96 protein-coding genes and 2 pseudogenes are annotated in these 113,526 nt (G+C 70.1%); 52 read left to right on the top strand and 46 right to left on the bottom strand.

From position 1 onward, the window contains the following. On the top strand, positions 1 to 572 hold a 572-nt coding region (locus tag H570_RS0102535), incomplete at its 5' end, for a hypothetical protein (protein ID WP_027079382.1). Between the two features lie 19 nt (positions 573 to 591). Continuing rightward, positions 592 to 2,427 carry an XVIPCD domain-containing protein gene (locus H570_RS16055; RefSeq protein WP_245559522.1) on the top strand — a complete coding sequence of 612 codons (1,836 nt, stop codon included), beginning with the start codon at positions 592 to 594 and terminating at the stop codon, positions 2,425 to 2,427. 37 nt (positions 2,428 to 2,464) lie between these two features. Here the strand turns inward: H570_RS16055 and H570_RS0102545 are convergent, their stop codons facing one another. From H570_RS0102545 to H570_RS0102560, 4 genes are read right to left on the bottom strand one after another with little or no spacing between them, the layout of a single operon-like run. Further along, positions 2,465 to 4,366, bottom strand: a complete 1,902-nt coding sequence (locus tag H570_RS0102545) for a phospholipase D family protein (RefSeq protein WP_245559524.1) — start codon at positions 4,364 to 4,366, stop codon at positions 2,465 to 2,467. Beyond that, complete coding sequence (locus H570_RS16060; protein ID WP_169447723.1) at positions 4,363 to 4,998, bottom strand: YceI family protein; 636 nt, start codon at positions 4,996 to 4,998, stop codon at positions 4,363 to 4,365. Before H570_RS16060 ends, H570_RS0102545 begins: the two co-directional genes overlap by 4 nt. Beyond that, entirely contained in the window at positions 4,995 to 5,471 is a 477-nt protein-coding gene (locus H570_RS0102555; protein ID WP_027079384.1) for a SixA phosphatase family protein, read from the bottom strand. The genes H570_RS16060 and H570_RS0102555 overlap by 4 nt, the downstream gene beginning before the upstream one ends. After that, entirely contained in the window at positions 5,471 to 6,097 is a 627-nt protein-coding gene (locus H570_RS0102560; RefSeq protein ID WP_027079385.1) for a ParA family protein, read from the bottom strand. The genes H570_RS0102555 and H570_RS0102560 overlap by 1 nt, the downstream gene beginning before the upstream one ends. Positions 6,098 to 6,293: 196 nt before the next feature. Here H570_RS0102560 and H570_RS0102565 point away from each other — a divergent pair, with 196 nt between their 5' ends. Genes H570_RS0102565 through H570_RS0102580 form a run of 5 tightly spaced genes read left to right on the top strand, consistent with a single transcriptional unit; the run spans position 6,294 to position 11,568 of the window. Then, positions 6,294 to 6,968 (top strand): ABC transporter ATP-binding protein, encoded by a 675-nt coding sequence (locus H570_RS0102565; RefSeq protein WP_027079386.1) that lies wholly within the window; start codon positions 6,294 to 6,296, stop codon positions 6,966 to 6,968. After that, a complete protein-coding gene (locus tag H570_RS16065; protein WP_036134961.1) occupies positions 6,955 to 7,968 on the top strand; it encodes an HlyD family secretion protein in 1,014 nt (337 codons plus the stop codon). Before H570_RS0102565 ends, H570_RS16065 begins: the two co-directional genes overlap by 14 nt. After that, positions 7,965 to 8,972 (top strand): HlyD family secretion protein, encoded by a 1,008-nt coding sequence (locus tag H570_RS16070; RefSeq protein WP_036134964.1) that lies wholly within the window; start codon positions 7,965 to 7,967, stop codon positions 8,970 to 8,972. The genes H570_RS16065 and H570_RS16070 overlap by 4 nt, the downstream gene beginning before the upstream one ends. After that, a complete protein-coding gene (locus tag H570_RS16075) occupies positions 8,969 to 10,303 on the top strand; it encodes an efflux RND transporter periplasmic adaptor subunit (RefSeq protein ID WP_211219065.1) in 1,335 nt (444 codons plus the stop codon). The genes H570_RS16070 and H570_RS16075 overlap by 4 nt, the downstream gene beginning before the upstream one ends. Then, positions 10,300 to 11,568, top strand: a complete 1,269-nt coding sequence (locus H570_RS0102580) for an ABC transporter permease (protein ID WP_036134967.1) — start codon at positions 10,300 to 10,302, stop codon at positions 11,566 to 11,568. Before H570_RS16075 ends, H570_RS0102580 begins: the two co-directional genes overlap by 4 nt. Before the next feature lie 173 nt (positions 11,569 to 11,741). On the opposite strand, the gene H570_RS16080 is transcribed toward H570_RS0102580, so the two are convergent. Next, positions 11,742 to 12,803, bottom strand: coding sequence for a hypothetical protein (locus H570_RS16080; protein WP_051176024.1), 1,062 nt, complete (start codon positions 12,801 to 12,803; stop codon positions 11,742 to 11,744). Between the two features lie 142 nt (positions 12,804 to 12,945). Here H570_RS16080 and H570_RS18000 point away from each other — a divergent pair, with 142 nt between their 5' ends. Beyond that, positions 12,946 to 14,709, top strand: coding sequence for a Tle-like phospholipase domain-containing protein (locus H570_RS18000; RefSeq protein ID WP_051176025.1), 1,764 nt, complete (start codon positions 12,946 to 12,948; stop codon positions 14,707 to 14,709). A 53-nt stretch (positions 14,710 to 14,762) separates the two neighbouring features. After that, a complete protein-coding gene (locus H570_RS18005) occupies positions 14,763 to 15,566 on the top strand; it encodes an ankyrin repeat domain-containing protein (protein ID WP_051176026.1) in 804 nt (267 codons plus the stop codon). A gap of 160 nt (positions 15,567 to 15,726) precedes the next feature. Here H570_RS18005 and H570_RS0102600 read toward each other — a convergent pair whose 3' ends face one another. Next, entirely contained in the window at positions 15,727 to 16,383 is a 657-nt protein-coding gene (locus H570_RS0102600) for a tetratricopeptide repeat protein (RefSeq protein ID WP_051176027.1), read from the bottom strand. Between the two features lie 393 nt (positions 16,384 to 16,776). Between H570_RS0102600 and H570_RS0102605 the strand changes: the two genes are divergently transcribed. Further along, positions 16,777 to 20,499, top strand: a complete 3,723-nt coding sequence (locus tag H570_RS0102605; protein WP_425411543.1) for an indolepyruvate ferredoxin oxidoreductase family protein — start codon at positions 16,777 to 16,779, stop codon at positions 20,497 to 20,499. A gap of 40 nt (positions 20,500 to 20,539) precedes the next feature. Here the strand turns inward: H570_RS0102605 and H570_RS0102610 are convergent, their stop codons facing one another. The 3 genes from H570_RS0102610 to egtB all read right to left on the bottom strand — a co-directional run bounded on the left by H570_RS0102610 (position 20,540) and on the right by egtB (position 25,198). After that, positions 20,540 to 22,450, bottom strand: coding sequence for a M61 family metallopeptidase (locus H570_RS0102610; RefSeq protein ID WP_027079390.1), 1,911 nt, complete (start codon positions 22,448 to 22,450; stop codon positions 20,540 to 20,542). 496 nt (positions 22,451 to 22,946) lie between these two features. Beyond that, positions 22,947 to 23,909, bottom strand: a complete 963-nt coding sequence (egtD, locus tag H570_RS0102615; RefSeq protein ID WP_027079391.1) for an L-histidine N(alpha)-methyltransferase — start codon at positions 23,907 to 23,909, stop codon at positions 22,947 to 22,949. Continuing rightward, complete coding sequence (egtB, locus tag H570_RS19285; RefSeq protein WP_036134973.1) at positions 23,906 to 25,198, bottom strand: ergothioneine biosynthesis protein EgtB; 1,293 nt, start codon at positions 25,196 to 25,198, stop codon at positions 23,906 to 23,908. The genes egtD and egtB overlap by 4 nt, the downstream gene beginning before the upstream one ends. A gap of 95 nt (positions 25,199 to 25,293) precedes the next feature. Here egtB and H570_RS0102625 point away from each other — a divergent pair, with 95 nt between their 5' ends. Further along, entirely contained in the window at positions 25,294 to 26,490 is a 1,197-nt protein-coding gene (locus H570_RS0102625) for an aminotransferase class V-fold PLP-dependent enzyme (RefSeq protein ID WP_027079393.1), read from the top strand. 116 nt (positions 26,491 to 26,606) lie between these two features. On the opposite strand, the pseudogene H570_RS0102630 reads toward H570_RS0102625, so the two are convergent. The 3 genes and pseudogenes from H570_RS0102630 to H570_RS0102640 all read right to left on the bottom strand — a co-directional run. Then, positions 26,607 to 28,010: pseudogene (locus H570_RS0102630) on the bottom strand (ABC transporter permease/substrate-binding protein); the annotation flags it as partial. A gap of 203 nt (positions 28,011 to 28,213) precedes the next feature. After that, positions 28,214 to 28,951 (bottom strand): ATP-binding cassette domain-containing protein, encoded by a 738-nt coding sequence (locus H570_RS0102635; protein ID WP_027079395.1) that lies wholly within the window; start codon positions 28,949 to 28,951, stop codon positions 28,214 to 28,216. Positions 28,952 to 29,136: 185 nt separating this feature from the next. Continuing rightward, on the bottom strand, positions 29,137 to 29,739 hold the full coding sequence (locus H570_RS0102640) for a DUF938 domain-containing protein (RefSeq protein ID WP_036135120.1): 603 nt from the start codon (positions 29,737 to 29,739) through the stop codon (positions 29,137 to 29,139). Between the two features lie 69 nt (positions 29,740 to 29,808). Here H570_RS0102640 and H570_RS0102645 point away from each other — a divergent pair, with 69 nt between their 5' ends. The 7 genes and pseudogenes from H570_RS0102645 to H570_RS16100 all read left to right on the top strand — a co-directional run bounded on the left by H570_RS0102645 (position 29,809) and on the right by H570_RS16100 (position 36,069). Continuing rightward, complete coding sequence (locus tag H570_RS0102645; RefSeq protein WP_027079397.1) at positions 29,809 to 30,321, top strand: hypothetical protein; 513 nt, start codon at positions 29,809 to 29,811, stop codon at positions 30,319 to 30,321. A 131-nt stretch (positions 30,322 to 30,452) separates the two neighbouring features. After that, positions 30,453 to 32,936, top strand: a complete 2,484-nt coding sequence (locus H570_RS16095) for a DEAD/DEAH box helicase (protein ID WP_051176028.1) — start codon at positions 30,453 to 30,455, stop codon at positions 32,934 to 32,936. 424 nt (positions 32,937 to 33,360) lie between these two features. Beyond that, positions 33,361 to 34,179 (top strand): annotated as a pseudogene (locus H570_RS0102655) (ribonuclease H-like domain-containing protein); the annotation flags it as partial. Positions 34,180 to 34,234: 55 nt separating this feature from the next. Beyond that, positions 34,235 to 34,624 (top strand): I78 family peptidase inhibitor, encoded by a 390-nt coding sequence (locus H570_RS0102660; RefSeq protein WP_084499770.1) that lies wholly within the window; start codon positions 34,235 to 34,237, stop codon positions 34,622 to 34,624. A 74-nt stretch (positions 34,625 to 34,698) separates the two neighbouring features. Further along, positions 34,699 to 35,169 carry a guanyl-specific ribonuclease gene (locus H570_RS0102665; protein ID WP_027079400.1) on the top strand — a complete coding sequence of 157 codons (471 nt, stop codon included), beginning with the start codon at positions 34,699 to 34,701 and terminating at the stop codon, positions 35,167 to 35,169. Next, positions 35,166 to 35,609: a barstar family protein gene (locus tag H570_RS0102670; RefSeq protein WP_051176030.1), complete on the top strand. Its 444-nt coding sequence runs from the start codon at positions 35,166 to 35,168 to the stop codon at positions 35,607 to 35,609. Before H570_RS0102665 ends, H570_RS0102670 begins: the two co-directional genes overlap by 4 nt. A 169-nt stretch (positions 35,610 to 35,778) precedes the next feature. Next, a complete protein-coding gene (locus H570_RS16100; protein ID WP_036134976.1) occupies positions 35,779 to 36,069 on the top strand; it encodes a hypothetical protein in 291 nt (96 codons plus the stop codon). Positions 36,070 to 36,149: 80 nt separating this feature from the next. On the opposite strand, the gene H570_RS0102680 is transcribed toward H570_RS16100, so the two are convergent. The 4 genes from H570_RS0102680 to H570_RS16105 form a co-directional block, all read right to left on the bottom strand. Then, positions 36,150 to 36,425 carry a hypothetical protein gene (locus H570_RS0102680; protein WP_027079402.1) on the bottom strand — a complete coding sequence of 92 codons (276 nt, stop codon included), beginning with the start codon at positions 36,423 to 36,425 and terminating at the stop codon, positions 36,150 to 36,152. 195 nt (positions 36,426 to 36,620) lie between these two features. Next, positions 36,621 to 37,421 (bottom strand): hypothetical protein, encoded by an 801-nt coding sequence (locus H570_RS0102685; RefSeq protein ID WP_156899807.1) that lies wholly within the window; start codon positions 37,419 to 37,421, stop codon positions 36,621 to 36,623. Between the two features lie 143 nt (positions 37,422 to 37,564). Next, complete coding sequence (gene folE, locus H570_RS0102690) at positions 37,565 to 38,164, bottom strand: GTP cyclohydrolase I FolE (protein WP_027079404.1); 600 nt, start codon at positions 38,162 to 38,164, stop codon at positions 37,565 to 37,567. Positions 38,165 to 38,231: 67 nt separating this feature from the next. Continuing rightward, positions 38,232 to 38,552, bottom strand: coding sequence for a hypothetical protein (locus tag H570_RS16105; RefSeq protein ID WP_051176032.1), 321 nt, complete (start codon positions 38,550 to 38,552; stop codon positions 38,232 to 38,234). Positions 38,553 to 38,959: 407 nt separating this feature from the next. On the opposite strand from H570_RS16105, the gene H570_RS0102700 reads away from it, so the two are divergent. Together H570_RS0102700 and dbpA are read left to right on the top strand one after the other, a co-directional pair. Further along, complete coding sequence (locus H570_RS0102700; RefSeq protein ID WP_036135126.1) at positions 38,960 to 40,843, top strand: DUF885 domain-containing protein; 1,884 nt, start codon at positions 38,960 to 38,962, stop codon at positions 40,841 to 40,843. Positions 40,844 to 41,184: 341 nt separating this feature from the next. Continuing rightward, positions 41,185 to 42,567, top strand: a complete 1,383-nt coding sequence (dbpA, locus tag H570_RS0102705) for an ATP-dependent RNA helicase DbpA (protein ID WP_027079406.1) — start codon at positions 41,185 to 41,187, stop codon at positions 42,565 to 42,567. A 140-nt stretch (positions 42,568 to 42,707) separates the two neighbouring features. On the opposite strand, the gene H570_RS0102710 is transcribed toward dbpA, so the two are convergent. The 5 genes from H570_RS0102710 to H570_RS16110 form a co-directional block, all read right to left on the bottom strand. Then, the gene (locus H570_RS0102710) at positions 42,708 to 43,259 is read right to left on the bottom strand and encodes a YdeI/OmpD-associated family protein (RefSeq protein ID WP_027079407.1); all 552 of its coding nucleotides are present in this window, start codon (positions 43,257 to 43,259) and stop codon (positions 42,708 to 42,710) included. Positions 43,260 to 43,290: 31 nt separating this feature from the next. Continuing rightward, positions 43,291 to 43,434 carry a hypothetical protein gene (locus tag H570_RS18765; protein WP_156899808.1) on the bottom strand — a complete coding sequence of 48 codons (144 nt, stop codon included), beginning with the start codon at positions 43,432 to 43,434 and terminating at the stop codon, positions 43,291 to 43,293. 55 nt (positions 43,435 to 43,489) lie between these two features. Further along, positions 43,490 to 43,717 (bottom strand): hypothetical protein, encoded by a 228-nt coding sequence (locus H570_RS0102720; protein ID WP_027079408.1) that lies wholly within the window; start codon positions 43,715 to 43,717, stop codon positions 43,490 to 43,492. A 144-nt stretch (positions 43,718 to 43,861) separates the two neighbouring features. Further along, positions 43,862 to 44,839 (bottom strand): zinc-binding dehydrogenase, encoded by a 978-nt coding sequence (locus H570_RS0102725; protein WP_027079409.1) that lies wholly within the window; start codon positions 44,837 to 44,839, stop codon positions 43,862 to 43,864. Between the two features lie 125 nt (positions 44,840 to 44,964). Further along, a complete protein-coding gene (locus tag H570_RS16110; RefSeq protein WP_051176033.1) occupies positions 44,965 to 46,434 on the bottom strand; it encodes a pyridoxal phosphate-dependent decarboxylase family protein in 1,470 nt (489 codons plus the stop codon). A 280-nt stretch (positions 46,435 to 46,714) separates the two neighbouring features. On the opposite strand from H570_RS16110, the gene H570_RS0102735 reads away from it, so the two are divergent. The 3 genes from H570_RS0102735 to H570_RS19485 all read left to right on the top strand — a co-directional run bounded on the left by H570_RS0102735 (position 46,715) and on the right by H570_RS19485 (position 49,845). Continuing rightward, the gene (locus tag H570_RS0102735; RefSeq protein ID WP_027079410.1) at positions 46,715 to 47,584 is read left to right on the top strand and encodes a hypothetical protein; all 870 of its coding nucleotides are present in this window, start codon (positions 46,715 to 46,717) and stop codon (positions 47,582 to 47,584) included. 105 nt (positions 47,585 to 47,689) lie between these two features. Next, entirely contained in the window at positions 47,690 to 49,585 is a 1,896-nt protein-coding gene (htpG, locus tag H570_RS0102740; RefSeq protein ID WP_027079411.1) for a molecular chaperone HtpG, read from the top strand. A 128-nt stretch (positions 49,586 to 49,713) separates the two neighbouring features. Then, positions 49,714 to 49,845: a hypothetical protein gene (locus tag H570_RS19485; protein WP_281167551.1), complete on the top strand. Its 132-nt coding sequence runs from the start codon at positions 49,714 to 49,716 to the stop codon at positions 49,843 to 49,845. Here the strand turns inward: H570_RS19485 and H570_RS0102750 are convergent. Continuing rightward, a complete protein-coding gene (locus H570_RS0102750; protein ID WP_027079412.1) occupies positions 49,842 to 50,747 on the bottom strand; it encodes a MerR family transcriptional regulator in 906 nt (301 codons plus the stop codon). The genes H570_RS19485 and H570_RS0102750 overlap by 4 nt on opposite strands. A gap of 123 nt (positions 50,748 to 50,870) precedes the next feature. Between H570_RS0102750 and H570_RS0102755 the strand changes: the two genes are divergently transcribed. Both H570_RS0102755 and H570_RS0102760 read left to right on the top strand, forming a co-directional pair. Then, positions 50,871 to 51,380, top strand: coding sequence for a fasciclin domain-containing protein (locus H570_RS0102755; protein ID WP_027079413.1), 510 nt, complete (start codon positions 50,871 to 50,873; stop codon positions 51,378 to 51,380). A gap of 31 nt (positions 51,381 to 51,411) precedes the next feature. After that, a complete protein-coding gene (locus H570_RS0102760) occupies positions 51,412 to 51,648 on the top strand; it encodes a DUF378 domain-containing protein (RefSeq protein ID WP_027079414.1) in 237 nt (78 codons plus the stop codon). A 508-nt stretch (positions 51,649 to 52,156) separates the two neighbouring features. Here the strand turns inward: H570_RS0102760 and H570_RS18010 are convergent. Further along, positions 52,157 to 52,585 carry a hypothetical protein gene (locus H570_RS18010; protein WP_051176035.1) on the bottom strand — a complete coding sequence of 143 codons (429 nt, stop codon included), beginning with the start codon at positions 52,583 to 52,585 and terminating at the stop codon, positions 52,157 to 52,159. Between the two features lie 134 nt (positions 52,586 to 52,719). On the opposite strand from H570_RS18010, the gene H570_RS0102775 reads away from it, so the two are divergent. Next, positions 52,720 to 53,415 (top strand): class I SAM-dependent methyltransferase, encoded by a 696-nt coding sequence (locus H570_RS0102775; RefSeq protein WP_027079415.1) that lies wholly within the window; start codon positions 52,720 to 52,722, stop codon positions 53,413 to 53,415. A gap of 193 nt (positions 53,416 to 53,608) precedes the next feature. Here the strand turns inward: H570_RS0102775 and H570_RS0102780 are convergent, their stop codons facing one another. Next, positions 53,609 to 54,805 carry a hypothetical protein gene (locus H570_RS0102780; RefSeq protein ID WP_169447724.1) on the bottom strand — a complete coding sequence of 399 codons (1,197 nt, stop codon included), beginning with the start codon at positions 54,803 to 54,805 and terminating at the stop codon, positions 53,609 to 53,611. A gap of 222 nt (positions 54,806 to 55,027) precedes the next feature. Here H570_RS0102780 and H570_RS0102785 point away from each other — a divergent pair, with 222 nt between their 5' ends. From H570_RS0102785 to H570_RS0102800, 4 genes are all read left to right on the top strand, one after another. After that, positions 55,028 to 55,906: a DUF2167 domain-containing protein gene (locus H570_RS0102785; RefSeq protein WP_027079417.1), complete on the top strand. Its 879-nt coding sequence runs from the start codon at positions 55,028 to 55,030 to the stop codon at positions 55,904 to 55,906. Then, on the top strand, positions 55,887 to 56,531 hold the full coding sequence (locus tag H570_RS0102790) for a hypothetical protein (RefSeq protein WP_027079418.1): 645 nt from the start codon (positions 55,887 to 55,889) through the stop codon (positions 56,529 to 56,531). Before H570_RS0102785 ends, H570_RS0102790 begins: the two co-directional genes overlap by 20 nt. Further along, positions 56,528 to 56,887 (top strand): J domain-containing protein, encoded by a 360-nt coding sequence (locus tag H570_RS18015; RefSeq protein ID WP_051176037.1) that lies wholly within the window; start codon positions 56,528 to 56,530, stop codon positions 56,885 to 56,887. The genes H570_RS0102790 and H570_RS18015 overlap by 4 nt, the downstream gene beginning before the upstream one ends. A gap of 201 nt (positions 56,888 to 57,088) precedes the next feature. Then, positions 57,089 to 57,847 carry a DUF4019 domain-containing protein gene (locus tag H570_RS0102800; RefSeq protein ID WP_169447725.1) on the top strand — a complete coding sequence of 253 codons (759 nt, stop codon included), beginning with the start codon at positions 57,089 to 57,091 and terminating at the stop codon, positions 57,845 to 57,847. Between the two features lie 208 nt (positions 57,848 to 58,055). Here the strand turns inward: H570_RS0102800 and H570_RS0102805 are convergent, their stop codons facing one another. From H570_RS0102805 to recC, 8 genes are all read right to left on the bottom strand, one after another. Next, positions 58,056 to 60,311, bottom strand: coding sequence for a pre-peptidase C-terminal domain-containing protein (locus H570_RS0102805; RefSeq protein WP_027079420.1), 2,256 nt, complete (start codon positions 60,309 to 60,311; stop codon positions 58,056 to 58,058). Between the two features lie 287 nt (positions 60,312 to 60,598). Then, positions 60,599 to 63,058 (bottom strand): winged helix-turn-helix domain-containing protein, encoded by a 2,460-nt coding sequence (locus H570_RS0102810; RefSeq protein ID WP_027079421.1) that lies wholly within the window; start codon positions 63,056 to 63,058, stop codon positions 60,599 to 60,601. Between the two features lie 847 nt (positions 63,059 to 63,905). After that, positions 63,906 to 64,697: a hypothetical protein gene (locus H570_RS0102815; protein WP_156899810.1), complete on the bottom strand. Its 792-nt coding sequence runs from the start codon at positions 64,695 to 64,697 to the stop codon at positions 63,906 to 63,908. Between the two features lie 224 nt (positions 64,698 to 64,921). After that, positions 64,922 to 67,246, bottom strand: a complete 2,325-nt coding sequence (locus H570_RS18435; protein ID WP_084499671.1) for a S8 family peptidase — start codon at positions 67,244 to 67,246, stop codon at positions 64,922 to 64,924. Positions 67,247 to 67,255: 9 nt separating this feature from the next. Beyond that, complete coding sequence (locus H570_RS0102835) at positions 67,256 to 68,242, bottom strand: AAA family ATPase (RefSeq protein ID WP_027079425.1); 987 nt, start codon at positions 68,240 to 68,242, stop codon at positions 67,256 to 67,258. A gap of 144 nt (positions 68,243 to 68,386) precedes the next feature. After that, positions 68,387 to 70,162: an exodeoxyribonuclease V subunit alpha gene (gene recD, locus H570_RS16125; RefSeq protein ID WP_036134986.1), complete on the bottom strand. Its 1,776-nt coding sequence runs from the start codon at positions 70,160 to 70,162 to the stop codon at positions 68,387 to 68,389. Beyond that, complete coding sequence (locus H570_RS0102845) at positions 70,159 to 73,887, bottom strand: UvrD-helicase domain-containing protein (protein WP_027079426.1); 3,729 nt, start codon at positions 73,885 to 73,887, stop codon at positions 70,159 to 70,161. Before H570_RS0102845 ends, recD begins: the two co-directional genes overlap by 4 nt. Continuing rightward, the gene (recC, locus tag H570_RS16130) at positions 73,884 to 77,324 is read right to left on the bottom strand and encodes an exodeoxyribonuclease V subunit gamma (protein WP_051176039.1); all 3,441 of its coding nucleotides are present in this window, start codon (positions 77,322 to 77,324) and stop codon (positions 73,884 to 73,886) included. The genes H570_RS0102845 and recC overlap by 4 nt, the downstream gene beginning before the upstream one ends. Positions 77,325 to 77,619: 295 nt before the next feature. Between recC and H570_RS0102855 the strand changes: the two genes are divergently transcribed. The 6 genes from H570_RS0102855 to H570_RS0102880 all read left to right on the top strand — a co-directional run bounded on the left by H570_RS0102855 (position 77,620) and on the right by H570_RS0102880 (position 81,828). Continuing rightward, the gene (locus H570_RS0102855; RefSeq protein WP_036134989.1) at positions 77,620 to 78,420 is read left to right on the top strand and encodes an ABC transporter ATP-binding protein; all 801 of its coding nucleotides are present in this window, start codon (positions 77,620 to 77,622) and stop codon (positions 78,418 to 78,420) included. Next, a complete protein-coding gene (locus H570_RS0102860) occupies positions 78,420 to 79,169 on the top strand; it encodes an MlaE family lipid ABC transporter permease subunit (protein WP_027079428.1) in 750 nt (249 codons plus the stop codon). Before H570_RS0102855 ends, H570_RS0102860 begins: the two co-directional genes overlap by 1 nt. A gap of 30 nt (positions 79,170 to 79,199) precedes the next feature. Then, complete coding sequence (mlaD, locus tag H570_RS0102865) at positions 79,200 to 79,748, top strand: outer membrane lipid asymmetry maintenance protein MlaD (RefSeq protein WP_027079429.1); 549 nt, start codon at positions 79,200 to 79,202, stop codon at positions 79,746 to 79,748. Continuing rightward, entirely contained in the window at positions 79,745 to 80,401 is a 657-nt protein-coding gene (locus H570_RS0102870) for an MlaC/ttg2D family ABC transporter substrate-binding protein (RefSeq protein ID WP_027079430.1), read from the top strand. The genes mlaD and H570_RS0102870 overlap by 4 nt, the downstream gene beginning before the upstream one ends. A 7-nt stretch (positions 80,402 to 80,408) precedes the next feature. Then, positions 80,409 to 80,678: an STAS domain-containing protein gene (locus H570_RS0102875; RefSeq protein WP_156899844.1), complete on the top strand. Its 270-nt coding sequence runs from the start codon at positions 80,409 to 80,411 to the stop codon at positions 80,676 to 80,678. Between the two features lie 64 nt (positions 80,679 to 80,742). Continuing rightward, positions 80,743 to 81,828 carry an MlaA family lipoprotein gene (locus H570_RS0102880; RefSeq protein WP_027079432.1) on the top strand — a complete coding sequence of 362 codons (1,086 nt, stop codon included), beginning with the start codon at positions 80,743 to 80,745 and terminating at the stop codon, positions 81,826 to 81,828. A 131-nt stretch (positions 81,829 to 81,959) separates the two neighbouring features. Here the strand turns inward: H570_RS0102880 and H570_RS16135 are convergent, their stop codons facing one another. Then, positions 81,960 to 83,240 (bottom strand): DNA recombination protein RmuC, encoded by a 1,281-nt coding sequence (locus tag H570_RS16135; protein ID WP_051176121.1) that lies wholly within the window; start codon positions 83,238 to 83,240, stop codon positions 81,960 to 81,962. 164 nt (positions 83,241 to 83,404) lie between these two features. On the opposite strand from H570_RS16135, the gene H570_RS0102890 reads away from it, so the two are divergent. Beyond that, a complete protein-coding gene (locus H570_RS0102890) occupies positions 83,405 to 83,800 on the top strand; it encodes a DUF488 domain-containing protein (RefSeq protein ID WP_245559535.1) in 396 nt (131 codons plus the stop codon). A gap of 42 nt (positions 83,801 to 83,842) precedes the next feature. Here the strand turns inward: H570_RS0102890 and H570_RS0102895 are convergent, their stop codons facing one another. The 7 genes from H570_RS0102895 to rpmH form a co-directional block, all read right to left on the bottom strand. Then, positions 83,843 to 84,919, bottom strand: a complete 1,077-nt coding sequence (locus H570_RS0102895) for a DUF5694 domain-containing protein (RefSeq protein WP_036134991.1) — start codon at positions 84,917 to 84,919, stop codon at positions 83,843 to 83,845. A gap of 112 nt (positions 84,920 to 85,031) precedes the next feature. Then, positions 85,032 to 86,213, bottom strand: coding sequence for a class I SAM-dependent rRNA methyltransferase (locus H570_RS0102900; RefSeq protein ID WP_027079435.1), 1,182 nt, complete (start codon positions 86,211 to 86,213; stop codon positions 85,032 to 85,034). 546 nt (positions 86,214 to 86,759) lie between these two features. After that, positions 86,760 to 87,776: an energy transducer TonB gene (locus tag H570_RS0102905; RefSeq protein WP_051176041.1), complete on the bottom strand. Its 1,017-nt coding sequence runs from the start codon at positions 87,774 to 87,776 to the stop codon at positions 86,760 to 86,762. Between the two features lie 115 nt (positions 87,777 to 87,891). Further along, a complete protein-coding gene (gene mnmE, locus H570_RS0102910; protein ID WP_027079437.1) occupies positions 87,892 to 89,244 on the bottom strand; it encodes a tRNA uridine-5-carboxymethylaminomethyl(34) synthesis GTPase MnmE in 1,353 nt (450 codons plus the stop codon). Positions 89,245 to 89,355: 111 nt separating this feature from the next. Continuing rightward, positions 89,356 to 91,080 (bottom strand): membrane protein insertase YidC, encoded by a 1,725-nt coding sequence (gene yidC / locus H570_RS0102915; protein ID WP_027079438.1) that lies wholly within the window; start codon positions 91,078 to 91,080, stop codon positions 89,356 to 89,358. Next, a complete protein-coding gene (rnpA, locus tag H570_RS0102920; RefSeq protein WP_027079439.1) occupies positions 91,080 to 91,523 on the bottom strand; it encodes a ribonuclease P protein component in 444 nt (147 codons plus the stop codon). The genes yidC and rnpA overlap by 1 nt, the downstream gene beginning before the upstream one ends. Positions 91,524 to 91,585: 62 nt before the next feature. Next, positions 91,586 to 91,726: a 50S ribosomal protein L34 gene (gene rpmH / locus H570_RS0102925; RefSeq protein ID WP_013536759.1), complete on the bottom strand. Its 141-nt coding sequence runs from the start codon at positions 91,724 to 91,726 to the stop codon at positions 91,586 to 91,588. A gap of 248 nt (positions 91,727 to 91,974) precedes the next feature. Here rpmH and dnaA point away from each other — a divergent pair, with 248 nt between their 5' ends. The 11 genes from dnaA (at position 91,975) to H570_RS0102980 (ending at position 104,027) form a co-directional block, all read left to right on the top strand. After that, positions 91,975 to 93,300, top strand: a complete 1,326-nt coding sequence (gene dnaA / locus H570_RS0102930; protein WP_027079440.1) for a chromosomal replication initiator protein DnaA — start codon at positions 91,975 to 91,977, stop codon at positions 93,298 to 93,300. 289 nt (positions 93,301 to 93,589) lie between these two features. Beyond that, positions 93,590 to 94,690, top strand: coding sequence for a DNA polymerase III subunit beta (dnaN, locus tag H570_RS0102935; RefSeq protein ID WP_027079441.1), 1,101 nt, complete (start codon positions 93,590 to 93,592; stop codon positions 94,688 to 94,690). Positions 94,691 to 94,766: 76 nt separating this feature from the next. Next, positions 94,767 to 95,852 carry a DNA replication/repair protein RecF gene (recF, locus tag H570_RS0102940; RefSeq protein ID WP_027079442.1) on the top strand — a complete coding sequence of 362 codons (1,086 nt, stop codon included), beginning with the start codon at positions 94,767 to 94,769 and terminating at the stop codon, positions 95,850 to 95,852. A 117-nt stretch (positions 95,853 to 95,969) separates the two neighbouring features. Further along, complete coding sequence (gene gyrB, locus H570_RS0102945) at positions 95,970 to 98,417, top strand: DNA topoisomerase (ATP-hydrolyzing) subunit B (RefSeq protein WP_051176043.1); 2,448 nt, start codon at positions 95,970 to 95,972, stop codon at positions 98,415 to 98,417. Between the two features lie 13 nt (positions 98,418 to 98,430). Beyond that, positions 98,431 to 99,258: a CPBP family intramembrane glutamic endopeptidase gene (locus tag H570_RS0102950; RefSeq protein ID WP_051176045.1), complete on the top strand. Its 828-nt coding sequence runs from the start codon at positions 98,431 to 98,433 to the stop codon at positions 99,256 to 99,258. 60 nt (positions 99,259 to 99,318) lie between these two features. Further along, on the top strand, positions 99,319 to 100,128 hold the full coding sequence (locus H570_RS0102955) for a M48 family metallopeptidase (protein WP_027079445.1): 810 nt from the start codon (positions 99,319 to 99,321) through the stop codon (positions 100,126 to 100,128). A gap of 106 nt (positions 100,129 to 100,234) precedes the next feature. Then, entirely contained in the window at positions 100,235 to 101,464 is a 1,230-nt protein-coding gene (locus H570_RS0102960) for a tetratricopeptide repeat protein (RefSeq protein WP_027079446.1), read from the top strand. Positions 101,465 to 101,606: 142 nt separating this feature from the next. Beyond that, positions 101,607 to 102,284, top strand: a complete 678-nt coding sequence (locus H570_RS0102965; RefSeq protein ID WP_027079447.1) for an energy transducer TonB — start codon at positions 101,607 to 101,609, stop codon at positions 102,282 to 102,284. A gap of 94 nt (positions 102,285 to 102,378) precedes the next feature. Continuing rightward, positions 102,379 to 103,146: a MotA/TolQ/ExbB proton channel family protein gene (locus H570_RS0102970; RefSeq protein WP_027079448.1), complete on the top strand. Its 768-nt coding sequence runs from the start codon at positions 102,379 to 102,381 to the stop codon at positions 103,144 to 103,146. Between the two features lie 26 nt (positions 103,147 to 103,172). Then, positions 103,173 to 103,601: an ExbD/TolR family protein gene (locus tag H570_RS0102975; RefSeq protein ID WP_027079449.1), complete on the top strand. Its 429-nt coding sequence runs from the start codon at positions 103,173 to 103,175 to the stop codon at positions 103,599 to 103,601. Positions 103,602 to 103,613: 12 nt separating this feature from the next. Further along, entirely contained in the window at positions 103,614 to 104,027 is a 414-nt protein-coding gene (locus H570_RS0102980) for an ExbD/TolR family protein (RefSeq protein ID WP_027079450.1), read from the top strand. Between the two features lie 219 nt (positions 104,028 to 104,246). On the opposite strand, the gene H570_RS0102985 is transcribed toward H570_RS0102980, so the two are convergent. The 4 genes from H570_RS0102985 to H570_RS0103000 all read right to left on the bottom strand — a co-directional run bounded on the left by H570_RS0102985 (position 104,247) and on the right by H570_RS0103000 (position 108,961). Further along, positions 104,247 to 104,990: a pyridoxine 5'-phosphate synthase gene (locus H570_RS0102985; RefSeq protein ID WP_027079451.1), complete on the bottom strand. Its 744-nt coding sequence runs from the start codon at positions 104,988 to 104,990 to the stop codon at positions 104,247 to 104,249. 13 nt (positions 104,991 to 105,003) lie between these two features. Further along, a complete protein-coding gene (locus H570_RS0102990) occupies positions 105,004 to 105,261 on the bottom strand; it encodes a hypothetical protein (RefSeq protein WP_027079452.1) in 258 nt (85 codons plus the stop codon). Between the two features lie 235 nt (positions 105,262 to 105,496). Beyond that, positions 105,497 to 106,942 (bottom strand): cardiolipin synthase, encoded by a 1,446-nt coding sequence (gene cls / locus H570_RS0102995; protein WP_051176047.1) that lies wholly within the window; start codon positions 106,940 to 106,942, stop codon positions 105,497 to 105,499. Positions 106,943 to 107,161: 219 nt separating this feature from the next. After that, on the bottom strand, positions 107,162 to 108,961 hold the full coding sequence (locus H570_RS0103000; RefSeq protein ID WP_027079454.1) for an SLC13 family permease: 1,800 nt from the start codon (positions 108,959 to 108,961) through the stop codon (positions 107,162 to 107,164). Positions 108,962 to 109,052: 91 nt separating this feature from the next. On the opposite strand from H570_RS0103000, the gene H570_RS18020 reads away from it, so the two are divergent. After that, entirely contained in the window at positions 109,053 to 110,231 is a 1,179-nt protein-coding gene (locus tag H570_RS18020; protein WP_051176049.1) for a sensor histidine kinase, read from the top strand. Continuing rightward, positions 110,228 to 110,671 (top strand): response regulator, encoded by a 444-nt coding sequence (locus H570_RS0103010; RefSeq protein ID WP_027079455.1) that lies wholly within the window; start codon positions 110,228 to 110,230, stop codon positions 110,669 to 110,671. Before H570_RS18020 ends, H570_RS0103010 begins: the two co-directional genes overlap by 4 nt. Positions 110,672 to 110,791: 120 nt before the next feature. Here H570_RS0103010 and H570_RS0103015 read toward each other — a convergent pair whose 3' ends face one another. After that, positions 110,792 to 111,526, bottom strand: a complete 735-nt coding sequence (locus H570_RS0103015) for a UPF0149 family protein (protein WP_027079456.1) — start codon at positions 111,524 to 111,526, stop codon at positions 110,792 to 110,794. A 135-nt stretch (positions 111,527 to 111,661) separates the two neighbouring features. Between H570_RS0103015 and H570_RS16145 the strand changes: the two genes are divergently transcribed. Further along, positions 111,662 to 111,880 (top strand): glycine zipper domain-containing protein, encoded by a 219-nt coding sequence (locus H570_RS16145; RefSeq protein ID WP_051176051.1) that lies wholly within the window; start codon positions 111,662 to 111,664, stop codon positions 111,878 to 111,880. A gap of 42 nt (positions 111,881 to 111,922) precedes the next feature. Further along, entirely contained in the window at positions 111,923 to 112,303 is a 381-nt protein-coding gene (locus H570_RS0103025; protein ID WP_027079457.1) for a YchJ family protein, read from the top strand. A gap of 94 nt (positions 112,304 to 112,397) precedes the next feature. On the opposite strand, the gene H570_RS0103030 is transcribed toward H570_RS0103025, so the two are convergent. After that, positions 112,398 to 113,459: a class 1 fructose-bisphosphatase gene (locus tag H570_RS0103030; protein WP_027079458.1), complete on the bottom strand. Its 1,062-nt coding sequence runs from the start codon at positions 113,457 to 113,459 to the stop codon at positions 112,398 to 112,400. Between the last annotated feature and the right edge of the window lie 67 nt (positions 113,460 to 113,526).

Consider the following 113,526-nt stretch of genomic DNA (forward strand, 5'->3'; position numbering starts at 1 on the left):
TGTTCCTCTCCGGCTGCGCCCACTCGAATCCGCCCGCCTCTCCATTCTCGGCACAGGACCTCGCCGCCATGACCGCACCCACCACGCCGCCCGGCAACCCGACGCTCACCGCCGAGGAGATCGGCAAGCGGTTCCTGAAGCTGATCGAGGGGCTGGAATCTCGGAGCGATCTCACTCCGGCGCGCATCGAGGAAGTCGTCGGGATTTCACTCAACCCGAAACCTGGAACCTTGGGCGCCGTGTTCCGGAGCGAGGATCTAGGCGGCGGATGGCGGTACGCGTTCGACTACATACCAGCGTCGCCCTCACTGCTGCAGGGCGTTGGCCTTTCCTTCGAGAACGAGGTGGATAGCTATTCCAACATGACGCCCATTTGCAGAGTCGGTTTCGACGACTATCACAACCGGCTGAAGGCGATGGGATTTCGCGACACACCTATCCATGGCGAAATTGGCGAGCTCCGAAGTTGGCGCTATTACAAGAACGACATCACGATCTCCATCATTCCACAGAACGTGGTCGCCGGAGAACCCGGCCGGCTTTGCGTGAAGTCCATCGGGACATTGAACTGATCCAGGGAAGGAGCCCGGGATGGCCAAGCCCAATCCGCAACTCGAAGCCGCGCTGGCGCAGTTCGCAGCCCGGCCGGGCACGACGCCCGACCAGCAAGCGCAGCTGCGCGCCGCGCTGGCCGCCGACGCCGACCGGCTCGCGCAGCTCAACCAGGACGCCGCGCTTGGCCGGATCACCGGCTTCGCGCTCGAAGCCGCCGGCAGCGCCACGCAGATCGGCCGCTACGACAAGCACACCGGCGTCGTCTCCCTGCCGGCGACCAGCTTTCAAGCCGGCCGCAGCGCCGCCAGCCACGACCTGCAGTCGGTGATCGCGCTGCAGTCGATGTCGGTCGACTTCGCCCACCAGGCCTATCGCGACCTGGCCAATCGATCCCATGCCGTCAACGGCGACATGCTGGACAACCTGCAGTCCACGCTCAACGGCTCGCCGGTGCTCGCCGGGCAGGCCAAGGCCGCGGTCACGCAGGGGCACCTGGAGCGCTTTGCCATCCTTGACCCGGCGATGTCCGCCGGCGCGACCTACGACGGCAGGGACACGGTCAAGGCGATGAACCTGCCGGCGCAGGTGCTGCAGACCGGCTCCGCCGCCAATCCGCAGGGGCGATACGACGCGCGCGACCTGACCTTCGTGATCGGGCACGAACTCCAGCACGGCTTCAATCACCAGACAAAGCTCAAGGCGACCCAAGTTTTCCTGGAAGACATCCGGCTGCAGGCCGGCGTCAAAGGCCCCGTGCACGATTACACGGACGAACTGAAAGCCTATATCCAGGCCGGACGCGAGGACGAAGCGAAGGCGGAGATCGCCGGGTGGAATGCATTGTTGAGTCGAGAGAGACAACTGAATGCAAAAGCTGTTGGCCCAGATTTAATGCTGGCGACCAAGAACGGCAGAGCGCTAGATTTCGTCGAGCAGGACAAGAGCGCTTCCTTTATCAAGGCAATCGCCAAACCCGGCCTCACCTTCAACCCCGACGGCTCACTGTCCCAGACCCCGGCCAACGTCGCCGCGATGGGCCGGCACTACTTCGATCGCCCCTCGCCGAACTACGCGCAGCCCGGCCAGCGGTCGGTCGGCATCGGCGAACACCGGGATCTCGCCGGCAACCCGCGGCCGACCGCGGACTACCCCAACTACTACGGCACTTGGGCATGGGAGCAGATTCTCGCCGCCGAGGAGCGCGCCGGCACGCTCCATCAAGGGGCTGCGCCGCGGATCACTGCGAACATGGCCGGCGTCGGCCTGAGGGAAGACCTGATCGAGATGGAGGGGCTGGACCTGGGCCGCAACAAGGCGCGCCGACCCTATTACGACAGCGCCACCACGCCGGCAAGCCTGCACCACTTCGACCACACCCAGGACGGCAGCGTCCATCCGGCCCACGACCACCAGCACGTGCCGGTGGCGCCGGCGCGTCGCGGCCCCGACGATCCCCGGCACCCCGACCACGCCATGCTCGAGCAGATCCGCGCCGGCGTGCGCGGCATCGACGAGGGCTTGGGCAAGCCCAACGACGTCATGAGCGAACGCGTCAGCCGCGGCCTGTTGGCGGCGTGCAAGGGCCATCGAGAAACGCCCGGCGGCGCCGGAGCCGCAAATGCCCTGGGCCGAGTCGATCACGTGGTGCTGGGCACGACCGGCAACATCTTCGCCGTCGAGGGGCGCTTGGACGACCCCGCCCACAAGCGCGCAGCGGTGCACGTGGAGGACGCGATCCGCACGCCGGTGGAACAGTCGGACAAGCGGCTGCAGGCCGCCAACCAGGCCATCGAGCGGGAGCAATCACGCGCACGGCAGCCGATGCACGACATCGACGACACCGTCCGCGCCGGCCCCGCGATGTCGATGTAGAACGGGGAGAACGGCACGGGCGTGTCCGCGGATCGCCCTACAGGATTGGTGCCAGCCCCGCGCCGAAGCCGGTGAAGATGCGGGTCATCAGCGACTTGAAGCCGACGCTGACCTCGGGGAAATCGCCCACCGGCTCGTAGCATTTGCGGAATCCCGGGTCCGACGGCGGCAGCGGCAGCGGGCACCCGGGGCCGGGCACGAATTCGTAGCTGGTCGCGTAGCGCACCGGCCACAGGTCGAAGATCGGGAGGTGCTCGGAGATCTTCGCCAGCGAGTACTCCAGGCCGGAAAAGACCGGCGGCTTGTCGCGACGGGCGATGGTCCAGGCGTTGCCAGGCGCCATGTCGCGGCGGATGCTCGCGGCCAGCTCCTTCGCGAATGCGGGGTCGTCGATCACCACCGCGCTCTCGGTGTTGTAGTGGTCGCCGCGCGGGTCGAAGTTGTGGGTGCCGACCACGCCGATGCGCTCGTCGATCACCATCGACTTGGCATGCAGGCCCCAGCGCACGCCGCCGCGCGCCAGCGGCACCGGCTCGTTGGCGGAAAAGCCCGACCAGCGCAGCGCCGAATATTCGCGCCCGAGCGGGCGCCGGCCGCTGCCGGGCTTCGGCACCTGGGTGAACACCGGCGTGCCGTCGTCGCGCCAGCTCACCCCGAACGCACCGGTGGCCTCGGGATCGATCGGCGCATCGGCCGGGAACGGCTTGAACTCGTGGATCTCGAAACCGAAGTCGCGCAGGTAGCGGCGCTTGTACTTGTACGACAGCGCGTAGGTGATGAACGCGTCGGTCGCCGCCAGGCTGTTGGTCGAGACCAGCACCCGCGGCGGGTCTTCGCGGTCGTGCAACTCGCGGAACAGGTCCTGCGCAGCCGGCGACAGCACCAGGTACGGTGTTTGCAGCAACACCTCGGACTGCGCCGCGGCGACCAGTTCGCGCAGGCCGAGGGTGGACGTGGCGATTTCATCCTCGCGCGAGCGCCGGTGCTTTCGCGGCAGGTCGGCGATGAACGTCACCCGGTCCACCGGCAGCGCCGCCGACACCAGGCGCCGGTCGACCAGCGCGTCGTCGGCCGCGTCGCGGGCCATGCGCCGCGCACGCGCGGGCAGGTCGAACTGCGGCTGCGGCAGAGCCGGCACGCCTTCGCGCAGGATGCGCTTGCCCACGTCGACCAGTTCGGCGATGCGGCGGGTGCGGCGCGCATCCCAGAACGCGTCGAAGTTGGCGGACATCTCGCCCGTCACCGGTCCGGCCACCAGCACGTCGCGGTCGCGGAAGTTGTAGACCGGGTCCCAGTCGTAATAGTCGTTCTGGTAATTGCGCCCGCCGGTGATGCCGACGATGCCGTCGACCAGCAGCAGCTTGCTGTGCATGCGCTGGTTCAGGCGTCGCCAGCAGCAGGCCGCCGCCAGCACGTACTGCGCGTAGTTGATGTGCGCCCGCCCCAGCACCGGGTTGTAGATGCGCAGCTCGAAGTTGTGGTGGGCACCGGCCAGCGCGGCCAGGGTATCGACGTGGCGCAGCGCCGAGAGCTGGTCGATCAGCACCCGCACCCGCACCCCGCGCCGCGCCGCGGCCAGCAGTTCGCCGAGCACCAGCTGGCTGGCATCGTCCTCGTCGAAGATGTAGGTCTGCAGGTCGATCTCGCGGGTCGCGCTGCGGATCAGGTTCAGCCGCGCCAGCAGCGAGTCCTGGCCGTAGTCGAGCAGCAGTGCGTAGTGGTGAGGCGCCCCGGGCGAGCTTTGCGCGTAGGCACGGGTGCCCAGCGCGCGCAGCGGCGACGGGTCGGCGCAGGCATCGGCACGGTCGCAGGTGTCGATGCTGGACTGCGCCTGCACCGCTGCCTGCAGCGCGCGCTCACGCTGCAGCGGCGACAGGCTGGTGCAGGCGGATGCCGACAGCAGCAGCCACGGCAGCAGCAGGCGCGCCCATCGCTTCACGTGCCGCGCTCGGGCACGGCGTGCTCGGACATGGCGCGCTTGGGTATGTCGTGGCCGGGCATGTCGTGGCCGGGCATGGTGCGCACGCGCAGCGAGAACACCACCTTGCGCGACAGCGCGAAGCCCCAGCGATCCATGCCGTAGTCGTTGCGGTCGATGCTGCCCCTGGCGACGATGTCGCACTCCACGCCCGGACGCTCGCAGGTCGCGGGCTGGATGACGAAGCTCTCGCGCCGCTGCACGCCGCGGATCGTGACCCGCCCGCCAAGCCGGCCGCCGTGGCGGGTCAGGCTGCTGGCGTACGGTTCGGATTCGAACTCCACCCACGGGTAGCGGTCGGCCTCGAAGAAGCCCTCGCCGCGGGTCAGGCGGGTGAAGGTGGTGCTGTCGTCGATCACGACGTCGGTCGCCGCCAGCCGCAGCCGCACCTGCCGACGGCCGTCGGGCAGGGTCGCGATCTCGCCTTCGTAGCGGGGAAAATGGCCGATCAGGGTCTTGCCCCAGCGCGTCTTCAGGGTGAAGCCGATCGCGGACGTGGCCGGGTCGATCCCGGCCGCGCGCACGGAGGCCAGCAGCAGCACGATGGTCAGGCAGGCGGCGGCGAGCGCCGCAACGACGTCCCGTGGGGTCACGGCCACCAGAACGCGGACAGGGACGCGATGCCCGGTTCGATCTCGCCTTCCTTCGGCAGTGCCAGCACCGCGATGCCCGCCGGCGGCATGCCGCGGTAGTCGCCGGACTGGCCGCTGTGCATCAGCGCGACCAGGCGCTCGAGGCCCGGGTTGTGCCCCACCACCAGCAGCCGGTCGACGGCCTGGTGGCGATCGACCAGCGTGGCCAGCGTGCCCGGCGACGCCTCGTAGATGTCGTCCTCCAGGCGCTGGTCGACGTAGCCGATCTGCCCGAGCACCGCCTCGAGCGTCTCGCGCGTGCGTCGCGACGGCGAGCACAGCACCAGGTCCGGGACCAGCCGCTGCTCGCGCAGCCAGCGGCCGGCGGCCTCGGCCTCGGCATTGCCCTCGGCTGACAGCGGCCGGTCGAGGTCGGGCTGCCCGGGCGCGGACGACTCGGCATGGGCGTGGCGCAGGAGGATCAGTTCGCGCATCACTTCTTCAGCCACTTCAGCAGCGGTTGCCAGTCGTCCTGATGATCACGGACCTGGGCCGAATGGTAGTCGAACAGGCTCTTGCCCAGCCCCACCAGCAGCACGTAGGCCTGGCTGTCGCGCAGTTGCGCGACCACCGGGTAGGGCCACTGCGCGAGCAGCTCCAGCGCCTGCTGCGAGGCGTTGGTCCACGGCTTGAGCCGGTTGCCGACCAGGCCCACCCGCAGCTGGCCGCGGCGGATGCGCGGGTGCTTGGCCAGCGAGTTGAGGAACGGCACGGTCGCGTCGATGTCCAGCGACGACGGCAGCACCGGCACCACCAGCGTGTCGGCGTGCTCGAGGAAGCCGTCGAGGTCTTCGCGCATGGCACCGGCGGGCGCGTCGATGACCACGCGCTGGGCGTCCTCGGGCACCATCCGGCGCCAGCCCTTGTGGGTCCCGTCGAGCGGCAGCACCGCGCTTTCCAGCCCCGCCCGGCGCTCGGCCCAGCGGGTCGAGGATCCCTGCGGATCGGCATCGACCAGGACCGTCCGCTGCCCCGACAACGCCGACTGCGCGGCGAGATGGGTTGCGATCGTGGTCTTGCCGACACCGCCCTTGGAGCTGGCCACCAGCACTGTCTTCATGCGCTTCCTCTCGAATCGACGAAACGATCCGCGAGGGTACACCGGCCCGGGGACGGCCGCGACCGGGAGGCCTCGACGCGGTCGCGCGGCCGTCGCTATCCTCCCGGGATGGGGAACCGGCAGAGCGCAGCGTGGTCTTGATGCAGGGACGGGGATGCGCGCAGCGGCGCGAAGGACGCACCGTGGACCACGCGCCATGATCGAACTGCAGCAGGTGCACCGCCGCTATGCGATGAGCGGGCAGACCGTGCATGCGCTGGCCGGCGTGGACGTGACCATCGCCGCCGGCGAGTTCGTGGCCGTCACCGGGCCGTCGGGTTCGGGCAAGTCGAGCCTGCTCAACATCCTGGGCTGCCTCGACCATCCCAGCAGCGGCCGCTACCTGGTCGAGGGCCGCGACGTGGCCATGCTCGACGACGAGGCCAGCAGCGACATCCGCAACCGCCGCATCGGCTTCGTGTTCCAGAGCTTCCACCTGCTGCCGCGGCTGAGCGTGCTGGAAAACGTGCTTCTGCCGCTGCGCTTCCACCGCCAGCCGCCGCCGGGCGCACGGCAGCGGGCGCGCGAACTGCTCGACCGCGTCGGCCTAGGCAACCGCGGCGACCATCGCCCTGGCGAACTGTCCGGAGGCCAGATGCAGCGCGCCGCGATCGCCCGCGCGCTGCTCCTGCAGCCGGCGCTGCTGCTGGCCGACGAACCCACCGGCAACCTCGACTCGAAGAGCGCGGCCGACGTGCTGGACCTGATCGACGAAGTCCACGAAGGCGGCCAGACCGTGGTGCTGGTGACCCACGACCGCGACGTCGCCGCGCGTGCGCCGCGCGAAATCAGCCTGCGCGACGGAAGGATCGAAGCCGATGTCCGGCGTTGACCGCACGGCCGGCGCACGCCGCGCGCCAGCGCTGCTGGCGCTGGCATTGGCCGCATCGGCGGGCGCTCCCGCCAGCGCGGCGGTGCTGACCGGCGAAGTCCGCGCCACCGACGCCCAGGTGCTCTACACGCCGTTCTCCAACAACTCGCCGGTGGTGATCCGCTTCTTCGTGCCCGAGGGCGAGCGCGTGAAGACCGGCGACCCGGTACTGCGCATCGATCCCGGCCAGGCGGCCTCGCAGCTGTCCGAGCTCGACGCCCAGATCGAGCAGGCGCAGGCCACCGCCGCGAAGGCGCTGGCGGAACTGCAGGTCAAGGCGCTGGAGGCCGAGTCCGCGCTGGTCGACGCGCAGGCCGAGCTCGGCGCCGCGCGCCTGGATGCCGGATTGCCGCGCGAACTGGTCTCCGGCCTGGACCATGACCGCTACCAGGGCGAGTTCGACCGCACCACCCGCGAGGCCGCGCTCAAGCAGGCGCAGCTGGCGGCCGCCCGCGACGCGGTCGAGCGCCAGCGCAGCGACAGCGCGCTGGAGGTCAAGAAGCTGCAGCTCAAGCGCGACTACTACGCCACCCTGGCCGCCAACGCCGAGGTCCGCGCCACCCGCGACGGCGTGGTGGTGCACGGCTACAACAACAACTGGCTCGGCGGCCGCATCGACGAAGGCTCTTCGGCGATGCCCGGCAGCGAGGCCGGCCAGGTGGTGGCAGCGGACAGCGCGATGCAGGTGCGCGCCTGGGCGCTGGAGCCCGATCGCCGCGGACTGGAGGTGGGGCAGGTGGTGCGGCTGGCCTTCGACGCCCTGCCCGGCCGCAGCATCGACGGACGCATCGCCGGCATCGCCGGTGCCCCGGAGCCGCGCGCCGAATGGGGGACGGGCAGCTACTTCATGATCGACATCGACTTGCCGCCAAAGAACGGCCTGCCGCTGCTGCCGGGCATGAGCGTGCGCGTCACCGCGCCCGCGCCCGCGGCTGCCGGCAAAGCCGGAGCCGCGCCTTGAAGCCGCTGCCCGCCCGTTTTCTGTCCGCTGGCCTGCTGTGCGCCGGCCTGCTGTGCGCCGCGGCATTGCCCGCCAGCGCCGAAACGCTGCGCATCGACGGCGAGGTCTACGCCCGCAGCAGCGCGCAGATCATGCCGCCGATGGTCCAGGACATGTGGCAGTTCAACATCACCCAGATCGCGCCCGACGGCGCACCGTTGGAAAAGGGCGCGGTGGCGGTCGCCTTCGACGCCAGCACGGTGATGAAGTCGCTGGCCGAGAAGGACAGCAAGCTGCAGGAGAAACAGCGCGAGCTCGACCGCCTGCAGCTGGAGCTGGCCGAACGCGAGCGCAGCAGCCACCTGGAGACCGAAAAGGCGCGCGCGGAGCTCGAAAAGGCCCGCCGCAAGACCGAGCAGCCGCAGGAGCTGATTGCCGGCATCGAGTACCGCAAGCTGGTGGTCGCACGCACCCAGGCCGAGCGCAAGCTGCAGCTGGCGCGCGAACTCGAACGCGCCAACGCACGGCAGCGCACCGAGGAACTGCGGCTGGTGCGCTCGGAGATCGCCCAGCTCGGCGCCGACGTCGCGCGCCTGGGCAAGACCCAGGCCGGGCTGACCGTCACCGCCCCGCGCAGCGGCATCCTGATGCACCGCAGCAGCTGGAACGGCGACAAGTTCGACGTCGGCAGCCAGGTGTGGATGGGCCAGACCATCGCCGAAATCCCCGACCCGGCCACGCTGGCGGTGCGCGCCGAGCTGCCCGAGCGCGACTACCTGCGCGTGCGCCCGGGGATGGCCGCACGGGTGCGGGTGGAGGGCGGCGGCGGCGTGTTCCCGGCCAAGGTCGCCTCGATCGGGCGCACCGTGCGCAGCAAGTCGCAGGTGCAGCCGATCCCGGTGATGGACGTGGAAATCCGCCTCGACAACGCCAAGGCCAGGCTCAAGCCCGGCCAGACCGTGGGGATCGAGCTGACCGTGCCCGGCCTCGCCGCTGCAGCCCCGGCCCCGGCGGTGGCGCCATGAATGCCCTGCACGTCGCGCGCGCCTGGCCGCTGGCCGCAGTCCTGCTGCTGGCCGCCTGCAGCGATCCGCCGGCGCCGGCGGTGACCGAGACGGTCGCTGCCGGTCCGCTGCTGCTGGAAGCGCGCGGCGACGGCGTGCTGCGCTCGTCCAGGCCCACCCCGCTGCAGGTGCCCGGCACCGGCTGGTCGTCGCGCCGGGTCGAATGGATGCTGCCCGAGGGCAGCCGGGTGAAGAAGGGCGATCTGATCGCCCGCTTCAGCAGCGAGGAGAGCGAGCAGGACCTGGCCCAGGCACTGGTCGACCTGCAGCGCAACGCGCTGGCACGCGCGGCCAAGGACGAGGAGCTGGCCAGTGCGCAGGGCCGCGTGGGCGTGGACATGGCCCAGGTCGCCACCGGCCTGGCCATCGCGCGGCGCTATGCCGGCGCCGACCTCAGCACGCTGGCGCGCAACGACGTGCTCGACGCGATCGAGGACGTGCACTACCTCGAAGCGCGCCAGGACACCCTGCAGTGGCAGCGCGACCAGGCCGATGTCCGCGGCGGCGCCGAGCAGGCCCTGCTCGACGCACAGCGCGCGACCTTCGCCCTCGATGCCAAGGCACGCCGCGAAGACCTCGACGCGCTGGAGCTGCGCGCGCCCAACGACGGCGTGCTGATGCTCAGCGCCAACTGGTCCGGGGTGAAGCCCGCGACCGGCGCCTCGCTGTACGCCGGCAGCGAGTTCGGCAGCCTGCCCGACGCCAGCGCGATGGAAGTCGAGCTGTCGCTGCCACAGCTCGAATCGCAGGGCGTGCGCGTGGGACAGGCGGTGGAGATGTTCCCGCTCGGGCGGCCCGGCGACACGATCGCCAGCAAGCTGTCGTGGGTGGCCAGCGCGCCGAAATCACGCAGCCGCCGCGATCCGGTGAAGTACCTGTCGATGCGCGCACCGGTGCCGGCCGAGGCCGCCCTGAAGTTCAACCTGGTGCCGGGCCAGCAGATGCGCGCGCGGATCATCCAGCTCGACGCGCCGAAGGTGGTCAGCGTGCCGAACATCGCCCTGCGCAGCCACGCCGGTGCGCTGGCCGTGCAGGTGCGCGACGGCAGCGATTTCGCGTGGCGCAAGGTCAGGCTGGGCGTGCGCGGCGTCGCGCGTTCGCAGGTGCTGTCCGGGCTGTCGCCCGGCGACCAGGTGCTGCTGGCGACCGCGGCCGTGCCGGAGGACGACGCCAAGGACGACGACGCAGGCAGCGACAAGCCGGGCGCCGAAGCCGGCGACGGCGAAGTCGCGGACACCACCGCGGACGCCGACTCCACCGAAGCCGAAGCCGCGGAGGCGGACAGCCCGTGAACCGCCTGCTCGCCGCGCTGCCCCCGATCTGGCGCGAGGCCGTCGAGGAACTCTGGCGCCGGCGCCTGCGCACCGGCCTGACCCTGCTCGGGCTGGTGTTCGGCGTCGGCGCGATCGTGGCGATGCAGGCGGTCGGCGAAGGCAGCCGCCGCGAGGCGCTGCGGCTGGTCGAGAGCCTCGGCCTGCACAACCTGATCGCGCAGTCCCGCCCGCAGGACGAGGACGCACGCCGCGAGACCCGCGAACGCAGCCTCGGCCTGAGCCTGGCCGACGCGCGCGCCGCGCTGGCGGTGGTGCCGGGCGCGGAGCGCTTCGCCGCCGAGAAGGCGGTCAAGACCTACGCCGTGTTCAGCGACCACGGCCGCAGCGACGCCCAGGCCAGCGGCGTGAGCCCGGACTACTTCGCGCTGTCGTCGCTGCGCGTCGCCCGCGGCCGCGCGCTGACCCAGGCCGACGACGACGCCCTGGCCGCGGTGGCCGTGCTCGGGCACCAGGCCGCTGCCGACCTGTTCCCCGACAGCGCCGGCCCCGGGGGCACCGACCCGGTCGGCCAGCTGGTCAAGGTCAACCATGTCTGGCTGCAGGTGGTCGGCGTGCTGGCCGACCGCGACCTGGGCAAGGACCAGTTCGAAGGCGTCAAGCTGGGGCTGGAAAGCAACCGCATCTACATCCCGCTGGCCAGCGCGCTGGCGCGGTTCCGCTTCCAGGCGCAGGAAGATCCGCTGGATCGCTTCTGGCTGCGGATCAAGGACCCGTCGCAGCTGGCCGCCGGCGCCGGCGTGCTGGGCGCGGTGCTCGAACAGCGCCACGGCGGCGAGGCCGACTACGAGCTGGTGGTGCCGCAGCAGCTGTTCCGCCAGCACCAGCAGACCCAGCGCATCTTCCAGGTGGTGATGGGCGCGATCGCGGTGATCAGCCTGCTGGTGGGCGGCATCGGGATCATGAACATCATGCTGGCCAACGTGCTGGAGCGCCGCCGCGAGATCGGCCTGCTGCGCGCGCTGGGCGCGCGTCGGCGCGACGTGGTGGCGCAGTTCCTGCGCGAGGCCAGCGTGATCTGCTTCTCCGGCGCGCTGCTGGGGCTGCTGTTCGGCACCGCGCTGGCGTATGCGATCGCCGCCTTCGCCGGCTGGCAGGTCGCGTGGGCGCCGCTGCCGATCCTGCTGTCGGCGACGTTCTGCGCGCTGGTCGGGCTGGCCTTCGGCGTCTATCCGGCGCGGCAGGCCGCGCGGCTGGACCCGATCGCCGCGCTGCGGCACGAGTAGCGCGGCGCCAGCCGCGGCCGACGTCTCCGCACACGCTGCAAACGTTTTGTAGGAGCGGCGGAAGCCGCGAGCTTCTGGATCGTTGCGGCATCAGAGGAAGCTCGCGGCTTCCGCCGCTCCTACAAAACCCCGGGAAAAGCCCAAGGAAAAGCGCCGGGCCGCTCCGGCCGCGATCACCGCCGCGGCGGCGACCAGCCGGCCGGCGGCTCGGCGGCGACGCCGCCCTCGGCCAGCACGCGGTCGATCAGGTCGCGCTCGCCGCGCACCGACGGGTCGCGCAGCAGGCGCACGAACTGCGCCGCGCCCTGGTCCGGCTGGCCGGCGGCGATGCGACCCCATTGCAGCATCCGCCAATCGTGGCGCCGGCGCCGCGCCTGGGCGTCGGCCTGTTCGGCCGGCGTCGCCGCGCTGGCCTGCAGCAGGGCGATGCCCACCCCGGTGCCGAGGCTGGTATCCGAGGTTTGCGCGGCCACTTGCGCCACATGCCGGCAATGGGCGCGCCGCGATGGCGCTGCCTCCAGGGCCTCGCCCCGGCAGGCATCCATCAGCGGCCGCAGCGCGGGCATGGCCACCGCGGCGAGGATCGCCGCTGCGGCAACCGCCGCCCCCGCGTCCGGCGACATCCGCTCGCCACCGAAGATCTCCGCTTCGTCCGCGCGCGGCGGATGCGCGGCCAGCGTGGCCTGCATCCAGCGCAGCTGTTCGTAGTAATGCTGGTCCATCCGCGCGTACGTGCCGGCCTTCGGCAGCCAGGCTTCGACCTGGCCGCTGGCCATCAGCAGCGGCGCGAGGTTGTCCGGCTCCAGCCGCTGCCAGCGGTCGGCCGCCTGCGCGCGGATCGCCGCATCGGCGCGGGAATCGGCCTGCATCAGCAGCGCGTTGGCGAGCACGTCGCTTCCCGCGCGCGCCGACGCCAGCTGGCGCCACTGCCCGACGCGCGGATCTCGCGGGCTGGCCTGCGAGGGCGCGTCGCCGCCCGGCGGCGTGTCCGCCGCCGGCGTCCAGTCGGCCAGTTGCAGCAGGGTGGCGGCGAAGGCCAGCTCGCGCGACTTGCCGCTGGCGGCCAGCGCGGTGGCGGTGCGGGCGTAGTAGGTTCCGGCGGCATCCTGCATGGCCTGCAGCTGCGCGGCCTCTTCGGCATCCATCGCCCGGTCGGCGGGCGCCGGCACCTGTGCGCCGCAGGCAAGGGTGGCGCACAGCAGTACCGCGGTCAGGCAGGTCGGGCGTGGCGTCATCGGTCGTGGTCCGGTCGAACGGGTGCCGTCGACGATAACCCGGCCCGGCCCGCGGCGCAGGCAGCCCTAGGGTCCGTCCCAGCTGTCGCCGCGTCCAGGGCCCCCCTAGCCTGCGTACATTCATCCGTGTCGGAGACCGCAGATGCTCATCGCCCAGGAAAGCGCGCAGCCGTACACCAGTCCGCTGCTGTCGCAGGCCAATCTGCTGCAGGGTCCGCGTCCGCTGCAGTTCCAGCCGGCCGACACGTATCCGAAGGGCGATGGCACGTTCAGCGCCCAGGCCGCCGGGACCCGGCCGCAGGACAGCCTGGACCGGCAGCTGGCGATGATGGCCAACGATGCCTATGCCGCCGACAACCCGCTGACCGAGCAGGCGCTGCAGAAGGCCGGCTGGAACCGGCTGGAACCCAACGCCGACCGCACCGCGCTGGTCGACGCGCAGGGCCGCGAGATTCCGATCAAGCCGGCGCTGCTCAGCACGTCCAACGGTTTCGACGCGGCGATCTACCAGAACCGCGACGGCCAGTACGTGGTCGCCTACCGGGGCACCGACAACTGGGGCGTGGCCAACCCCGGCGACGCCGACGACAACGCCCTGCAGGGCCTGGGCTTCGAAACCGGGCAGTACAGCGACGCGATCGCCCTGGCGCAGCGCGCCGAGCGCGTGTTCGGCGAAGGCAACGTGGTGGTCACCGGCCATTCGCTCGGCGGCGGGCTGGCTTCGGCCGCGGCGCTGGCCACCGGCGCTTCCGGGGTGACCTTCAACGCCTCGGGCCTGAGCAACGAAACCCTCGAATCGCTGGGCTTCAACCCCAACGCGGCGCGCGACTCGGTGTCCGACAGCGGCCAGCTGCGCCGCTACATCGTCAACGGCGACCCGCTCAACGCCGCGCAGCAGGACATCCCGATCCTGCCGATCATCCCGATTTCGCCGCCCAACGCGCTCGGCCACGAGCTGCGCGTCGACCCGCCGGCCGGCATCGGCTTCGACCTGGCCAAGCTGCACGGCGGCGGCGGCGATCACGCGTCCTATGTCGACGCGCTGGCCCAGAACACCCCATACGACCCGGCCGACCGTCCGACCCTGCCCGAGCGCGCCGGTTCGGCCGTCAATGACGGCCTCGACGTCGTCGGCGACCAGGCCGGCAACCTGATTTCCGGCGTCGGCCACGGCATCGACGGCCTGCTCGACGGCGCCGGTACGGTGCTGCGCGGCAATCCCGGCCTGTTCCCGGGCGGCTGGCTCGCCGGCAACGTGCTCGACGGCGCCGGCGCGCTGATCCGCAACACCAGCGATGGCGTCGGCGCGCTCGTCGACGGCGGCTTGGACGTGCTGGGCAACGTCGCCGAGCCGGTGATCGGCTTCGCCGGCAACGTCGGCCGCGATGCGCTGGAGAACGTCGGCGAGTTCAACATGAACCAGCTCGGCAACCTCGCCCGCCAGGGCGCCGACCTGTTCAACGACGTGCGCGGCAACGTCGGCGAAACGGTCGACGGCATCGCCGCTGCGGCCAGCAACCAGTTCGCCAAGGGCGACTACGTCGAAGGCACCTTCGACGCGGTCGGCAGCGTGCTTGACGGCGGCATCGACACCATCGGCGACGCCGCCGCCGGCGTGCTCGGCTTCGCCGGCGACAGCGTGCAGAACGGCGCCAACGCCGGCGGCAACATGCTGCGCGACCTGGGCGAGCAGGTCGGCCTCGAACAGCCGTTCGATGCCGTGGCCGGCTTCGTCGAAGGCACCGGCAAGATCGTCAGCGACATCGCCGACGGCGCCGGCAAGGTGGTCGACACCGTGACCGACGTGGTTGGCGATGGCGTGGAAGCGGTGTCCGGCTTCATCGGCGACGTCGGCCAGGGCATTTCCGATGCGGCCGGCAAGCTCAATCCGCTGAAGTGGTTCTGAGCGCCGGTCCGGGCCGCGGCCAGCGCCGCGGCCTGACGGTGTAACGTGCGGCCATGTCCGCGAACCCGATCCACGGCACCAAGGCCGCGACGCGCGTTTCAACCGTGTTCCCGCACCGCCGGCCGGTCGCGGCGCTGCTGCTGGCGTGCCTTATGCTGGCGTCGATGACCGGCTGCGCCGGAGAGGGCAACGACTTGAACGACGGCAAGACCTTCAGCAATCCCGACAACGCCCAGTTCGCCGCCGCAGTGCGAGACGGCAACGACACGCTGGCGCGCGAGCTGCTCGCCGCGGGTGCCAATCCCGACGCGGTCGACGCCAAGGGCGTGCCCTTGCTGCAGTGGGCGATGCTGCACCAGGATCGCGGCGCCTACCGGCTGCTGCTGGATCTGCACGCCGACCCCGCCCGCGGCAACGCCGACGGCCAGACCGCGCTGCACCTCGCGGCGATGGGCAAGGACGAGTTCTGGCTCGACGACCTGCTCAAGCGCGGCGTCAGCCCGGACCTGCCCAATACCGTGACCGGCGCGCCGCCGCTGTTTGACGCCCTGCGCGCGCGCCTGCCAGACAATGTCGATCGCCTGCTCGAGGCCGGCGCGCGACTCGATACGCACGACAGCAGCGGCACCACGCCGCTGCACCAGGCCGCGCTGGTCAACGATCCGGCATCGGCACTGAAGTTCCTCGAAGCCGGCGCCGATCCGCGTGCGACCGACCGCACCGGCGCGACCTTCCAGGATTACCTCTACGACGGCGACCCTGCGGTGCTCAACGCCCCGACGCGCAAAGCGCTGGAAGCGATCAACGCCTGGCTGCGCGCGCACAACGTCCCGGTCAAGGCCGCGGCTTCGCAATAACCGCTTGCCCGCTTTTGCGGGAGCGGCCCATGGCCGCGAACTTTTCGCCGTTGCAATTACAGCGCCAGAAGCTCGCGGCCATGGGCCGCTCCTGCAGGGAATATCGGGTGCTGGACGACCGCGGTGCTCGGGGCATCCTGCCGGCGTCGCACGAAACCGCTCAGGGCCAGCTCGGCGGCGCCGCTTTCCACGCGGCGGCCACCTCGGCCAGCTTCGCCAGGTCGGCTGCGTCCCACTCCGGCAGCAGCGCGGCCAGGTTGGCAGGATCGTTCCAGCGCAGCGGCTCGGTGCGCACCGCGGCGGCGTACCACTTCACGGCCTCGTCGCGGCGATCGAGCGTCCACAGCCCCAGCGCCAGCGTCGGCGGCACCCAGGACGGATTGTTGTAGGTGTCGATGCCGGCCTCGCGCCAGCGCGCCAGCGCGCTTTCGGCATCGCCGCTGCGATACAGGTCCCAGCCGTAGTTCCACAGCACGGGCGCGCGCAGCTGGCTGTTGTTGCCCAGTGCGGACAGCACCCGCGCATACAGCGCCCTGCCGGTTTCGGCGCGACCGCTGGCGTAGGCGATGTGCGCCAGCTGCGCCGTGGCCAGTTCGGCATTGCGGCCGTGGCCCTTCATGGCCTTGAGCAGGCGCTCCTGGACCGCGGCATCGTTGCCCGGAAGCAGGACCAGTGGCTGGGTGGTGGACCCGCTGCCGTCGAAATAGAACTCCTTGGGCGCGGGCAGCGACTGCGCATGCAGCGCGAGCGGAAGCAGGAGTACGAACGCGAGCGGCAAGGCGAGCGCGCCGGCACGGCGGCGAATGGACAGATTCATTGCGACTTCTGGATGGCGGGGCAACCCCTTCCCCGGCGCGCATGGTAGCGGCTGGCGCGCGGCACGGCCAATCGCAGCCGCTCGGCGCAATCGCTGCGGATCCGCCATTGCACGATCGTTGAGTCACGAGCGCGCCTCGTTCTCCACGCTGCCCGCATCGCCGACGCACTCCTGGCCTCGACGCCCCGCATCTACTTCGCGCACCCGTTCCACGCGGTGGCCAGTCCCGCCCTGCCCGGCCCGCAACAGGGCCACTGCTACACTTTCGCGCGTTTTTCAGCGCCATCCGGCCCACATTGGCCGTGGCCCCAGCCCGCGACCCCGGTCGCCCGCCAGACGATGCCCGCCGCCATGACCAGCACCGCCGAGCTCTCCTCGCCCGCCTCCGCCAACATCGCCCTGACCAACAGCGCGCTGGACCTGGACTACACCCTGGAGGACAAGTTCACCCGCACCCAGGGACGCATTTACCTGTCCGGCGTGCAGGCGCTGGTGCGATTGCCGCTGATGCAGCGGCTGCGCGACCAGGCCGCGGGCCTGAACACCGGCGGCTTCATCTCCGGCTACCGCGGCTCGCCGCTGGGCGGCTTCGACCTGGAGCTGTGGCGGGCGAAGAAGCACCTCGAAAGCGCGGGCGTGAAGTTCACCCCCGGCCTCAACGAGGACCTCGGCGCGACCATGGTCTGGGGTACGCAGCAGACCAACCTGTTCCCGGGCGCCAGGGTCGATGGCGTCTATGCGATGTGGTACGGCAAGGGTCCGGGCGTGGACCGCTGCGGCGACGTGTTCAAGCACGGCAACGCCGCGGGCACCTCGAAGCACGGCGGCGTGCTGGCGTTGGCGGCCGACGACCACGCCTGCCGCTCGTCGACGCTGCCGCACGGCTCGGAAGGCGAATTCACCAGCGCGATGATCCCGATCCTCAATCCCGCGGGCGTGCAGGACATCCTCGAGCTCGGCCTGCTCGGCTGGGCGATGTCGCGCTACACCGGCCGCTGGGTCGGCTTCAAGACGATTGCCGAGACGGTGGAATCTTCGGCGTCGGTGGACGTCAATCCGTTCGCGCTGCAGATCGTGACGCCGGACGATTTCGAGATGCCGGTCGGCGGGCTCAACATCCGCTGGCCGGATCCGCCGCTGGACCAGGAGATGCGCCTGCACCGTTACGCGGTGAAGGCCGCGCAGGCGTTCGCGCGCGCCAACCGCATCGACCGTGTCGTGATCGATTCGCCGAATGCGCGCCTCGGCATCGTCACCACCGGCAAGAGCTACCTCGACGTGCTGCAGGCACTGGAATACCTCGGCCTCGACGCGCAGGCGTGCGCGCAGCTCGGCATCCGCGTCTACAAGGTCGGCATGACCTGGCCGCTGGAACCGGTCGGCATCCGCGCGTTCGCGCAGGGGCTGGAAGACATCCTCGTCGTCGAGGAGAAGCACAGCTTCATTGAGAGCCAGATGAAGGAGCTGTTCTACAACTTCGAAGGCCAGCGCCCGTCGATCGTCGGCAAGTACGACGAGTCCGGCGCGTGGATCCTGCCGAGCACCAACGAACTCACGCCGGCGACCATCGCCGGGGTGATCGCGCGCCGCATCCAGCGCTTCATGCCCGATGAAAGCCGTGATTCCGGGCACATGCGCGAGGTGCTGCGCTGGATGGAGGAGAAGGAAGGCGCGCTGGCGCTGCCGCGCGCGCAGTTCCCGCGCGTGCCGCACTACTGCTCGGGCTGCCCGCACAACACCTCGACCGTGGTGCCGGAAGGTTCGCGCGCGCTGGCCGGCATCGGCTGCCACTACATGGTGACGTGGATGGACCGCGACACCGACACGTTCACCCAGATGGGCGGCGAAGGCGTGACCTGGTGCGGGCAGGCGGCGTTCACCGACACCCCGCACGTGTTCCAGAACCTCGGCGACGGCACCTACTTCCACTCCGGCTCGCTCGCGATCCGGCAGTCGGTCGCGGCCGGGGTCAACATCACCTACAAGATCCTCTACAACGACGCGGTGGCGATGACCGGCGGACAGCCGGTCGACGGCACGCTGTCGGTGCCGCAGATCGCGCACCAGGTGCGCAGCGAGGGCGTGCAGGCGATCGTGGTGCTCAGCGACGAGATCGAGAAGTGGAGCGACAAGTCGATCTTCCCGAACGGCGTCGAGTTCCTCGATCGTCGCGAACTCGACGCGGTGCAGAAGCGCCTGCGCGAGGTCAAGGGCGTGTCGGTGCTGATCTTTGATCAGACCTGCGCCACCGAGAAGCGCCGGCGCCGCAAGCGCGGCAAGATCGTGGATCCCGCCAAGCGCGTGTTCGTCAACACGCTGGTGTGCGAAGGCTGCGGCGACTGCGGGCAGAAATCGTTCTGCGTGTCGGTGCTGCCCAAGGACACCGAGTTCGGCCGCAAGCGCGAGATCGACCAGTCCAACTGCAACAAGGACTACAGCTGCGTCGAAGGCTTCTGCCCCAGCTTCGTCACCGTGCACGGCGGCACCCTGCGCAGGGGCAGGAAGGCCAGCAACGCCGATCGCCTGGCCAACCTGCCGGCGCCGACCTTCTCGACCGATTTCTCGCGGCCCTGGAACATCCTGATCACCGGCGTCGGCGGCACCGGCGTCGTCACCATCGGCGCGCTGCTTGGCATGGCCGGGCACCTCGAAGGCCGCGGCTCCACCGTGCTCGACCAGACCGGCCTGGCGCAGAAGGGCGGCGCGGTCACCACCCACATCCGCATCGCCAAGTCGCCGGCCGACATCCACGCCGTGCGCATCGCCGCGGGCGAAGCCGACCTCGTGCTCGGCTGCGACATGGTCGTGGTCAACGATTACTGGACGCTGTCGAAGATCCGCGCCCAGCGCACCCAGGTCGTGCTCAACACCTGGGAAGCGATGCCCGGCAGTTTCACCACGCGCCCGGACATGCAGTTCCCGGCTGCCGACATCGTCGCCGCCGTGCAGCACGCGCTCGACGGCGCCGCGCCTTTGCTGATCGACGCCACCCGGATCGCCACCGCGCTGATGGGCGACGCGATCGCCGCCAACCTGTTCATGCTCGGCTACGCCTGGCAGCGCGGGCTGGTGCCGCTGTCGTTCGATTCGATCATGCGCGCGGTGGAATTGAACGGCGCCGCGATCGAGATGAACAAGACCGCCTTCGCCTGGGGGCGGCTGGCCGCGATCGACCCGGATGCGGTGTTCGACGCCGCCGGCGTGGTGCGCAATGCGCCGACCGCAGCCGAAAGCACGCCGGGCGCGTTGCAGTCGCTGCCGCCGGGCGAATGGGAAAGCACCGAGTGGGGTTCGACTTCCGCGCCGAAGTCCGCGCGTGCCGAGGACGAGCTGCGTCACCTGCCCGCGCACGCCGACGCTTCCCTTCTTCCTTCGGGAGAAGGTGGCGCGCAGCGCCGGATGAGGGAAGGAGAACAAGACAACGTTGAATTCCTTCCCCTCGACGACAGCCGCCTGTCACGCTCGCTCGACGAACTGATCTCGCGCCGCGCCGCCTTCCTCACCGAGTACCAGGACGCCGGCTACGCGAAGCGCTACACCGACTTCGTCGCCAGGGTGCGCGCCGCCGAGCAGGCGAAGGCCCCGGGCAGCACCGACCTGTCCGAGGCCGTCGCCCGCTACTTCTTCAAGCTGATGGCCTACAAGGACGAGTACGAAGTCGCACGCCTGTACACCAGCGGCGACTTCCGCAAGAACCTCGAGCAGAAGTTCGACGGCGACTACAGGCTGCACTTCCATCTCGCCCCGCCGCTGCTGGCCAGGCGCAACGCCAGGGGCGAACTGCAGAAGAAGGAATACGGGCCTTGGGTGTTCACGGCGTTCAAGGTGCTGGCAAAGCTGCGCGGCCTGCGCGGCAGCGCGCTCGACGTCTTCGGCTACACCGCCGAACGCAGGATGGAGCGTCAGCTGATCACCGATTACGAGAAGACGATCGGCGGCCTGCTCGACACCCTCGACGGCGGCAACGTCGACCTCGCCGCCGAGATCGCCGGCATCCCGGAGCAGATCCGCGGCTACGGCCACGTCAAGGAAGCGCACCTGCACAAGGCCAGGGCGCGCGAGGCCGAATTGCTGGCCGAGTGGAAGAATCCGCTGCGGATCGTGCAGGCGGCATGAGCCGTGCGGGAGCGGCCTGGGCCACTCCTGCAGCAGCCGGCTAGCGCGGAGTGAGGATCTTCGTCAGGTAGTCCGGCGTGCCCTCGATGCGTTCGAGGTGCGGGTAGCGCGGGCCGTCGTGGTAGTCGACGTCGATGCTGCGATAGCGATCGAACTCCCTGACCATCAGCCGGATCGGGGCCTTGCCGCCTTTCGCCGCCTTGATCGCGTCCTCCATGATGTCCTTGTCGTAGGCGATGTCGTTGACCGCGACGATCGTCATGCCGGTGCCGACGCCGGCATCGAATGCCGGGCTGTCCCAGCGCACTTCGATGACATTGCCGCCCTTGCCGATGTTCAGCCCGATGGAATAGATGAAGCCCGCCGCGCCGCTGTCGCCCTTCATCTGCGCCTTGGCATAGGCACTCGGCTCATCCTTGTAGACCAGCTTCCAGCCGCTGGCCTCGATGCCACCGGTCAGCGGCGCCTTGCCGTCGAGGCGGTCGCGCAGGAACCTCGCCCAGTCGTCGTGCGCCACGCCGTCGAGCGTCGCGACCACGTCGTCGAAGGTGTAGGTGGCCTGCCGCTTCCATTCGCCATCCTCGATGCCAAAGAACGCGCGCGCGAAATCATCCAGCGATTTTTTCCCGCCGCTGAGCTTGCGGATGCGCGCGTCGGCTTCCAGCCACACCATCTGCCCGCCGGAGTAGTAGTCCTCGCTCATCTGGTAGCCGCGGTACGGCTTGGGCCGGCGCCGGGCGACGATCGGGTCGTTGGTCGTGTCCTGCAGCGCGCGCCATTCCAGGCCCGGCCGGTTGTCGGCATAGGTCGCCGCGACCAGCGCCAGCGCGTCGCGCGAGGCCTGCATCGGTCGCAGTCCCGCGCGCGCGGTCAGCACGTTGCCCCAGTACTGGGTCTGGCCTTCGTAGACCCACAGCAGGCTGCCCTGCATCGGCACGTTGTAGTTGGGCGTCCACAGGTCGGCGGGACGGCGGAATTTGCCGTTCCACGAATGCGTGTACTCATGCGCGAGCAGATCGTCGCTGCCGGCTTTCCTGTCCCAGCCGGTGAAGTAGTCGGTGCCTAGGCCGTTCTCGCTGGAGCGCTGGTGCTCCAGCCCGTTGCCGCTCATCTGCTTCGACAGCGAGAACAGGAAGTCGTAGTGGTCGTAGTGCTGCGAGCCGTACAGCTTCAGCGCCTGCTTCACCAGTTCGCGATGCTGCTCGACATGCTCGGGCTTGGCTTCAAGATACTTGGCCGCATCGGCGACCACGTTCAGCCGCACCGGCACCTTCGCGCCCGGGGCGAGGTCGATGGTCTTGAAGTAACGGCCCGCGTACACCGGCGAATCGACCAGGATGTCCAGCGGCACCGGCTGGTACCGCACGGTGTCGCCCGCGCGGCTGGCGACATCGAGCGCGCTCGCGGCCTGGAAGCCCGCCGGATAGGTCACCGAAGCCGCGTACTGGATGCGGCTGGCGTAATGCCCGGCCGGATACAGCACCACCGCGTTCCACTGCAGGTTGAGCATGTCCGGGGTCATCACCACGCGACCCTGGTCGCGGCCGGTGGGCGTGAGGTACTGGTACTGCATCGACAGCGACGACACGCCGGACGGCACCTCGACGTGGAAGGCGAACACGTCGAGCGGATCGCGCGTCCAGTCCAGTCGCTGGCCGTTGGCGGTGATCTCCAGCCCGGCGATCTTGTCGATCGGCCCGGACGCGGCGTGGTTGCCTGGCAGCCATGCGGGGAACAGCAGCGTCAGCGGACCTGCCTGCACCGGCATCGTCTGCTTCACCCGGAAGATGCGCTGCGCGGTGTCGGTGGCATCGACGTCGATCGCGATCGTGCCCGGATACGCCACGTCGGCCGGCGGTGGCACTTCGGCGTGCACGAGCCGCGCCGCCAACGGCGACGACAGGGCGAGGACAACGGCGAGCGACAGGCTGGCGAGGTGCGAACGGCGCATGCGGCGATTCCTGCGTATCGGGACAATCCCCATCCTCGCCCGGTATGGTCCGTTCGTCACCATGCCATTGGGCACGGTGGTGAGGCGGTATCCGCGTCGGAGCCCTGTAGGGGCACGACGAGCACTGCTTTTGCCGTTGCGTTTGCTATTGATCTTGACCTTTGTGGGGGCCCCTCCGGAGCGGCGGAGCCGGCGGACAAGACCCGCAGGGCGCCGCACATGGATGTGCGGCGTTTTTCGCAGGGGCAGGATCCCGTTCGAAAAATCCCGCCGGCTCCGCGAACCCGACGCACAGCGTCGGGCGCGCAGGCGGGGTGTGCTTTCTTTGCGCCAGGTTTCTTTGCACAAGCAAGGAAAGGTGGCTCGCGCCGTCACGGCGCGAAAGCTCTTGATCCTTGTGTTTCGATTACCGGGCAGGACAGATCAAGAGCAGCTCGCCACGCTCGCGCCTCATCCGGCGCTTCGCGCCACCTTCTCCCGCGTGCGGGAGAAGGGCTCAGTCGCGCCGCAGCAGGCGCAGCCCGAACCAGTCCTGCGGATCGTTCCACGCACGCACGACCTTCAGGCCCGCCAGTCCGGCGAGCCCGGAGAATCCCGCGTCGGTGTATTTCTGGCTGTATTCGACCTGCATCGCCTCGCCGGCGCCGAAATGGAAAACGTGCCCTTCGACGGTCACGTCCTGCGCCCGGCGGCTGACCAGGAAAGTCTCGATGCGCCCGGCGTTTTCGACGTATTCGGCGCGGTGCGCGAAGCCGTCGAGGTCGAAGTCGCTGCCGATGTCCCGGTTGAGCCGCGCCAGCAGGTTCAGGGTGAACTTCGCGGTCACGCCGTTGGCATCGTTGTAGGCGGGCTCGATGATCGCCGGGGATTTCTGCAGGTCGATGCCGAGCAGCGCGCCGCCGCGGTTGCCCATGGTCTGGTGCATCGCCCGCAGCAGCCGCACCGCCTCGGTGTCGGTGAAGTTGCCGAGGGTCGAGCCGGGGAAGAACACCAGCGCGTGGTCGGCCGCGCGCCTGGGCCGCGGCAGTGGCACCGGCTGGGTGAAGTCGGCGCACACCGGCAGCACTTCGACGTCGCCAAACTCGCGATCCAGGCGTTCGACGCTGGCCAGCAACGCGCTGCGCGAGATCTCGATCGGGGTGTAGGCGACCGGGTCGTCGAGTCCATCGAGCAGGATCCGGGTCTTGCGCCCGCTGCCGCTGCCGTACTCGACCACGTGCGCGCGCGCGCCCACCGCTTCCGCGATCTGCGCCATGCTGGCTTCGAGCAGCGCCAGTTCGATGCGCGTCAGGTAGTACTCGGGCTGGCGGGTGATTTCCTCGAACAGCTCCGAGCCGCGACGGTCGTAGAAGTACTTCGACGGCAGCCGCTTTGGATGTCGCGACAGGCCAGCGAGCACGTCGCCGCTGATGTCGTCGGGCGTCGGCTGCAGGTCGGTCAGCTTGAGCACGGCGCTCACGCCGAATCCTTCGCAAGCCGCACGCCGGAGAACTGCCAGCGCGCCGGCGGCGGGAAGAAGTTGCGATAGCTGGCACGCACGTGGTCGCGCGGCGTGGCGCAGCTGCCGCCACGCAGGATCCACTGCCCGCTCATGAACTTGCCGTTGTATTCGCCGAGCGAACCGGGCAGCGGCCGGAACCCCGGATAGGCCGTGTAGGCCGAGGCCGTCCATTCCCAGACGTCGCCGAACAGCTGCTGCAATCCGCCGGCGCCTGCGGATGCCTGCGGATGCAGCGCACCGGTCTCGACGAAGTTGCCATCGACTCCAACGCCATCCGTGGCCTGTTCCCACTCCGCCTCGGTCGGCAGGCGCGCGCCGGCCCAGCGCGCGAACGCATCGGCTTCGTAGTAGCTCAGGTGGCAGGCGGGCGCGTGTGGATCACGTTCGCGCCAGCCGGCCAGGGTGAACTCGCGCGCGCCGTCCTCGTGCCAGTACAGCGGCCGCTGCCACCCTTCGGCCTGCAGCAGTGACCAGCCGTCGCTGAGCCACAGCTCGGCATTGGCATAGCCGCCGTCGGCGACGAACCGCGCGTACTCGCCATTGCTCACCGGCCTGCACGCCATCGCGTGCGCGGGGACCAGCACGCGGTGGCGCGGCGATTCGTTGTCGTAGGCGAAGCGCGACGCCTGCGGCCACGCCGCGGCGCCGACCTCGGCGATGGCCTCGTCGCGCGCGATCCAGCGCAGCGGCACGTCCTGCCCCGGACGATGCGGCAGGTCTTCGCGGTAGGCCGGCCCCAGCGGATTGCACCACAGCGCGTGCTTGATGTCGGTCAGCAGCAGCTCCTGGTGCTGCTGTTCGTGGTGGGTGCCGAGCAGGATGACGCGCTCGGCCTGTTCGTCGAAGTCATCCGCATCGAATCTCCTCGCCATGCGCGCATCGACTTGTTCCCGATACTCGAGCACCTCGATCAGCGACGGTCGCGACACCAGCCCGCGTCGCGGCCGCGCATGCATCGGGCCGACGCTGTTGTAGTAGCTGTTGAACAGGTAGTCCCAGTGCACGTCGACCGGCACGTAGCCGGGCTGCGCGCCGAGCACGAAACGCTCGAAGAACCAGGTGGTGTGGGCCAGGTGCCATTTCGCCGGGCTGGCGTCGGGCATGCTCTGCACCATCGCGTCCTCGGCCGACAGCGGCGCGGCCAGCGCGATGCTGCGCGCGCGCACCGCGCGGTAGCGGTCGGCGAGCGTGGACGTTGCTCGCTGCGCGTCGCGGCCGGCAACGGGCGGGGCGGAAGACACGGGCATGGCACGAGGATAACGCGCCCGTTTCAACGCCAGGTGACGGGAGCCGCAGTCGATCGCGCGCGCCACGCGCACCGCCTCCGCAGTACAGTGCGGCGATGGTTACGCCGCGCGACACATCGGCCGGACTCGTTTCCGCCGCACCTGCGGACCTTGGCGCTGCCGCCAGCGCATTCATGCCGTCGGGCGACGTGCTGTATCTCGCCTGCGCCGCGATGGCGCCGCGGCTGCGCGCCGTGCAGGCCGCCGGACTGGCCGCACTCGACGCCGGCGCCGCGCCATGGCAGGCGCCGCCGGAACCGCCGGAAGCCATGCTCGAACGACTGCGCGGCGGCATCGCGGCACTGCTCGACGGCGATTCCGGTGCGATCGCCGCGGTGCCGTCGGCGTCCTACGGCCTCGCCACCGCGGCGCGCAATCTGCCGCTCGATGCCGGCGACGTCGTGCTGGTACTCGAAGGCCAGTTCCCCTCCAACCTGCTGCCATGGCAGCAGCGCTGCGCCGAACGCGGTGCGCGCCTGGTCGGCGTGCAGCGCGGTGAGGGCGGGGACTGGACCGCCGCGGTGCTCGCCGCGCTCGAGTCCGGCCCGCTGCCGCGCATCGTCGCGCTGCCGCAGGTGCGCTGGGACGACGGCGCGCTGCTCGACCTCGACCGCATCGCGCCGCGCGTGCACGACATCGGCGCGGCGCTGGTGCTGGACCTGAGCCAGAGCCTCGGCGCGCTGCCCGCGGACCTCGCACGCTGGCGACCGGATTTCGCGGTGTCGGTGGGCTACAAGTGGTTGCTCGGCCCGGTCGGCCTGGCCTGGCTGTGGTGCGCGCCGCACTGGCGCACGCTCGGCCTTGCGATCGAGCAGCACTGGTCGGCGCGCGATGCCGGCGACGGCTGGCGGTTTCCGCTCGACGACGCGCCGCTGTATCGCGCCGGCGCGCTGCGCTTCGATGCCGGCGGACTCGACGATCCGGTGCGGCTGGCAATGGCGGCGGCCGGCGTCGCGCAGGTTGCGGCCTGGGGCGTGGCGGCAATCGCCGACGCATTGGGCGAACGCACCCGCGCACTGGATGCGGCGCTGGACGCGCAAGGCCTGTCACGATGGAAGACGCCCGGCCACGCACCGCACATCACTGCATTGCGCCCGCCCGCGGATCAGCTCGACGCGGTGTTCGCGGCGTTCCAGCGCGAACGCATCGTCTGCACGCGACGCTACGGGCTGCTGCGGATTGCGCCGCACCTGCATGTCGAAGTCGAGGACATGGCGCGCGTGGCGGCCGTCGCGGCCGCTGCAACCTGCTAAGCAGCCGCCAGTTTTCGCAGGAGAGGCGCATGGCCGCGAGCCTTTGTCCTCTTCCCAGTCTTCGCGGGGCTAGATCAGAAGCCCGCGGCCATCAGCCGCTCCTGCAAGAGCGGGCGCTAGGCGCGCGCGGCGATCCGCAGGCCACGCGGCGTCATCACCCGTTCGACGACTTCGAACACGCCCTGCACCAGCAGTGCGAGCACCGCAGCGGGAACCGCGCCTTCGAGGATCAGGCCGATGTCGTCGAGGCGGATGCCCGCGAGGATCGGCTGGCCGTAACCGCCGGCACCGATCAGCGCGCCCAGGGTCGCGGTGCCGACGTTGATCACCGCGGCAATCTTGATGCCGGCCAGGATCGTGCGCAGCGCCAGCGGCAGTTCGATTCGCCACAGCCGCGTGCGCGGCGGCAGGCCGATCGCGGCGGCGGTCTCGCGCAGTTCGCGCGGGATGCCGGCCAGGCCGGCGTGCGTGTTGCGCACGATCGGCAGCAGGCTGTAGAGGAACAGCGCGGCAATCGCCGGCTTCGCGCCGATGCCGAACAGCGGGATCATGAACACGAACACCGCCAGCGACGGCAGCGTCTGCAGCACGCCGGTCAGCGACAGCACCACCTGCCCCAGCCGCTTGCGGCGCGCGGCGAAGACGCCCAGCGGCAGCGCCACCAGCAGGGCAAGCCCGAGCGAGATCCCGACCAGCGCCAGGTGTTCGCGCGTGCGCTGCCAGATGCGCGCGGCGCGGCCGCTGGCGGTGGGCGCATCGACGCCGAGCCAGCCGGCGGCGACGTCGGCCTCCTTCTCGTGGTCCAGCTTCACCCGCGCGTTGAGCCGCTGCATCGTCGCCGCGTCGATGCGCCCGGCCATGCCACGCAGCGCAGCCACCCACGCCGGCGCGCGCTGCGCGAGGTCGGCGCGGTACAGGTACACCGCCGCGTACGGCGGGAAGTAGTGGCGGTCGTCGTCGAGCACCCTCAGCCCGTAGTACGGGATCTCGGCATCGGTGCCGTACAGGTCGGTGATGTCGATCGCGCCGCTGGCGAGCGCGCGATAGGCCAGATCGTGGTCGAGCCCGTCGGGCTTTTGCGGCAGGCCGTAGGTGTCGCGCAGGCCGGGCCAGCCATCGGCGCGCTGCATGAACTCGTTGCTCAGGCCGAGCCTGAGTCCGGGATGCGCGCGCAGGTCCGACACCGTCGCGATGCCCAGCGCCCGTGCGCGCTGCTCGCGCATGCCCAGCGCGTAGGTGTTGTCGAAGCCGATCGAATCGGTCATCGCCAGCCCGCGCCGCGCCAGCGCCGTGCGCAGCGTGGCGATGTCCGCACCGGGTATCTGCAGCAGCTCTTCGGCGAGCGTGCCGGTGTACTCGGCGTAGGCATCGACCTGCCCGTTCTCCAGCGCGCGCCAGAGGATGCGGGTGCCGCCGAGCTGGCGCCTGTGTTCGACCTGCAACCCCTGCTGGCGCGCGAGGCCGGCGCCGATCTCGCCAAGGATCACCGCTTCAGTGAAGTTCTTCGAGCCGATGACGAGATGGGTGCCGGCCTTGGCCGTCACGCGGATACCCTGCGCCGCGCCAGGCGCTCCGGCCGACGCCGGGCTGGACATGCCGACGGCCATGCCGAGGAGCACCACGCAGGCTCGCCATCGTGCTGCCGTCGCTCCCGAAAGGGCGGTGCGCAGATGCACCAGCCGCGCGATGGGCAACGCCGGGGCCACGGCGGTCGCGAGGGGATTCACGCCACTTCGCCGATGCTGCGCTGTGCGGTCATGAACTCGCGCACGAACGGATCGGCCGACGCATCGAGCAGGTCGCGCGCGCTGCCCTGCTGCAGCACGCGGCCATTGCGCAGCAGCACCAGCGTGTCGCCGAACCACGCCGCTTCGGCCACGTCGTGCGTCACCAGCACCACCGTCTTGCCGAGCGCGTCGAACAGGTCGCGCATCTGCGCCTGCAGCTCGTGGCGCACGACCGGGTCGAGCGCGCCGAGCGGCTCGTCGAGCAGCAGCACCCGCGGGTCCAGCATCAGCGCGCGGATCAGGCCGACGCGCTGGCGCTGGCCGCCCGACAGCTCCGCCGGGTAGCGCGACAGCGCCGTGAACGGCAACCGGCACAGTTCCGCCAGTTCGCGCAGCCGCGCTTCGATGCGCGAAGCGTCCCAGCCCAGCGTGCGCGCCAGCAGCGCGGCGTTACCGGCGCCGGTGAGATGCGGGAACAACCCGCCTTCCTGGATCACGTAGCCGATGCGGCGGCGCTGTTCGAGCAAGGTCGCGCGGCGCAGCGGTTCGCCGTCGAAGCGCACCTGGCCGCTGTCCGGCCATTCCAGTCCCACCAGCATGCGCAGCACGCTCGACTTGCCGGCGCCGCTGGGCCCGATCAGCGCGGTGGTGCTTCCGGCCGCGATCGACAGGTCCAGCGCATCGAGCGCGATCGTCGGCCCGTAGCGCTTCGAGACCTGGCGCAGTTCGAACATTGCGCGAGGATATCGCAGGTCGGGGCAACGCCTCCGAAGGCTTCTGCGTTGAGCGCAACGGATTCGCGTTTCGTCACTGCGAAGGAATCAAGCGCCGTCTGCGGCGTGATTCCAGCCTGCGGCTGCATCACGCATTGCCGATGCGCCCGGGCGTGCGCGAACAGCCGCCGGGGGCGTCGCCTGACCTACGACTCGCGCTGCCAGGCCAGGCAGCGGTTGTTGGCCGGCATCGCGACGTCGTCGACCAGTTGCAGGCCGATTGCACGCGCCAGTGCGTCCACTTCCTCGAAGCCACGAATGCCCGAGCGCGGGTCGCGCGCCTTGAGCCAGCCATCGAAATCGCGGTTGCTGTCGCTGGTATACGCGCCGCCGCGATTGAACGGCCCGTACACGACAACGCTCGCCGAATCCGCCAGCACGCCGGCCATTCCGGCAAAGAACGCCTGCACCTCGGCCCAGCCCATGATGTGCAGCGTGTTGGCGCTGAACACCGCGTCGAATCGCCCGGCCGGCCACGGACCGCGCGCGACGTCCAGTTGCAGCGGTGGCGGGGTGTTCGGCAGGCCCGCCTCGTCCAGCCACGCGCGGATGCCGGCCAGGGACTCGGCACGATCCGAGCACTGCCATTCAAGCCACGGCATCGCCGCGGCGAAATGCACCGCATGCTGGCCGGTGCCGCTGCCGACCTCCAGCACGCGGCGGCGCTCGGCGAAGCGGTCGCGCAGCACCGCGAGGATCGGCTCGCGGTTGCGTTCGCAGGCGGGGGCGAAGGGCTTGTCGATGGCCATGGTTGCGGATGGGAGCGTGCAGGTGGCGTTGCGGTGGTGCGTCTTGCGGCTTCTGCGCATCATGGCGCCATGACGACGTTCGCGCACGCCGCCGGCATGGTCTTGCCGCTGCCGCCGGATCGCTGGCCCCCGCCGGCCGGCGGCATCCGCCTCGACGGACTGGCCTTCGACCCCAAGCCGGAACTCCACGTCACCCTGGTCGGCAGCGCGCTGGGGCGCGAGCTGCAGGCGACGTTCGGGGCGTCTGCAATAGCGCGGGTCCGCGAGGCGCGGAATGCCCTGGACTGGCGATTCGAACGCAGCGGCCGTCTCGTGTTGCTGCGCAAACCGCTCGCCGGATGCAGCAAGGGCTCCGTCGCGCATTCGATCATCGAACTGGTCCACCTGCCCGCGATGGCACCTTTCCATCGCGCACTGGGGTGGCTGCTCGGGCGCCAGCTGCCGGTGCCGCCCGCGCACGTGACGCTCTACACCGCCGGCGACGCACGGGGCATCGGGGCCTCGAGCCCGGCGCGGCTGCGTGCGTTCACCGTTCGGGTGGTGGCCGCGAATGAAATCACCGGGGCGCGGGCAAGGGCGTAGGCAGGCAGGGCAAGCCCCCTTTCCCGCGACATGCGCGTTCCCCGCCGCGCCCGCAATGCCGAGCCGGGCTGCGCGTCTCACCGGCTGCGACAGCCTTCCGCTCCACTGTCGATTCTTCACGGGGGCGGCAGATGGCACAGGCACTGGCAAGGCGGGTCGAGGACGAGGAGCGCGCGCTGGCGCTCGATGGCGCGGGCCGCCGCAGCGGCGACGGCGCGGCGCTGACCCGTGCACTGGCGCGGCGCTACGGCAACCGGATCACCGGCAACTTCACCCTGCCCGGGCGCGACGGCGCCTACGCACCGATCCCCGACGACGTGCCCGAAGGCCTCAGGTCGGCGCTGCACGCGCGCGGGATCACGCGCCTCTACTCGCACCAGGCCGAAGCCTGGCACGCCACGCGGCGCGGCGAGCACGTCGCCATCGCGACGCCCACGGCTTCGGGCAAGTCGCTGTGCTACACGCTGCCGGTGGTGGCTGCAGCGATGCAGTCGCGGGCGAAAGCTCTCTACCTGTTCCCGACCAAGGCGCTGGCGCAGGACCAGGTGGCGGAACTCCTGGAACTCAACAACGCCGGCCGGCTCGGCGTGAAAGCCTTCACTTTCGACGGCGACACCCCCGGCGACGCGCGCCAGGCGATCCGCCTGCACGGCGACATCGTGGTCAGCAATCCGGACATGCTCCACCAGGCGATCCTGCCGCACCACACCAAGTGGGCGCAGTTCTTCGAGAACCTGCGCTTTGTCGTGATCGACGAGGTGCACACCTATCGCGGCGTGTTCGGCTCGCACGTGGCCAACGTGCTGCGGCGCCTGAAGCGGGTGTGCGCGTTCTACGGCGCGAGCCCGCAGTTCATCCTGTGCTCGGCGACGATCGGCAACCCGCGCCAGCACTGCGAGGCGCTGCTCGAGGCGCCGGTGCATGCGATCACCGAATCCGGCGCGCCGACCGGCGACAGGCACGTGCTGCTGTGGAACCCGCCGGTGGTCAACAAGGACCTGGGCCTGCGCGCGTCGGCGCGCTCGCAGTCCAACCGCATCGCCCGCATTGCGATCAAGTCGGGATTGAAGACGCTGGTGTTCGCGTCGAGCCGGCTGATGGTGGAAGTGCTGACCAAGTACCTCAAGGACGTGTTCGACCACGACCCGCGCAAGCCGCCGCGTATCCGCGCCTATCGCGGCGGCTACCTGCCCACCGAGCGCCGCGCCGCCGAGCGCGACATGCGTGCCGGCCGCATCGACGGGATCATCGCCACCTCCGCGCTGGAGCTCGGCGTCGACATCGGCAGCCTCGACGTGGTCGTGCTCAACGGCTACCCCGGCACCGTGGCCGCGACCTGGCAGCGCTTCGGCCGCGCCGGCCGCCGGCAGCGGGCGAGCCTTGGCGTGCTGGTCGCCAGTTCACAGCCGCTGGACCAGTACGTGGTGCGGCATCCGGACTTTTTCGCCGACGCGAGTCCCGAGCACGCGCGCATCGCGCCCGACCAGCCGCTGGTGCTGTTCGACCACATCCGCTGCGCGGCGTTCGAGCTGCCGTTCGAGGCCGGCGACGCATTCGGCCCGGTGGATCCCGAGGTGTACCTCGAAGCACTGGCCGAAACCGGCGTGGTGCACCGCGAGGGCGCGCGCTGGGAGTGGATCGCCGACAGCTACCCGGCGCAGGCGGTGTCGCTGCGCTCGGTGGCCGACGGCAACTTCGTGGTCGTCGACCGCACCGACGGCGCGCAGAAGATCATTGCCGAAGTCGACTACTCGGCCGCCGCGCTCACCCTGTACGAGGGCGCGATCCACATGGTGCAGTCCACCCCCTACCAGGTGGAAAAACTCGACTGGGAAGGCCGCAAGGCGTTCGTCGCGCGCACCTTCGTCGACTATTACACCGACAGCATCGACTTCACGAAGTTGAAGGTGCTCGACCGCTTCGACGGCTGCGCAGCGGGCCGCGGCGATGCCCACCACGGCGAGGTGCACGTGGTCCGGCGCGTCGCCGGCTACAAGAAGATCCGCTACTACAGCCACGAGAACATCGGCTACGGCCCGGTCAACCTGCCCGACCAGGAGCTGCATACCACCGCGGCGTGGTGGCAGCTGCCGCAGGCGGTGCTGGTCGCGGCGTTCGCATCGAAGCAGGACGCGCTCGACGGCTTCCTCGGCGCCGCGCACGCGCTGCACGTGGTGGCGACGGTGGCGGTGATGGCCGACGCGCGCGACCTGCAGAAGTCGGTGGGCAACGGCGACGGCGCGTGGTTCGCAACCCAGGACGGCGGCGGCCGCGGACGCGCACGGGACCAGGACGGCAAGGCCGTGGCGATCGGCGGCGACACGCCCACGGACGATGGTGCGGGCGACGGCGTGCTGGTCGAAACCGCGCGATTCGTGCCCACGGTGTACCTGTATGACAACTTCCCCGGCGGCGTGGGCCTGAGCGAACCGCTGTGGCAGCGCCAGGCCGAACTGGTGGCGCGCGCGCGCGAGCTGGTCGCCGCCTGCGATTGCAGCAGTGGCTGCCCCGCCTGCGTCGGCCCGGTGCTCGCGTCCGACGAGACGAAGACGCTGGCAACGCCGAAGCAGCTGGCGCTGCAGGTGCTCGGCCTGCTGACCGCGTCGACAACGTGAGGGCCGCACGCCATGGTGGGAGCGGCTTCAGCCGCGAGCTTTTCAGCTCCCTCCCCTGCGAAGGCAGGGGAGGGTTGGGGAGGGGTGTGTTTGGGATCATCGCGAACCGTGAGTACCCCCTCCCAGCCTCCGCCTGCCTTCGCACGGGGAGGATCCAAGCCACAAGCTCGCGGCTGAAGCCGCTCCTGCGAGAACGCTGGCGATGAGCATCTCGCTGCAGAAGCTGCGCGCGCTGCGCCGCGAGGTCGGTGGCGCCTCCGCCCCTCCCCGTGCGAAGGCAGGCGGAGGCTGGGAGGGGGTTGCGTCGGATCCGGCACAACCCTCCGAAAGCAGCGCGTGCGCCAGTGCAAGCCCACGCCAACCCTTCGACGCCGTCGCAAACGAAGGGACCCTGCTGCACGATCCGCATCCGCGCGTAGGGAAACCGAAACCCGCCGCGCAATCGATCGAGTCGCTGCGCCGCCTGCTTGGCATCCGCGCACGCACCGTCACACAGTTGCCTGCACGCGGACCGGTCGACCGCTCGCTGCCCGGCGAGGAGATCGCGTCCGGCGTGCGACTGGTCGAAACGCACCTGCCGATGCCCGCTCCGCCGGCGACCTGGTCGCTGGCCTTCTCCGCGCGCGCGTCGATGCGCCTCGATTCCGCCGCGCAGGTCGACGTCGACCCGCGCGACCTGCTGTTCTTCGACACCGAGACCACGGGGCTTGCCGGCGGCACCGGCACCCGCGCCTTCATGATCGGCGCGGCGGATTTCCATCGCCACCCCGAACGCGGCGACGGCCTGCGCGTGCGCCAGCTGCTGATCGCGACGATGGCCGCCGAGGCCGACATGCTGCGCGCGTTCGCCGGCTGGCTGTCGCCGCGCACGGTGCTGGCCAGCTACAACGGCCGCTGCTACGACGCGCCGCTGCTCAGGACCCGCTACCGGCTGGCGCGCCTGCCCGATCCGCTGCACGCGCTGGCGCACGTCGACCTGCTGTTCCCGTCGCGCCGACGCTGGCGCGGGCGCTGGGAAAACTGCCGGCTGGCGACGATCGAACGCGAGGCGCTGGGCGTGGTGCGCGAAGACGACCTGCCCGGATCGCAGGCGCCCGCGGCATGGCTGCAGTACCTGCGCGGCGGCTCGTCGGCGCTGCTGGGGCGCGTTGCCGCGCACAACCACCAGGACGTGGTGACCCTGGCCCTGCTGATGGCGAAACTGGTGGCGTTGCACGGCGACGAGGCGACGGGCGCGGGTTAACGTTTTGCACACGGCGGCGCCGGCACGCTCGCGGTTTCCGACCCGGAGCATGTCGATGGCCACCTTCTCCCGCCTCTTCCCCGTTTCGCTCGCGGCCGCCCTGGCGCTTTCGCTGGGCGCCTGCGCGTCGAGCCAGGACGGCGCCGCGCCATCCGCTCCACCGGCGTCTTCAGCGCAACCGGCGCCGGGGACGCCCGCGCCGGAAGCACCGCCGGCCACCACCCCGGGCGACGCCACCGCGCAGTGCAATGCCGACGCCGCGCAGTCGTTCGTCGGCCAGGAGGCCGCCGACACCACCGTGGCGCAGGCGCAGGCCGCCGCCGGCGCCACCGGCGCGGTGCGCGTGATCAAGCCCGGGCAGCCGGTGACGATGGACTACCGCGTCGACCGCCTCAACGTCGAGGTCGACGCGCACAACGCGATCGTCCGGATCACCTGCGGATGATGCCGCGGTGGCCGTGCCGTCCACGCAACCGCTGACGCCAACCGCCTTCTCCTGACCGCTGCCGGAACGCCGCGATGCGACGCAATGCCTGGCTTATCATCGGACTGCTGCTGCTCGCCCTCTGGGCGTGGTCGCAGCGCGGCACGCAGGCCCCCGCACCGGCCGCCGGGACGTCGGCGAGCCGCCCTGCCAACACGCACGCACCAACGACGATGCCACCGGTCGGTTCGGCGTCGCGCGCACCGGCTGCAGGTCAGGGCTATCCCGCCTGGCTACCCGCCGAAGCGCTCGACACGCTCGCCCTGATCGAACGCGGCGGCCCCTATCCGCACCGCCAGGACGGCGCCAGCTTCCAGAACCGCGAGCGCCTGCTGCCAGCGCAGCCGCGCGGCTACTACCGCGAGTTCACCGTGCGCACGCCCGCGGCCGGCGACCGCGGCGCGCGCCGCATCGTCAGCGGCGGCAATCCGCCCGTCGAGTTCTTCTACACCGCCGATCACTACCGCTCGTTCCGCCGCTTCATGCCCGCGGAGGCGCGGCAGTGAGCGCGCAGGAGCTGGGTGCACTGCTGGCCGACGCAAGCCAGAACGGCGCCTATTTCATCGACGTGCGCGACCGCGAGGGGCTCGAAGAAATCGCCCGCGGGCTGGGCTTCGCAGTGGCCGCGATCGATTTCGCCGGCTGCGACGGCAGGGACGAGGTGCTGGAGCGCTTCGCCGCCGCGCTGCGCTTCCCCGAATGGTTCGGCGGCAACTGGGACGCGCTGGCCGACTGCCTGGGCGACCTCTCGTGGTGGCCGGCGGACGGCTACCTGCTGCTGCTCGACCACGCCAGCGCGTGGCGCGTATCGGAGCCGTTCGATTTCGCCACCCTGCTGGAGATCCTCAACGACGCCGCGATGTCCTGGTCGGCGCAGCGGCTGCCGTTCTGGGCGCTGGTGCCGCTGTCGGCGGCGGCGCTGGACGAGGTACTCGAACCGGGCTGACGGCGACGCGCCTGCGCGCCGCGCGTGCATCGACCCCGTGCGCCGATGAATCGTGCGCAACACCGGGCGCCCCAAAGCCGATTCCACGATTTCATTCGGGAAAACTAACGCGGCGGCTACATGTCGCTTCGCACACTGCACGTGTCTCCCGGTGACGAGGAAACCACGCATGAGACGCGTCATTTTCCCCATTGCCGCATCAGCGGCGCTGCTGGTGCTCGCGTCCTGCGGCAAGAACGACGACGGCGCGATGCCGCCCGAAGCCGCGCCGCCGGTGGAGCAGCCCGCGCCGGCAGACACGCCACCCCAACCCGCGCCGCCAGCGGACGACACCATGGTGCCGCCGCCCAACGACGAGATCATCCCTCACGACACCACCATGCCGCCGCCGGTCGACACCCCGACCGACCCGCAGAACCCGGACGCGCCGACCGATTCCACGGCGCCGCCCGCGGGCTGACCTCCCTCTCTCTCCAGGTCCAGCTCATTGCCCACCTTCCTCCGGGAAGGTGGGTTTTCTTTGTCGCGCCGGTCGCCGCGTCAGTCCTTGCTGCCGCCGCTGAAGTCGAGCGGCTCGCGGGACGGCTGGGCATCGAGGCGCCAGCCCGCCTCCCGGGTCCGCTCGCAGTCCTTCGACACCGGTTCGCCGGGCTGGCTGGGTGCGCTGGCGCACAGCGGATTGGCGTCCACCGCGGCGTTGCTGTCGCGATACTCGACGCTGCCGCAAGCGCTCGCGGACAGGGTGACGGCGAGCAGCACCGCAATCCTCACGACGGTGGCGTGCAAGGCCGTGGCCTGCATGATCGGAAAGCGCATGGCGAAACCCCCGCGTTGGTCGATGGCGTGGCCGGGATTGTGCCGCATCGCGCGTGGGACCAGCGCTCCGCCGCCGCCTTGCGTATTACGGCCAAGGTGCGGGCGCCGGCAGGTTCGGTGGCGAAGCTGTTCCGGCCTGATGGGCCGGAGCAGTCTGGTTTGCGACCTGGGCCGCTGCTGCAAAAGCCCGGTCGGTCAGTTCCCGCCGATCAGGCGCGCAGTGGACACGGCGAGCTGTTCCGCGGCGTTGCCGAGCGCATCATGGCCGCCATCGGCATACACGCCGCGACCTTCGGCCATCCGCGCCGCCACGTCCTGCGCGATCCTGCTGCCCTGCTCGAACGCACCGCGCACCGCGCCGTCGAACGCCGACGCCGCATCGGTCGCGCTGGAAAAGCCGCCCGCCGCCACGTCGTTGAAGGCACCGCGCGCGACGTCGGTAAGCCCGGAAATGGCACGCGCCACGTCGCCGACATCTGCTGCCGACGGCACGTGGCCGCCGAGCACGCCGGCGGCGAGCGAATTGATCGTGCCCTGCAGGTTGCCGGCATTGAAAGCGCCGGGCACGCCCTGGGCAAACGAGTTGATGGCCATGTCGGCCACCGCCTGCATGGCCGCCGGCATGCCGCTGGACGCCACCGCATCGTGCGCCGCTTCGCTGAGCGAACCACCGATCAGGCCCTGCGCCACCGCGGCGATCGCGCCGGGCAGGCCGCCGGTGATCGCACCCATGACCGCCGCGCCGACGATGCCCTGCATGTCCTCGGCGCTGATCCCCAGCGCCTGCCCGAGCTGTCCGAGCGCCTGCGACAGGCCGACGTTCTCGGCCATCGAACTGACCGCGCTGCTGATCGCCGACGACAGCGCGTCGACCGCCTGGCTCACCGCATCGGCCGCGGCGCTTGCGGCGTTTGCCGCGCTCGCGGCATCCGCGCCGCTGCTGCCGCTGTCGCCCGCGCCACCGGCGCCGCCTGCGCCACCGCTTCCATCGCTCATGGTCATGTCCTGCAAACCGGGAATGCCACGAAGGTAGGCGCCCGGCGCCGCGGATTGAACCTAGTGCCGACCCGAGGACGCTCGCCGCGAAACTCAGGCTGGCGGTGCGGTTGCGGCTGCCTGGTGCAAGATCCCGGGCCCGCTCAACGCCCGGTCTTGTCGAGGAAGCGCAGGAACTCGGCGCGCGTTCGCGCATCGTCGCGGAACCCGCCGAGCATCTTCGAGGTCACCATGCTGACGCCGCGCTTGTGGATGCCGCGCGTGGTCATGCACTCGTGGCTGGCCTCGATCACCACGCCGACGCCGCGCGGCGCCAGCACGTGCTGGATGCAGTGCGCGATCTGCGCGGTCATCTTCTCCTGCACCTGGAAACGGCGCGCGTAGGTATCGACCACGCGCGCGAGCTTGCTGATGCCGACCACCTTGCCGTCGGGCAGGTAGCCGACGTGGGCCTTGCCGATGATCGGCGCCATGTGGTGCTCGCAGTGGCTCTCGAACTCGATGTCGCGCAGCACGATCATCTCGTCGTAGCCGGCCACTTCCTCGAACGTGCGCTCCAGGTACTCGCGTGGCTCGCTGGCGTAGCCGCTGAACCAGTCGCCGTAGGCGTCGACCACGCGCTTGGGCGTGTCGAGCAGGCCCTCGCGCGCCGGATCGTCGCCGGCCCAGCGCAGCAGGGTGCGGACCGCTTCCTCGGCCTGCCGGCGGCCGACACCGTTGCGTTGTTCCTCTGGATCGGCCATGGCGCGGCTCCGATGGGGGGACGCGCATGGTACCGCGCGACGCCAGCACCTGGCAGGCGCGGGTGGCTCAGTGTCCGCGGTGCGCGGCGCCGGGCTCGACGTCGTCGTGATGGCGCCATGCGTCGCGCACGGCGCCGCGCGCCTCGGTCCACTGCAGCCGGGAATCGGCCTTGCAGCGCAGCCAGTCTCGCGCCAGCTGTGGTTCGATTTCCTCGAAGCGTTCGCCCGGATGCTCCTCGCGGGCGAGGTATCCGTAGCGGTACGCCGGGGCGTAGTCGCGCCAGTTGCGTCCGGTCGAGTAGTACGGCGCGTCGCGATAACGCGCGCGGTAGTGCGCTTCGTCGTAACCGTCCGATGGCGGTTGGGGAGGGGGGCAGTGGCGTTGCATGGTCACGTGCTCGAAGGACGTTGGTCGTGCGTCCGGCTGGTGCGCGTGCGGGCGCCCGTCGTGGCGTTCGTTGCAGCTCAGGCTATCGATCGCCTGGTGGCCTTGCCGTGAAGCTTCGACGCCGGCGCCTGAACGTGGCGGGGCGTCACCGCGAGGAAACGCGCGAAGGATCGTTGCCATGCCGCGGCGACTCGCGACGCGGGGCTGGCCGATCGCGCTGCGACGCGCAACAGCAAGGTGGCCATCGTCCTGGCCGCAGTTCACGTCCGTTTGCGTCGCAGCGCCGCGCGCCCGCGACGCGCGGGCAAGATGCGGGCGTCCCGCGCATGACCTTCTGCCGTGGTCCGCGCCTGGCTTCCGCCCGCACAATGCGCGATCACCCCGCTCAGGAGAGCCTCGTGCGCTTCATGTCCGCCCGCAAGCCCCTTGTCATCGCACTCGCGCTGGCGCTGCCCTTCGCCCTCGTTGCCTGCAAGCAGCCCGCCGCCAACGCCGCGTCCACCGGCGCCGCCGCCACTGCCGCCACCAGCGACCAGGAGGATGAATCCGCGCGCCTCAACGCCTGGTTCGACAGGAAGTACGAAGAGCAGCTCCGGTTCACCCCCATCCAGCTGACCTTCCTCGGCCGCAAGGAGCTCTACGACCAGATCGACGACATGTCCGAAGCCGGGCTGCGCAAGCAGCTGGCCTGGCAGGCGGCATCGGTCGAGGAGATGGAAGCCGGCTTCGACTACGACAAGCTTGATCCCGAGGCGCAGCTGTCCTGGGACCTGTGGAAGAAGCAGTACGAATCCGCCCGCGACGGCCTGCCGTTCCTGCTCGACGGCTATCCGTTCGACCAGATGAACGGCATGCAGAGCCAGGCGCCGATGTTCATGATCAACTTCCACAAGGTCGACGAAGAGTCCGACTACGTCGCCTACGTCTCGCGCCTGCGCAAGTTAGGCACGGCCTTCGACCAGCTGCTCGAACAAGGCCGCGCGTCATCGGCCAAGGACATCCGTCCGCCGAAGTTCGCCTACGAGGGCGTGATCGACCAGTCGCGCAAGGTCATCAGCGGTGCGCCGTTCGACGACGGCACGGACAGCGCGCTGTGGGCCGATGCCCAGGCCAAGGCCGACGCATTGGCGAAGGACGGCAAGATCACCGTCGAGCGCGCCGCGGAACTGAAGGAAGACGCGCGCAAGGCGCTGCTGGAAGACGTGAAGCCCGCCTACGAGCGCATCATCGCCTTCGCCGAAAGCGAGCTGCCCAAGGCCGCCGTGAACCCGACCGGCGTCGGCCAGACCCACCCCGATGGCCCCGCGTACTACGCCTACCAGCTCAAGCGCAACACCTCCACCGACATGACCGCCGAGCAGATCCACGAGCTCGGCCTGTCGGAGGTCAAGCGCCTGCGCGGCGAGCTGGAGAAGGTGCAGGCGCAGATCGGCTTCGAAGGCGACCTGCAGGCCTTCTTCAAGCACATGCAGGACGACCCCGCGCGCCTGTTCCCCAATACCGACGCCGGCCGCCAGGCCTACATCGATGAAGCCACCGAGGTCATCGACAACATCAAGCAGCACCTGCCCGAGTACTTCGGCCTGCTGCCCAAGGCCGATCTCGTGGTCAAGCGCGTGGAAGCGTTCCGCGAACAGGACGGCGCCGCGCAGCACTACTACCCCGGCACGCCCGACGGCTCGCGCCCAGGCATCTACTACGCGCACCTGTCGGACATGAACGCGATGCCGAAGACCGAACTCGAGGTGATCGCCTACCACGAGGGCCTGCCCGGCCACCACATGCAGATCTCGATCGCGCAGGAGCTCAAGGGCATTCCCAGATTCCGCACCCAGGCCCGCACCACCGCCTACAGCGAAGGCTGGGGCCTGTACGCCGAATGGCTCGCCAAGGAGATGCCCGGCACCTATGAGGACCCGTATTCCGAATACGGCCGGCTGATGTCGGAAATGTGGCGCGCGATCCGCCTGGTGGTGGACACCGGCATGCACGCCAAGGGCTGGACCGAGCAGCAGGCGGTGGACTACTTCCGCGCCAACAGTTCGGTGCCGGACGCGGCGATCAGGTCCGAGATCCAGCGCTACCTCGTCTATCCCGGCCAGGCCACGGCCTACAAGGTCGGCATGATCCGGATCCAGGAGCTGCGCCGGAAGGCGGAAAGCGAACTGGGCGAAGGGTTCGACATCCGCGGCTTCCACGACGCGGTACTCGGCGGCGGCGCGTTGCCGCTGGATCTGCTTGAGCGACGCGTGGACGGATGGATTGCGAAGCAGAAAAAGACCACGGCCTGACGGCCGCGGTCGATGCGAAAGGCCGGGCACCTGCCCGGCCTTTTTTTATCGCGCGCGCCTGCCTTGCAGGAGCGGCGGAAGCCGCGCGCTTTTGCTGCCTCCCGCCGCGAAAGCAGGGGCTGAGCAAGGCCGCTCGCGAGCCATTGGCCCGTGGCCTGACGAACGCCATCGTGCCGTGTTCGATGGCCGCGCGGGTTGCGGAGGGCGCCTTTGGGATCAGCGCGAACCGTGGACACCCCCTCCCAACCTCGCCCTGCCTGCGCGGGGGAGAGGCAACAGCAAAAGCTCGCAGCTGAAGCCGCTCCCGCGGGTTCGCGGCCAACTCCTGCGATGATGCACGCATGACCACGCCCGCCGCCTTCGCATCACTCCCACTTTCACCGGCCCTGCTGCAGGGCATCGATGCGCTCGGCTATGCCGCGACGACGCCGGTCCAGGCGCAGTCGCTGCCGCCGATCCTCGAAGGGCGCGACGTGATCGCGCAGGCGCCGACCGGCAGCGGCAAGACTGCGGCGTTCGGGCTGGGCCTGCTGCATCGGCTCGACCCGGCGCGCGGCGACACCCAGGCGCTGGTGCTGTGCCCGACGCGCGAGCTCGCCGACCAGGTCGGCAAGCAGCTGCGGCGGCTGGCCACCGGCATCGCCAACGTCAAGGTCTCGATCCTGTGCGGCGGCATCCCGCTCGGGCCGCAGCTGGCTTCGCTGGCGCACGCGCCGCACGTGGTGGTCGGCACGCCCGGCCGCGTGCAGGAACTGGCGGCCAGGGGCGCGCTGTCGCTCAAGACCGTGCGCACGCTGGTGCTGGACGAGGCCGACCGCATGCTCGACATGGGCTTCGAGGATGCGATCCGCGACCTGGTCAGGCGCACCCCGAAGGATCGCCAGGGCCTGCTGTTCTCGGCCACCTTCCCCGATGCGATCCGCGCGCTGGGCAAGGCGATGCTGCGCGACGCGCTCGAGGTCAGCGTCGGCGATGGTGCGCAGCCGGCCGCGATCGAGCAGCTCTTCTACGAAGCCGACCCCGCGCGCCGCGCGCCGCTGCTGGCCGCGCTGTTGCTGCACCATCGCCCGGAATCGGCGGTGGTGTTCTGCAACACCCGCGCCGACACCGTCGAGGTGGTCGGCTCGCTCGCCCACTACGGGTTCTCCGCGCTCGCGCTGCATGGCGACATGGAGCAGCGCGACCGCGACGAGGTGCTGGTGCAGTTCGCCAACCGCAGCTGCTCCGTGCTGGTGGCCAGCGACGTCGCCGCGCGCGGGCTGGACGTCGAGGACATCGGCGCGGTGGTCAACTACGAGCTGCCGACCGACGCCGACACCTACCTGCATCGCATCGGCCGCACCGGGCGCGCCGGGCGCAGCGGCCTCGCGCTGAGCCTGTGCACGCCGCGCGAACTGCCGCGCGCGACCGCCATCGAGGAACGCCAGGGCCAGCCGCTGCGCTGGGAGAAGCTGCAGCCGCTGGCCGGCAAGGCGAGCAATGTCCCCACCGCGGCGATGGCCACGCTGCGCATCGACGCCGGCCGCGGCGACAAGCTGCGCCCCGGCGACATCGTCGGCGCGCTGACCGGCGAGGCGGGATTGCACAAGGACGCGATCGGCAAGATCGACGTGTTCGCCACGCGCAGCTACGTGGCGATCGCGCGGGCGAAGGTGGGACAGGCGCTCGCGCACCTGCGCAGCGGAAAGATCAAGGGTCGCAAGTTTCGCGTGCAGCGGCTGTAGCCGAACCCGCCCGACCCGCGTAGGAGCGGCTTCAGCCGCGAGCCTTCGGCGGGTCCCACGCCGTTCCGGCGGTTGTTCCTGCCCGGCTCCAAAGGCTCGCGGCTGAAGCCGCTCCTACAAAAGCGCGGGCGACGGCCTGTCTATTCCGCGGCCTCAGGCGCGCCCATGTTGCCCCTGCTGTACATGCCGGAGCGATCGAAGCAGCAGGCGCGGCGCATGCCGGACGCCAGCTTGTCGCAGGCGGTGCCGATGCGCTTCCCGCGCGTTTCGGCCTGCTTGCCCGAGACGATCCACGCGATCCAGTCGCGCCGCGCCACCGGCGTGATGTCGGACCACGTCGCCTTTGCCTCGGGGTTCGCCGCGAGCGCCTTGCGCAGGTCGGCGGGCACCCTGGGTTCCGGTTCGACCTGCACCGGCGCGATCTCGAGCGCGACGCCGTCGCCCACGTCGACGCCGGCGGCCTCGCGCAGGGCCTTGTCGACCTTGAGCCAGTGGCTGCCGTGGCCGTCGGGTTCCAGCGTCGCCTGGAAGGCCTGGGCTTCGAGGGTGCCGTCGACGGTCACCATGCTGCGCGTCGGCAGCTTCGCGCTCGCACTCGCGGGCAGCACGAGGAATCTCCACGCCGCACCCTTCGGGTTCGCCGGGCGCAGCAGTGTCGCCTTGAAACGGATCGTGCCGTTGGCCTTTGCCATGGCGGAAACTGTACACCGCATCGGCGATCCTTCAGTCATGAATCCCGGATGCGACCTGCGGCGTGATCAGCCAGCGCAGGGCGGAACCACCGGAGGTGTGTCCGCGGAACGCGCGCGACCAGGCGCCGTCGGCAACGGTCCCGCTTTTGGCGCAATGCGCCTCGCGACCTTCCATGGAACCCACTTTGCAGCGCGCCGCGGAATCCGCCTTGCGGGTTCCACCCTGCGCTTCAGGCAGTCGCCGGCGTTCCGGCCTGCGGGCGCCAGCCGAGCACGCGCGCCGGCAGCGTGAGCAGCGCGGACAGGAAGGCGAACAGCGCCGAGAACGTGATGCCGACCAGGCGGAACGGCAGCGACACCAGCCACGCCAGCGGCCACAGCACCAGGGCCAGCAGTGCCAGCGGCCAGCACAGCACCAGCAGCACGCACCACAGCAGCAGGACGAAAAGGGTCTTCATGGTCGGGCCTCGCGAACGATCACGGCGCTGCACGCGCAGCAGCGGCCACCGTGCCCGGCGACGGCGCACGGCCGCAAGCGGAATGCGACGAAACGCCGGATGCAGCGACGAAACGGGCGCATGCCGTCGTTGGCAGCGCGGATCTCAGGCGCGCAGCATCACCTTGCCGCTGCGGCCCGGCTGCATGCTCGCGGCGGCGGCCTGCGCGGCGTGCGCGAGATCGAACACCGTATCCACCGGCAACTTCAGCTCGCCCGCCAGCGCGCGCTGGATCAGTTCGCCCACCAGTCGGCGCTTGTCGGCCACCGACATCTCGCGGCTGACCTTGCTGCCCCAGAAGCCCTTCACCGTTGCGTGCTTGAAGATCATGTCGCCGGACGGGACCTGCATCGGCTCGCCGCTCATCGCGCCGAACGACACCAGCACGCCGTTCTCGCCCAGCAGCGCCATCAGGTCGGCGCTGGCCTGGCCGCCGACCGAATCCACCGCCACGCCCGCCAGCCCGTCGCCGAGCAGCGCCTTTGCGGCTTCGCGCCAGTCCGGCGCCGCGGTGGAGATCACGTTGTCCACGCCCAGCGCGGCCATCTCGCCGACGCCGGCATCGCGGCGCACCAGGCTGAGCACGCGGATGCCGCGCGCCGCCGCAAGCATCGCCAGGGTCTTGCCGACCGCGCCGTTGGCCGCGTTCTGCACGATCCAGCCGCCGCGCGGCACCTGCAGGAACTCCAGCAGCATCAGCGCGCTGAGCGGCATCGCGATCAGCTGCGCGGCGGTTTCGTCGGCGATGGCGTCGGGCATCGGGATGACCATCCGCGCCGACGCGACGAAATACTCCGCCCACGTGCCGCGGCCCGATGCGGCCGCGACGCGCTGGCCCACCGCGAGTCCTTCGACGTCCGCGCCAAGCGCGTCGATCACGCCCAGCCCCTCGCTGCCGCCGATCGCCGGCAGCGTCGGCTTGTAGCCGTACTGCCCGCGGATGGTCCACAGGTCGTGGTTGTGGATCGGCGCCAGCTGCATGCGGATCCGCACCTCGCCGGGGCCGGGTTCGGGCATCGGGCTGTCGGCCGCGACCAGCACCTGGGCTGGATCGCCGAACGTGTGGTGGATGGCGCTGCGCATGGTCGGTCTCCGGTCAGGCACTGGGCCGCCACGCTACACCACGCCGGCCGCCCGCCGTGGCGGCGCGATTCCACCGTCCCGGCCTCGCGTCGCTGCGACGGCTGCCGTTGCACCGCGCGCCGGCTTCACGGATCAGCCCGTCGCCCCGCCGCGGCCTCGGCAAGCAGCGCCGCGGATTCCTCGGCCAGGTAGCGGACACACGCCTCGATGTCGGCGCGGCGGGTGCGGAAGCTGAGCACGCAGACACGGCCGAGGTAGCGGTCGCCGACGCTGGCGCCGGTCAGCATCACCCGGCCGCGCCCGGTGACGCGCCGCATGAGTTCACGGGTGGCTTCGTTGCGCGCGGCCAGGGTCGGCAGCGCCGCGCTTTCGAGGTGGAAGGCGAACAGCGACAGCTGCGGCGGCGCGTCCAGGACGATGCCCGGGATGCGCGCGACCTGCTCCGCGGCCCACACCGCCAGCTCGCGCTTCTCGGCCAGCGCCGCGCGATAGCGGGCCGCGCCGAAGAACTTCAGCGTCAGCCAGACGCGCAGCCCGGGGAAGCCGCGCGACAGGTCCGGCCCGTACTGCGCGGGGTCGTAGAACTCGCCCTGGTTCTCCGGCAGGTAGCCGGCGCTCGCCGAATGCAGCGCGCGCAGGTCCTCGCCGTCGCGCACCAGCAGCGCGCCGGTGCCGTAGGGCATGAACAGGCCCTTGTGCGGGTCGAGCGTGAGCGAGTCGGCGCGCGACAGCCCGGCAAGCAGCGGTCGCAGTCCCGGCACCATGTGGAAACAGCCGCCGTAGGCGCCGTCGACGTGGTGCCACAGGCCTTCGCGCGCGGCGAGGTCGGCGATGGCTTCCAACGGGTCCACCGCGCCGGTGTTGGTGGTGCCGGCGGTGGAGAACACCATGAACGGCTGCAGCCCGGCCGCGCGGTCCGCGGCGACGGCCTGCTCCAATGCGTCCACGCGCATCCGGTAGTCCGCGTCCACGGCGATGACGCGCACGCGGTCATGGGCGATGCCGGCCAGCTTCGCGGCCTTGGTGATGCAGTGGTGCGACTGCGACGACACGTACAGCGTGCCGCGGCGTATTTCCACGCCCAGCAGCTTCTCGCGCGCGCAGGCGATCGCGTTGAACATCGCCGACGAGCCGCCGGTGGTGAACAGCCCGCGCGCCTGCGGCGGGAACCGCATCCATTCGCGCAGCCAGTCCAGCGCGTTGGCTTCCAGCTGCACCAGCGCCGGCGCCGCTTCCCAGATGCCGGTGTAGCGGTTGGTGGTCGCGGCGATGAAGTCCGCCAGCGCCGCGGTGTAGATCCCGCCGCCCGGGATGTAGGCCAGGTATCCGGCGCCATTGGTCGTGAACGATCGCGGGATCCATTCGTCGAACAGCGGCGCGAGCAGTGCATCCAGCGCCGTTCCCTGCTCCGGCGCCTGCTCGCGCATGGCCCGGCACAGCGCTTCGATGCCGTCGTAGTCGCCGCAGCCGGGCGCCTCCGGCAGCGCCGCCAGGTGCGCCAGCACGCGCTGCAGCACCTGGTCGGCCATCGCCTGCATGGTGTCAGGCGACAGTTCCAGGTTGGCCGGATCGTGGTTCGTGGCGCTGTCGGTCATGGTCGCGGTGCCTCTGCTGCAAGGGTTGCCGCCGGGGTCGAAGCTGGCGGCATCTCCAAGTCTAGATCCGGCGGACAGGTTCACCTCGCACGGACCTGCCGCTGGCAACGCCGGCGCGGGAGGCGGATTCCCCGCTCCATCGCCGGCGTCGCTTCCAGACGCAAGCCGGGAGCGCTGCTGTCCTTGGGGCGCACCGCGGCGGGCGCGTTACGATGCCGCCCCATGTCGCGGGTCGCAGAGCAAGCGTGAAGTCCCACCCCTGCAAGACGCGCCCGCCGGCATGAGCCAGGCCCCGCGTCGCCCACCCGCCGCGCCACCGGACCCGACCGCGCGCCTGCAGTCGCGGATCGCCGCGCTGCTGTCGGTGCTGCTGCACGTGCTGTTGCTGCTGCTGGTGATGCGGTCCCCGCCGATCACCGTGTCGGAGCCTGAAGGCGCGGCCGGCGGCAGCGCGCTGCAGGTCACCTACATCGACCAGTCGCTCGACGTCCCGCCGCCCGCGCGCACCACGCCGGCGCCGCGCAAGGCGCCGCCGCGCACCCCGCGCAAGACCGCGCCCGCGGCCAGCCGGATCCAGGCCACGCCGGTTCCCCAGGCCGACGCGCCCGAAGCGCTGCGCGTGGTCGACGTCGCCGACAGCCCCGAGCCCTCCCCCGCCGACGAAGTCCCGCAGCCGCCGGACGCACCGGCAGCGGCGCCACCCGAAGCGCCGCAGGTCCCGATGAAGCGCCCCGACCTGGCGTGGGGACAGCCGCCGGGCATGGCCCCGGAACACCACGCCCCGGTGAACGCCGGGCCGGCGCGCAGCCGCGCCGCCAGCCGCGGCCGCAACAACAGCGATGCCCCCTCCTCCGGCACCAGCATGGAAGTCGGCGGCTACCGGGTGTACTACGATCTGCTCGACGAAACCCGCCTGCGCGCGTGGCGCGATCAGGGCATGACCGAACTGTTCCTTCCCTTGCCGGGCACGCGCCGGCTCATGGTCTGCCCGCTGGAGATCGCGCTGCATCGCGACTCCGGCACGTGCCGCCTGGTCGAACCGGATTCGCCGGAACTCGAAGCCATCGGCGACGCCCGCGACGTGGTCACCATGCAGCGGGTATACCGGCTGGGCGAAGTGCTCTGGAGCGGGCCGGGGGCGTACCGGTAGGCGGCAGGGCCGGCGCCGGGTCCCGCAATCCCCGCGCAGCTTGAAATCCGCGCCAGCGCACGCACATTCGCGTCTCTATCTGCCATGCGCTCCGGATCCCTGCCCATGACGACCACCACCGAAACCCGCCCCTTCGAGGCCGAAGTCGCCCAGGTCCTGCACCTGGTCACCCACTCGCTGTACTCGCACAAGGAAATCTTCCTGCGCGAGCTGATCTCCAACGCCTCCGACGCCTGCGACAAGCTGCGCTTCGAGTCGATCGCCAACCCCGACCTGCTGGCCGGCGACGCCGAGCTGCACATCGACGTCAGCTGGGACAAGGACGCGCGCACGATCACCATCGCCGACAACGGCATCGGCATGTCGCGCGACGAGGTGGTGGCCAACATCGGCAGCATCGCCAGCTCCGGCACCCGCCGCTTCCTGGAGGCGATGGGCGCCGAGCAGAAGGCCGACGCGCGCCTGATCGGCCAGTTCGGCGTCGGCTTCTACTCCGCTTTCGTGGTCGCCGGACGCGTGACCGTGCTCACCCGCCGCGCCGGCGCCGCGCCGGAAGACGGCGTGAAGTGGGAAAGCGACGGCCGCGGCGAGTACACGCTCGAAGCCGCCACCGTGCCCGCGCGCGGCACCACCGTGGTGCTGCACCTGAAGGACGGCGAGGACGAGTTCCTCGACGGCTGGAAGCTGCGCGGGCTGGTGCGCAAGTACTCCGACCACGTCGCCTTCCCGATCCGCATGCCGAAGGAAACGCCGGCCGGCGACGACGACGACGCGAAGCAGGACGACGCCGCGCCCGCGTGGGAAACCGCCAACGACGCCTCCGCGCTGTGGACACGCCCGAAGTCGGAGATCAGCGACGAGGAGTACCAGGCCTTCTACAAGTCGCTCGGCCACGACTTCAACGACGCCGCGGCCTGGACCCACAACCGCGTCGAGGGCAGCCAGAGCTTCACCACCCTGCTGTACCTGGCGGCGAAGCCGCCGTTCGACCTGATGATGGGCGGGCGCGACGAGCGCAAGGGCCTGAAGCTGTACATCAAGCGCGTCTTCATCATGGACGCGGCCGAGGAGCTGCTGCCCAACTACCTGCGCTTCGTGCGCGGCGTGGTGGACGCCGACGACCTGCCGCTCAACGTCAGCCGCGAGATCCTGCAGCACAACCGCCAGCTCGAGCGCATCAAGGGCGCCTGCGTGAAGCGCGTGCTGGACCTGATCGAGAAGCTCTCGCGCGACGAACCGGAGAAGTTCGCCGCCTTCCTCAAGGCCTTCGGCAACACGCTCAAGGAAGGCATCGTCGAGGACGCCGGCAACCGCGAGCGCATCGCCAAACTGCTGCGCTTCGCGTCGACCCGGGGCGACGGCGACGCGCAGACCGTGTCGCTCGACGACTACGTCGGCCGCATGGCGCCGGGGCAGGAGGCGATCTGGTACGTCACCGCCGACGGCTACCGCGCCGCCGCGGGCACGCCGCAGCTCGAGGCCTTCCGTGCGAAGGACATCGAGGTGCTGCTGATGTCCGACCGCATCGACGAATGGATGCTCGGCCACCTGCACGAGTACGCCGGCAAGCCGCTGCGCCACGTCGCCAAGGGCGAGCTGCCGCTGGACGAGGCAGGCAAGCAGAAGCAGGAAGAAGCCGCGAAGGCCGCCGCGCCGCTGCTGGAGAAGCTCAAGCGCCTGCTCGGCGACCGCGTCGAGGACGTGCGCGTGTCCGCGCGCCTGACCGACTCGCCGGCGTGCCTGGCCATGTCCGAGTGGGAGATGGCCCCGCACCTGGCGCACCTGCTGCGCGAGGCCGGCCAGGACGTGCCGGAGAGCAAGCCGACGCTGGAGGTCAACCCCGCGCATCCGCTGCTGCAGCGAGTCGACGGCGAGGCCGACGACGCCCGCGCGACCGACCTCGCCACCCTGCTGCTGGAACAGGCGCAGCTGTCCGCCGGCGCGCCGCTGGCGGATCCGGCGGCGTTCGTGCAGCGGATGAACCGGCTGCTGGCGGGCTGACCGCGGGCCAGGCCCGATCAGGCCAGCGGGCCCACGCACATCCGGCGGTGATGACGCCGCCGGACGTTGCAGCCGGTGCGTAACCGGCGACGCTGCCTGGGCTGCGCCGAGATGCAGCGGCGCCTGCCGTGACCGTGACCGTGACCGTGACCGTGACCGTGATCGTGATCGTGATCGCGCGCGACGATCGCGGCGCTAGCGCAGCAAATCAACCGACTGTCGGCCTGCTGGTTCCGCAGGGAATGTGCGCGTTGCGCTAACCGGCACCGCGGCGCGCGGCCACCGCTTCCATCCGCTTCAGCCGCCGCGACAGCGCGTCGGGATCGGTCACCGCCTGCACGCGCGCGCTGCCCAGCGCTTCGGCCAGATAGCGCGCATTGACGCCACCCACCCACACCGGGACGCCCGGCGGCAGGTCCGCGTCCAGCACGCGCAGCTGCGCCAGTGCATGTGGTGCGCTACCCGGGTCGATCGAGCTCAGCGCCACCGCGCCCGCCCCGAGGCGCGTGGTGACGCGCACCAGTTCCTCCGCGGGCAGTTCGGTGCCCAGGTAAAGCACCGGTGCCCCGGCATCGTGTGCGTACAGCGCCGCGCCCAGCAGGCCCAGCTCGTGCGGCTCGCCGGGCAGCGTGGCGAACAGCACCCGCGGCCGCCGTTCGCGCGGATGCTGGTTGATCACCGACAGCAGGCGCGCGCGCAGCAGGCTGCTCACCAGCCGTTCCTGCGCGATTGCCAGGCGTCCGTCGGCCCAGCGCAGGCCGACTTCGCGCAGCAGCGGCATCACCACGCGCGACACCAGCACCGCCACCGGCAGGGTGGCGATGGCCACCGACAGCTCGCGGTCGAATTCGTCCACCTGGTAATCGGCGACGGCGTCGAGCATCCGGGCCGGCAGGGCGTCCAGGCCGCCGAAGCCGGTCTGCCGGCTGCTCTCCAGCAGGGCGTCCAGCGCCGCGTCGTCGAGCGCGGCGAGGTCCCGGATGGGATGTCCGCGGGCGGTGAGCCGGTGCAGCCGGGTCAGCCGGTCAATCGTGGCCGCGTCGTACAGGCGACGCCCATTGGCGGCGCGGCCCGGTGCCACCGCGGCGTGCCTGCGCTCCCACGCACGCAGGGTTTCGGGCGTGAGCCCGGTCAGTTCTGCGGCGGCCTTGACGGGGTACATGCTGTGCAATGTACAACATCTGTACAACTGGAAGTTGTACACGCAGCTAACGGGCGGGGACCGACACTGGCGCCGTTCCCTCACTCGAGCCCCGCCATGAACCGCACCGCCCGTCCCCGCCTGATGTCCCTCCTCACCGCCGCCCTTGCCCTCGGGCTGGCTGCTCCGCTGGCCGTCGCCGGCCAGCCCGCCGGCACTGCCGCACCCGCCAGCCGGGCCAAGGCCGATATCGTCGACACCGCGATAGCCGCCGGCCAGTTCAAGACCCTCGCCGCCGCGCTGAAGGCCGCCGGCCTGGTCGACACCCTCAAGGGCCCGGGGCCGTTCACGGTGTTCGCACCGACCGACGCGGCGTTCGCCGCGCTGCCCGCCGGCACCGTCGAAACCCTGCTGAAGCCGGAAAGCAAGCAGAAGCTGATCGCGATCCTCAGCTACCACGTCGTGCCGGGCCGCGTGCCGGCGGCGCGCGTGGCCGGGATGGATTCGGCCACCACCGTGCAGGGCGGAAGCCTGGATATCCAGTCCTCCGCCGACGGCGTGACCGTGGACGGCGCGCGCGTCACCAAGACCGACGTGGAGGCCAGCAACGGCGTCATCCACGTCATCGACAAGGTTCTCATGCCCAAGAACTGAGCCCTCCCATCCCACCTGGAGTCACCGAGACATGAAAGCGATCAACCTCACCACCCTCGCCCTGGTCATCGTGGGCGGCATCAACTGGGGCCTGGTCGGCCTCGCCCAGTTCGACCTGGTCGCCGCGATCTTCGGCGGCCAGGACGCCGCCCTGGCCCGGGTGGTCTACACCCTGGTCGGCCTGTCCGCCCTGTGGCAGATCGTGCCGCTGATGCGCGCCGCCAGCACCGGCCAGGTCCAGGCGGAGGCGCGCCACGCCCACCGCTGAGTCCGATCATCGCGTTCCCGGCGCGGGGCGACTCCCGCGCCTTCCCCGACCGCCCGGCGTTGTCCCGCCGGGCGGTCCTTCTTTTTGCGTCGCCACCACCTGCGCTGGGCCATCGCGCCCACGCTGACTTGGTCGCCACGCTGCTCCGTCGCGTGCGGGCAACCGACACCTGCATGTCTGCCGCGCATGCGGCTGCCTGCGGTGCGTCCCAGTGCCGGCGCCCTAAGCGGGATCGGCGCATGCCGAATGTCCGTGCGACTGCCGCGGAGCAAGTCGCGGCCCGTGTTCTCGCCAGCTAGCCAGCGCCCCGCGTGGCATCGAGGTGCGTCAGGTACAGGCGCAGCTGTCCGCCGGCGCGCCGCTGCCGGACCCGGCGGCGTTCGTGCAGCGGATGAACCGGCTGCTGGCGGGCTGACCGGAAAGCGGGTCCCCCGGACGACGCCGAAAGCCGCGTCCGGGGTGCCTGCAACCCGCGATGCCAGGCGCTGCCGGCAACGCGGCCGCGCGGTCATGCCCTGGCCGGCGGATCCCTCCACAGCCCGAAGCGCGTGACGAGCCACAGCCACGCGAACGCGAGCGCCGTGCCGGCGACGCCGTACATGGCGTCGACCGGGTCGCGCGTGTTCAGCAGCGGCAGCCAGCCTTCATACGCCACGTTGGCAACCGCCAGCGCCAGGGCCGCCCACGCCACCACGCGCAGGCGCACGCCCAGCAGCACCCACAGGTAGCCGGCGCCGGCCAGCAGCAGGTACGACAGCGAGAAGTTGAGGACGTGGGTGTAGAAGTCCGGCACCCGGTCGACGATCGCCTGCGCGCGGAACAGGCCCGGCTTGCGGCCCATGAACAGCACGAACGCGCCGCCCAGCAGCAGCACGTGCAGCAGCGCCGCCCAGAGCCTGGGGCGGAAGCGCAGCGTCGGCAGTGCGGCTTGGGTCATGTGGCCTCCTGCGGCAGGGCGGACAGCGGATGTTGCCATCCCCGGCTCGGCACAAAGACCGCGTTCGGGAATTCCACGGGATGCCCTGGCGCCTTCGGTATCGTGGAAACCATCCATCGCGCCGGAAGCACGCCATGCAGCAGCACGAACTCGACGCCCTGTTCGACCAGCACGCCCCCGGCTACGACGCGCAGTGGGCGCGCATGGCGCCGATCCGCGAGAGCCTGCACTTCCTGCTCGAAACCGTGTTCGCCGACCTGCCCGCGGACGCGCGCCTGCTGTGCGTCGGCGCCGGCACCGGCGCCGAGATCGCGCACCTCGCCAGGCGCTTCCCGCGCTGGCGCTTCCTCGCCCTCGATCCCGCGCCCGCGATGATCGAACAATGTCGCGCCCGCGCCGCGCGCGACGGGTTCGCCGACCGCTGCGAGTTCCATGCCGGCCTGCTCGACACGCTGCCGCACGCCGAAGCCTTCGACGGCGCCACCTGCTTCCTGGTGTCGCAGTTCCTGCTCGATCCGGCCGAACGCACCGCGTTGTTCGCCGCCATCGCCCGCCGCCTGCGCCCGGGCGGGATGCTCGCCTGGGCGGACCTGGCGTGGGACACCACGGCCGGCGACTACCCCGCGATGCTGCGGCTGTGGATGCAGGCCATGTCCGGCGCCGGGCTCGACGACGACGCGCTTGCGCGCATTCGCGGCAACTACGCGCGGGACGTCGCGATCCTGCCGCTCGACGACGTCGCCGCACTGGTCGCCAGCGCCGGCTTCGACGCACCCCTGCGGTTCCACCAGGCGGGCATGATCCACGGCTGGTGCGCGCGGCGGCGCTGATGCCCGGCCCGCGCCGGGAACTTGTCCGTGCGCCGGCGGGCGCCCCGAACTTCGATCGCAACAACAATCCGCCTGGCAAAGAGTCGTGGAGCGCGCGGCCGCGTCGGGATGCCTGCAAGGGAAGCGACGGCGTTCGGTTCCGGCGTCTTCGAATCGAACCTGGCGCCGTTCTCGGCCGCTGTGTGATCTGCAGCTACTGCCCGGCGCCCTCATCCTCATCGCGCTGCAGATAGCGCTCGAGCCTGTCCTTGCGCTGGGGAATCCCGGCGTCAATGTCGAGCTGGATCACCTCGGCGGCGGAACGCGCCAGCGCCACGCGGATGGAAGGCATATGGAGATTGTCCGCCGCAACGTAAACGCGCGCATTGGCGAGGAATCCCGGTTCCACGCGTTTCGCCTGCTCCACCAGCGCACTCGCCAGGACATCCTGCGATGGTGACGCCACCATGATCACCCCGTCGGCATTCATGTCGTCAGACAACGCATCGCCGAGATAGCTGGCCAGCATGTCGAACTTCGGGTCATCCGGCAGGGGAACCACCTTGGTGGCCGGGTACTCGTCTTCCGAGTCAGGGTCGATGCGGAAGAACGCGTCGACCAGATAATCGTGCCAAGCCCGGATGTCGCCATCCCCGGGGGCCACGAGCGGCGAGATGAACCGCCGCCTCGCCTCCGCCTTCCGCTGCCTGCGCTCGGCATCCGCGGCCTTCGCCGAGTCGAGCGCATCGGTCCATGCATTGCCTGTCACCGGTACGAGCGAACCGTCCGAAAGCCGGAAGCGGAGGTCGACGTGGCGCTCATCCGGTTCGTCGGCGTCCTGCCGGGTGGCCACGGGCACGACCACGGGAAGCACAAGTTGCCCTTTGCCTTCATCGATGCGCGGCTCTCCGCGCCAGTGGATCGAACTGACGCTGCGAGGAAGCGCGTTGACATAGAACCCGGGAAGGAACGCCGTCAGCCCGAACTCGCGCAGCCGGCTGCCATCGGCGGCATAGAACACCACAGCGTCGTCGCCCCAACCAACGCTGTGCCAGTTATCGAACGTGACCGACGTGCCAAGGTTCGACACCACTGCGTCCACGGGCGCCACGTCGTTCACCAGCGGCGCCTTCCAGACGGTCCGCCACTGCCCGTCCTGCTTGCGCTGCATGTGCCCGATCGGGCTTTTCCGCGAATCGCCGGGGACGCCGCCCGCATTCGGCTTGCCGTCCACCTTGTCGCGGAAGTAGTCGAGCTGGTTCGTCAGTTCGCGAGGATAGATCGTCAGCTTCCAGGCGCCATCCGCGGACGCGTAGGCGCGGACCTCGGGAGGAAGCCACGAGTCCGCCAGCGCGGGCGTGGCGAGCAGAACCCAAAGCAACACGCCAATGCCCAAGCCGGATCTCTTCATCTCCGCCCCCCGTTCGTCCAGGAGGAGCTTATCAAGTGGCGTCGGCAAGGATCGGGCGCCTGGAGATCCTCCTTGGGCTTCCCTCCTGCGGACCAGTCCCGTGAAGCGAGCCTGCCCCCGACTCCTTGGTGGAACGGGCATGTTCGCCGGCATCCCGGTTCGAGGTTCCACGCGATGGCGTGGCGGCGTTATGCTCGCCGCGGGGAAACAGGGGGACACCATATGCGCCGTTGCACAGGCCTGCTTGCGGGCATCTTTCTGCTGTTCATTGCCGGCTCGGCATTCGCACAAACCGACGCGGCCGGGGCCGAGGAACAAAGCCCGTTCGCGGAGCTGCCTTGGGAGTTCGGGCCCACCACCGGCAAGCTCGGCGCGCGCGCGGCCATCAATGTCCCGGAAGGCTACGCATTCCTGGGTACGCAGGGTGCCGAACGCTTCAACGAAATCGCGGAGAACCCGCCCAACGGCGTGGACGAATACATCATCGCGCCGACCGACCTTGGCTGGGTTGCGTTCTTCAGCTTCAATGAAGTCGGCTACGTCAAGGACGACGAGAAGCTCGACCCGGACGACATCCTGTCGTCGATCCGTAAAGGTACCGAAGCCTCCAACGTCGAGCGGAAGAAGCGCGGCTGGGACACGATGGAGGTCCTGGGCTGGAGCTTCAAGCCGCAGTACGACAAGCAGATCAACGCGCTGGAGTGGGCGATCCTGGCGCAGATGAGCCAGAGCGGCGGCAAGTTGATCAACTACAACACGCGACTGCTTGGCCGGCGCGGGGTGATGGAAGTCGTGCTCGTGACCGATCCGCAGGCGCTCGACGCCTCCATCGCCAGCTTCAAGGAGCTGGTGCCCGGCTACAAGTTCAGCGCCGGCGAGAAGTACGCCGAGTTCAAGGAAGGCGACCGCGTCGCCGAGTACGGCCTCGCGGCGCTGATCACCGGCGGCGCGGCTGCAGTGGCGGCCAAGAAGGGCTGGCTGGCCGCCATCGGCGTCTTCCTGGTGAAGATGTGGAAGCTGCTGCTGATCGGCCTGGTCGCCGTGGGCGCCTCGTTCCGCAAGGTCTTCAAGCGTGACCGCGATGGCAACCCCAAGCCTTGAGGCCCTGCTCGTCATCGGCATCATCGGGTTCTACGCGCAGGACGCCATGCTACTGCTGTACCACGACGAGCTTGTGTTCGAGCGGGTCGCCGGGCGCTGGCGTCCATCCCCCGGTGGCCTGCAGTGGAAGGGGCGTTTCCTGTTCGTTCCGAACCTGCTTGCGCCATGGCGCCCGCTGTTGCGCGGAGCCTGCTCGGACGCACCACCGGTGACCACGGATGCACCGTCGCTCGACCCCGTGCTGAAGGCCTTGCGTCCGCTACGGGTCGGCGTGACCCTGCTCGCCGCGCTGCTGCTCGTTGGCGTGCCGATGCTGTTGTGGCGTTTCCCGCATCCGCTTGCATTGCTGGCGCTGGCCGCGGCGATCTACCTGGTTGCGCTGCTGCTGGCCGTTTCGCTGTGGCGCAGCCGCAACGCCTTCGGCATCGGTCGACGCACGACGGCCTGGCTGGCGTTCGAATCCATCGCCTGCCCGCCGCACGCGATCAACTTGGTGCGCAAGCTCGGCCTGCGCCAGCGGCTTCCGGGCGATGCGATGTCGATGGCGACCGCCGCGCTCGACGCGCCGGCACTGGATCGCCTGAAGGTAACCATGAGCGAACGCACGCAGGCATTGGCACCATGACCTTCACCGAGTTCCTCGTGATCGTTTCCGGACTGGCCATCGGCTACTGGCTGGTCGCGGTGTTCATTCCCAACGCGCGTTCGTCGCGCGACGAGGACGCCGAAGCCGCCGCCGAGCGCGACGACGGGCCGGGCCGGGGGCAGCCCCGGGAGCGGCCGGCTGCCTGGCACGAAACCCTCGGCGTCGACCGCGATGCCAGCCAGGAAGAGATCGTCGCCGCGTATCGACGCATGATCGTCCAGTACCACCCGGACAAGGTCGCGACCATGGCACCGGAGTTCCGCGAGCTCGCCGAGAAGCGCTCGGCCGCGATCAACGCGGCCTACGACGAAGCCATGCGCACCCTGCGCGCCTGAGTGTGCGGCCTGCCGGATGGCGCAATCTTTCCGGACAACCCGGGCGGTCGGGGGAATGGCTCGACGTCCGTCCGCGTCCCAGGGAACGTCGTGATGACTGGAACAAAACCATCCAGGGCCCGTATCGCACCTGGCGCCGGGGCCGCAGCCCGCGCACGCACGCCACGAGCGCGCGTTGCGCTGTTGCTTGCGTCCCTCATCTTGCAGGGCGCGGCCTGTGCCGCCGATGCCGTGCACGTGGATGATCATGGTGGCGGGCGCTACACCTTGACGACGACTTTGAGCGGCACCACCGACCCTGCGCACGGCCAGCTCGCGATCGTGCCGACGGCCGAGGCGCTGTGCGGCGAACTGCATCCGCATTACGGGCATTACCGGTTCGAGTCGAGCGCTCCATCGACGGCGACCGGGGCAACCGGACCGGTTTCGCTCGACTACGAGCAGGACATCGCGTGCCGCGACCAGCCGCAGCAAGCAGTGGAAACCGCTTCGGCGGCCGTTCCACCCGCGCCGTCCACGCCGCCCACCGACGAGGACGCGACGCTGATCGGCGAGCGGACGCTCGCCTACCTGCGGGCCAAGGACGCGGCCGACGCCGGCACCGTGTACGCGATGCTGTCCCGGGAAATGGCGAGCTACGCAAGCGCCGAAGCATGGAAGGAAACGCGAAGCGCGTTGAATGCCAGGCTCGGCCCGGGCGGCAAAGCGGCCATCGTCCGCATCACCTGGTACGACGACCCGCAGAACGCGCCGACTCACGGCCGCTTCGCCGCCGCCGACTATCGCGTGGACTACCCAAGCGAAGCCTTTACCTGCGGCTACGTCGTCTGGCTGCGCCAGTCGGACGGCGGCTACCTGGTCGTGCGCGACGAGGAAGGCCAGGCCACGCCGGACGTCATTGCCGGGTTGTCGCCCGAGCAGCGGCTCGCACTGCGGGCGCAGCTGCAGTGCAGGGATTAGCGTGCCCGCGACCGGGAGGCAGGCGCGCTCGCCGCCCCTGCTTCGCAAGTCGGCCCCGGCACGTTGCTTCCGCCCGCGGGCCCCATCGTTTCCCTGCAAACCGCGCCACGGCGTACGCGCGGAGAGCGCCCGTTCGACGGGCGGGCGCCGATGACCGCGGCGGCGGCGATGCCGGACGGATGCGCTGGATCCGTCCGGCATCGTCAGCTCAGTACCGCGCCTGCAGCGTCAGCCGGCTGAACGCCTTCACCCCGGTGACCTTGATGTAGTACGTGCCCGCCGCCGGGTTGGCGATGCGGATGGTCTCGCTGTTGCCGGGACGGCTGGAGCGGCCGTCGGCATCGCCCGCGGTCGGCACGCCGCCGCGCTTTGCCAGCAGGCTGACGTCGCCGCTGCCGCCGTAGGACAGGATGTTGAGCATCCGCGCGCCGGCCGGCACCTCGATCGCGAACAGCAGGTCCTCGCCCGCCGCGCCGGACAACCCGTTCACCGGCACCTTGTTCTCCAGCGGCGTCGCGTCGGGCGCCGAATCGTCGGCGGCGAACACGTGCACGCCGGTGTTGCCGCCGAGCGCGAGCAGCCGGCCGTCGTCGAGCGCGGCCAGGCGCTGCACGCCCTGATGGCCGGTCGGCGTGAGGCCGACCTCGACGGGCTGGGTCGGGTCGGAGACGTCGAGCTCGTGCACGCCGTCGTTGTTGGCGTACCAGGCGCGGTCGCCGCGCTGCGCGACGTGCGAGTACGCGCCCGCGCCGCTGGCGCCGGTGGCGAAGCGCCCGACCACCGTCGGCGCCGCGGGATCGGCGATGTCGACCACCTGCATGCCGCCCTCGCAGGCCAGGTAGAGCAGCGAGACGCCGCTGTCGATCGCCAGGTCGAAGCCCGCGCCGCAGCCGTCGTCCAGATGGGCGACCCGCACCGGCGCGGCGGGGTCGGCGATGTCGTAGACGCTCAATCCGCCGGCGCTGCCGACTTCCTTGCCCTCGGCGATGTAGACGTGGCTGCCGTCGACCTTCAGCTGGTACGGCTGGCTGGTCAGCGCGCCCTGCCACACCAGGGTCGGCGCCGCGGGGTTGGAGATGTCGGCGACGCCGAACACGCCTTCGTTGGTCCACCTGGCGAGGTAGGCGTACTGGCCCTCGACGTCGAGCACGGCGGCGAACGGGAACTCCATCCGCCCGGTTTCCACCGGTGCGGCCGGGTTGGACAGGTCCACGCCCACCAGCCCGTAGCCCCATGCGGCCAGCCAGGCGGTGTCGCCGGCCATCGCCAGCTGCTCGAAGCTGCGCTTCTCGAAGCTCTTGGGCAGGTCGACCTCCAGGCGCGCCGTGGGCGCGAGCGTCTGCGCGTCGTTCACCGTCAGGCCGTAGTTGGGCTGCAGCAGCACCAGGCGGCCGGCGTGCACCGCGACGTCGCGCGCGCCGATGCCGGCCGGCAGCCACGAGGTGGAGACGCGCGTGGGCGCCTGTGGCGACGACACGTCGATCGCCTGCAGCAGGTCGGTATCGGTCGGGATCAGCAGCAGGTTGCCGGCGCGCACCGCACGGCGCCCGGCGAATGCGTCGATGTCGAAGTGCCCGGCTGCAACGGGCGCATCGATGTCGGCGATGTTCCAGGCGTCCAGGCCCGGGCCCCAGCCGAACGTGTAGGCGTGATCACCGACGTGCACGCCGGTGATCGCCGGCGGGATGTCGAGCCAGCCGCGCTTGCCCATCTGGCCGCTGGCATTGAGGTCGTACACGGTGAGCTGGTTGCCGGTGCCCAGCACGAAGCCCGGCTCCGGCGCGAGGCTGAAGTTGTCGAGGCCGTCGACGCCGTTGTCGGCGACCTGGACGGGCAGCTCCGGGTTGCTGGCGTCGTAGACGTCGAGCACCGTGCCGCCGAGCCAGTTGCGGCCGGTGCCGTAGATGGTGTGGCCGCTGGCGCTGATGCGCGAGTACTGCGTGGGCACGCTTTCGATGCCGGTGGCGGCGAACTGCGGCGCGGCCGGGTCGGCCAGGTCGGACACGAACACGCCGTGGTTGTTGTCGAACAGGTACAGGTGGTCGTTGGCGACGACCAGGCCGAGCAGGAACTTGTCGTCGGCGGCGACGTAGTCCTCGGTCTGCCCCACCAGCGCCGGCCGGGCCGGGTCGGCCAGCGAATAGACCGCCACGCCGCTGCTGCCGTCGTAGCCGCGCCAGCTGGCGTAGAGGTGGTTGCCGTGGCGGGCCAGGCCGTTGATCGCGGCGTCGGCCGGACCGCTGGTGGCCACGCGCAGGGGCGCGGAGGGGTCGCTGTAGTCCCAGGTCGCGATCACGCGCCCGGTGGGAATGTAGACGCGGTCGCCGGCGACGACCGGATCGGCGGCCACGGCGCCGCCGCGCAGCAGCGACAGCGACAGCGGCGAGTCGGCGGCCTGCGCCTGCGGGGTGGCGGTCAGGACGAGGGCGGCGGCGAGGGCGCTGGCGAGCAGCTTGATGGCCATGGTGCGTGCTCCTTGGAAGCAGGGGTCATGCCGGGACGGCGGGCGTCGCGGGTGTGGAAGGGACGGCGCGCCGCCATGCGGGGGCCGGGCGGCGCGGGTTCGGGAGCGGGCTCCCGGCGGCGCGGCCCCGGGCAGGCGGTCACGCAGCCCCCGGAACTTGGGCGGGGCCGCGCCGGCGGTCATTCCAATGCGGTGACGATCGCTTGACGAACGCATGACCGCCGCCACGGCGCCCGTCGTGGCGGCGTGCCGACGGCGTGCCGGCGGGGCAAGGTTCGGCGCGACGGCTACGGCGCGAGTGCGGACTGCGTCGCGGTTTCCGCCGCGGCGGGCGCGGCACGCTCGCCGGCCAGCGCCGCCGCGCGCGCCTGCGCGGCCTGCGCCTGCGGGCCCTGGCCCAGCCTGCGCAGCAGGCGCGCCTGCAGCGCGGCGAGGTCGAAATCCTCCCCCGCCCACGGGGCCGCGCGGCCGACCAGCGCGCTGGCTTCGTCGCTGCGGCCGCGTTCGAGCAGCCAGCCGGCATGGGCGACCACCACCGTGGCGACCTCGGCCGGAATCCCGCGCTGTTCGGCCAGCGCCAGCGCCGCCCGGTAGCCGGCGTCGGCCGCCGCCACGTCGCCGCGGGCGCGGCGGGCAACGGCGTGGACCAGCAGGTCCGGCAGGGTTTCGCCGAGCGCGGCATCGGCGGCCGCCGACACCGGCAGGTCCGCTGCCAGCGCGGCCTGCTCGCGGCGCAGCCGCAGCCAGGCACGCCTGCGCGGATCGCCCAGCGCCGGCCACGCGCGCAGGGCCGCGTCGGCCAGCGCCACCGCCCGCGCCGGGGCGCCGCCGCCCAGCGCCAGCTCGACCTGCAGCAGTTCGCGGCGGCCGTGTTCGCCGGGCTGGGACTGACCGGCTTCGGGCATCGCCAGCAGGCGGCCGGCCTCGCCCAGGCGCCCGGCTTCGATCAGCGCGTGCGCGCGGGTGAGCACCACGTCCGCGCGCTGCGAGGACGCGCGCAGCTTCGGCAGCAGGGCCCAGGCCCGCTCGCTCTCGGCCATCGCCTCGTCGTGCCGCAGCAGCTGCAGCAGCGCGACCACGCGCATGTTGCGGAAGGTGGACAGCTCGTTGATCGCGCCCATCGCCTCGAAGTCGCGCGCGGCGCGGTCCAGGTACGGCAGCGCCTGCGCCGGATGCCCGCGGTCGACCTCGAGCACGCCGAGGTTGGCGTCCACCCGGGCCACGGCCAGGGTGTCGCCGGCGCTGGCCAGCTGCATGCGCGCCTGGCCGAAGTCCGCCAGCGCGCGCTCGAACCGCTGCTGCAGCGCGTTGGCCACCGCGCGCCCGCTCAGGGCGATGCCCAGCTCGGCCGGCTGGGCGGTCTTGCCGACCACGGCGATGGCCTCGTCGTAGCTGCGCCGCGCCTCGTCCGCGCGGTCGAGCCGGATCAGCATCGCGCCGCGGGCGTTGAGCAGCTGCACGCGGAAGCGTGGATCGTCGCGCGCGTCGTCGCCCGCCAGCAGCGCGTCGAGCGTGGCCAGCCCGCGCTGGTACTGCCCGGCGCGGAAGTCCACGCGCGCCAGCTGGTAGCGCAGGCGCGGCTGCGCGCGCTGCAGCTCCGGCGCCGCGAGCAGGATCGCGCGCGCGGACTCGATCTGGTTGGCCAGCATCGCCGCGCGCGCGCGCTGCAGGCGTTCGGCCAGGGCCGGGGGATCGTCGTCGCCGGCGACCGCGTGGCCGCCCAGGGTCGCGGCCAGCCGCCCCGACGCCAGGCGCGCGGCCTGCAGCAGGTCGGCGTCGCGCGCCTGTGCCTTGTGCCCGGCGCCGCTCGCGTCGCTGGCCTGCAGCCGCACCTCCCAGTCGTCGCCGACGCGGACGGCATGGCTGCTGACGATCCAGTTCGCGCGCATCGACCGGCGCAGCTGCCGCGGATCGGCATCGGGCTGCTGGTGCAGCACGCCGAGCGTGGTCTCGCTGGGCAGCACCGGCAGGCCGCTGCGCTGCAGGCGGTCGCCGATGAAATCCATCAGGCCCAGGCGCGCCCAGCTCGCGTCGCCGGGATCGCGCAGCTCGGCCGGCAACACCATGATCGCGCGCGGCGCAACGGCGTCGGCCGCGGCTGCGGGTGCCTGCGCTTCGTCCGCGCCGCGCTGCAGCCACCACGCCGCCGCGAGCGCGAGGCACGCGCAGGCCGCGGCGATCCACGACGAACGCCTCGACAGGCGCCAGCGACGCGGGACGGCTGCGGTGGCCCGCGCCGCGGGCGATGCGGGGGGCGGCCGTGCCGGCGCGGCGGCGTCGATGGCCGCCGGCGGCGCCGGCTGCATTGCTTGCGCGGTGGCGCCTGGGTGCGCGGCGGGCGATCCGGCCGGCGCCGGCTGCGCGTCAGGGCGCGGTTCACCGGAATGGGGTTCATCGGAGCGCGGTTCGGCAACCGCCGCTTCGTCGGTTTCGACCGTCACCGGCGGCAGCCAGCGGAAGCCGAAGCGCGGCACCGTCCGGATCGACTTCTGCTCCTGGCCGTCGTCGCCGATCGCGCGCCGGCTGCGCAGCACCACCTGTGCCAGCTGCGCGTCGGACACGTTGGGCCGGCCGAACACCGCGTGCACCAGTTCGTCGCGGCTGACGGCGCGGTCGCGGTGCTCGATCAGGCAGCACAGGCACTCGAACACGCGCGCAGGCAGGGCCGTGGCAACGCCCTGGTGGCGCAGCTCGTGCTTGGGCAGGTCGAGGACGTATGCGCCGAAGCGATAGCGTGCGATCGTCATGGACATCGGAAACGGGGGATGGCGCCATGATCGCGTATCCCGCCCGCGGGCACGAAGTACGCGCCCGTATCGTGGCCGGCGCCGCGCCGGATCACCGGCAGGCCGGACTACCTGCCGCGTTCGCCCGCCGGCTCACGGGCCCGGCTGCAGTGCCGGGACGCGGCGCGCAACGAAGGCGCGGGCAACGCAGCCGCCCCGCCGTCCTCGCTCCCTCCACGCTGAAGCGAACCCGCGTTGCGCGACGCCGCAGGCGCCCGCAGCCGCGCCGATCGCAAGCCCGGAGCCTTGCGCGCAAGGGTCCGGGGCTTGCGCGCGAACGAAAAAGCGCCGACTGCCAACGAAAAACCTTTGCGCGCAAGGCTGCAGGGCCGGCCTTCCAACCGGATTGGCCCGCATTCCGACCGAAAAGCCCGCGGGCAAGTCCGCCGGACCCCGAAACGCGGCCCTCGCGACTCCAATCGCAAGCCGGGAACCCTTGCGCGCAAGGGTTTTTGGTCCGCGGTCCGTCCAAAACGGTCGGACGTCCAACCAATCCGGTCGGCGTTCCGACCTCCACGGTCGAAGCCCCGCACTTTCCGGCTTGCGCGCAAGGCCTGGACCCTTGCGCGCAAGCCCGGGAGCTTTGCGCGCAAGCTTCTCAACCTCGCACATCGTTCTGGAGATTGTCCCTGGCACCTTTCGCGCCGTGACACCTTTCACGCCGCGGGCCTGAGGATTTCTAGCGAGCGCCTTCAAAGCAAGACTGCTCCCATCGGAAGGTCTGGCGCTGGCAAGTGAACCCGACCCGTGTTTGGTTCCTGACACACCTTCCCTCGGGGCAAGTGAACCTGACCCGCTTGTCCGCCAACTATTGCGGAGCGAGCGGACATTCCACCCGACGGAACACGAGCTCCGCAGGCGTCTTCTGTGCAAGCACCACCAAGTCGTCATTCAGCCGCTTCACTCGATCAGACGGCGCGGGCCCGCATTGCGGGTCGACGTACATATCGAGCCCAGCAGCTAGTCGCGGCGCCCATTCGCGGACTCCGGTGTGGAACCCGGACTTGGTTTCTACTGCTGGCGACACAAAAGCGATCGCAGCCAAGGCCGCGATTAACCGCGCAAACCAAAACCAAGCTCTGCGCTCCCGGACGCGGTCCTTGGAGCCAAGCTGGGCACCCCAGGTGAACGTGAATGCGATTACTGAAATGGCAAGCAGCACGATGGCTACGAACCCGAGAATCGGTAGCGCCGCGATAGGCGCCAGAAACGTCGTGGCTCTCGGGAAAAGTTCCGGATCCTGACCCGTCGCTAGGTTCACCAAGCGCGCCGACTCGCCAAACGCTAGTGCTCCGCCCATCACCAGCACGGGCACCATCAGCCACTTCGCCCACGTGGCATCCGCAACGCGAGCAATTAGGAGATAGGCCTCGCAAGCCAACGCGAGGGTCAAGACCAATCCCCCCACCCAGCCGATGCTCAGGAATCGCGCACCATCGCCGGGGAGCGTGACGCCCGCTAAGGCAACCAGCAGCAGCGTTCCTCCCAGGACATAGGCTTTCTCCGCCGGAGGAAGCGCCAAGAGCGACCGCATCGAGCCTAGCCAGCGCTCGAGCGTGGCCGTAGTGTTTAGCTTCTTCTGCGACGCCTCGGCGCTCACGCCCTTCTCCGCTCTGCCGAGCCATAGCTCGGAAAATTTATCCCCGACACCTTTCGCCCCTATCACACCCCCGATCTATGTGCCGCCGGAAAATTGTCCCTGAGACCACCCCCTACGAGCGACACTGCACTGAAAAGTCGACTCTGACCCCCACTTCCTGTGACCCCGTTCTTCGGTGTCCGCTCTTTGCACATGCGAGATTTTCCCGACACCTTTTCAGACAACTAAACGCGAGCACGAGCGCGAGCACGCGCCTGAAGCGTGATGTTTACGTCCGTGTACAGCTGAGAAGATACAACCCCTCGTTCCGCCAGCACACTCACCAGAGCATAGGGTTCATCCGATTCCTTTTCGTTGGACCATTGCGCATCTTGCCGAGTCACGACCACGAAAACTTTCTGTCCTAATGCCAGCCTGTCCCTAAATGTCCAACGTGAAACCTGCAGTGTTCCCGCTTTGCGTTTCCCATTGGGAATCGAGCGTCCGGTGGTCCGCTCGCCCATTCCCTCCTCACGATTACGCTGAAATGCCCTCGTTACTTCATCGAGGGTTGACGCGTTAACCAACGTGAACCAAAGTTTCGTTCTTCGGTAATCGAGTCGCGTGGTTCTTACAGCCGGACTGTAGGCCAAGGCCACCGTGATCTCGCGCACTCGCCGACCACCGCTCCAAAAGCTTTCTGGGACGGGTAGCTCGTAGAAGTGGTTCTGATCGTTATCTACGCGTTCTTCAGCTAGTAGCGTCACGGAATGGTCGAGCGACCGGAACAAGGCACTTTCATCTGGATGTCCGTAGCCGATCAGTTGCAACAGCGAGTCTCGCCTTTGAGCATTGGTCTGGGGGTTGAACAGATTTAGGCAAGCCTCTGTCCAGCGTGCGTGCGCACCGATCAGCGCGCGCAGAAGATTGTGGCTCGCACCCGGGATTTCACGCAGCAGCCTAGCCGCTTTATGCGCAGTTTTCGGCGCAGCATAACTGGTGCCAATATCTTCCGAGAACGCCGGCCCAGCAGCGAATCCGCCATTGAGCGAAACGACGCCAAGTCCACGGTGATCCAGGCCTTGCCCGACGCGACGCAATGCAACGTTCCCCGCATGCTCGACAACATCCGGTTTGATCGCGCCATTAATGGACGGACCTCGACGAGTAAGCGGAAACGGCTGCCCAGCCCTTGCCAAGAGACGGTCTTCAATCATGTTCGGTTGACGTTGCGCATTTCGCGTGGCCTCGTTGAGACTCAATCCACCTACGGTCAGAGCGTTGAGTGCGGTAGCCGGGTCAATCAATCGGGCGTTGTCCGCAGACAAATAAGTCGGGTAGGCATTCCGTGGATCGTCCGGCAGATCGTCCTCGCGCAGATTCCCGGTCGGCACGACGAAGAGAACGCCAAGCTCCCGTGTCAATCGATCCAGGGTGTAGGCCAAACCACGAACGTGCCGACCATCATAAATTTTGTTCAAGTCGCCGTAGCTGAGGTTGAATACCCGGCAGCCATACTCGTCCTGCAATTCCCGGACCGCTGCCTCGACGGCCTTCTCAACAAATTCGGTCTGATCCTGCTGGTCGTCCTCGAATACCCTTCCGGAGAACAATCGGACTTGTGGGACAAACTGCCCGCGCTGGATGCTTGCTTGCACATCGCCATAGAGGGCGACACCGCTCACGAAGGTGCCATGCCAAGGTGATGCATCATCTGGACTGTAATCCGGTGCGAGATAGCCTTGGGCATCGCCTACAGCAACCCCAAGCAGAGAGTGACCACTCGTCAGACCGGAATCCAGTACCGCGACGGCCGGCGCATCCACAGCTGGTTGCACAACCTGAGGAAACTGGTTGACGTCAGTCAGAAGCAATCGGATTGATACGCCAAGACGCGGTGGAAGATCGACCGTTCGGACGTCCCGATAGTTTAATAACTGTTCGGCTTGCGCACGAGTGCATCGCACTCGAACCATAACTAGAGATTGCTGAACCAGCTTGTCCAGCTTTTCAATGCCACTTTGGACGAGGAGCTGCTCAAATGCCCCGACCATGGCCTCACGGTGATCCTGCCGATCCTGAGGCCAGAGTTCCACATCCAACTTGAACGTATCAGTGTCCGGGAAACCCTGCTCACGCAGAGCTGCGCCCATACGGTCCTCAGGCGCCCAACGCTCAAAATCTGCGATGGCGTAGAACAGGTCCTTTCTGGTGACAGATCCATCGCGCGCCAGCGTGCTCAGCCGACTCTCGAATTCGCCCAAGCCTTGTTCGGAGGCAAAGGCCAGGACAATGGTGTCCTCTTCTTGGCTGACGATTTCTACGCCGGCAATTAATTCGAGCTCCGGGAGCATCTTGTCACCGTCCCGAAGACGGATTTTGATCAGCTTGCGATCATCAAACCCGCCAATATCCTGTTCGGCGAGTTGCTGACGATATCGTCTGAGGCTTGTGCCTAGGTTGCGGCCATGTTCTTTCAGATCTGCAGGCGGTCTTATGCCTGGAAAATTCTTAGGGTGCCGCTCTGTAGAGGGCGTCTCCCGCCCCAACCGCAGATGTACATAGGACATGCCACCCCCTTAGCTCCCGTGGCGATACTCGCGGGCTAGCGCCGCGTTAAGGTGCTTCGTTTCTAGAAACTCCTTCCCCGAAAGGATCATATCCTTTATGGCGCGTCTGAGAATCCGCTCGACATCAGCATGCGACATTCCCTCAAACATTGAGGCAACCTGTTGGTCATCGATATCGAAGTTCCTTCGTATACCAGACAACTTAAGGCTAAGAAGCCGCTTTATCTGTTCGCTGTTTGGCAGCTCAAAGCGAACTACTTCGTCGAAACGCCGCCATATGGCCCTATCCAATAGTGATTCGTAGTTGGTGGTTGCAATCAGAATGCTCTCGCCCCGATAGCCGTCCATCATCTGCAGTACGGCATTGACGGAGCGCTTCAGTTCGCCGTGATCAGCGCTGTCGCCACGATCCTTGGTCAACGCATCGAACTCGTCGAACAAAGCCACGACGGGTTGCGCCGAAATGTAGTCAAACACCTTGCGCAGGTTGGCCGCTGTTTCACCAAGCAGTGATGAGATTACCGAATCCAACCGGATCAATACCAAGGGCAGGGACAGGGCACTAGCGATAACTTCGGCGGCCAACGTCTTGCCGCAACCAGGCGGCCCGCAGAACAGGAGCTTCTGGACAGGCAGAAGTCCGTACGAGCGCAGCATGTCCTCTCGGTTGTGCTCCATCAGGACTTCATCGAGCACCGATTGCGCCATGTCCGACAGAATGATGTCGTTCTCTTCGCGGACGACTGGACGCTCCTCCAGCAATGGGAGACCGTTGTCTTTGTTGACCGGAGCATCGGCCAGCATGTACTGGCTGCGGTTGCCCACTGACAGTAGAGAGTGGCTGCCATAAAGCAAACGCTCGAGATCGTTGGCGAGAAGGTGATGATTCTTTTCCCGCTCTTCCTTAATAACGGCTTCCGACGCAACACGAAATCCGGCAACGTCTCCTAGTGTCCCCGACTTGATCAGTTGTCGTAGCAGCTTGCCACTAGCCATCGTTAGTTCTCCTGACTCGGGCTCCGGTTCACGAGCAACTGAATTATCGCAGTTCCTCATCCATCGCAATGTCTTCGCTTCTGACCCGGCTTTCCAACCTTCATCCGAGTAGCTTTGGCGTAGCTCGCCACTCTTAGCCGAACATCACTCCGCTAACCTCCACCCCAACCCCGACCACCGACTCGCATGCCGCGCCAATGCCTCGGTGATCCCCTCCGCACTCCCCGCCACATGCAACTCCCGCCGCGCGCGCGTGATGCCGGTATAGACCAGCTCCCGCGACAGCACGCGGCTGTCGCGGGCGGGGAGGAGCAACCACACTTCATCGAACTCCGAGCCCTGCGCCTTGTGCACGGTCATCGCGAAGGCGCTGTCGTGCGCGGGCAGCGCGGCGGGGTGGAAGGCGCGCGGTGCGTCGGGGGTGTCGCCGGGGAACCAGGCCATGATGCTGCCGTCGGTGTCGCGGAAGCAGATGCCGATGTCGCCGTTGAACAGGCGGTGGCGGTAGCTGTTCTCGGTGACCAGCAGGAGGCGGCCGTGGAAGTGGCGGTTCGCGGCGGCGCCGGGGCCGGCGAGCAGGGGTTCGATGCGGGCGTTGAGGGTGCGGGCGCCCTGCGGGCCTTCGCGCACGGCGGTGAGCAGGCGCAGGCGCGAAGCGAGCGCGAGGGCTTCGGCGGGGTTGCCGGCGTTGGCAAGCGCGCGCCAGTGGGCGAGCAGGTGGTCGCGGTGGGTCTGCAGCGGGTCGGCGCTGCCTTCGTGGAAGTGCACGCCCGACAGGGTGCCGCCGCGCAGCAGCGACAGGGCGGTGGCGCTGTCGCCTGCGCGCACGGCGGCGGCGAGCGGGGCGAGCTGCAGGGCTTCGTGCTGGCGCCAGGAATGGGTGAGGTGGGTGCGGCGGGCGGGGAAGTTCGGGTTTGACGCAGTCATTGCGTGATCGCGGCCATGGGCCGCTCCTGCGGGGCCGGGCTGCGGCTGCAATGCGTTGGCGGCGTTGGCGGCGTCGGCGTCGCCCGCCGCCGCGGCGAGGATGCCGGTGAGGACGTCGCCGGCTTCGACCGAGGGAAGCTGGTCGGGGTCGCCGATGAGGATCAGGCGCGCGCCGTCGGGGACGGCTTCGACCAGCTTGGCCATCAGCGGCAGGTCGATCATCGAGGCTTCGTCGACGACCACCACGTCGAACGGCAGCGGGTTGTCGGCGTGGTGGCGGAAGCGCGGGCTGTCGGGAATGGTGCCGAGCAGGCGATGCAGGGTGGTGCCGGTGGTGGGCAAGGCGTCGATGACGCCGGTGTCGGTGCCGTCGACGGCCAGCACCCGCAGCGCGGTGCGCACGCTTTCGGCCATGCGTTCGGCGGCGCGACCGGTGGGGGCGGCCAGGGCGATGCGGGGTTCGGCGCGGTGCGCTTCGCGGGCCTGCTCGACGTGTTCCACCAGCCGGCGGGCGATGGTGGTGGTCTTGCCGGTGCCGGGGCCGCCGGTGACCAGGTCGACGCCGCCGGGGCCGGGCTGCGCGGCGATGCGCTGCAGGCCGGAGGCGACGCGGCGCTCGTACTCGCGGTAGCGGCGCAGGTAGAGCAGGCCCGATGCGCCGGGCGCGCCTTCGAACACCAGCGGGCGGCTCGCGTCGGAAACATCGGCGCCGGCTGCGGGCACGGCGACCCAGCGCGAGGCGGCCAGTTCGCGGCGCCAGGCGTCGGCGTCGGGCCACGGGATCTCGCTGTCGTGGTCGACCAGGATGCGCGGCGCGGCCGGGTCGAAGCCGGCGTGCCCGCGGGCGACGGCGAGCGAGGCGAGCGCGGCGGCGGCGAGGACGGCGTCGGGGGTGTCGGGGTCGAGGCGGCGCAGGCTTTGCGCAAGGGCGTGGTCGAGCGTGCGCAGGATGCCGGCGCGCCGGAGGGCGTCGAGGAGCGGGGTCGTGGTCATGGGGATGCTTCCTCGCGACCTGACGCGCCCTCATCCCGATCTCTCCCCCGCAGGCGGGAGCGGGGCTTTGATCCGGAAGGTGGTTCGGTGCCGCCGGCGAACAGGGCGTCGAGGGCGTGGACCAGTTCGGGATCGAAGCGCTGCGCGTGCACGCCTGCCGGCGGCCCTTCCGCGGACGCGCCAAGGTCGATGCCGCGGCAGAACACGTAGCGGATGCCGCCGAAGTCGCGCGCGTAGTCATAGGCGCCGCCGTCGGAGGCGTCGCCGAGGCGGAAGCGCAGCCAGCGATGCAGCGCCAGGGTGTAGATCAGCGCCTGCAGGTCGTACTCGCTGTGCGCCATGGCGTCGCGCAGCGCGGCGGCGTGGTAGCGCGGCAGGCGGTTGGACTTGTAGTCGAGCACGTGCCAGCGGCCGTCGTGCTGGTAGGTGAGATCGACCAGGCCGGTCATCAGGCCTTCCAGCCGCTGGCGCAGGCCGAAGCCGTGGCGGTCGCGGACCACGCCGTGCGCGTGCAGCAGCTGCAGCAGCGCGTCGACGCGGGTGGGCTGGAGGGCGAACTGGAACTCGATCTCGGGGCGGCGCGCGTCGTCGGGCACGTCGCACAGGCGCACGCCCTCGGGCAGCGGGACGCGCAGGGTGGCGCCGACCAGGCGCGTGACCAGGGCGATGCCGTCGTCGAGCACGTCGGCGGCGTAGCCCTCGGCGCGCAGGGCGTCGGCGATGACGCGCGCCTGCCCGGCCGGGGCCGCGTCGCCGGGCTGCCAGTCGCGCCAGGCGGCAAAGCCCGCCGGCTGCAGCGCGATCCGTTCGAACGCGGCGTGCAGCGCGACGCCGAAGCGGGTGCCTGCGAAGCGCGGGTCGAAGGCGTCGGCACCGGGCGCATCGACGTCTTCGGACGCGGCCGGTTCGTCGCGGCCGCCGGGCACGGGCAGCGTGGCGGCGGCGGACGGATCGTTGCCGGCGTCGGCGTTGGACAGCTGGGTGAAGCTGTAGACCCACCAGTCGTGCGACAGCATGCGCGTGGCGACGCGCGCGGGCGGCACGGCGGCGTCGGATTCGGGCGGCAGGCGCGGCAGCTGCGCGGGCGGCGGGTTGTCGTCGAAGGCGATGCCGGGCACGGCGGCGAGCGCAGCCTCGTCACGCAGCATGGGCGCCAGCGCGGCGTTGTCGTGGTTGGAGAACAGGCCGGTGGCGATCCACAGCGCATGTTCGGCGCGGGTCATGCCGACGTAGAGCAGGCGCGCGTCCTCGGCGCGCTGCTCGATCTTCCATGCCTCCTTCGCGTACTCCCAGTCCGCATCGTCGAGGGCGATCTGCCAGTGCAGGCGGCGCTCGCTGTGTTCGTGGTGCGCCACGCAGTGCCGGCCGGGCGAAGGTTCCTTGCGGCCGATGCCGGCGAACGGCAGGAACACCAGCGGGTACTCCAGGCCCTTGCTCTTGTGCAGGGTGACGATCTGCACGCGGCGCGCGTCGGACTCGAGCCGCAGCAGCTGGGTTTCGTCGTCGGGATCGGCCTGCGCGATGCGCCGGCCCAGCCAGTCGACCAGGCCGTGCAGGCCAAGCGCGAGCGCCTGCGCTTCGGCCAGCGCTTCGCCCAGCTGCAGGTAGTTGCTGACCCGGCGCTCGCCGTCGACCAGGCCGAGCAGGCGCTGCGCGTGCGCCGCGCACAGGTCGCCGACCAGGGCGAGCGGGCCGCCGCGCAGCAGGCGTTCGCGCCAGGCCAGCGCCTTGCGCTGCCACTCGCGGTGCGCGTCGCCGGCCGGCTTGTCGACGGGATGCTCGAGCGCATCGATGGCGGCGGCATCCTCGCCGACCAGCACCGTGGACAGCGCCGCGCGCAGGCGGCCGTCGTCGCCGCCCTGCAGCAGCGCGAGCAGCAGCGTGTGCAGCTCGCGCGCTTCGCTGGTGGCGAACAGGCTCTGCTTGCCCGCCGCAACGGCGGGGATGCCGGCGGCGGCGAGCGCCTGCTGGATGCGGCTGGCCTCGAAGTGGGTGCGCACCAGCACGGCGATGTCGCCGGGTTGCACCGGTGCGCCGTCGATCGTGGCGCGGCCCGCGCGCGCATCGCCCAGCACGGCGTGGATCGCGGCGACGCAGGCGCCGGTGGCGAGCGTGCGCGAGTCCTCGGCGTTCCAGGGTTTGACCCTGCCCCGGGAATCGGGCGGCGGCTCGGGCGCCTGCCAGACGGTGAGCGCAGGTGCCGGCGCGCCATCGCGCAGGAAGTCCGCGTCGACGCGGCGGCCGCCGGCGCTGACCTTGCGGAACCCGATGCGCGGATCGACGAAGGCGTCCTCGCCGGCTTGCGCATACAGCGCGTCGACCGCCGCCAGCACCGAGGGCCGCGAGCGGAAGTTGTGGGCAAGCGGCGGCGCCTGGATCGCGCTGTCGCGCGCCTGCAGGTAGGCATGCACGTCGCCGCCGCGGAAGCCGTAGATCGCCTGCTTGGGATCGCCGATGAGAAACAACGCCGGCTCGGCGCTGCCGCCGCCGAACACGCGCTCGAAGATCTTCCACTGGCGCGTGTCGGTGTCCTGGAACTCGTCCACCAGCGCCACCGCGTACTGCGCGCGCAGGCCGCGCGCGAGCGCATCGCCGCGCGGGCCGTCGAGCGCGTCGGCGACGCCGTCGATGAGGTCGTCATAGGTCTGCACGCGGTTCTGCCGCTTGAGCAGCGCCAGGCGCGCGCGCGCATCGTCGCGCAGGTGGTGCAGCAGCACGACGCGGCGACGGGAGAGGAATTCCTCGCGGGCCTGCAGCGCGTCGAGATACGGCGGCACCAGCGCGCACAGCGGCGAGTCGGGCGTGCGCCCGGCGTGCGTCTTGTTGGTCCTGGCCTGCAGCGCTTCCGGGGCCAGGCGCGCAACGCGCTGGTCGAGCTGCGCGGCAAAGTCGCCGGCCTCGCACCACGCGTCCAGCTGCGCCCACAGCGCGCGGATCCAGTCGGCCTTGTAGCTGTTGCCGTTGAGCACCTTGCGGTCGACGGCGTCCAGCAGCACGGCGAGGAAATCATCGCCGTGCGCGCGGAAGCCCGCGGCCAGCGCCTGCCCCGCCGCGTGCAGCGCGGGCGCGGGAACCGGCGGCAGCGATGCAGCCGGCGGCAGCAGGACCGGTTCGCGCAGCAGCGCGCCGAGGTCGGCGGCCAGCGCCGTCGGCCCTTCCTTCCACAGTGCGGCGAGGTCGTCGGCGCCGTCGGCGTCGCGCCCGTGCGCACGCCACAGGTCGGCGGCAAGCGCCTCGCGCAGCTCGCGGTCGTTGCCCAGCAGGTCCGGCGGGTCGAAGCCCTGCCCGCTTTCCAGCGCGTGCTCGCGCAGCACGCGGGCGCAGAAGCCGTGGATGGTGAAGATCGCGGCGAGGTCGACTTCCATCACCGCCCGCTGCAGCCGCCGGCGCAGCGCGTCCTCGCTTTCGCCGCTGCGCTGGCGATGCGCGCGCAGGATGTCGCGCGTCAACGCGACTTCGGCGTTCTCTTCTTCGCCCGCGCGCGCGTCGACCAGTTCGAGCGCCAGCTGCAGGCGTTCGCGGATGCGCTTGCGCAGCTCCTGCGTGGCCGCCTCGGTGTAGGTCACCGCCAGCACCTGGCCCACGCGCAGGCCGCGTTCGACCACCAGCCGCGCCACCAGCGTGGCTAGGGTGAAGGTCTTGCCGGTGCCGGCGGAGGCTTCGACCAGGCGCACGCCGTCGAGCGGCAGGTCCAGGTACGGGTCGCGTGCGGAAACGTCGCTCATGCGGCGTCCTCCGCATCGTCGTCAGCGGGGGGTTCGAACCCGCCCGGCGCGGCCGCGGGCTGGCCGTGCAGCACCGCGCCGTAGATGGCGAACGCCGTGTCGGCGAACTCCTGCAGCGCTTCGGCATCGGCGAACGGGTCGCGCCCGCGCAGGGCCAGCCGCAGCGCCTCGCCGTCGCCCTCGGCCCAGCTGCGCGCGCTGCCGCGCCAGCGGTCGCGGGCAGCACGCACGCCGCGCTCCTGGTTCGGCGCGGCAAACAGGGCCCACGCGCTGTACGGCGCGAACGGCAGCGGCCGTCGCAGGCCTTCGGCGCGCAGGGCCAGCAGGCCGCGCAGCGCGTCGATGGCGGCGTCGCGCGACAGCGCCTCGCGCGGATACGCGCCGACGCCGTGATCCACGTTGTCCTGGAATTCGACGAACGGCAGTTCCAGCCCGGCCGCCGCGGCCAGCAGCCAGTCCAGTCCATTGCGGATCGCCGACGGCCCGTTGCGTTCGCCGAAGCGCAGCCGCGCGATGCCCTGCGGCCACGCGTCGGCCAGGCGGCCGTGCAGGCGCAGGCCGTCGATCTGTACGTCGAGCGACAGCGACTGCGGCTGCGCGTCGCCGCACCACTGCGCGAAGTGCTGCGCGTACGGCCGCACTTCATCGAGCACCTCGGCCAGTGCGCGCCGGCCCAGCGGCCCGGACGGCAGCAGGCCGCGCGCGCGCAGCGCCGGATGCATGGCGTCGGGTTTGTCGCCTGCGAGCAGCGCGTCGAACACCGCGCGCTGCAGCTGGTTGCGTTCGAGTCCGCGACCCGGCGCCTGCAGCGGTTCGATGTCTTCGCCCGCCGCGTCCACTTCCGCGAGGCGCAGGCCCAGGCGCTGGCGCAGGAACTGCTCGGCCGGCGCCATCAGGAAGCGGCGCAGCGCGTCGAGCGACAGTTCGGTTTCGGGCTCGGACGGCGGCGCCAGTGCGGCAGCCGCGTCCATCCACGGCGCCAGCGTCGTGCGCGTGCCGGACAGCCTCCCGGCCGCAGGGTGCCAGTGTTCGCGATAGCTGAAATGGCGCGCGTCGCCGCTGCCGAACGCGGCCGGCGAGAACGGCTGCAGCGGATGCCGCAGCACCAGCGCTTCGACGATCTCCGCCTTCTTTTTTGAACGCGCGGGATCGTCCGGCGCGACGTGGTAGTCCGCCGCCGCGGCGAGCAGTTCGGACACCACCGCCGACGGCTCGCGCGCGCTGCCGTCGCGCGGGTCGGCGCCGAGCCAGCTGACGTGGAACACGTCCTGCGCGGCGGAGAACAGCTGCAGGAACAGGTAGCGGTCGTCGTCGCGGGTGGAGCGGTCACCGTAGCGGCGCTGGTCTGTGCCCAGCGCCGCGGTGAGGCGGTTGAGGCCGGCGGCCGGATCGCGGCGCGGGAAGTCGCCGTCGTTCATGCCGAGCAGGCAGATCACCCGGAACGGCAGCAGCCGCATCGGCACCATGCGCGCGAAGCTGACGCCGCCGGTGAGCAGCGGCGCGCGGGTATCGGCCTCGCCCAGCACGGCGGCGAAGTGCGCGCGCACCACTTCACCCGGCACCGGCGCGTCGAATCCGGCGCGTTCGGCCTGGGCGGCGAACGCTTCGACCAGCGAGCGCAGCCGGTCGAGCGCACGCTGGCCGCCCTGCGTCGAAGGCGGCCGCGGCAGCAGCGCGTCGAGCAGTTCGAGCAGGCGCTCGCGCCAGCGCGCCGGCGACATGGCTTCGCCCAGCACGCGCTGGTGCCGGGCAAGCACGCGAAGCAGCCGCACGAGGGTGTCGAGCGCGTCGAGCGCGCCGCCTTCCAGCTCCGGCCACGGCGCGACCACCTGCGCGTCGCCGCGGATCTGGCTGTCGTCGCCGCTGGCGTGGCCGAGCAGCAGCCGGTCGAGCGCGAACTGCCAGGTGTAGGCGTCGTCGTCCGGCGCGCCCTGGTGCGCGCGGTGCGCGGCGTCGATGCCCCAGCGCGCGCCGGCGGCATGCAGCCAGCCGTGCAGGCGTTCGAACGCGCCGGCATCGAGGCCCGCGGCCTCGGCCAGCGGCGGGCTGGCGAGCAGGTCGAGCGTCTCGACCAGCCCGAAGCGCGACACCGGCAGCGCCAGCAGGCGCAGGAACGCGGCGGCCAGCGGCTCATCGGCGAGCGGGCTGGCGTCGGCCATCGCCCACGGGATCGGCGGTCCGGACGCGCCGTCGCCGTGGCCGCCGAACACCGCGTCCAGGTACGGCACGTAGGGATCGATGTCCGGTGCCAGCACCGCAATCTCGCGCGGCTGCAGTGGCGGGTCGAAACGCTTGTCTTCCAGCAGCGCGCGCAGGCGGTCGTGCAGCACCTGCAGTTCGCGCAGGCGGGTGTGGCAGGCGTGGGCCTGCAGGCTGGGATCGTCGCGATCGACCTCGGCGCGCGGCGTGCCGGCCGGCCGCGCGCGGCGGTGGAACAGGTCGGCCTGCATGCGGTGCAGCAGGCTGTCGCGCAGCCCGCCTTCGGCGAGGGTTGGTGCTGTGGAGGCTTCCGGATCCGCATACGCGGCGATCTCGCCGGAGGGATGCACCACTTCGTAGCTGCCCAGCAGCGCCATGAAATCTTTTCCGGCCGAGCCCCAGGCGCGCAGCAGCGGGTTGTCGGCGGCTTCGTCCCCGAATGGCTCGTCGCCCGCGCGCAGCCGCGCGCCGAGCGACTGCAGGTCGCCCCAGTATTCCTTCGTCGGCGTGGGCAGGTAGAAGTGCAGCGTGCCGGCGCGGGCCTGGGTGGCCATCACCCGCAGCACGTCGGGCGAGACGTTGAGCGTGCCGAAGGCGAACAGCCGCGGCGGCAGGCCTGCGGGCACGGCGGCGCTGTCGTCGCCGGACAGGCTTCCGAACCTCGCGAGGTAATCCTGGATGCGGCGGGCGCGGTGGTCGCGGCCGCTGGCGACCGCGCGCCACAGGATCGCCTGCGGGTCGTCGCGGTCGGCGCCGGCTTCCCAGCGCAGCAGCCAGTCGCGGCGCCAGGCCTGGTACTTGCCGAACACGCCGGCCAGTTCACCGGCCAGGGTCCACGCCTTCAGCGGATCGTCGCCGTCGAGGTAGGCGGCCAACTGCGCCAGCGCCGGGCGCGCGCGCAGGGCCGGGTCGAGCAGCGCGGCGTACAGGTGCCAGTGCAGGCTGTCGGCGTCGAGTTCTTCGGTACTCGCATCTGCATCCGGCGCCGGGTTGGCGGCCAGTGCGCGGGCGACGAATTCGCCGGGGGTGAGGAACTCGAGGTTGGCGGCGATGCCGTGGCGCGCGGCCAGCGTCGCCTGCAGCCAGCGCCGCATCGCCACCTGCGGGACCAGGATCGTGTCCGGCGCCAGCAGCGGCTGCCCGGGCGCGGGCGTGCGCAGCTCCTCGGCCAGCAGCGCGGCGAGCACGTCGAGGGCATTGGAGTGGTAGAGGCGGAAGTCGCCGGTGCGCGCAGCCATGCGTTCATGATGCCGGAGCGTTGTCGCACCCCGCGATACGAAAATGTCGGGCGGGGTTGCGGCGTAGGAGCGGCGGAAGCCGCGAAGCCTTCCCGGTAAAGCTTCGCGGCTTCCGCCGCTCCTACAACAACCAGGGTCCAGAGCGCGGAAGCCGCTCCTACGGAGCTGGCGGAATTACGCCATAATTCCTGTACCGCCCGGTTCACCCACTCCGGCCCTGTTCAGCCGGTTTTGTCCAAGCTGCGCGGGATTTCGTCCGCATGATTGCGGTCCCCCGCTTCCGAGCCTCCCCCGCATGCCCGTCGCCACGCCAACGCAAGACATCGCCGTGCGCCTGACCGACGTCCGCCTCGACCGCGGCGCGCGGGCGGTGCTGTCAGGGATCGACCTGGCGGTGCCGCGCGGCAGCATCACCGCGGTGCTGGGGCCCTCGGGCAGCGGCAAGTCGACGCTGCTGGCGGCGCTGACCGGCGAGCTGGTGCCGGCTGCCGGCACGGTGGAGGTGTTCGGCCAGCCGGTGCCGCGGCGCCAGCGCGCGCTGCTGGAGCTGCGCAAGGGCATCGGCGTGCTGTTGCAGGGCAACGGCCTGTTGACCGACCTGACCGTGGCCGAGAACGTCGCGCTGCCGCTGCGCACGCATACCAGGCTGCCGCGGCCGGTGATCGACCGGCTGGTGGCGATGAAGCTGCACGCGGTGGGCCTGCGCACCGCCGGGGATCTTTACCCGCGCGAGCTGTCCGGCGGCATGGCGCGCCGCGTCGCCTTGGCGCGCGCGCTGGCGCTCGACCCGCCGCTGATGATCTACGACGAGCCGCTGACCGGGCTCGACCCGATCGCCAGCGGCGTGATCATGAGCCTGATCGCGCGCCTCAACGCCAGCCTCGGCCTGACCAGCATCATCGTCACCCACCACGTGCACGAGACGCTGCCGGTCGCCGACCGCGCGATCGTGATCGCCAACGGCCACATCGTGTTCTCCGGCACGCCTTCGGAGCTGGAGGCCACGGCCGATCCGCTGGTGCTGCAGTTCCTGCGCGGCGAGCCGGACGGGCCCATCGCGTTCGATACCGCCGAACGCAGCCGGGAGGCCGCGTGATGCCGTTCGTCGCTGCGACCCGCTCGCTCGGCCGTGCGGGGCTGTTCTCGCTGTCGGTGCTGCGCGCGTCGAAGCCGAGCGCGGACTTCTTCGCCGAGCTGGTGCGCGAGATCTACAAGATCGGCGCGCGCTCGCTGCCGATCATCGCGGTCGGCGGCGCCTTCGTCGGCCTGTCGGTCACGCTGCTGGGCTACCGCGCGCTGGAGACCTACGGCGCGGCCAACCAGATCAGCGCGCTGGTCGGCCTGGGCCTGTACCGCGAGCTGGCGCCGGTGCTGACCGCGCTGCTGTTCATCGGTCGCGCCGGTTCGTCGATCGCCGCCGAGCTGGGCCTGATGCGCGCGACCGACCAGATCACCGCGCTCGGGCTGATGGCGATCGATCCGGTCGCCAAGGTCGTCGCGCCGCGCTTCTGGGCGGCGGTGATCTGCGTGCCGCTGCTGACCGGCTTCTTCTGCAGCCTCGGCATCAGCGCCAGCTATTTCGAAGCCGTGCACGTGATCGGCATCGACGCCGGCACGTTCTGGCAGGTGCTGCGCGACGCGGTCGACTATCGCCACGATTTCCTGGTCGCGTTCGAGAAGTCGGCGGTGTTCGGCGGCACCGCGGCGCTGGTGGCCTCGTACGTGGGCTACCACGCCGAGCCGACCATCGAAGGCACGTCGGTTGCGACCACGCGCGCGGTGGTCAACGCGTCCCTGCTGGTGCTGATGTTCAACTTCGTGCTGTCGGCGCTGCTGTTCCGCTGACGGCGCCTGGAAACACTTGAGGATTCCCACATGACAACCCGCGGTCCACGTCTCGAATTCGCGGTCGGTGCGTTCCTGCTGCTGGCGCTCGCGTCGCTGCTGGTGCTGGCGATCGCCTCGACCAACGGCAAGTTCGGCTTCGGCGGCGACACCTACGAACTCACCGCGCGCTTCACCAACATCGGGCCGCTGCGGCCGATGGCGCCGGTGAAGATCGGCGGCGTCACCATCGGCCGGGTCGGCGACATCACCCTCGACCCGGTCAAGCTCGACTCGGTGGTCACGCTCGACATCGACAACCGTTACAAGGACCTGTCCGCGGATACCTCCGCCGGCATCCTCACCAACGGCCTGCTCGGCGAAAGCTACATCGGCCTGCAGCCCGGCGGCGACGTCGAGACCTTGAAACCGGGCGAGGAGATCGCATTCACCACGCCTGCGGTCGACATCATCCAGATGGTCGGCAAGTACATGTTCAGCGGCGGCGGCGAGAAGGCCGCGGCCACCTCGAACGAAGCGGCCGGCAACGATGCCGGCGCGGCGCAACCTCCCACTCCCACGGAAGCCCCCCAGCCATGACCCGCAAGCTCATCCCCCTTCTTGTCGCCGGCGCGCTGCTGGCCACGGTGCCGGGCGTGGCGCCGGTGCAGGCCGCGCCGCAAGCCGCGTCCGAGGTCCGCGTGGCCTCGCCCAGCAAGCTGGTGCTCGACAACAGCCAGCGCATCCTGTCGACGCTGGAAAGCCGCCGCACCGAGTTCACGAAGAATCCGTCCGCGCTGCGCCAGTTCGTCATTGGCGAGTTCAACACCATGTTCGACCGCGACTACGCCGCGCGCCAGGTCCTCGGCCGCCACGGCCGCGGTGCGTCGGACGCCGACATCAAGGCCTTCGGCGACGCGCTCGCCGACAACCTGATGCAGCGCTACGGCACGTCGCTGCTCAGCTTCAACACCAGGCTGCGGGTGCGGGTGAAGTCGGAAACCCCGCTGCCGCGCGGCCTCGGTGTGAAGGTGTCCAGCGAGATGCTGCGCAGCGACGGCGACGCGATCCCGGTCGACTATCTGATGCGCATGTCCGGCGGCCAGTGGAAGGTGTTCGACGTGATGGTCGAGGGCGTGTCGTTCGTGCAGACCTTCCGCCAGCAGTTCGACCAGGAGCTGCAGAACAAGTCGATCGCGCAGGTCGCGGCCGAACTGCGCAACGGGCAGCTGCAGGCCGATGCCGACAAGTAACGCCGGCATGCGCCGCGACGGCGACGCGCTGGTGTTCGCCGGCGCGCTGTTGCGCGACGACGTGGCCGCGCTGTGGCGGCAGGCGGCGGCCGCGCTCGACGGGGTGCGCCGTTTCGACCTGCAGGCGGTGTCCCGCATAGACAGCGCCGGCCTCGCGCTGCTGGCCGAGTTGACCACGCGCGCAGGCGGCGGCATCGCCATCGACGGCACGCCCGCCGGCCTGGCCGAACTGCGCGCGGCCTACCGGCTGGACGCGGCGCTGGGCTTCGCGGCCTGAGCACCTCGACGACCGCCCGGCACGCGCGCCTTTTCTTCCCCCGATTCCAGCGAACCCCCGCCCCATGACCCGCCTTGCCGCCTACCGCATCACGTTCTGCATCCCGCTGGTCCTGGCGCTGGCCGCCTGCGCCGGCCACGGCGTGCGCAACGATGCGCCACCGCCGGTGGCGGCGGTCGCGGCGGCGGCGCCGGCGATCCAGCCGCAGGCGGCGGATGCGGTGGATGCGGCAACACCGGCGCCATCCGCCGATGCCGGCGCGGCGAACGCGGTGGCACGCGACGACGGCGTTCCGGAACCGGGCGCCGCCGCTGCGGCCGACGGCGCGGTGGACGCCACCGTGCCCACCCAGGCCGAGCTCGATTACGCCGCGCTCTACGGCGAGCCGCCCTACAACCCGGTCTACGACGCCACCCTGCCCGCGCCGGCACAGCTGCCCAGCAGCTACGACCCCTGGGAGGGGCTCAATCGCCGCGTGCACACGTTCAACAATGCCGTCGACCGTGCCATCGCCAAGCCGCTGGCCAAGGCCTACGTGAAGGTAGTGCCGCGACCGGTGCGGCTGGGCGTGAGCAACTTCTTCCACAACCTCGGCCAGCCGGTCAGCGCGCTCAACGCGCTGCTGCAGGGCAAGCCGAAACAGGCGGCGCAGGCGCTGGGCCGCTTCGCGCTCAACAGCACGCTGGGCATCGGCGGCATTTTCGATCCGGCCAGCGACGCCAAGCTGCCCAACAAGAGCGAGGACTTCGGCCAGACGCTGGGCGTGTGGGGCTGGAAGACCTCGCGCTACGTCGAGCTGCCCCTGTTCGGCCCGCGTACCGTGCGCGATGCCTTCGGCCTGGTCGGCGACGGCCAGCTGTCGCCGATCCGCCAGGTCGAGGACGACAAGACCCGCGTGTTCCTGCAGGGCCTGCAACTGGTCGACGTGCGCACGCAGCTGTTCGCCGTGGACAGCATGCGCGCCGGCGCGGTCGACGATTACACGTTGGTGCGCGATGCCTGGCTGCAGCGCCGCAACTACCAGATCTTCGGCGACCGCGAGCAGAAAGCCGAAGACGATGCGCTGCCCGACTATCTGCGCGAGGACAACGGCAACCCGATGGTGCCGGTGGACGCGATGCCGATCATCCCGGGCGCGCCGACCAACTGAGCCTCACCGCCGCAGCGGCCCCACCTGCCTGCCTCGTAGGAGCGGCCCATGGCCGCGAGTTCCTGCTTTTGCCTGACGGAGAGGCGAGCGACCACGGCCAGAGCTCGCGGCCATGGGCCGCTCCTACAGCCTCACTCGCCGTCGTCGTCGCCGAGCAGCTTCTGCGCCTCCGCGCCCGGCAGCGTCTCCACGCCCTTGAGCTGGCGCTCGATCGCGCGCGTACGCACGCCGGCGGCCTTGATGCTGTTCTGCACGGTGTCGAGCTGCCCGTGCGCCTTTTCCAGCACGCCGGCGAACTTGCCGAACTCGGCCTTCACCGCGCCCAGCAGCTGCCACACCTCGCTTGAACGCTGTTCGATCGCCAGCGTGCGAAAGCCCATCTGCAGGCTGTTGAGCAATGCCAGCAAAGTGGTCGGGCCCACCAGTGTCACCCGGAACTCGCGCTGCAGGCCGTCGAACAGCCCCGGTCGGCGCAGCACTTCGGCGTACAGCCCTTCGGTGGGCAGGAACAGCAGCGCGAAGTCGGTGGTGTGCGGCGGCGCCAGGTACTTGTCACGGATACGCCTGGCTTCCACGCGGACCTGGCGCTCGAGCGCGGTCGCTGCGGCGGCGACGCCGTCGGCGTCGGCGCGGTCGTGCGCGTCCATCAGCCGCTCGTAGTCCTCGCGCGGGAACTTGGCGTCGATCGGCAGCCGGATCGGCTGGTCGGCGTGGGTGCCGGGCAGCTTGACCGCGAACTCGACCCGCTCGCTACTGCCGGGGACGGTGATGCAGTTGGTCTCGTACTGCTCGATCGTCAGCACCTGCTCGAGCAGCGCACCCAGCTGCACCTCGCCGAAGGTGCCGCGGGTCTTGACGTTGCCGAGCACGCGCTTGAGGTCGCCGACGCCGACCGCCAGCTGCTGCATCTCGCCGAGGCCGCGCTGCACCGCTTCCAGCCGTTCGGACACCAGCTTGAACGACGCATCCAGGCGCGTGTTGAGCGTGGACTGCAGCTTCTCGTCGACGGTCGCGCGCATCTGCTCGAGTTTCGACGCGTTGTCGGCCTGCAGCTTCTGCAGCTGCGTCTCGAGCGTGGCGCGCATCTCGCCGATGCGCTGTTCGTTGCGCTGGGTCAGTTCGGCCAGGCGCAGGCCAAGGGTTTCGGCGAAGCGCTGCTGCAGGTCGGCGCCCTCGCTGCGCGCCTTGCGCGCGTCCTCGGTCAGGGCCTCGCGCAGCACGTCCAGGCGCTGGTCGGTGCGGGTGCTGAACTCGGTCAGGCGCGCGCCGAAGCCGTCGATGCGCTGCGCCTGCGCCGACGACAGGCTGTCGAGCTGCTGGCGCAGTTCGCCGCGGCCGTCGCGCTGCTCCTCGCGCAGCGCCGCCTCCAGCGCGCGCCCGGGCTTGCGCAGCAGCAGCACGACCAGCAGGATGATCGCCGCGAACACGGCGGCCAGCAGGAGCAGCAGGAGTTGGGTGTCGGACATGCCGCCAGTGTAAGCGCGGCCGTCGCAGCGGTTGCGATTCCCGCCCCTGCCGCCATGCACCGCGCGCACACCCATCGCGTCATCGACGCCGGCATCACCGCGCCGTGGCCATGATGCGTGGCGCAGGCGCCGCCGAGGAGAGCATCGTGGAACTGCGCAGCAAACGGGTTTACCTTCCTGCCGACGAGAGCGACGGCAACCGCGTCCTGGTCGACCGGCTGTGGCCGCGCGGCCTGTCGAAGGAAAAACTCGGCGACGTGGCCTGGATAAAGGACGTCGCCCCCAGCGACGCGCTGCGCAAGTGGTTCGGCCACGAGCCGGCGAAGTGGGATGAATTCCGCAAGCGCTACTTCGCCGAGCTCGACGCCAATCCCGAAGGCGTCACCGCACTGCGCGGGGCGCTGGTGGCGAAGGGGCGCAACACGCTGCTGTTCGGCACGCGCGAGGAAGAGCACAACAATGCCGTCGCGCTGTGCGAGTACCTGCGCACGCACCGCAGGCGCTGACCGGGCGAAACGGGCGGCCACTGCACCGATCGCGAAACACCGCTACTCCAGCACCTGCTCCGCGTCGACGATGTCCACGCCCTGCATCTGCCCGAGCAGCCTGTCGAACCAGGGCTTGTGCGTGGCTCCGACGATCGACAGGACGCGCGACCCGGGGCGATCCCCGAACGCTGCGCGGATGTTGCTGACCATGCGCAGGTTGCGACCCTCCCAGCCGGCCACGTAGCGCTGGGAGAAGTGCTGCGGCGATGCGTCGCGCAGGGCCGCGGCGAAATCCGATTCGACCCGAAGCTGCAGGTTCGCGGGCGCGTTGATGAACCGGTACAGCGCCAGCATCTCGCCTTGCCGCGCCAGCGCGTCCTCGCGGTCGCGCATCGGCCGGGCCCGCGGCGCGGCCTGGTCCCACAGCGCCATGATCGTCTTGCCGTATTCCTCGGCGCTGCCGCCCAGGTCGACGTTGTCGGCGGTGTGGTCGTCGATCGGATACACCCGCGCCAAGCCCAGCCGCGCCGCCAGGCGCGCGGCGATCTGGTAGCTCTCGTTGTCCCTGGCTTCGCGCGCACGCAGATCCTGCACAAGTGCGTCGTCGAGGCCGTCGCCGGCGCGGCGCTCCGCATCCGGCAGCTGCCACCACTGCACCAGCGCCGAGGCCGGGTCGCCGGCGGCCAGGAACCGCGACGCCAGGCGGCGGCGCTGCTCGGGGGTGGGCGCCTGCGGCCACGTCTCCAGGGTCCGCCGCACCTCGGCGATCGCCGCGGGCACGTCCAGGCCGGTCGCGCCCTTCGCAAGCGCCGTGTCGGGGCAGTAATGGTCGACGTCCGAAGGCAGGTACACGGCGGGATGGCGCCGCATCAGGTCGCAGGTTTCGCCCGACAACGCCTCGATGGTGATCACGTCCGGTGCGTAGGCGACCAGCTTCCGGAGCAGCGGCTGCAGCGATGCACGGTCGAACTCCGTGCCTTCCGGCAGCTGCGACAGATGCACGCTGCCCAGCACCAGCACCCGTGCGCGCGGCCCGGCCATGTCGCTGTCGAGCATCGACAGGTCGACCTGCGCCTGCGCCAGGCCGCACCAGGCCAGGGCCGCGACCAGCGCATACGTCGTCTTTCGTCCTCTCATCGCGTCACCCGGCGTGGCGTGGGCTCCGCAGGATCGCGGCGCGCGCCGTGTGCGGTCGAGTGCGGGAAGTCACGGCGCGCCGTGCGGATGGTGCCGGCGCGTCGGCGGCGCCTCAGTCCAGCACGCGGCAGAACACCGCTTTGAGGTAGCGCGACTCCGGCACGTTGGCGAGGAACGGATGGTCGGCGCCGGCGCCCGACACCTTCAGCACCTGCAGCGTGCGCCCCGCGTAGTAGCCGGCGCGGCGAAGCATGTCGAGGAACTGCTCCTCGCTGACGAGGCCGGTACACGAGAACGTCGCCAGCAGCCCGCCGGGTTTCACCACGCCCAGCGCGAGCTTGTTCATGTCGAGGTACTTCTTCAGCGCCGGGATCACCTGCTCGCGGTCGCGGGTCATCTTCGCCGGATCGAGGATCACCACGTCGTAGGCGTCGCCCGCGTTTGCCGCGTCGCGCAGCCACGGGAAGATGTCCGCCTGCACGAAGCGGATGCGCACGTCGTTGAGTTTCGCGTTGCCGCGGGCGATGTCGAGCACGTCCTGGTCGATGTCGATGCCGACCACCTCGCTCGCGCCGCGCACCGCCGCGTACACGCCGAAGCCGCCGGTGTTGCAGCACAGGTCGAGCACGCGCTTGCCCTCGACCTGGTGCGACAGCCATTCGCGGTTCTCGCGCTGGTCGGCGAAGAAGCCAGTCTTGTGCGCGCCCGCGGGATCGGCGCGGAAGCGGACGCCGTGCTCGGTGATGATCGCCGGCTCCGGCGTCGCGCCGGTGCTGCTGACCGGGCGATAGTCGAAGCTCTCCTGCTTCTGCACGTGCTCGTCGGCGAAGCTGTAGAAGCGCGCGTCGGGGAACTCATGCCGCAGCGCGTCGTAGATCCACTCGCGGTGCCGATACATGCCGGCGCTGAAGAACTCGACCACCAGCAGGTCGTCGTAGCGATCGACCACCAGCCCGCTGAGGCCATCGCCTTCGCTGTGCACCACGCGCCAGGCGTTGGACACCGCGTCCAACCGCAGGATCTCGCGGCGCAGGCGCACGGCCTCGCCGATACGGTGGACAAACCAGGCTGCATCGACGGCCACGCCCGGGTCGGCTTCCAGCATGCGCAGCGCGATGCGCGAGTGGCCGTTGTAGAAGCCGCGTCCGATCCAGGTGCCGTCAACGCCGACCACGTCGACGATGCTGCCGGGCTTCGGCCGCTGCGCCGGCTTGTCCACCAGCTTCTGGAAGATCCACGGGTGGCTGCCGCGCCAGGCGTTGCGCAGGCGGATGGTGGGGACGGTGTCGTTCATGCGCGCATTATCGCGCACCGCATCGGCGAGGCCGCGCGGCAGTGCCGCTGGGGCGCGCTTCATCTGGAAATGGATGGCTGTCATCCATGGCGCAACGACGCGGGTTCCGGATCGTCCGGCCCGGCCATTCCTGCCCGGGCGTTCGGCAGGCCGCGCGGCGGTGCCGCTGGGGCACGTTTCATTGCGAGATCGATGGCGGCCGTCCGTGGCGCAGCGACACGGGCTCCGGATCGTCCGGCCCGGCCATCCCTGGCCGGGCGTTCGGCAGGCCGCGCGGCAGTGCCGCTGGGGCACGTTTCATCTGGAAATGGATGGCTGCCATCCATGGCGCAACGACACGGGCTCCGGATCGTCCGGCCCGGCCATCCCTGGCCGGGCGTTCGGCAGGCCGCGCGGCAGTGCCGCTGGGGCACGTTTCATCTGGAAATGGATGGCTGCCATCCATGGCGCAACGACGCGGGCTCCGGATCGTCCGGCCCGGCCATCCTTGGCCGGGCGTTCGCGACCGCAGCCGATGTCGATAGGACATCGGCTAAGCGCGGTCGCTCACCCCCCCGGGTTGAAGCCGATGGTGCGGCGGGTGGTGACCGGGGCGCCGGTCGGTTCGAAGCGCCAGCGCTTGACCGCGTTCACCGCTTCGCGGTCGAACACCCGCGGCGGGTCGGCACGGACCACGCGGGCGCTGGTGACCGAACCGTCGGCGGCGACCGTGAACTCCACCTGCACTTCGCCCGACTGGCCTGCACGCAGCGCCTCCACCGGATAGCGCGGCGCGGGGGTGCTGATCGGGCGCAGGTCGCTGGCCGAAACGGTCGCCTTCTCGACCGGCCTGGGTGCCTGCTCGGCTGCGCGCTGCTGCGCGGCCTTCTGGTCCGCTTCGCGCTTGGCGGCGGCCTGCTGCTCGGCCTCGCGCCTGGCGGCCGCTTCCTGCTCGGCTTTCTGCTGCGCGGCCAGCTGTTCGGCGGCCTGCTGCTGCTGCAACTGCTGCTGCGCGGCACGCTCCTTCTCCAGCTGCAGCTTCTTGGCGGCTTCCTCTTCGGCGGAAAGCTTCTGTTGTTCGACGCGCTTGATCTCGGCGTCCTGGGCAGAGGCGATGCTCGCCTTCAGCCGCGCCAGCGAAGGGTGGTCCTTGTCGGCCTTTTCGATCAGGCCGTAGAGGCGCTGCGCCTCGTCGAAGTCACCGCGGTCACGGCTTTGCTCGGTCGCGATCACCGTCATCGGCAGCAGGTCTGTCAGCGCGCTGGACACGCCGGGGTCGCCGGGCAGCTTGTCGCGCAGCGCGAGGTAGTACTCCATCGCGTTGTCGCCGGCCGGCGCGTACAGCTTGCTTTCCTGGTAGGCCTCGGTGGCCTTCTTGCGCAGGTCGTCGGCGCTGAGCGCGGCGACCTCCGCCGAGACCGCCTGCGCCGGCGGCTGCGCCGGCTGGGTCGCGGCGGCGGTTTCGGCGCCCGAGGCCGGCGTGGCGTCTTCCTTCTTTCCGCAGGCGCTGACCGCGACGACCAGCAGCACGCCCAGCGCCAGGCGCAGGTGTGCCGGCCGTGCGTCGGGCGCGAGCGGTGACATGGACTGTGACAAAGACATCGGTACTCCCCCTGGATGTGCGACTGGTGCACTTGCCTAGGACGCGATAGTACAACCGGTTTGTCAACTCCCCAGGCCGCCAGGCGCGCGCATCGCGCTACTTGCCGATGCAGAAGCTCGAGAAAATGTGACCCAGTAGGTCGTCGGGCGCGATCCGGCCGGTGATCTCGCCCAGGGCGTCGTGGCCGGCGCGCAGCGCTTCGGCCGCCAGGTCCAGGCTGTCCGCGGCCAGTGCCTGGCGGGCGACCCGCAGCTCGCCGGCCGCGCGGCGCAGGGCGTCGACATGGCGCGCCCGGGCGGTGAAGGCGCCTTCGGCGGCGTCGGTCGCGCTGCCCTGCCACAGCGTGCGCAGGCGTTCGTGCAGGCGGTCCAGGCCGGCGCCGGTGCGGGCCGAGACCGACAGCGCGTCATCCAGCCCGGCCGGCGGCACCCCGGTATCCGGGAGCAGGTCGCTCTTGTTGAGCAGCCACAGCCGGGTCGGCACGCCGGCTACCGCCTCGGCCAGCTCGGCGCGCCCGGCTTCGGGCGCACGGGCATCGAGCACGACCAGGGCGATGTCGGCGCGCCCCAGTTCGTCGCGCGCGCGGCGCATGCCTTCGCGTTCGATCACGTCCCCGGACTCACGCAGCCCGGCGGTGTCGACCAGGGTCAGCTCGACGCCGTCGATGCGGATGGTCTCGTGAAGCAGGTCGCGGGTGGTGCCGGCGATGTCGGTGACGATCGCGCGGTCGCTGCCGGCCAGCGCGTTGAGCAGCGAACTCTTGCCGGCATTGGGCGGGCCGACGATCACCGCGTGCAGGCCGTCGCGCAGCTTGCGGCCGCGTTCGGCGTCGGCAAGCAGCGCGTCGAGCAGCGCGATCGCGTCGTCGAGGCGCCGGCGCAGCGGGCCACCGCCGAGGGTGTCGAGCGGTTCGTCGGCGAAATCGATCGCGGCCTCGACGTGCACCCGCAGCGCCAGCAGCTCAGCGGCGATGGCGTCGACGCGGCGCGAGAACTCGCCGTCCAGCGCGCGGCGCGCGGCGCGCGCGGCGCGCTCGTCGCCGGCGGCGATGAGGTCGGCGACCGCCTCGGCCTGGGCGAGATCGAGCTTGCCGGCCAGGAATGCGCGTTCGCTGAACTCGCCCGGCCGCGCGCCGCGCGCGCCCAGCGCCTGGCAGCGTGCGACCAGCTGCTGCAGCACGGCGCGGCTGCCGTGCGCCTGCAGTTCGACCACGTCCTCGCCGGTGTAGCTGGCCGGCGCGCGGAAGTACAGGGCAATGCCGTCATCGATCGTCGCGCCATCGGCATCGACGAAGCGCACGTGCCGCGCCACTCGCGGCCGCAGCACCCGGCCATCGCAGACCGTGCGCGCGATGTCGCGCGAGCGCGGCCCCGACAGGCGCACGATGCCGACCCCGCCCGCGCCCGGCGCGGTGGCGATGGCAACGATGGTGTCGTGGTCGTGGCTCATGGTGGACATGTTCGCAGACCCGGCCGGCGCGCAGGAGCGAACCGCGGATGCGCAAGGCCCGCCGTGCGGCGGGCCTGCGGGGTCTTGGCTGCGCTGATCGACGCGTGCCGGTCAGCTCTTCTCCACCAGCGGCTTCTGCGGGGGTTCGGCGTACTTCTTCGTGATCACCCACTGCTGCAGCAGGCCCAGGCCGCCGTTGGCCACCTGGTACAGCACCAGGCCGGCAGGCAGGAAGGCCAGGACCACGCCGAAGATGATCGGCATCGTCTGCATCATCTTCTGCTGCATCGGATCCATGCCACTCATCGGCGTGAGCTTCTGCGTGGCCCACATGATCGCGATGTTGAGCGCCGGCAGGATGAAGTACGGGTCGCGCGCGGTGAGGTCCTGGATCCACAGCGTCCACGGCGCCTGGCGCAGTTCCACCGACTCCATCAGCATCCAGTACAGCGCCATGAAGATGATCATCTGCGGCAGCACCGGCAGGCAGCCGCCGACGGGATTGATCTTCTCCTTCTTGTAGAGCTCCATCATCGCCATCTGGAACTTCTGCTTGTCGTCGCCGTAGCGCTCCTTGAGCTGCGCGATGCGCGGCTGGAAGCGACGCATCTTGGCGGTCGACTTGTACTGCGCCGCCGACAGCGGGAACAGCACCAGCTTGAGCATGCAGACCAGCGCGATGATCGCCCAGCCCCAGTTGCCGAACAGCGCGTGCAGCTTGGCCAGGACCCAGAACAGGCCCTGGGCGAGGACCGCAAACACCTGGAAGCGGCTGTAATCGACCGCCCGCTCGAGCCCCGGCACGTCCTGCGCGCGCAACTGCGAGACCAGCTTCGGGCCGACCCACAGGCGCGCGTCGCTGACCGCCTTCTCGCCCGGCGCGAGCGAGAACGACGGGCCCATCGCATGGATGCCGTCGACGCTGCCGGCGCTGGTCAGGCCGAAGCGCGCGGCCTGGTCCTTCTGCGGGATCCAGGCGGTGAAGAAGTGGTGCTGCAGCAGCGCGATCCAGCCGCCGGTGACGGTGATGTCGAGCGGGCCGTCCTCCATGAAGTCCTTGTACCTGCGGCCCTCGTAGCCGTCGGCGGCGCTGAACCACTTGGCCCCGGCGAAGCTGTAGGACTCCGGGTTGGTCATGGCACCGACGCCGCTCTTGGCCTGCGGCGGGATTCGCGCCAGCTGGCGATAGACATAGCCCTGCCACGGCTTGCCGGACTCGTTGACCACCTCGTCATGCACCGCGATCGCGTAGCTGCCGCGGGTAAGCGTGTAGGTCCGGCGGATGCGCACCGCGGCGCCGGGCGGCGAAACGAAGCTGACCTGCACGGCCGGCTCGCCGCTGGCGAGCGTGATCTCGCGCTGCTGCGGCACCTCCGGCACCAGCATCGGCACGCTCGCCCCGCCCTGCGCGGTCCAGCCGCTCTTGGCGACGTAGTAATGGGCCGGGTCGTCGTCGAGCAGCTTGACCGGCGGGCTGCCCTCGGCCCTGGTCTGCGGATATTGCAGCAGCTTGGCGTCGAACACGTTGCCGCCATCGAGCGACAGCGTCAGCACGTCCGTGGTCACGGTCACCCGGTGGTCGTCGGCGACCGGCGCGGGCGTGGCCGCGGCAACCGCCGCGTGCCCGGAGCCGGCGGGCGTGGCGCTGGGGATCCCGGCATCCACCTCGCCCGGCGCCATGCCCGGCAGCGCGCCGGCGCTGGGCGGCGCCTGCGGCGCGGTTTGCGCGGTTTCGGCCGCGGCGGGCGCGGGATTGCGCTCCTTCCCCCACTCCATCCACAGCAGTACCGCCACCATCATCCAGGCGAAGATCAGGAAAGTACGGGTCTGGTTCATCAGGCAGGCAGGCTCGGGCCGTCGGGTCGATCGTCCGACGCGGGATGGGAAGGAGGGGCAGCGGGCGCCGCGGAGGGGATTGTGCCGTCCGCACCAGCCTGCGGCAATGCGCCGGCGCGCTGCAGCAGGTTCACGAAACCCTCGGCAAGGGCCTGGTTTCCGGTTTCGGAGGCGGTCCGGCGCGCGACCACGACGTAGTCGCCGTCAGCCAGCTGCGTACGCAGCCGGCGGAAGACATCGCGCAGGACGCGCTTGATGCGGTTGCGCCCGACCGCGTGCGGATCGACCTTGCGCGACACGGCAAGGCCGAGCCGCGCCGGCGACGGACCGGCGACGAAATGCAGGGAGAACAGGGGCGACGCCGTACGCCGGCCCTGCTGGAAGGCGCGGTCGAACTCGGCGCGTGCGCGTACCCGCACGTGGCGCGGGAAGCGGGCAGTCATGCCGTCATGGGCAAGGCAAAGCGGTGCAATCGCGGCCGCGGGCCGGCCGGGGCGAAACGGCCTCAGGCCGTCAGGCGCTTGCGACCCTTGGCGCGGCGGCGGGCCAGGATCTTGCGGCCGTCGGCAGTCTTCATGCGGGCACGGAAGCCGTGGTCGCGCTTGCGCTTGAGGTTGCTGGGTTGGTAGGTGCGCTTGGTGGCCATGGCGGGACTCGAGCGAATACGCGGCGGAAAGAACCGGCGATTTTACTGTGGCGGGTTTCGGCCGGTCAAGCCGGGTCCACATGATCTGGCGTTGGGCCGCCCTGCCCGCGCGCGGCGCGGTCGCCACGGCGCGTCCGTGCGCCTGTCCGGGTGCGGTGGTAGTCTGCCTGTTCCCTTTGCTGCCGCGACCGTTGCGCGCCCGGATCCGGACGCACGACGCGGCGCCGTCATTGCGCAGAATCGATCGTATGGATGTCTGGCCCCGTTGCCTCGAACGCCTTGAAGCCGAATTTCCCGCCGAGGACGTCCATGCCTGGTTGAGGCCGCTGCAGGCGACCTGGCGCGACGACGCCACCGTGCTGTATGCGCCCAACGCCTTCGTCCGCGACGAAGTCCGCTCCCGCTACCTGGGGCGGATCCGCGAGCTGCTCGACCATTTCGCCGGCAACGCCGAGGTCACGCTGGAGATCGGCTCGCTGCCGCGGGTCGCCGCCGAGCGGGCCGCGCCGGCGTCGCTCGCGGCGCGCGGCACGCAGGAGGCGGTGGCCTTCGCCGGCAACCTCGACAGCCACTACACCTTCGACAACTTCGTCGAGGGCCGCAGCAACCAGCTCGGCCGGGCCGCGGCCTGGCACGCGGCCCAGGACCCGGGCAACCGCGCCCACAACCCGCTGCTGCTGTATGGCGGCACCGGCCTGGGCAAGACCCACCTGATGTTCGCCGCCGGCAACGAGATGCGCCGCCACAACCCCGGCATGCGCGTGCTGTACGTGCGCAGCGAGCAGTTCTTCAGCGCGATGATGAAAGCGCTCAACGAGAAGCAGATGGACGGCTTCAAGCGCCAGTTCCAGCAGGTCGACGCGCTGCTGATCGACGACATCCAGTTCTTCGCCGGCAAGGACCGCACCCAGGAGGAGTTCTTCCACACCTTCAACGCGCTGTTCGACGGCAAGCAGCAGATCATCATGACCTGCGACCGCTTCCCGCGCGAAGTCGAAGGGCTCGAGCCGCGGTTGAAATCGCGCCTGGCCTCGGGCCTGAGCGTGCCGATCGACCCGCCCGACTTCGAGACCCGCGCCCAGATCGTGCTGTCGAAAGCGCGCGAGCGCGGCGCGCACCTGCCGGAGGACGTCGCCTTCCTGATCGCCAAGAAGATGCGCTCCAACGTGCGCGACCTGGAAGGCGCACTCAACACCCTGGCGGCGCGCGCCAACTTCACCGGCCGCGCGATCACCCAGGAGTTCGCCCAGGAGACCTTGCGCGACCTGCTGCGGGCGCAGCAGCAGGCGATCAGCATCGCCAACATCCAGAAGACCGTGGCAGACTATTATGGGTTGCAGATCAAGGATTTGCTGTCCAAGCGCCGGACCCGGTCGCTGGCCCGCCCCCGCCAGGTGGCGATGGCACTGGCGAAGGAGCTGACCGAACACAGCCTGCCCGAGATCGGCGACGCGTTTGCCGGGCGCGACCACACCACGGTGCTGCACGCATGCCGCCAGATCCGCGGTCTGCTCGACACCGACGGCAAGCTCCACGAGGACTGGGACAAGCTGATCCGAAAGCTCAGTGAATGAACGAAACGGGCCGTCGGCCCGCCACGCCAGGCATCGCACAACGGGCTGGCCAAGACAGTGGATGGAACATGGAAAGCCTGTGGACAACCCGGGGATGGCATCTGACCCGAAAAGTTATCCACAGTTTGCCCCAGCGATGAAGCAGCGCTTATTCACGGACTTGTTTTCGGATTAATCGCTTACTATTCAAATAGTTACAAACGTTACAACCAGATTTTTGCGACTCCATCACCACCAGCTTTTGTATTTATCCCATTCTTAGAGCAAGGGCATAGGGGACACAAACGGCATGCGTTTCAGTCTGCAGCGCGAAGTTTTCCTCAAGCCGCTGGGCCAGGTGGTCAACGTCGTCGAACGACGCCAGACCCTGCCCGTGCTGGCCAACCTGCTGGTCCAGGTCAAGGGCGGGCAACTGTCGCTGACCGGCACCGACCTCGAAGTCGAGATGATCGCCCGCACCGCGGTCGATGACGCCCAGGACGGTGAGACCACAATCCCGGCGCGCAAGCTGTTCGATATCGTTCGCGCCCTGCCCGACGGCAGCAAGGTCTCCATCTCGCAGACCGGAGACAAGGTCACCGTGCAGGCCGGACGCAGCCGCTTCACCCTGGCCAGCCTGTCGGCCAACGACTTCCCGTCGGTGGACGAGGTCGAAGCCACCGAGCGAGTCAGCGTGCCGGAATCCGCGCTCAAGGAGCTCATCGAGCGCACCGCATTCGCGATGGCGCAGCAGGACGTGCGTTATTACCTCAACGGCCTGCTGTTCGACCTGGGCGACCGGCACCTGCGCTGCGTCGCCACCGACGGCCACCGCCTGGCACTGTGCGAAACCGCGCTGGAAGCCGAAGGCCAGACCAAGCGCCAGATCATCGTGCCGCGCAAGGGCGTGCAGGAGCTGCAGCGCCTGCTCGAAGGCGGCGACCGCACGCTGGAGCTGGAAATGGGCCGCAACCATATCCGGGTCAAGCGCGACGATGTCACCTTCACCAGCAAGCTGATCGACGGCCGCTTCCCGGATTACGCCGCGGTCATCCCGATCGGCGCCGATCGCGAGGTCCGCATCGACCGTGAAGTCCTGCGCGCGGCCCTGCAGCGCGCCGCGATCCTGTCCAACGAGAAGTACCGCGGCGTGCGCCTCGAAGTATCCCCCGGCCAGCTGAAGATCAACGCCCACAATCCCGAGCAGGAAGAGGCGCAGGAAGAAGTGGAGGCCGACACCAAGGTCGATGACCTGGCGGTCGGCTTCAACGTCAACTACCTGCTTGACGCGCTCAGCGCCCTGCGCGACGAACACGTGGTGATTGCCCTGCGCGACGCCAACTCTTCGGCGCTGGTGCGCGAGGCCTCCAATGATCGCTGCCGCCACGTCGTGATGCCGCTGCGGCTGTGAGCTGGTTGAGGTTGTTTCACGTGGAACACGACGCCCGGCCTGCCCCGGGCGTTTTGTTCTGCGTCGGCTGAGCTGCATGCGCCTGTCACGACTGGAGGTCCGGCAGTTGCGCAGCCTCGCCGAGGTGGCGCTCACCCCCGATCGCGGCTTGAACCTGCTCGTCGGCGGCAACGGCGTCGGAAAGACCAGCCTGCTCGAAGCCATCCACCTGCTGGCTTATGGACGCAGCTTCCGTGGCCGCGTGCGCGACGGGCTGGTGGCCAGCGGCGCGTCGGCGCTCGAGGTTTACATCGAATGGGACGAAGAAACCGGCACGCGCCGTCGCAAGGCCGGCCTGCGGCATGGCGGGCAAGCCTGGGAAGGCCGTCTCGACGGCCAGCCGGTCGCCTATCTCGGGGATCTGTGCGCGGCGCTGGCCGTGGTCAGCTTCGAGCCCGGCAGCCACGCCCTGGTCAGCGGCGGCGGCGAACCGCGGCGCCGCTACGTCGATTGGGGGTTGTTCCACGTGGAACACGACTTCCTGCCGCTCTGGCGGCGCTACGCGCGCGCCCTCAAGCAGCGCAACAGCCTGCTCAAGCAGCGTGTTCGCGACGACCAGCTGGATGCCTGGGACCGCGAGCTGGCCGAGGCCGGCGAACCGATGACGCGGCTGCGCGAGGCCTATCTGGCGCAGTTGCAGGCGCCATTGGGCGCGATTTCGGCCGAACTTGCCCCGATTCTCGGCCCGGCCAGTGTGGAATTCCAGCCTGGATGGCGTCGAGACGAGCTGTCGCTTGCCGACGCGCTGCTGCTGGCGCGGGATCGCGACCTGCAGGCGGGCTTTACCTCGGTCGGCCCGCACCGTGCGGACTGGCGGATCCGCCACGCTGGCCTGCCCAACGGTGAAACGCTCTCACGCGGGCAGGCCAAGCTCACCGCGCTGACCTGCGTCCTGGCCCAGGCCGAACACTACGCCGGCGTGCGCGGCGAGTGGCCGGTCGTGCTGCTCGACGATCTCGCTTCCGAGCTCGATCGCGGACACCAGCAGCGGATCCTGGCGCGCCTGGTTGCGGGCAGGGCGCAGGTCTTCGTCACCGGCACCGAGCTGCCGGCGGAGGCTGCGTTGCGTGGACATGAATACGCTTTGTTCCACGTGGAACAAGGCCGGATCGCGCCGGCCTGATCGTCTTGCCATGCGATGGAAACGGCGTGGAACCCCGTGAATTGCTATAATTCAAGCATCCATAGCTAATGTGTCTCGGTGCCGGCAAACGCCGCCGCCGCGGGAGTCTTGAGCCGAATGACCGAATCCAACCTGGGCGCCGGGCAGGGCCAGAGCAACGTCTACGATTCCAGCCGGATCACCGTGCTGCGCGGCCTGGAAGCGGTGCGCAAGCGCCCGGGCATGTACATCGGCGACGTCCACGACGGCACCGGCCTGCACCACATGGTGTTCGAGGTGGTCGACAACTCGATCGACGAAGCCCTGGCCGGCCACGCCGACGACGTCACCGTGACCATCCACGAGGATGGCTCGGTCTCGGTGTCGGACAACGGCCGCGGCATCCCGGTCGACATCCACAAGGAAGAGGGTGTCTCTGCGGCTCAGGTCATCATGACCCAGCTGCACGCCGGCGGTAAGTTCGACGACAACAGCTACAAGGTCTCCGGCGGCCTGCACGGCGTCGGCGTCTCGGTGGTCAACGCGCTGAGCCAGAAGCTCACCCTCGACATCTGGCGAAACGGCTTCCATCACCACCAGGAATACGCCATGGGCGAGCCGGTGGCGCCGCTGGAGCGGCTGGAGCCGTCGGACAAGCGCGGCACGCTGGTGCGGTTCTGGCCGGCCACCGAAACCTTCAGCGACATCGAATTCCACTACGAGATCCTCGCCCGGCGGCTGCGCGAGCTGTCGTTCCTCAACTCGGGGGTCAGGATCAACCTGATCGACGAGCGCGGCGAAGGGCGCCGCGACGCGTTCCATTACCAGGGCGGCATCGCCTCGTTCGTCGAGCACCTGGCGCAGCTCAAGACCCCGCTGCATCCCAACGTGATCTCGGTCAGCGGCGAGGAGGCCGGCATCACCGTGGACGTGGCGCTGCAGTGGACCGACTCCTACCAGGAGACGATGTTCTGCTTCACCAACAACATCCCGCAGAAGGACGGTGGCACCCACCTGATCGGTTTCCGCGCCGCGCTCACGCGCACGCTGACCAACTACATCGAGCAGAACGGGATTGCCAAGCAGGCCAAGGTCAACCTGTCCGGCGACGACATGCGCGAAGGCATGATCGCGGTGCTGTCGGTCAAGGTGCCGGATCCGAGCTTCTCCTCGCAGACCAAGGAAAAGCTGGTCTCATCAGAGGTGAGACCGGTCGTTGAGCACACGTTCGGCGCACGTTTGGAGGAGTTCCTCCAGGAAAACCCCAACGAAGCCCGCGCAATCGCCGGCAAGATCGTCGACTCTGCGCGTGCGCGTGAGGCTGCGCGCAAGGCCCGCGACCTGACCCGGCGCAAGGGCGCGCTCGACATCGCCGGGCTGCCGGGCAAGCTTGCCGACTGCCAGGAAAAGGACCCGGCGCTGTCGGAGCTGTTCATCGTCGAGGGCGACTCGGCCGGCGGTTCGGCCAAGCAGGGCCGCAACCGCAAGAACCAGGCGGTGCTGCCCCTGAGGGGGAAAATCCTCAACGTCGAGCGCGCGCGCTTCGACCGGATGCTGTCCTCCGACCAGGTCGGCACCCTGATCACCGCGCTGGGCACCGGCATCGGCCGCGACGAGTACAACCCGGACAAGCTGCGCTACCACCGCATCATCATCATGACCGACGCCGACGTCGACGGCGCCCACATCCGCACCCTGCTGCTGACGTTCTTCTACCGGCAGATGCCGGAGCTGATTGAGCGCGGCTACATCTACATCGGCCTGCCGCCGCTGTACAAGATCAAGCAGGGCAAGACCGAGCTGTACCTGAAGGACGACGCGGCGCTCAACGCGTATCTCGCCAGCAACGCGGTCGAGGGCGCGTCGCTGGTCCCGGCGCAGGGCGAACCGGCGATCGAGGGCGCGGCGCTGGAGAAACTGCTGCTGGCCTACGCCGGCGCGCGCGATGCGATCGCCCGCAACGCGCACCGTTTCGACCCGCTGGTGCTCGAATCGCTGATCGACTTCACCCCGCTCGACGCCGAGCACCTGGCGCGCAATACCGACGAGCGCCACGAGCTCGATGCGCTGGAAAAGCGCCTCAACCGCAGCGGGCTGGGCAAGCCGCGTTATTCGCTGGAACTGCAGGCGGCGGATGAAACCCGCCCCGGCGCGCTGCTGGTCAAGCGCCAGCACATGGGCGAGGAATTGATCCAGGTGCTGCCGTTCGCGGCCTTCGAGACCGGCGAGCTGCGTCCGCTGCGCGACACCGCTGCGCTGCTGCACGGCCTGATCCGCGAAGGCGCGCAGATCGTGCGCGGCAACCGCGCGCAGCCGATCGCCAGCTTTGCCGAGGCGCAGGCCTGGCTGCTCGACGAGGCCAAGAAGGGCCGCCAGATCCAGCGCTTCAAGGGCTTGGGCGAAATGAACCCCGAGCAGCTGTGGGACACCACGGTCAATCCGGACACGCGGCGCCTGCTGCAGGTGCGGATCGAGGACGCGGTGGCCGCCGACCAGATCTTCTCGACCCTGATGGGCGATGTCGTCGAACCGCGTCGCGAGTTCATCGAGGACAACGCGCTGAAGGTGTCCAACCTCGACATCTGACGACCGTCGGCGGGTGGAGGTTCGCACCGACATCATCGCTGCGCCACCACCGCCACCGCTGCCGGCGCAGCCGTGGCGGCAGTCGCTGGCCGCGTTCGCGGTCGATCTGCTGCTGGCGATGGGGCTGGTGTTCGGCCTCTCGGTTGCCGGCTTGGCGGCCTGGGCCGTGGTCCGGGGCGCGCAACTGGGCCTCGAGGGCGGGGCAGCGCTTGATCCCGGGCAGGTGGCCGCGCGGATCGGCGAGCCACAGGGCACGGCCCTGCTCGTCATCAGCGTGTTCGCCACCGCGGCGGCGGCGCTGGCGCTGTACTTCTGGCGCGGCCGCGCGTCGGCCGGCGAGCGGCGGGCGTCACGTGCCGCCGCGCTTCGGGCGTCGACCTGGGGCTGGGCCGCGCTGGCCGGCATGGCGGCCTTCGCCATCAGCGCCACGGTCACCACGCTGGCCCAGCAGGCCGGGATCGAGCAGGTGCCGGCCAACCAGCCGCTGATCGAGGCGGTTGGTGCCCGGCACCCGATCCTGCTGCCGCTGTTCGTCGTGCTGCTGGCACCGCTGTACGAGGAACTGCTGTTCCGGCGCGTGCTGTTCGGCCGGCTCTGGGCCGCCGGCCGGCCGCTGCTGGGGCTGGTGCTGAGCAGCGCGGCGTTCGCATGCATGCACGAATTGCCGGGGACGGGCGGCAACGGGCCGTTGGCCGGTACCCTGCTGTGGACCTGCTACGCGGTGATGGGGGCGCTGTTCGCCTGGGTCTACCGTCGCACGGGGACCCTGTGGGCCGCGATTGGCGCCCATGCCCTCAACAACCTGGTCGCCAGCGCGCTGCTGCTGTGGAGCGTGCATTGACGGACTGTTGATCCACTCTCGATTACAACCATCGATTCGATGCCAAGGAAAAAACCCGCCATGAAGAAGCTCCTGCTCGGCCTTGCCATCGCCGCCGGCGTCGCCGCCTGCGCGACCACCACGTCACCGACCGGCCGCACCCAGTACGTCGGCGCGGTCTCGCAGGACCAGCTCAACCAGATGGGCGCGCTGGCGTTTGCCGAAACCAAGGCCAAGACGCCGCAGAGCAAGGATGCGCGCCAGCTGGCGTACGTGCGCTGCGTGGTCTCCGCGCTGGTGCGGGAGCTGCCCGCCAACAGCGGGCAGGGCACGGCCTGGGACGCGGCCGTGTTCGTCAACGACGAACCCAATGCGTTCGCCCTGCCGGGCGGCAAGGTCGGCGTCTACACCGGCATCTTCAAGGCCGCCAGGAACCAGGACCAGCTGGCCGCGGTAATCGGCCACGAGATCGGCCACGTCATCGCCCACCACCACGACGAGCGCATCACCCGGCAGATGATGGCGCAAGGCGCGCTGGGCGTGGCCGGCGGCCTGGTCGGGGCCGGCTACGGCGACGCCGCGGCCAATACCACCACCCAGCTGGGCAGCATCGCCGCGCAGGGCTTCTTCCTGCTGCCCAACTCGCGGGACCAGGAAACCGAGGCCGACATCGTCGGCCAGGACCTGATGGCCAAGGCCGGCTTCGATCCGCGCGCGGCGGTGAACCTGTGGCAGAACATGATGGGTGCCGGCGGCAACCGTCCGCCGCAATGGCTGTCGACCCACCCCGATCCCAAGGCACGCATCGGCGAGCTGCAGGCGCGAGCCAATGGCCTGCTGCCGCGCTATGAACAGGCCCGTGCCAGCGGCCGCACGCCGCGCTGTGGCTGAGCTTGCGTTAAATTGAAATAGCGCGCGTTTCAGCGGTTTCTGCTAGCTTTCGCAGCCCGGCCGCGGCCGGGCGCCATCCTCTTAGCAACGATTGCAAGGTGATCCCATGTCGAAGACCTTCCCCGTCCGCCACGCCCTGGGCACCGCCCTGCTTGCCCTGTTCCTGACCGGAGCCGCGACGGAAACCTTCGCCCAGTCCGCATCCGATGCGTTCCACAGCGGGCGCAAGGGACGCAAGGCCGACAAGGAGCAGCAGCAGGACAAGGGCTCGGCTGCCAAGGTGGAAGCCAAGTACCCCAACGCCACCCGCGAGGAGCCCGAGGCCAAGGCGTCGGCCAAGCTGAGCGCGAAGCTGAAGAAGATCTTCGACGCCTACGGCGAGAACGATCCGGCCGTGGTCGTCCCGCTTGCCGACGAAATGATCGCCAACGACAAGGCCAACGCCTACGAACGCGCCATCTCCGCCCGCCTGGCTGCCGCCAGCCTGGTCGGCGAGGACGATGCCAAGGCGATGGCCTACCTGCAGAAGGCGCTCGATTTCAACGGCCTGAGCAACAACGAGCACTACGACTCGATGCTGATGCTCGGCCAGCTGCAGATGCAGGGCGATGACGATGCCAAGGGCCTGGCGACCATCGACAAGCTGATTGCCGAGACGCGGACCACCAACCCCGAGGTGCTGGCGATCAAGGGCAACGCCCTGTACCGGCTGGAGCGCTATCCGGAGGCGATCGCCGCCCTGACCCAGGCGATCGACGTCGCCGGTGCCGAGGCCAAGCCCGAATGGCAGCAGCTGCTGATGGCGTCGTACTTCGACAGCGACCAGCCCGCCAAGGCGGCGGAGATCGCCGAAGCGGCGCTGGCCAAGAGCCCCGATGACAAGAAGCTGCAGCTGAACCTGGCTTCGATCTACATGCAGGCCGGCCAGAACGACAAGGCGATCGCGCTGCTGGAAAAGATGCGCGCCAAGGGCCAGCTCACCGAGGACCGCGACTACCGCAACCTCTATGCCCTCTACCTCAATACCGAAGGCCGCGAGAAGGAAGGCATCGCGGTCATCAACGAAGGCCTGGACAAGGGCGTGATCAAGCCCGACTACAAGACCTACGTTGCGCTGGGCCAGGCCTACTACTTCACCGACCAGCCCGCGCTCGCGATCGAGAGCTACCAGAAGGGTGCACCGCTGGCGCCGGACGGCGAAGCCTACCTGAACCTGGCCCGGATCCTGTGGAGCGAGAACCGCCTGGGCGAGGCCAAGCAGGCCGCGCAGAAGGCGCTCGACAAGGGCGTGAAGAAGCCGGAGGAAGCCAGGAAGGTCCTCGCCCAGAAGGGCTGAGGATCCGTTTGATCCGGATGGCGGTTGTTGGTATCGACTGCCTCGATTGGTATAAGCTTGCAGGTTCCCGCGACCGAAAACGCCGCGGACCAACAACACCCGGGGCGCCGCGGCGTCCGGCCCTATTTCGAGCCCGCTGCGCATGACGGAACAGTTGCCGATCCACCCGAAGCACAATGACCGCGAGGATGATGATGGCCTGAACTGGCCGCGCATCACCGGCATCACCCTGGCGATCGCGGTCCATGTCGCGGCGCTGATGGTGCTGCTGGCACCGGTGACTCCTCCGGGCGGCGGGCAGGAGGATGAAGACGTGACCCGCGTGGTCATCATCGAACCGCCGCCGCCGCCGCCGCCGCCGCCGCCGCCCCCGCCGGAGCCGCCCAAGCCGCAGGAGATCAAGCAGCTGGCGCCGCCGCAGCCCACCCCCTTGCCGCCGCCGCCGGAAGAGCCGCCGGTGGTGTTCGACGAGCCGTCGCCAATGGACACCCCCGCGCCGCCGCCCGCGCCGCCCGCGCCGCCGCAGCCGCAGCAGAACATCGGCGCCAGCGTCGACATCTCGTCGAAGAACATGAATCCGCCGAAGTACCCGCCGTCGGCCGTCCGCGCGGGCATCGAGGGCACGGTGATCCTGATCATCGACGTCGATGCCAACGGCAACGTGGTCGACGTGTCGGTGGAGAAATCCAGCCGCAACCGCGACCTCGACCGGGCCGCGATCGCCGCAGCCAAGACCTGGCGCTTCAATCCATCGTTGGTGAACGGGCAGAAGGCCGCAGGCCGGGTCCGCGTCCCCGTCGACTTCAACCTCGGCGGCTGACCGACCGGTCGGCACCGAGATCCAGCTTCATTTGCAACACCCGTTCCAACGATTCAAACAAACTCCAAACCACAACAATCCAAAGGTAAGCGTCATGCTGCAGGAAATCACCAACGCTGCACCCGGAGGCGATGCCGCCGCCGCCCTCTCCCAGATGGGTGCCGACCATCTGATCAACGAAATGGTCTCCAACCCGGGACAGCACGTCGTCCAGTGGGTGGTTTCCCTGACCCTGATCCTGATGTCGGTGATGGCGATCTACTGGATCGTCGTCAACCTGCTGAAGAACGCGAACCTGCGCCGCCGCGGTGACGCGGTGGTGTCCACGTTCTGGGAAACCACCAACGCGCAGGATGCGATCCGCTACATGGAAGAACAGCCGCGCAGCGAGCCGTTCTCGAAGATCGCGCTCGACGCCGCCCAGGCCGCGGCACACCACCAGCGCAGCGAAGGCTCGCGCCTGGTCGAGTCGCTCAACCGCTCCGAGTTCGTCGACCGCGCGCTGCGCCAGGGCGTGACCCGCGAATCGATGAAGCTCGAAAGCGGCCTGACCGTGCTCGCCTCGATCGGTGCGACCGCCCCGTTCGTCGGCCTGCTCGGTACCGTGGTGGGCATCTACGGCGCGCTGATCCGGCTCGGTGCCGGCGGCCAGGCGTCGATCGACGCGGTGGCCGGCCCGGTGGGCGAGGCGCTGATCATGACCGCGTTCGGCCTGTTCGTGGCGATCCCGGCGGTGCTCGGCTACAACTTCTTCGTGCGCCTGAACCGCATCACCAACAACAAGTTCGATACCTTCGCGCACGACCTGCATGACTTCTTCGCCACCGGCTCGCGCGTCGGCGAAGTTTCGGTCAAGCGGTAATCCGCATCGTCTGACGGAGTCCGGATATGGCTTTCAGTGCCAACGACAGCGGCAGCGGCGCGCCGAAGGCTGACATCAACGTCGTTCCACTCGTGGACGTGCTGCTGGTGCTGCTGATCATCTTCATGGTCACGGCACCACTGATGTCGCACAAGATCGAGGTGAAGCTGCCCGAGGCCAACCTCGACAGCGTTGATGACGCCAAGAACAAGGTGCAGCCGATCACCCTGGCGATCACCGAAGACGGCGCCGTCTACTGGAACGACCAGGCGGTGACGCCAAACGTGCTGGAGAGCCAGCTGGCGGTCGAAGCGCAGAAGACGCCGCAGCCGGCGGTCAACATCCGCGGCGACAAGACCACCCGGTACCAGGCGATCAAGGACGTGGTCAACATGGCCCAGGCGCAGGGGATGCGCAAGGTCGGTTTCGTCGCCACGAAAGAACAGAACCACTGAGGACATCGCGCCATGGCCTTTTCTTCCAACTCCGATGGCGGTGCGATGTCGGACATGAACATCATCCCGCTCGCGGACGTGATGCTCGTGCTCCTGGTCATCTTCATGATGACCGCTCCGATCCCGTCGTACCCGATCGATATCGATCTCCCGCAGCGTTCACTGACTCCGCCGGTGAACCCGCTGGATCCACCCGAGCCGATCCGCCTGCGGATCGACCAGTCCGGCACCATCTTCTGGAACGACAGCCCGACGCCGATGTCGGCGCTGCGCAACATGATGGAGGCCGAGGTCGAGCGTGACGTCAACAACCAGCCGACGCTGGAGATCGACGTCAACGACCAGGCCGAATACGGCACGCTCGCCAAGGTCCTGGCGATCGCCCGGAACGCGCAGATGCAGAAGATCGGCTTCGTCAAGAAGTAACCGTTCCACCGGGGGCGGCGCACCTGCAGTGCGCCACCCGCGCTTACCTTTGAACGCCGCCCTCCAGGGCGGCGTTTTTTTGGTGCCTGCGCTTTCACGTGCGGACATGCCGGCAGCGACCGGGGACACGCTGGCCGGGATGCCGCAGCCAACGCCGCTTGCCTCCAAGGCGCCACCTGCACGACATCGAATGTCCCCGGCGCCGCTGCGCCGGTGGCGTCAGGCCAGCAGCGCCAGGTAGCGGCGGACCGTGGTGGCCAGGCCCTCGTACAACGCCTCGCCGATCAGCGCGTGGCCGATCGACACCTCCAGCACGTTCGGCACCGCGTCGAGGAAGGCGGCGAGGTTGGCCTGGCTCAGGTCGTGGCCGGCGTTGACGCCGAGTCCGGCCGCGGCGGCGGCGCGCGCGGTATCGGCGTAGGCGGGCAGCGCGGATGCCTGCGTTCCCGCGGTGAAGGCTTCGGCGTACGGCCCGGTGTACAGCTCGATGCGCGCGGCGCCGATCGCGGCGGCGCGCGCCACGTCGGCGCCGGTGTCGGCGAACAGGCTGACCCGGCAGTCCAGCGCCTGCAGCCGCGCGACCAGCGGCGCCAGCGATTCGGCGTCGCGGGCGAAGTCGAAGCCGTGGTCGGAAGTCAGCTGGGCATCGCCGTCGGGGACCAGGGTCGCCTGCGCCGGGCGCGCCTGTTCGCACAAGGCGAGGAAGCCCGGGTAGCCCGGGCGCGGCGGCGCGAACGGGTTGCCTTCGAGGTTGAACTCGACTCCGTACGCGCGGGTCAGCTCGGCCAGCGCGTAGACGTCGTCGGCGCGGGCATGGCGCGCATCGGGGCGCGGGTGCACGGTGATGCCGTGCGCGCCCGCGTCCAGGCAGGTGCGCGCGGCACGCAGCAGGTCGGGCTCGTCGCCGCCGCGCGAGTTGCGCAGCACCGCGACCTTGTTGAGGTTGACGCTGAGGACGGTCATGCGCGCTGGCGGCTCACGCCGGCGGCGGCTCGCTGCCGGCAGCGGCGCGGCGGGCCTGGGCCTGTTCGCGCAGGCGGCGGAGTTCGGCCGGGTCGAGGATCAGGCTTTCATCGCGGCTCTGGCTGCCGATGCGGCGCGCCAGCACGCCCAGCACCGTGGCCAGCAGGAAGCCAAGCGCCGCCAGCAGGCAGAGCACCGACAGCGCGATCGATGTCGACTTGAGCGCCACCGCGAACGCGGCCAGCGCCAACAGCAGGTAGAGCCAGACCATGCGCCATTCCCCGGTCGTGGAAACGCCGACAGTCTAACCGGCCGGAAGCGCGCGTCGCAGGGTGGCACTGCGACGGATTTCACTCTACGCGCCAAGGCATCCCCCGCAGGAGCGGCCCATGGCCGCGAGCTTCTCCCTGATGAGCGCGCGATCGAAAAGCTCGCGGCCATGGGCCGCTCCTACGGGTATCGGAAGAATTGGAGGTGGCGCAGGCGGCGTGGCCCGCAACGCCCCGCTACAGCAGCGGCGCCCCCAGCCGCGCCAGCGCCTCGGGCAGGCGGGCGTGCAGCAGCGGCCGCGCGCGGTCGTCGCGCACCTGCGGCGCGTTCGCCAAGTCGTGCTCGAACAGCGCGGCCAGCTGCGCCGCGATCGCGGTGTCGTGGAACAGCACCGACAGCTCGAAGTTGAGGCGGAAGCTGCGGTTGTCGAAGTTCGCCGAGCCGATCAGCGCGAACGCGTCGTCGACCAGCAGCGCCTTGGTATGCAGCATCCGCGGCCCGTACTCGTACACTTTCACCCCGGCGGCGATCAGGTCGTCGAAGTACGAGCGCGCCGCCAGCGTCACCAGCAGGCTGTCACTGCGCCGCGGCACCATCAGCCGCACGTCCAGCCCGCCGAGCGCGGCCGAGGTCAGCGCCATGAGGGCCGCGTCGCTGGGCACGAAGTAGGGCGTCGACAGCCAGACCCGTTCGCGCGCGGCGTGGATCGCGGAGACGTGCATGCGGTGGATCGACTCCCACGACGAATCCGGCCCCGACGGCAGCACCTGCGCGGAGACCGGCCCGGACCTGCGCGGAGGTGGGTCTCGCGACAGTTCGGCCAGCAACGCACGGCTGTGGGTGGCGTACATCCAGTCCTCGACGAACACCACCTGCAGCGCCCGCACCGCGTCGCCGTCGATCCGCAGGTGCAGGTCGCGATAGGCGTCGTCGCGCAGCGAATCGTTCTCGTCGTCGGTGACGTTGATGCCGCCGGTGAAACCGACCACGCCGTCGATCACCACGATCTTGCGGTGGGTGCGCATGTTGATCCAGGTGCGCGTCCAGATCCGGCCGAAGCGCACGGGATGGAACCAGGCGAACTCGCCGCCGGCCGCCAGCAACGGGGCGAAGAAGCGCTTGGTCGCCCTCGACGAACCGACGGCGTCGAGCAGCAGCCGCACCTTGACGCCGGCGCGCGCGCGTTCGACCAACGCCTCGAGCAGGGCGCTGCCGGTGCGGTCGGGCTGGCAAATGTAGTACTCGAGGTGGATGTGCGCGCGCGCGTTGCCGATCGCCTCGAGCAGGGCTTCGTAGGTGGCCGCGCCGTCAATGAGCAGCCGTACCGACCGCGCCGTGGACGGCGGCAGTCCGGTCGTTGCCGCGCCCAGCCGTGCCAGCTCCACTGCTTCGTCGTGCGCGTCTTCCGGACCGGCGGCCTCGCGCGGCATCCGGCTGCCGCTGCGGCGCAGGCGATGGCGCTTGATCTTCTGCGGTCCGAACACCTGGTAGACCAGGAAGCCCACCACCGGCAGCGCCGCCAGCCCCAGCAGCCAGCTGAGCGTGGCGACCGGTTCGCGCTTCTGCAGCACGATCCAGCCGCCCAGCCAGGCCAGGTATGCAATCCAGATCGCGGCGATGTACAGGCGCAGGTGCGGGATGGCGATGAACGCCTGCCAGGCGTCGTGCAGCGGGTCGAACATGCGGTCGGGCTCCTTCGTCGTGCGGTGCGATGTCACCGCCGCTGCAACGCCTGCGCGCCAGCGTAAGCGGAGACGGGACGATGGCAAAGTGAAAGCCGCGGTCCACGCACGAGGCGGCGGCCTGCCCGTTCGCGGGCCGGCAATGCGGATGTGCCCGTGCAGCCGACGCCGCGGGCGGCACGGGCCGATGGCAACCGGCGAGCGGCGCGGCGCGTGCGGTCAGCCGCCCGCGAATGGCAGCAGCGGGCCGCCCAGCCACAGCCAGCGCGTCATCCATGCGCAGACGACGGCCAGCAGCACCGTCAACGGCGCGCCGATCTTGATGAAATCCGAGAACCGGTACTGCCCGGGGCCGAGGATCAGCAGGTTGCCGTGGTGGCCGATCGGGGTCAGGAACGCCACCACCGCGCCCAACGCGGTGCAGACCACGAACGGCGTCGACGGCAGCCCGAGCGACTCGGCCAGGGCGACGGCGATCGGGCCGAGCAGCACCGTGGTCGCCGAATCCGACAGGATCTGGGTCAGCAGCGCGGCGGCGGTGAACATCACCAGCAGGATCGGCAGCGTCGGCCAGTCGTGCACCAGCGGCAGCAGCGCGTCTGCAAGCAGTTTTGCGGTGCCGCTTTGCTCCATCGCGATCCCCAGCGGAATGACGCCGGCGATCATCACGTACACGCGCACGTCGATGCTGCGGTAGGCCTGGCCGATCTCGACGCAGCGCAGCGCGACCATCGCCACCGCGCCGAACAGGAACGCCATCGGCGCCGGCAGCCAGCCGGTGGCGGCGGCCAGCACGGTGGCGCCGAGGATCGCCAGCGCCAGCGGCGCGCGCACCCGGCGCTTGGCCTCGCCAGCGAACGGCACCAGCATCAGGAAGCCGTGATGCGTGGCCAGGTCGGCGAAATTCTCCGGCTTGCCCCACAGCACCAGCAGGTCGCCCTCGCGCAGGCGCGCGTCGGACAGCCGCTGCGCGATCCCGCCGTCGCGGCGCCACAGTCCCGCGATCACCGCCTGGAACTGGCGCGAGGATTCCAGCTCGCGGATGCTGCGGCCGATGAATTCCGAACCCGGGCCGATCACCGCCTGTACCAGCTGCGCCTCGTCGTCGCTGGCCTTGCCGCCGAAGCGCGCGACCGGCGCGAGCATGATGCCCGGGTCGTCGTGCAGCGACGCCAGCGCGTCGGCTGACGCCTCCACCAGCAGCACGTCGCCGCTGAGCAGCGGGTTGCCCTTGCCCAGGTCGCTGCGCAGCTTGTCGTCGCGGATCCAGCCGACCAGGCGGAACTTGTCGCCCAGCGCCTTCTGCAGCTCGCCCAGCGGGCGCGTGTTCCAACGCGAGTCCTTCACCACCAGCAGTTCGGTGCGATAGCGGTCCAGGCGCAGGTACTCGTCGTCGCCGGACTTGCCGGTGCGCTTGGGCAGCATCCAGCGCGCCAGCAGCATGTAGACCACGCCGACCACCACCAGCGCCAGCCCGATCGGGGTGATCGAGAAGATGTCCAGCCCCTTCTCGCCCGAGCGTTCGAGCAGGTTGTCGGCGAGCAGGAATGCCGGTGCGCTGACCAGTGTCAGGGTGGTGCCGAGCGAGGCGGCGAACGACATCGGCATCAGCAGCCGCGACGCCGACAGTCCGTTCGCCTTGGCGAAGCGGGTCAGGATCGGCAGCATCATCGCGGTGACCATCACGTGGTGGGTGAACGACGCCATCGCCGCCACCGCCGGCATCGTCACCGCGATCGCGCGGCCTTCGCTCCTGCCCGACGCGCGGCCGATCCACTGGCCGATGTGCTCGGTGATCCCGGTGGCCGCCAGGCCGCCGGAGATCACGAACACCGCCGCGACGATGATCGCCGGCTCGCTGGCGAACCCCGACAGCGCCTGGTCGCCGTCGAGCACCCCGGTCACCACCAGTGCCAGCAGGATCAGCATCGCGCTGACATCGATGCGCACGCGCTCGCTGACGAACAGGTAGAGTCCGCCGGCGAGGATGAGCAGGAACAGGATCTGGTCCAGGGCCATTGGCGCATTCTGCCTGCGAAGGCCTTCACCATGTCTACACTTCGCCGTGACGCCGGCTTGATACCTTCTTCACAGCATGCAGGGTCCGGCAATGTCGAGGGCACAGATTTCCAGCGGAACCCAGGACGGCGGCGGCTCCCGTCCCGAGACGGCAGCGCCTGTCCAAGGCATAGCCATCCTTGATCGGGAGGGGCGCTGGCTGGAGGCCGATCCCGCCATCGAGCGCCTGCTGGGACGCACCATCGCGCGGCTCGCCGGCGAGCCGCTCATCGCCGTGGCGACGGCGCGCGATGCCGACGCACTCCGCGTTGCGCTGCAGGCCGCACTTGTTGCAGGCGATGCGCAATCGCAGCGGTTGCAGTTGGCATTGCTGCACGATGACGGCCACGAGATCCATGCCAGCGTCGGGATCACGCCGATGCACGGTGCCGGCGGTGGCGTGCGCTCGCTGGTGCTGCAGGTGGTCGCCGGGCACGGCGCGGGCGGTGAACATGCCGACGCCGAAGGCGATGCGGATGCCGATGCCGATGCGCTTTCGCAACGGCTGGCTGAAGCCGAAGCCGCGCTTGCATCCATGAAACAGCTGCAAGCCTCGTTCGCGCACGGCGTCTCGCACGACCTGCGCGCACCGCTGCGCGCGGTCGACAGCTTCTCGGCGCTGCTCGCCACGCACCTGGACGGCAACCTCGACGCCACCGCGCGCGACTACATCGCGCGCATCCGCGCAGCCAGCGCGCGCATGGCCACCCTGATCGATTCGCTGCTCGAGCTGTCGCGGGCGATGCGCGCGGAGCTGCATCCTGCGCCGGTCGACCTCGGCCTGCTGGTCGACTGGGCCCATGCCGAACTCGCCGATGCCGAGCCGGGGCGCGCCGCGCAGATCGACGTCCAGCCCGGTCTGCAGGTGCTGGGCGACGAGCGCCAGCTTCGCCAGCTGGTGAACCAGCTGCTGCACAACGCCTGGAAGTTCTCGCGCGACCGCGACCGCGTGCGCGTCGAGATCGACGGCGAGCCGCGCGGCGACCACGTCATCGTGCGCGTGCGCGACCACGGCAGCGGGTTCGACATGCGCTACGCCGGCAAGCTGTTCGAACCGTTCCAGCGCCTGCACGGCGCCGAAGAGGCCAGCGGCAACGGGATCGGCCTGGCCATCGTGCGCTGCATCGCGCAGCGCCACGGCGGCCGCGCCTGGGCGCAGTCCGAACCCGGCACGGGGAGTACCTTCTTCATCGAGCTGCCGGCGGTGCCGGACAACGGAACACAGGCATGAGCCAGAAAGAGATCCTGCTGGTCGAGGACAACCCGGACGATGTCGAGCTCACCCGCATCGCCTTTGCCGAGGCCAAGGTGGCCAACCGCCTGGAAGTGGCCGGCGACGGCGCCGAGGCGCTCGACTACCTGTTCGCGCGCGGCCGGTACGCGCATCGCGATCCCGGCGACCTGCCCGCGATCGTGCTGCTCGACCTCAACCTGCCCAAGGTCGACGGCCGCGAGGTGCTGCAGGCGATCCGCGCCAATGAAAGGACCCGCGCCCTGCCGGTGGTGGTACTGACCACCAGCACCGAGCCGTTCGACGTCGAGGCCAGCTACGCGCTGGGCGTGAACAGCTACATCCGCAAGCCGGTGGATTTCGAACAGTTCGTGTGGGCGGTCAAGCAGGTCGGCCTGTACTGGCTGGTGCTCAACCACCCGCGAGACGGCCACCCGTAGCTCGGGGCGACCTCCCCGACGGACTTTTTGCCCAAACGCCGTCGGCGGCGTTGCCCTGACCTGCGCGGCTTCAGCCGCGAGCTTTTGATGATCGGCAAGAACTCGCGGCTGAAGCCGCTCCTACGAGGGCAGGTTCGACGCGGGGTTCGCTCCGCAGCACTTCTTGAACTTGCGCCCGCTGCCGCAGGGGCAGGGCGCGTTGCGCTCCGGCGCGTCCGTGCGCCGCAGCGGCGTGCGCGGGGTGAGCATGGCGATGCGGTGGTGCTGCAGGTCGGCCAGCATGCCCGGCAGCGCGCCGATGATGTCGATGCGTTCGCGCCAGGTCAGCGGCGTCGACGGCGCGGCCGGATCGTCGCCGTCGAGCACGTCGCCGCTGGCGAGCTGGTCGAGCAGGCCCAGGATCGCGGCGATCCACTCGTCCTCGTCCAGCCAGGCGTCCCATGCCGCTTCGCGCAGGTCGACCGCACGCAGGAATCCCTCGGCCCAGTCGCTGCCCGCGTCCAGTTCGTCCGGCTGCGCGGCGTCGGGATCCTCGGGCAGCCACAGCAGCGGCGCCAGCCGGTCGGGCAGGCTGTCGTCGTCGTGGCAGGCGCGCCGCAGGGCGAGTTCGCGCGCTTCGGCCAGCAGCGCGGCGACTTCGCGCGCTTCGTCGTCGTCATTCCAGCGCGGTGCCCGCCCGCCCCAGACCACCGCCTGCCATTCGGCGTCCGGAATCGCCTCGGGGCCCACCGCCAGCGCCGAAAGGAATCCGTCCAGCGCTTCCAGGCCAAGTCCGCCGAACGGCACGGCACGACGTTCCAGCAGTTCGGCAAGCTGTTCGATGCGGTCGTCCTGCAGGGGAGGGCTCGTGGTCATTGGCGCATCCTAATGCGGCGAGCCCGGTTCGTGCAGGCGTGTGCGGATCCCGGAGGACCGGTCCGGGGCGCGCTGGCGGAAGAAGACGGTCGGGTTCGCCGATAATGACTCGTCAGGCTGAAGGAGATCCCGGGCATGTCGGCCGAGAACGACCGGGCGCGGCAACGCTACATGGGAGCCGGGCTTTCGCTGGGGGTCGCGATCGGGGTCGCGACTGGACTGGTTTTCGGCAACCTCGCATTCGGCATCGGCGTGGGCGTCGCCATCGGCGTGGCGTTCGGAGCGGCCATGGCACGCACGCATGCGGCGGGGCCGGGCAGGGACAAGGCAGGCGATGACCGCGATGCGTCCTGAGCGCCCTTTCGCGCCGAACCTGCCTGGCCGGCGGAACTAGGCGTGCCCGCCACGGCTTGCCCCTGCGGTTCCGGCCGCGCCGTTGCCGCCTGCTGCGGCCCGCTCCTCGCGGGCACCGCCGTGGCGCAGACCGCCGAGCAGCTGATGCGTTCGCGCTACAGCGCCTACGTGCTTGGCGGGCGCGACTACCTGCTCGCCAGCTGGCATCCGTCCACCCGCCCGGCGACGCTGGAACTGGATCCCGCCGTGCGCTGGCTCGGCCTGTCGGTCAAGCGCCACCAGCAAGCCGCGCCGGACGCGGCCGTGGTCGAATTCGTCGCCCGCTGCAAGGTCGGTGGCGGCTCCGCCGCGCGGCTGCACGAGACCAGCCGGTTCGTGCGCGAGGACGGCCGCTGGTATTACGTGGATGGTGACTTCGCGTAGGAGCGTCCCACGGGCGCGATTGCAGTACCGGCATGCCAATCACGCCCGCCGGGCGCTGCTCCTGCGGCTCGCCCGCGCGGCGTGCAGCCCCGGCCTACGTCGCGTTGTGCTCGAGGTGGTAGCGGGTGGCGGCCTCGACTTCATGCTTCGAACCCAGGAACACCGGCACCCGCTGGTGCAGCTGGGTGGGCGCGACGTCGAGGATGCGCGTGCGGCCGTTGGTAGCCGCGCCGCCGGCCTGTTCGACCAGCATCGACATCGGGTTGGCTTCGTACATCAGCCGCAGCTTGCCGGGCTTCGTCGGATCCTTGCGGTCCCACGGGTAGATGAAGATCCCGCCGCGGGTCAGCAGGCGGTGCACGTCGGCCACCATCGAGGCGATCCAGCGCATGTTGAAGTCCTTGCCGCGCGGGCCTTCCTTGCCGGCCAGCAGGTCGCGCACGTAGCCCTGCATCGGCGCCTCCCAGTGGCGCTGGTTGGACATGTTGATCGCGAACTCCTTGGTTTCCTCGGGAATGCGCATGTCGCGCTGGGTCAGCACGAACGAGCCCTGCTCGCGGTCGAGCGTGAACGCGTGGGTGCCGTGGCCCACGGTCAGCACCAGCATCGTGCTGGGACCGTAGATGCAGTAGCCGGCGGCCACCTGCTCGCGGCCCGCCTGCAGGAAGTGCTCGTCGCTGACCTCGGCCACGCCCTCGGGGCTGCGCAGCACCGAGAAGATCGTGCCGACGCCGACGTTGACGTCGATGTTGCTGCTGCCGTCGAGCGGATCGAACAGCAGCAGGTAGTTGCCGCGCGGGTAGGCGTCCGGGATCGGCTGGCTGTGGTCCATTTCCTCCGATGCCAGCCCGGCCAGGTGCCCGCCCCAGGCGTTGGCTTCCAGCAGGATCTCGTTGCTGAGCACGTCGAGCTTCTTCTGCGCCTCGCCCTGCACGTTGATGCTGGCGCTGCCGCCGTCGGCCGCGACCGCGTCGCCGAGCACGCCGCCCAGCGCACCCTTGCCGACCGCCACCGAGATGCGCTTGCAGGCCCGTGCAACCACTTCGATCAGCAGCCGCAGCTGCGGGTTGATGTGCCCGGCGCGCTGCTCCTCGATCAGGAAGCGGGTCAGCGAGCGCTGGCTGGAGGAAGGCGCAGGGGAAGCGGCGTGCGGCATGTCGGGAACCCTCTGTGTCGAGGCCGCCATTGTCGCATTTGTCCGCCGCGGATTCGTCCGCGTGCTG

Source organism: Luteimonas mephitis DSM 12574, assembly GCF_000422305.1.
In the GTDB taxonomy this organism is placed as follows: Bacteria; Pseudomonadota; Gammaproteobacteria; order Xanthomonadales; family Xanthomonadaceae; genus Luteimonas; species Luteimonas mephitis.

Excerpts from the sequence above, each read along its gene's own strand:
- H570_RS0102960 (WP_027079446.1), top strand. The coding sequence starts at position 100,235 with ATGTCGAAGACCTTCCCCGTCCGCCACGCCCTGGGCACCGCCCTGCTT.
- H570_RS16105 (WP_051176032.1), bottom strand. The coding sequence starts at position 38,552 with ATGCAACGCCACTGCCCCCCTCCCCAACCGCCATCGGACGGTTACGAC.
- H570_RS0102780 (WP_169447724.1), bottom strand. The coding sequence starts at position 54,805 with ATGAAGAGATCCGGCTTGGGCATTGGCGTGTTGCTTTGGGTTCTGCTC.
- H570_RS0102555 (WP_027079384.1), bottom strand. The coding sequence starts at position 5,471 with ATGCGCGAACTGATCCTCCTGCGCCACGCCCATGCCGAGTCGTCCGCG.
- H570_RS0102980 (WP_027079450.1), top strand. The coding sequence starts at position 103,614 with ATGGCCTTTTCTTCCAACTCCGATGGCGGTGCGATGTCGGACATGAAC.
- recD (WP_036134986.1), bottom strand. The coding sequence starts at position 70,162 with ATGACCACGACCCCGCTCCTCGACGCCCTCCGGCGCGCCGGCATCCTG.
- H570_RS0102810 (WP_027079421.1), bottom strand. The coding sequence starts at position 63,058 with ATGACGATCGCACGCTATCGCTTCGGCGCATACGTCCTCGACCTGCCC.
- H570_RS0102720 (WP_027079408.1), bottom strand. The coding sequence starts at position 43,717 with ATGAAGACCCTTTTCGTCCTGCTGCTGTGGTGCGTGCTGCTGGTGCTG.
- H570_RS0103015 (WP_027079456.1), bottom strand. The coding sequence starts at position 111,526 with ATGACCACGAGCCCTCCCCTGCAGGACGACCGCATCGAACAGCTTGCC.
- htpG (WP_027079411.1), top strand. The coding sequence starts at position 47,690 with ATGACGACCACCACCGAAACCCGCCCCTTCGAGGCCGAAGTCGCCCAG.
- mnmE (WP_027079437.1), bottom strand. The coding sequence starts at position 89,244 with ATGAGCCACGACCACGACACCATCGTTGCCATCGCCACCGCGCCGGGC.
- H570_RS16065 (WP_036134961.1), top strand. The coding sequence starts at position 6,955 with ATGTCCGGCGTTGACCGCACGGCCGGCGCACGCCGCGCGCCAGCGCTG.
- H570_RS0102725 (WP_027079409.1), bottom strand. The coding sequence starts at position 44,839 with ATGCGCAGCGCCATCCACCACACGTTCGGCGATCCAGCCCAGGTGCTG.
- H570_RS0102860 (WP_027079428.1), top strand. The coding sequence starts at position 78,420 with ATGCCGTTCGTCGCTGCGACCCGCTCGCTCGGCCGTGCGGGGCTGTTC.
- H570_RS16145 (WP_051176051.1), top strand. The coding sequence starts at position 111,662 with ATGTCGGCCGAGAACGACCGGGCGCGGCAACGCTACATGGGAGCCGGG.
- yidC (WP_027079438.1), bottom strand. The coding sequence starts at position 91,080 with ATGAACCAGACCCGTACTTTCCTGATCTTCGCCTGGATGATGGTGGCG.
- H570_RS0102970 (WP_027079448.1), top strand. The coding sequence starts at position 102,379 with ATGCTGCAGGAAATCACCAACGCTGCACCCGGAGGCGATGCCGCCGCC.
- H570_RS0102805 (WP_027079420.1), bottom strand. The coding sequence starts at position 60,311 with ATGGCCATCAAGCTGCTCGCCAGCGCCCTCGCCGCCGCCCTCGTCCTG.
- H570_RS0102785 (WP_027079417.1), top strand. The coding sequence starts at position 55,028 with ATGCGCCGTTGCACAGGCCTGCTTGCGGGCATCTTTCTGCTGTTCATT.
- H570_RS18010 (WP_051176035.1), bottom strand. The coding sequence starts at position 52,585 with ATGACCCAAGCCGCACTGCCGACGCTGCGCTTCCGCCCCAGGCTCTGG.
- H570_RS0103010 (WP_027079455.1), top strand. The coding sequence starts at position 110,228 with ATGAGCCAGAAAGAGATCCTGCTGGTCGAGGACAACCCGGACGATGTC.
- H570_RS0102975 (WP_027079449.1), top strand. The coding sequence starts at position 103,173 with ATGGCTTTCAGTGCCAACGACAGCGGCAGCGGCGCGCCGAAGGCTGAC.
- H570_RS0102985 (WP_027079451.1), bottom strand. The coding sequence starts at position 104,990 with ATGACCGTCCTCAGCGTCAACCTCAACAAGGTCGCGGTGCTGCGCAAC.
- H570_RS0102645 (WP_027079397.1), top strand. The coding sequence starts at position 29,809 with ATGACGACGTTCGCGCACGCCGCCGGCATGGTCTTGCCGCTGCCGCCG.
- dnaN (WP_027079441.1), top strand. The coding sequence starts at position 93,590 with ATGCGTTTCAGTCTGCAGCGCGAAGTTTTCCTCAAGCCGCTGGGCCAG.
- H570_RS0102660 (WP_084499770.1), top strand. The coding sequence starts at position 34,235 with ATGGCCACCTTCTCCCGCCTCTTCCCCGTTTCGCTCGCGGCCGCCCTG.
- H570_RS0102955 (WP_027079445.1), top strand. The coding sequence starts at position 99,319 with ATGAAGAAGCTCCTGCTCGGCCTTGCCATCGCCGCCGGCGTCGCCGCC.
- H570_RS0102855 (WP_036134989.1), top strand. The coding sequence starts at position 77,620 with ATGCCCGTCGCCACGCCAACGCAAGACATCGCCGTGCGCCTGACCGAC.
- egtB (WP_036134973.1), bottom strand. The coding sequence starts at position 25,198 with ATGCCCGTGTCTTCCGCCCCGCCCGTTGCCGGCCGCGACGCGCAGCGA.
- H570_RS0102750 (WP_027079412.1), bottom strand. The coding sequence starts at position 50,747 with ATGTACCCCGTCAAGGCCGCCGCAGAACTGACCGGGCTCACGCCCGAA.
- H570_RS18015 (WP_051176037.1), top strand. The coding sequence starts at position 56,528 with ATGACCTTCACCGAGTTCCTCGTGATCGTTTCCGGACTGGCCATCGGC.
- H570_RS0102870 (WP_027079430.1), top strand. The coding sequence starts at position 79,745 with ATGACCCGCAAGCTCATCCCCCTTCTTGTCGCCGGCGCGCTGCTGGCC.
- H570_RS16110 (WP_051176033.1), bottom strand. The coding sequence starts at position 46,434 with ATGACCGACAGCGCCACGAACCACGATCCGGCCAACCTGGAACTGTCG.
- H570_RS0102755 (WP_027079413.1), top strand. The coding sequence starts at position 50,871 with ATGTCCCTCCTCACCGCCGCCCTTGCCCTCGGGCTGGCTGCTCCGCTG.
- H570_RS18435 (WP_084499671.1), bottom strand. The coding sequence starts at position 67,246 with ATGTCCTATGTACATCTGCGGTTGGGGCGGGAGACGCCCTCTACAGAG.
- H570_RS0102775 (WP_027079415.1), top strand. The coding sequence starts at position 52,720 with ATGCAGCAGCACGAACTCGACGCCCTGTTCGACCAGCACGCCCCCGGC.
- H570_RS16095 (WP_051176028.1), top strand. The coding sequence starts at position 30,453 with ATGGCACAGGCACTGGCAAGGCGGGTCGAGGACGAGGAGCGCGCGCTG.
- H570_RS0102965 (WP_027079447.1), top strand. The coding sequence starts at position 101,607 with ATGACGGAACAGTTGCCGATCCACCCGAAGCACAATGACCGCGAGGAT.
- H570_RS0102700 (WP_036135126.1), top strand. The coding sequence starts at position 38,960 with ATGTCCGCCCGCAAGCCCCTTGTCATCGCACTCGCGCTGGCGCTGCCC.
- H570_RS16100 (WP_036134976.1), top strand. The coding sequence starts at position 35,779 with ATGAGACGCGTCATTTTCCCCATTGCCGCATCAGCGGCGCTGCTGGTG.
- H570_RS16080 (WP_051176024.1), bottom strand. The coding sequence starts at position 12,803 with ATGACGCCACGCCCGACCTGCCTGACCGCGGTACTGCTGTGCGCCACC.
- rnpA (WP_027079439.1), bottom strand. The coding sequence starts at position 91,523 with ATGACTGCCCGCTTCCCGCGCCACGTGCGGGTACGCGCACGCGCCGAG.
- H570_RS0102890 (WP_245559535.1), top strand. The coding sequence starts at position 83,405 with ATGATGCGTGGCGCAGGCGCCGCCGAGGAGAGCATCGTGGAACTGCGC.
- H570_RS0102735 (WP_027079410.1), top strand. The coding sequence starts at position 46,715 with ATGAGCCAGGCCCCGCGTCGCCCACCCGCCGCGCCACCGGACCCGACC.
- recC (WP_051176039.1), bottom strand. The coding sequence starts at position 77,324 with ATGGCTGCGCGCACCGGCGACTTCCGCCTCTACCACTCCAATGCCCTC.
- gyrB (WP_051176043.1), top strand. The coding sequence starts at position 95,970 with ATGACCGAATCCAACCTGGGCGCCGGGCAGGGCCAGAGCAACGTCTAC.
- H570_RS0102635 (WP_027079395.1), bottom strand. The coding sequence starts at position 28,951 with ATGTTCGAACTGCGCCAGGTCTCGAAGCGCTACGGGCCGACGATCGCG.
- H570_RS0102565 (WP_027079386.1), top strand. The coding sequence starts at position 6,294 with ATGATCGAACTGCAGCAGGTGCACCGCCGCTATGCGATGAGCGGGCAG.
- H570_RS0102905 (WP_051176041.1), bottom strand. The coding sequence starts at position 87,776 with ATGTCACCGCTCGCGCCCGACGCACGGCCGGCACACCTGCGCCTGGCG.
- H570_RS0102680 (WP_027079402.1), bottom strand. The coding sequence starts at position 36,425 with ATGCGCTTTCCGATCATGCAGGCCACGGCCTTGCACGCCACCGTCGTG.
- H570_RS0103030 (WP_027079458.1), bottom strand. The coding sequence starts at position 113,459 with ATGCCGCACGCCGCTTCCCCTGCGCCTTCCTCCAGCCAGCGCTCGCTG.
- H570_RS0102610 (WP_027079390.1), bottom strand. The coding sequence starts at position 22,450 with ATGCGCCGTTCGCACCTCGCCAGCCTGTCGCTCGCCGTTGTCCTCGCC.
- H570_RS0102875 (WP_156899844.1), top strand. The coding sequence starts at position 80,409 with ATGCGCCGCGACGGCGACGCGCTGGTGTTCGCCGGCGCGCTGTTGCGC.
- H570_RS0102895 (WP_036134991.1), bottom strand. The coding sequence starts at position 84,919 with ATGAGAGGACGAAAGACGACGTATGCGCTGGTCGCGGCCCTGGCCTGG.
- H570_RS18005 (WP_051176026.1), top strand. The coding sequence starts at position 14,763 with ATGTCCGCGAACCCGATCCACGGCACCAAGGCCGCGACGCGCGTTTCA.
- H570_RS0102685 (WP_156899807.1), bottom strand. The coding sequence starts at position 37,421 with ATGAGCGATGGAAGCGGTGGCGCAGGCGGCGCCGGTGGCGCGGGCGAC.
- H570_RS0102710 (WP_027079407.1), bottom strand. The coding sequence starts at position 43,259 with ATGGCAAAGGCCAACGGCACGATCCGTTTCAAGGCGACACTGCTGCGC.
- dbpA (WP_027079406.1), top strand. The coding sequence starts at position 41,185 with ATGACCACGCCCGCCGCCTTCGCATCACTCCCACTTTCACCGGCCCTG.
- H570_RS18020 (WP_051176049.1), top strand. The coding sequence starts at position 109,053 with ATGTCGAGGGCACAGATTTCCAGCGGAACCCAGGACGGCGGCGGCTCC.
- H570_RS0102640 (WP_036135120.1), bottom strand. The coding sequence starts at position 29,739 with ATGGCCATCGACAAGCCCTTCGCCCCCGCCTGCGAACGCAACCGCGAG.
- H570_RS0102880 (WP_027079432.1), top strand. The coding sequence starts at position 80,743 with ATGACCCGCCTTGCCGCCTACCGCATCACGTTCTGCATCCCGCTGGTC.
- H570_RS0102560 (WP_027079385.1), bottom strand. The coding sequence starts at position 6,097 with ATGAAGACAGTGCTGGTGGCCAGCTCCAAGGGCGGTGTCGGCAAGACC.
- cls (WP_051176047.1), bottom strand. The coding sequence starts at position 106,942 with ATGTTCGACCCGCTGCACGACGCCTGGCAGGCGTTCATCGCCATCCCG.
- H570_RS0102990 (WP_027079452.1), bottom strand. The coding sequence starts at position 105,261 with ATGGTCTGGCTCTACCTGCTGTTGGCGCTGGCCGCGTTCGCGGTGGCG.
- mlaD (WP_027079429.1), top strand. The coding sequence starts at position 79,200 with ATGACAACCCGCGGTCCACGTCTCGAATTCGCGGTCGGTGCGTTCCTG.
- H570_RS0102665 (WP_027079400.1), top strand. The coding sequence starts at position 34,699 with ATGCGACGCAATGCCTGGCTTATCATCGGACTGCTGCTGCTCGCCCTC.
- dnaA (WP_027079440.1), top strand. The coding sequence starts at position 91,975 with ATGGATGTCTGGCCCCGTTGCCTCGAACGCCTTGAAGCCGAATTTCCC.
- H570_RS0103000 (WP_027079454.1), bottom strand. The coding sequence starts at position 108,961 with ATGGCCCTGGACCAGATCCTGTTCCTGCTCATCCTCGCCGGCGGACTC.
- H570_RS0102790 (WP_027079418.1), top strand. The coding sequence starts at position 55,887 with ATGGCAACCCCAAGCCTTGAGGCCCTGCTCGTCATCGGCATCATCGGG.
- H570_RS18000 (WP_051176025.1), top strand. The coding sequence starts at position 12,946 with ATGCTCATCGCCCAGGAAAGCGCGCAGCCGTACACCAGTCCGCTGCTG.
- recF (WP_027079442.1), top strand. The coding sequence starts at position 94,767 with ATGCGCCTGTCACGACTGGAGGTCCGGCAGTTGCGCAGCCTCGCCGAG.
- H570_RS0102900 (WP_027079435.1), bottom strand. The coding sequence starts at position 86,213 with ATGAACGACACCGTCCCCACCATCCGCCTGCGCAACGCCTGGCGCGGC.
- H570_RS0102835 (WP_027079425.1), bottom strand. The coding sequence starts at position 68,242 with ATGGCTAGTGGCAAGCTGCTACGACAACTGATCAAGTCGGGGACACTA.
- H570_RS18765 (WP_156899808.1), bottom strand. The coding sequence starts at position 43,434 with ATGGAAGGTCGCGAGGCGCATTGCGCCAAAAGCGGGACCGTTGCCGAC.
- H570_RS0102760 (WP_027079414.1), top strand. The coding sequence starts at position 51,412 with ATGAAAGCGATCAACCTCACCACCCTCGCCCTGGTCATCGTGGGCGGC.
- H570_RS0102845 (WP_027079426.1), bottom strand. The coding sequence starts at position 73,887 with ATGAGCGACGTTTCCGCACGCGACCCGTACCTGGACCTGCCGCTCGAC.
- H570_RS16075 (WP_211219065.1), top strand. The coding sequence starts at position 8,969 with ATGAATGCCCTGCACGTCGCGCGCGCCTGGCCGCTGGCCGCAGTCCTG.
- rpmH (WP_013536759.1), bottom strand. The coding sequence starts at position 91,726 with ATGGCCACCAAGCGCACCTACCAACCCAGCAACCTCAAGCGCAAGCGC.
- H570_RS0102625 (WP_027079393.1), top strand. The coding sequence starts at position 25,294 with ATGGTTACGCCGCGCGACACATCGGCCGGACTCGTTTCCGCCGCACCT.
- H570_RS16055 (WP_245559522.1), top strand. The coding sequence starts at position 592 with ATGGCCAAGCCCAATCCGCAACTCGAAGCCGCGCTGGCGCAGTTCGCA.
- H570_RS0102600 (WP_051176027.1), bottom strand. The coding sequence starts at position 16,383 with ATGAATCTGTCCATTCGCCGCCGTGCCGGCGCGCTCGCCTTGCCGCTC.
- folE (WP_027079404.1), bottom strand. The coding sequence starts at position 38,164 with ATGGCCGATCCAGAGGAACAACGCAACGGTGTCGGCCGCCGGCAGGCC.